The sequence below is a fragment of the Kribbella jiaozuonensis genome (assembly GCF_005233875.1).
Taxonomy (GTDB): Bacteria; Actinomycetota; Actinomycetes; order Propionibacteriales; family Kribbellaceae; genus Kribbella; species Kribbella jiaozuonensis.
The window spans coordinates 1-111228 of record NZ_SZPZ01000007.1 but is presented as its reverse complement, the minus strand read 5'-3'; the positions used below and the strand labels follow the sequence as shown (position 1 = coordinate 111228).

Genomic DNA, 111228 nt, shown 5'->3' with positions numbered 1-111228 from the left:
TAGCAGCCATCACCACCGAGACGCTGCTCACCGCAGCCGACGTACTGGCCTACAACGCCGTCGATGAAGTCCTGGACGACTTCTCCCGCCACGACTCCCGCCTGGCGGCCGCCGAACGCCGCTCCGCCTGGAGCACCGGTCTCGGCAGCGCCCTCCTCGTCCTCTGCATCGGCGGCGCCAGCATCGCCGCTCTGCTTCTCGGCAGTACGGCGAACATCACCGGCGCAGTGTTCGCAGTACTGGTCCTCACCCCACTCGCCCTGGCCGACGTCCTCGGCGGCATCCCGGCCGCCGCCCAACTGGCCATCCGAGTCCGAGCCGCACTCGGCCGAGTCCAGGAACTCGTAGACACCCCAGATCCCGTCACCGAGCCGGCCGACCCACTCCCGCTCCCGACCGGACGCGACCTGCAGGTGAAGCTGCTGCGGGTCGGGTACGACGACACCGACGTACTGGACGGGCTCAGCCTGGACATGCCTGCCGGCAGCCGCGTCGTGATCACCGGGCCGAGTGGGGCGGGCAAGAGCACGCTGGCCGCAGTACTGCTGCGGTTCCTCGAGCCGCGCGGGGGCGAGGTGCTGCTGGACGGTGTGGACCTGGCCAGGCTCGAAGGCGACCAGGTGCGGTCGGTCGTCGGCCTGCTGACCCAGGAGAGCCATGTCTTCGACACGAGCATCCGCGAGAACCTGCTGCTCGCGAAGCCCGGCGTGAGCGACCTGCAGCTGTGGAAGGCGCTCTACCGCGCGCGGCTCGGCCTGTTCGTGGAGAAGCTGCCGGACGGGCTCGACACCATGGTCGGCGAGCACGGCGCCCGGTTGTCCGGTGGTGAGCGCCAGCGGCTCGCGTTCGCGCGGCTCCTGCTCGCGGACCGCGACGTACTCGTCCTGGATGAGCCGACCGAGCACCTGGACGAGGAGACCGGCCGGGCGTTGCTCGCCGACCTGTTCGCGGCGGCCGGCGACCGGACCGTCGTCCTGCTCACCCACCGGCCCGAACTGGTGCCTCCTCACGTACCGCGACAGCTGGTTTGCCTGACGTGACAAATGCGGGCGGCGGGCCGGGTGTCTGTCAAGATGGGGAACCGTGTTGACCCCTTTGCTTGTCTCCCTCCTGACAGACCAGGCCTTGATCACGATCGTCGTGGTGATCGCGGTCGTTCTCGTCGTCGGTACGACCGGTCTGGTCGTCGCCCGGCGGCGCCGTTCCGAGCTGCCTCCGGCCACCAAGCCGGCCGTCGAGGCGCCGGAGCCGACGGTCGGTGAGGACGCCGAGGAACCCCGGGACACCCCGACCCGGACGCTGGAGGACGCAGAGCTGCCGGAGGCGGAGGCCGCTCCCGCCACGACGCTCGAGAAGCCGGAGTCCGCACAGGGCCGGCTGGTCCGGCTGCGCGCCCGGCTGGCGCGTTCCCAGGGCTCTCTCGGCAAGGGGCTGCTAGCACTGCTGTCCCGAGACAAGCTCGACGAGGAGGCGTGGGAGGACATCGAGACCACGCTGATCACCGCTGACGTCGGCGTCGCGCCGACGCAGGAGCTGGTCGAGAAGCTGCGCACCCGGATGCGCGTGGAGGGCGTTGGCGCCGCACAGGCCCGCGACATCCTCCGCGAGGAGCTGGTCGCCCTGGTCGACCCGTGGATGGACCGGTCGCTCAAATCGAGCCGCAAGGACGGACAGCCCGCCGTCATGCTGATGGTCGGCGTGAACGGCACCGGCAAGACCACGACCGTCGGCCGCCTGGCGCGCGTGCTGATCGCCGAGGACAAGCACGTCGTACTCGGTGCTGCGGACACCTTCCGTGCGGCCGCCGCGGACCAGCTGCAGACCTGGGGCGAGCGCGTCGGCGCCCGCACCGTGCGCGGTCCGGAGGGTGGAGACCCGGCCAGCATCGCGTTCGACGCGGTCAAGGAAGGCATCGCGGAGGAGGCGGACGTCGTACTCGTCGACACCGCCGGTCGTCTGCACACCAAGACCGGTCTGATGGACGAGCTCGGCAAGGTCAAGCGCGTCATCGAGAAGACGGCCGAGGTCGACGAGGTACTGCTGGTCATCGACGCGACCACCGGTCAGAACGGCCTCACCCAGGCCCGCGTGTTCGCAGAGGTCATCGACGTGACCGGACTGGTCCTGACCAAGCTGGACGGTACGGCGAAGGGCGGCATCGTGATCGCTGTGCAGCGGGAGCTCGGTGTACCGGTGAAGCTGGTCGGTCTCGGCGAGGGACCCGACGACCTGGCACCGTTCGACGCCGAGCAGTTCGTCGACGCCCTGCTCGAATGAGGAGATGACATGACCAAGTTCATGCTGCTGGTGAACATGGACGGCGGGAACTGCGAGACGCCGATGCTGGAGTGGGACGAGGCCGACATGAAGGCCCACATGCAGTTCCTCACCGACCATCTGGAGCGGCTGCGGCAGAGTGGTGAGCTGGTCGAGGAGACTGCGCTGACCTGGCCGTCGCACGCCAAGGTGGTGCGTGCCGCCAGCGTGAGCGCGCCGGTGCTGACCGACGGGCCGTACGCCGAGTCCAAAGAGGTCCTGGCCGGGTACCAGATCGTCGACGTCGAGTCGGAGCAGCGGGCGATCGAGATCGCGGCGGAGCTGTCCTCCGCGCCGGGGCCCAACGGCGTACCGATCGAGCAGCCGATCGAGATCCGCCGGGTCATGGAGTCGGATGCCGATCTCCACGACTTCTGACCCGGATCACGGCCTCGAGGACCTGCTGCGCGAGCTGACGCCGCAGGTCCTCGGCGCGGTCGTGCGCTGGTCGGGTGACTTCGTCGCGGCGGAGGACGCCGTCCAGGAAGCGTTGCTGGCCGCTGCGACGACCTGGCCGCGGGACGGTCGCCCGGACAAGCCGAAGGCCTGGCTGATCCAGACGGCTTCGCGGCGACTGATCGACGAAGTACGGCAGGAGCAGGCGCGCCGGCGTCGCGAGGAGCGCGCCGCACTGCGCGAGGTGCCGGGTGGGGAGACCGAGGAGCACGACGACACCCTCCGGCTGCTGTTCATGTGCTGCCATCCCGCGCTGACGCCGGCCTCGGCTATCGCGCTGACCCTGCGGGCAGTCGGCGGTCTGACCACGGCCGAGATCGCCACGGCGTACTTGGTGCCCGAGGCAACGATGGCGCAGCGGATCAGCCGGGCGAAGCAGAAACTGAAAGGCGCGAGCTTCGAGCTGGACGCCGACCCGGATCGGCTGCGCAACGTGCTGCACGTCCTGTACCTGATGTTCAACGAGGGCTACACGAGTACGAGCGGCCCGGAGCTGCACCGCAGCGACCTGTCGAGCGAGGCGATCCGGCTGACCCGTGCAGTACGCGCTCAGCTCTCCGACGACGGCCAGGTGGCCGGACTGCTGGCCCTGATGCTGCTGACCGACGCTCGCCGGGCAGCCCGGACCGGTGCGAGTGGAGAGCTCATCCCGCTGGCAGAGCAGGACCGGTCGCTGTGGAACCATGACCACATCACCGAAGGCGTGGCACTAGCGGTCGAAGCGTTCAACACACCGCCACTGGGCGAGTACCAGATCCAGGCCGCCATCGCTGCACTCCACGACGAGGTGGACCGCGCCGAGGACACCGACTGGCCGCAGATTCTTGCGCTGTACGGACTCTTCGAGGACCTGTCCGGCAACCCGATGGTGAAGCTCAACCGCGCGATCGCGGCCGCCATGGTGGACGGCCCCGACGCCGGGCTGAAGCTCCTCGAACCACTCGACGAGGAGCTGGCCGGCCACTACCGCCTCGACGCCACCCGCGGGCACCTCCACGAGATGCGCGGCGACCACGAGACCGCCGCCGAACACTTCCGTGCGGCGGCCCGCGGTACGACGAGCCTGCCCGAGCGCGACTACCTGATGACCAAGGCCGCGTCGCTCACCTAGACGTACTGCGCGAACGCCCCGGCGATGTCGTCATCTGTTGCCAAGAGCAACCGAAGCAGCACGCGCGCCTTGTACGGGTCGAGGAATCCGCCGTCGATCAGCCCGCGCTGCAACAGATCGATCTCCGATCCGGGGGAGTTGTAGGTGTTGCGGACGATCGAGCCGGCGCCTGTACGTGAGGTCAGCACGACCGGCATCCGCGCGGCCAGGTCACCGAGCACCGGCGCGAGTGCGGCCGGCACATGCCCCACGCCGTACCCAGCGACGACCAGACCCTGATGCGTGTCGGCCAAACCCTGCAGCAGCAGGCCGTCGTCGTCCATGGTGACCGTGTAGAGCGCCACTCGCAGGTTGTCGAGCTCGGCCGGTTCGGCGCTGCCCTGTACGCCGTCCAGCCGGAGCGGGCGGGTGAGGACGCTGACGCGGTCCTCGACGACATGGCCGATCGGCCCGGTGTTCGGTGACACGAAGGTCGCCGTACTCGTGCTGTGGGTCTTGCGTACCCAGCGCGCGGCGTGGATCTCGTCCTTGAAGACGACCAGTGCACCCAGGTCGCGGGCCGCGGGGGAGCAGGCAACGCGCAGGGCGGCCAGGAGGTTGGCTGGGCCGTCGGGACCGGCCAGCGTCGGGTTGCGCATCGCTCCGGTGAAGACGAGCGGTTGCGGGTGCGGCCAGACCAGGTCCGCGAGGAACGCGCTCTCTTCGAGGGTGTCGGTGCCTTGCGTGACGACTGCGCCTACCGCGCCGGCGGTGACGGCCTTCGACGCGGCGTCGACGACCTCGAGGACCTTGGCGGCGGTCAGGTTGGCGCTGGGGATCTTCTCGATGTCCTGGATCTCCACCGGGTGACCGAGCCCGGAGAGGCCCGGCATCGCGGCGGTGAGGTCGTCACCGGTCAGGCGCTGGTTGCCGGCCATCGAGATCGTTCCACCCAACGTGAACAACGCGACGCTCACTACGAGTCTCCTGTCATGTGGTGCGGGCTCTGACGTGCATCCGCTCCCCTTGCGGGCCGTAAAGACATAGCACCTCGGTCGGTCCAGGACCGGGATTGGCGAACCAGTGCGGCACCCGGCAGTCGAACTCGGCCACCTCGCCCTCCTTCAGCACGAAGTCCTGGTCGCCGAGCTTCAGCCGGACCTGCCCGGACAGCACATACAGCCAGTCGTAGCCCTCGTGGGTCTTCTGTGTCACGTCGTTGCCCGGATAGCCCTCCGGCAGGATCTGCTTGAACGCCTGCAGCCCGCCCGGACGCCGGCTCAGCGGGATGTGCACCGTGCCGTGGCGCTTGATCGGCTTCGCGTAGATCCGCGGGTCGCCCGTCGGCGGCGCGTCGACCAGTTCGTCCAGCTGGACCTGGTGCGCGCGGGCGAGCGGCAGCAGCAGCTCCAGCGTCGGCCGCCGCTGACCGGACTCCAGCCGGGACAGCGTGCTGACCGAGATGCCGGTCGACTCGGACAGCTGGGCCAGCGTCGTCCCGCGCTCGACCCGCAGCGTCCGCAGCCGGGGCCCGACCGACTCGAGCACATCGTCATCGTTTGCCATACCGGCAACATTACTTGTCGAAAATGAAAATCACCACGCATCCTCGGATCACACCCTGAGCAGAGGAGTCCGAGACATGACGAAGTACGACGTGATCGTGATCGGTGGCGGCGCCGCCGGGCTGAGTGGAGCGTTGGCCCTGGTCCGGTCCCGCCGCTCGGTGCTGGTGGTCGACGACGGTACGCCGCGTAACGCGCCCGCGGAGGGCGTGCACAACTTCCTGACCCGCGACGGCACGCCGCCGGGCGAGATCTACGCGCTCGGCCGCGACGAGGTCGTCGGGTACGGCGGTGAGGTCGCCGAAGGCACCGTGACAACCGCCCGCCGCGACGAAGACGGCTTCACGGTCGAACTGGCCGACGGTACGACGTACCGGAGCAGGCGGCTGCTGGTGACGACCGGGCTCACCGATGTGCTGCCCGACGTACCCGGACTGGCCGAGCGGTGGGGCAAGGACGTGATCCACTGCCCGTACTGCCACGGCTGGGAGGTGCGGGACCAGGCGATCGGCGTACTGGCCACCAGCCCGATGGCGCTGCACCAGGTGCAGTTGTTCCGGCAGTTAAGTGATGACGTGACGCTGTTCCTGCACACGGCGCCGGAGCCGACCGACGAGCAGTGGGAGGAGCTGGCTGCGCGCGGCATCTCCGTAGTACAAGGAAAGGTCGAGCAGATCGAGGTATCCGACGACCGCATCACCGGAGTGCGGCTGGAGGGCGGCAAGGTCATTCCGCGGCAGGCACTGGCGATCCAGACCACTGTGCGTGCCCGGGCGGGCTTCCTGGCCGACCTGGGGCTGGTGCCGACGCTGATCGAGAACAACGGCATCGAGATCGGTACTGCGGTCCAGGTGGACGCCATGGGTGCGACGGAGGTGCCTGGTGTGTTCGCGGCAGGCAACGTCACCAATCCGATGGCACAGGTGATGCCGTCCGCCGCGGCCGGCCTGATGGCGGGCGCCGGGATCAACTTCGATCTGATCACGGAAGAGACCCGTCTGGCGCGATCACGAGCCGGCTCTGGCCGCGCGGAGTAGTTGAGGAGTTGAATAGGGGCGGGAGGGTGGATGCGCGACACGGTCGACCCGGATTTCGCCTCGTTCGTGGATGCACGGCAAGGCAGATGGCTCCGTACGGCGTACCTGGTGTACGGCGACCTTGAACGAGCCGAGAAGGCGCTGTTGCGCGCGTTCACGCAGCTGTCGATGCAGTGGGCCAGAGTGGACGACCCGGATCTGTTCGTCCAGCGGGTGCTGTACCTGCCGGCGCTGAAGCCGTGGAACCGCGCGCCGGCGTTCCCGGACGAGGACGACCAGGTGAAGGCCGCACTGGGGGAGCTGACACCCACGCAGCGCACAGTGTTCGTGCTGCTGCACGTCGAGGAGCTCACCGAGTTCGAGGTGGCCGATCTGCTCGGGATGTCCCACACCGCCGTCCACGCGCACGGCCTGACCGCTTTCGGCAGGTTCCGTGCGGCGCTGGGCGCGGGGGACTGGCGTGATGCCCAATGAGGCGCGAAGACGTCCCGCCGCTGCTGTTCCAGGCAGCCGACCAGTTGCCGGAGCCCGACCTGGCCGACGCGGCCTGGGCAGCCGGCCTGAAGGTACGGCGTCGTCGGCGGCGCGCCGTGCTGATCAGCTTCCTGGTCGTACTGGTCGCTCTGCTCGTCGTGTCGATCACGATCGAGGTGGGCTCGGGCGGCAACGCGGACATCGTCCCACCGGACAGACTGACCAACACTGCCGCGCCCGACGCGGTCGAACCGTCCGGTCAGATCTCCGGCATCGACTTCTGGCTGGCGCCGCCGCCTGGCAGTGAGAAGTTCCTCGACCGGCTCGAGACTCCGCTCGGTGATCGCCTCGAGTTCCCCGGCAAGGTCCATTCGCTGGCGAAGCACAAGCTCGACCGCGTCGCCGCCGTCCTGCTCGCGAAGAACGGCGATACGTACGTGCCGCTGCTGCTCGGCCGCGACTCGTCCTGGTCGCAGGCAGCGGTCGGACTGGTCGCGGTCGACGGCCGACAGCCGTTGAGCCCCGGTGCGGTGTCACCGGACGGCAAGGTCGTTGCCTTCCCGCAGCCCGGTCAACTCGTCACCGTCGACGCTTCGACGGCCGAGATCTCGCAGTACCCCTTGCCGGCCGGTGACTACCGCAGCGTGTCCTGGCTCGACGATGCGCAGCGCGTCCTCGTCAGCGGCCCGGGTGTCGCGTACCGGGTGCTCATCGGGGAGGGCGGCGACGGCGAGCGGCAGGTCGCGCGCATCGCGGGCTCGAACGACCCGGATGCGGTCACTGCGCCGTTCCGGCTCGAGACCGGCCACGTGGAGCGCTACATGATCAGCGGTCAGTGGGTGGAGGACAGCACGTTCACACTGCCGGTCCAGTCGTGGGTGGGTCAGACGTTCTCGTCGGACGGCGGTGTGGCAAGGCTGTTCATCGCCAACAAGCTGCCGCAGGTCCCGACGCTGGTCTCACAGCCACAGGGCGTTGCGGTCATCTCCACGTTCCGGTCGCTGCCCAGCCGGTTGCTGATGCTGGGTGAGCCGTTCATGGGTTCGGGCCGGACACCGAGAGCGGCCGACCTCGCCGAGGTACGCCAGCCCGGCTGTTGCGCAGTACTGGGCTGGTACGACGAGCAGAACCTGCTGGTAAAGGTCCGAGGCTGGGTCTTGGCCTGGGACCTCTACTCAGGACGGGTCCGGCGCGTCACCGAACTCGCGGTCGGCGAGCTGGCGCTCGGGCCCGGTCTGCGGCCATGAGCCGCTCCAACCGTCCAGGATGGCCCGCAGGGTGACGTCGGCCAGGCGCTCGGCGTCCTCCGGCGGTGGCATCGCTCGCCCGGTCAGCGCCCGGACGACGAACACACCGGCCATCCACTCCACCATCAGGACAGAGTCCGCGGTGCCGCGGATCTGTTCTCCCCGGGCTCTGGCCCGGTCCAGTGCGGCCTCGGTCAGCTCGATCCGCCGGTCCAGGACGTCCCGGTAGATCTGCGCGGACCGCGGGTCGCGGTTCGCCTCGGCGACCGCGAGGCGGATCAGTGCGAGTCCCCTTTCACTGTTGGCGAAGGCCAGTGCGGTCCGGTAGACCTCCAGCAGGTCGCCGGCGATCGAGCCGGTATCCGCATCCGGTATCTCCATGTCGAACAAGTCGGCCATTGCGTCGTTGGCGAGCAGTTCCTTGCTGGCCCATCTGCGATAGATCGTCGCCTTGCCGACCCCCGCGGCCTCGGCAACGTCGTCAACCGTCATTCCGTCGAATCCCCGCTCCAGCAGCAGCTGAACGGCGTACCGGCGGATCCTCGGCTCCGCCTCCGGGTCCCGTGGTCTGCCGCGGCGCGGCCTCACCCCGTAGATCGGCTCCATTTCTACGTCCCCAGCTAAGACGGGTGCAGTGGCGCGGCTGCGGTCCCGTGTGGTCCAGGCCAGAGTGCCACAAGTTGGCCTCCGGTGAGTCATGTCACCTCGATGTCACCTGGGAGCCCGCTTTGTCACATGCCTGAAACAAACGGACCGATCGGCTGAAACGGCGCGCCGACACCGTTTGCGGTGTGGCTGGGCGCGGGCTCCCCGGCGTTGTGGAGTTCTCCCGACTGAGGACGTCGGCCACCCCCTGTATCGATGGAAGGGATGACGTTGATGGAGATCAACGCCGGCGATACCGCCTGGGTCTTGGCCAGTGCCGCCCTGGTGATGCTGATGACACCGGGCCTGGCTTTCTTCTACGGCGGCATGGTGCGCATGAAGAGCGTGCTGAACATGATGATGATGAGTTTCGTCACCATCGCCGTCGTCACCATCCTCTGGGTGGTGGTCGGCTACTCGCTGACGTTCGCCGGTGACACCGGGCACGTGATCGGCGACTTCTCGGAGGTGGGCCTCAAGGGCCTGCTCGCACCGGAGGCGGTGAGCGGGACGACGCCCACGCTCGCTTTCGTCGCCTTCCAGCTGATGTTCGCGATCATCACCCCGGCGCTGATCTCCGGCGCCATCGCGGACCGGGCCACGTTCCGTGGCTGGATCGCGTTCGTCGTCGGCTGGACGCTGCTGGTGTACTTCCCGGTCGCGCACTCGGTCTGGTTCCTGGACGACGGCAACGGCGGCTGGATCGGCGACAAGCTGAAGGCGGTCGACTTCGCCGGCGGTACGGCGGTCCACCTGAACGCCGGCGCCGCCGCGCTCGCCCTGGCGATCGTGCTCGGCAAGCGCGTCGGCTGGAAGAAGGACCCGATGCGGCCGCACAGCCTGCCGCTGGTCCTGCTCGGCGCCGGTCTGCTGTGGTTCGGCTGGTTCGGGTTCAACGCGGGCTCCGCGCTGAGCGCCGGCACCACCGCCGCGGTCACGTTCGTGAACACCCAGGCCGCCACCGCCGCGGCCGTGATCGGCTGGCTGATCGTCGAGCGGATCGTGCACGGTAAGGCCACCACGCTCGGACTCGCGTCCGGTGCGGTCGCCGGTCTGGTCGCGATCACCCCGTCCTGTGGCGCGGTCTCGCCGATCGGTGCTCTCATCCTCGGCCTGGCGGCCGGTGCGATCTGCTGCTTCGCGGTGTCGCTGAAGTACAAGCTGGGCTTCGACGACTCGCTCGACGTGGTCGGCGTGCACTTCGTCGGCGGTCTGTTCGGCTCGCTGGCGATCGGCCTGCTCGGTACGGCGGCGGCCCCGTCGGCCGTGGACGGCCTGTTCTACGGCGGCGGCGCCACCCAGCTCGGCCGGCAGGCGGTCGCCAACGTGGTCGTCGGCCTGTACTCCTTCACCGTCGCCTTCATCCTGGGCAAGGTGATCGACAAGACGATCGGCTTCCGGCTCAAGGAGGACGACGAGGTCACCGGTGTCGACCAGGTCGAGCACGCGGAGACGGCGTACGACTACCTCGGTTCGTCCGGTCTGCGCGGCGCGCTGTCGGCCCGCCCGGCGCCGGCGGTCGCGGAGACCGAGAATGGCACCACTGAGGCCTCGGAGAAGGAAGGTGTCAAGGCATGAAGCTGGTCACCGCGGTGGTCAAGCCGCACAAGCTGGACGACGTCCGGGCCGCGCTGGAGACGTTCGGCGTCACCGGTATGACGGTCACCGAGGCGAGCGGCTACGGCCGGCAGAAGGGCCACACCGAGGTCTACCGTGGCGCCGAGTACGAGGTGGACCTGGTCCCGAAGGTCCGGCTCGAGGTCGTCGTCGAGGACGGTGACAGCGCCGACGTGGTCGACGTGATCGTCAAGGCGGCGCAGACCGGCAAGATCGGTGATGGCAAGGTGTGGGTCACCCCGGTCGACACGATCGTCCGGGTTCGCACGGGCGAACTGGACGGAGACGCACTGTAGATGGTTGATCGAGCAGAACAGCGGCGCGTCCGTGCCGAGGAGGCCGACGCGCTGCTGTACCTGCTCCTCTCCAAGGCCTGTGACGCCCTCGGTGTACCTACCGAGGGCGTCGCGCTGGTCGCGGTCGGCGGCTACGGCCGGGAGGAGCTGTCGCCGTACAGCGATCTCGACGTGATGCTCGTGCACGTCGAGGGGTACCCACGGGTGGACGAGCTGGCCGCACAGATCTGGTATCCGCTCTGGGACTCGCGGACCAAGCTGGACCACAGCGTCCGCACACTGGCCGAAGCGCGTGAGGCGGCAGCGGCGGACGACCGGGTCGCGCTCGGTCTGCTGGACGCGCGCCACGTCGCCGGCGACTCACATCTCACGCTGCAGCTGCGGTCCGTGCTGATGGCGGACTGGCGTCGTACTGCGCGTTCCAGGCTGCCCGGACTGGCGCAGGCGTGCCGTGACCGGGCGTCCACGGTCGGAGAGCTCGCGCATCTCGCAGAGCCCGACCTCAAGGAGGCGTACGGCGGTTTGCGGGATGCCGTCGTACTGCGTGCGTTGGTGGCGTCCTGGCTGGTCGACGTACCGCACCCGGTGCTGGAGCGGGCGCGGCGCGATCTGCTCGAGGTCCGCGACGTACTGCATGAGGTGGCTGGTCGGGCGACGGACCGGTTGGTGGCTGATCTGGCGGGTGAGGTGGCTGCCGGGCTCGGTCTGTCGGGTCGGGACGAGCTGCTGCGGCACGTGTACGCGACGGGCCGGACGCTGGCGCATGTGTGTGATGTGTCCTGGCGACGGGTCGAGAGCTTGATGACCAAGCCACCGCGTTCCCGGCGCCGGCAGCGGTCCGGTGGGCCGCTGTTGCTCGCGCTGGACGAAGGAGTCGGGCAGCACGAGGGCGAGGTCGTGCTGATGCCGGATGCGCGACCGGAGCGGGACCCGGTGCTCGGTCTGCGCGCTGCTGCGGTCGCTGCGGATCGTCAGCTTGTTCTGTCGCCGGCTGTGTGTGCTCGGCTGGCTGCGTCGGCTGCTGACTTGCCGGTGCCGTGGCCGGGGGAGGCGCGGCGGTTGCTATGCGCTCTGCTCGGTGCTGGCAGCGGACTGCTTGAAGTGTGGGAGGCCTTGGACCAGGCCGGGTACATCTCGCGCATCCTGCCCGAGTGGGACTCGGTGCGGTTCCGGCCGCCGCAGTCGGCGATCCACCGGTTCACCGTCGACCGGCATCTGCTGGAGACGTGTGTCGAGGCGTCGGCGATGGTCCGCGACGTACGGCGACCTGACCTGTTGCTGGTTTCTGCACTGCTTCACGACCTCGGCAAGGCGCTCGACGGCGACCACAGCGTCACCGGTGCGGCTATCGCGGCTCGTCTGGCTCGCCGCATCGGCTTCAACGATGCGGACTCGGACACCATCGCCCTGCTGGTCCGGCAGCACCTGATGCTCGCTCAGGTCGCGACCCGGCGTGATCTGGACGACCCGATGACCGTGGACATGGTCGCCGGCATCGTCCGCAGTACCGAGACCCTGGACCTGCTGGAAGCGTTGACGTACGCCGATGCGCGGGCTGCCGGACCGGCTGCGTCGTCGCCGTGGCGGATGCGGCTGGTGGGTGAGCTGTGCCGCCGCGTGCGCGGGGAGCTGTCCGGTGGCGGCGAGAGCATGTGGACCGAGGCACCTCCTGTTCCGGTGCCGGTGCTGCACCAGGTGGTTGGAGTGGGGCGGCTTGGCCTGACGGTGTCCGACCACCATGGCGATCTGCGCATCAACGTCGCCGTACCCGACCAGGTGGGCACGCTGTCGACGGTTGCCGCCGTACTCGCGGTGGAGCGGCTGGCAGTGCGGTCCGCGGTCATCACGTCGGTTGAAGGGCTTGGCATCTCGCAGTGGACCGTGGCGGGCTCCGCGCCCGATCCGGTGCGGTTGCGGGACAGGCTCGCTGTCGCGCTTCGGGACTCGAGCGACGTCGTCCGCCGGTTGGCTGCGCGGGACTCGTCTACAGCACGTGTCGCCAGCAGGGTGGACCTGCTGCCCGAGGCGTCCGAGACTGCGACGGTCCTGCAGGTGCGCGCACATGACCGTCCAGGGCTGCTGTACGACGTCACCGCGGCCATCGCGGCCACTGGTGCGGACATCCGTTCCGCCCACGTCAGCACGCTCGGTGCCGAGTGTGTGGACGTCTTCTACCTCACCGACGAACACGGCGCTCCACTCGAAGCAGAGGACGCGCGAACGACAGCAAAGTCTGTCCTCGATCGCCTGACGTTCTAGTCTCAGCGCTGTGCATGTCGTAGAGGCTTTACAGCGCCAAGCCGCCGCCTGCGAGGACCTCGGGTCCCCGATGTACGCCGAGCTGCTCCGTCTGCTCGTCGACGACTACGAGGTCGGCGGTGTGTCGGTCGAAGTGCTTGAGGGGTACGAGGACCGCTCGTTCGGTGAGGCGATCGGCCTGCGGTTGCTGGGCGCCGTACACGGTCTGGTGCTGTCGGGGACGGTGCCTGAGCTCGCGGCGTTCTACCCGAGCGCCGGCGGTGCGTGGGACCCGGTGCTCGGCTGGGAGGCGTTCGAGCAGGTGTTGCAGTCGCGGGTGGGGGAGGTGCGGTCGCTGCTGACCCAGCCGCCACAGACGAACGAGGTCAACCGGTCGGTGGCCCTGTACGGCGGTCTCCTGCAACTGGCTCAGACAGTGCCGCTACCGGTGCGGTTGTTCGAGATCGGTGCGTCGGCCGGACTGAACCTGCGCGCGGACCACTTCCGCTACGTCGGTGACGGGGCGTCGTACGGGCCGGCGGACAGTCCGGTGGTGTTCGATCCGGCCTGGGTCGGGGAGTTGCCGTCCGCCGAGGTGCGGATCGCGGAACGGGTCGGGTGCGACATCGCGCCGGTGAACCCCCTGACCGAGGAGGGGGCGCGCACGCTGGCGTCGTACGTGTGGCCGGACCAGGCTGACCGCTTGACCCGTTTGCGCGGAGCGGTCGAAGTGGCGCGGCAGGTGCCGGCCGACGTACGCCCCGAGGACGCCGTCTCGTTCCTGCGCGCACTGGAGCTCTCCGAGGGGCATGTGACGGTCGTGTGGCACTCGATCATGTGGCAGTACCTCCGGCGGCCGGATCGGGCCGCGATCGAAGCCCGGCTGGAAGAGCTCGGCGCGCAGGCCACCGAGTCCGCACCGCTGGCTCATCTGAGCCTCGAGCCGCACGCAACGATCAGTCACGAACGCGGCGCCGAGGGCTGGGAGTACCGCGTCGACCTCCGGACGTGGCCCGATGGCAGCCTGCGCACGCTCGGTACGCTCGGGCCGCACGGCCAGGCGCTCGTCTGGGACGTCAGCTGAGCGCCGCGACCAGGGTGTCGGTGAGCTCGGCCGCGTAGGTGCCGTCCGGGTCGAGGTCGGGGTCGAAGATGCCGATGTTGATCCCCACGCACTTCGGTGAGGCGAGCAGTGGTTGGAGGAGTGCTTGGAGCTGGCCGTGGTCGATCCCGCCCGGGTCCGGGCTGTCGACCGCGGGCATGATCTCGGCGTCGAGGATGTCGACGTCCAGGTGCACCCAGAAGCCGTCCAGCTCGTCCCGCCCGAGATGCTCGAGCGTGCCGTCGGCCGCGGCGGTCGCGTCCTCGGCGATCTTCGACGCCGGCCACACCGGGATCCCGGCCTTCACCGCGTCGGCCGCGTACTCGTCGTCCTCGCGGATCCCGAGCAGCACCGCGTCGGTGTCTCGCGTGTACGGCGTGAGCCCTCCGAGGTCGGTCAGATCCGCCTGCCCGCGTCCGGTGACCAGCGCCAGCGCCTCACCACCCGCGGCCCCGACGTACGGCGCGTTGTCGACGGTCCGGAAGTCCGAGTGCCCGTCCAGGTACACCACGCCGTACCGGCCCAGCCGCTTCAAGCCCAACGCGGGCCCGAGCAGGTTGCTGCACTCACCGCCTAGCAGCACAACGAACTTCCCCTGCTCGACGAACCCAGCCACCCGATCCGCCAGCTTCACCGTGTACTGCGCCATCGCCTGCGCGTTGAACACCCCGTCGCCCGGCTTCCAGTCCCCACGGTCGTACCGCGGCGGCGTCACACACCCACCGTCCTCCGCCCCGATCCGCCCCACGAACCCGTTGTCCCGCAGCGCGCCGGCCAACTTGTAACACCCCGGCACCGTCCCCTCCGCCGGCGGCCGCAACCCCAGGTTGGAAGGCCCATCCACCACAACCCGCACACCAAGCTCCTAACCGGTGAAAGCCAATCAATCGGTTAGATCCTCGACGCCCCAACTCCCACCTGTCAATCAGCAATCACCACCTACCCGCGCCCACCAGACCCCCGCGGTCCACCCGGCACCGAACCATCGCGCCGCACCGCCGCACCCCGCGCCGCACCCCGCGCCGCCCCCGCGGCCTGAGCAGCCGCCGCCCGCGACCCATCCCCGAGCGCCGACCCCTGCCCCGCAGCCCCCGCAGCCGGCGCCACCCCACTCAGAAACCGAGCCGCCGCCAGATCCCCGTTCCTCTGTTCGGGCGGCCGTCCCGGCTGCTCAGCCCTGTTGCCTGGCTGACGACCGGCCTGCTCCACACCCTGCTGCCGAACCCCGTCCGCCGTACCCTCCCGATCCGCCCACGGATGCGTCCGCCGAAGCTCCTCAACCTTCGAGTTCAGCGCCCGCCCGATCTCCTCAGCCACCTGCCGCCCAGCCTCCGGCGACCGCTGAGCCAACGAATCCCACCGCGGATGCAACATCGTCCCAATCAACTCCCGCCGAACGGCCTCCCGATCACGCCCCTCCGCCGGCGCCACCTCCTGCAACCGATTCCGCACGACAGCTTCCGCCAACTGATCAAAATGCATCACCGCCGGCCCCTGACTGAGCCGCCCGATCAACTCCCGCCGATCCACACGCGGCCCCGACGCCTGCTCGATCAACCCGTTCGCCGCGGCATACGCACCGCTGAATTGCTGACCGTCCAAGGACAAGCCCTCGTAGCCCGCCAACTCGGTGAACGCCTCGAAGTCGTCGGCAGCGCGGACGGCCGCCACACCGTCGTGCAGCCCTCGTGACTGCGTCGTCCGGATCGCATTGACCGCTCCTGGTGCCTCCAGCTCCATACCCGCCTGCGTGGCCCGGTGCAGAACCGCGTCCAACGCACGCGCCTGGCGCCGAGGGTTGGCTGCTGGATCCCTCGTCAGCCCCTCACGCAGCAGCAGTTTGTGGATCCCGATCGCACCCGTGTCTTGGTCGAAGCCGCCGCGCCCGCTTGTCGCGTACAGCTCGCGGTTCCACCGATCGGCGACGGTCGGCCGGAGCTGCCGCGCCAGGTCGTACAGCCGGGTGAACTCGCGGTAGGTCGCCGAATCCTCGGGAACGCGCTCGGCGGTCTCAGGCATCGGAGGTGGGGAACGGGGTGTCGGTCAGCGGGAACTGTGGATTCCGGATCCAGCCCTCCATGGACTGGAGGTCCTCGGTCATCGCTCGGATGTCGTCTGCCTCGTCCTCCGACGCGCGATCGGCGATTTCCCAGATCCGTCGTCGCGCGTCCGCCAGCATCGCGATCTTCTCCTCGGTGCTTCCCCTCGGCGGGTATGCGGCCGCGTGGATGCGGTCCGCCTCGTAGAACAGCTCGCTCCACTGACGAGGCGGAGCGGGCGGCTCAGCCAGACGGGCTATCAGGCGGGCGGTCCAGGTCTGGTCGTGTTCCGAGGCGTCGGTTGGTACCAGGGCTCGCAGCTTCTCCTGCTCCGCGGGGATGTCTGCGGCTTGTCCGCCGCGCACCCGGTCGCGGGCTCTGCCGAAGGCGTCGTTGAAGGCTGGGATGTCGAGGGGCATGGCGATCACGGTAGCGAGAAAGGGGCGCGCGCTGCCGGAGTTATCCACAGGTTGCCGGGCCGGTAGACTCGGGGAGTTCATCGCTTCGACGAAACGGACTGTTTCTCGTGTTCGACACGCTTTCCGATCGGCTCTCCACCGCGTTCAAGAATCTGCGGGGCAAGGGCAAGCTGACCGACGCCGATATCGACGCGACCACCCGGGAGATCCGGATCGCGTTGCTGGAGGCCGATGTCGCGCTGCCGGTGGTGCGGGAGTTCATCGCGGCGGTGCGGGAACGCGCCAGCGGGGCCGACGTGCGCGGCGGGCTGAACCCGGCGCAGCAGGTGATCAAGATCGTCAACGAGGAACTGGTCAAGATCCTCGGCGGCGAGACCCGCGAGCTGCGGATGGCGAAGCGGCCGCCGACGGTGATCATGCTCGCCGGTCTGCAAGGTGCCGGTAAGACCACCCTGGCCGGCAAGCTCGCCAAGTGGCTGCGGGAGACCCAGCACCAGACCCCGATGCTGGTCGCCGCCGACCTCCAGCGGCCGAACGCGGTGACCCAGCTGCAGGTGGTCGGAGAGCGCGCCGGCGTCCCGGTGTTCGCGCCCGAGCCCGGCAACGGCGTCGGCGACCCGGTGGACGTGGCCCGCAAGGCGATGGACGAGGCGCGGTCCAAGCAGTACAGCGTCGTCATCGTCGACACCGCCGGCCGGCTGGGTGTCGACGAGGAGCTGATGAAGCAGGCTGCGGACATCCGCGACGCGGTCAGCCCGGACGAGATCCTGTTCGTCGTCGACGCGATGATCGGCCAGGACGCGGTCACCACCGCGCAGGCCTTCCTCGACGGTGTCGGCTTCGACGGCGTCGTGCTGTCCAAGCTCGACGGTGATGCCCGGGGTGGTGCCGCGCTGTCGATCGCGCAGGTCACCGGCCGCCAGGTGATGTTCGCCAGCAACGGCGAGAAGCTCGAGGACTTCGACGTCTTCCACCCCGACCGGATGGCGTCGCGCATCCTCGGTATGGGCGACGTGATGAGCCTGATCGAGCAGGCCGAGCGCTCCTTCGACGCGGAGGAGGCGGCCAAGACCGCCGCCAAGCTGCAGAAGAAGGGCGGCAAGGACTTCACCCTGGACGACTTCCTCGCCCAGATGCAGTCGGTGCGCAAGATGGGCCCGCTGACGAAGATCTTCGGCATGCTGCCCGGTGCGAACCAGTTCAAGGACCAGCTGGAGAACTTCGACGAGCGCGAGATCGACCGGATCGAGGCGGTCATCCACTCGATGACGCCGGCCGAGCGTAACGATCCGAACATCATCAACGGCTCCCGCCGGGCCCGGATCGCCAAGGGTTCCGGCACCGAGGTCGCCACCGTCAGCGGTCTGGTCGAGCGGTTCTTCGAGGCCCGCAAGATGATGTCCGCGATGGCGTCCGGCAAGGGGATCCCGGGGATGCCCGGTATGCCGGGGATGCCCGGTGCGGGCGCCGGCGGGGCGCGGAAGGCCAAGCAGCAGGCGAAGAAGGGCAAGAAGCGCGGCTCCGGCAACCCCGCCAAGCGGGCGAACCAGGGCAACCCCCAGCCGCAGGCGCCGCAGCCGGGTCAGCTCCCGGCCGCGTTCGGCGGCGGTCAGGACGCCGGCGACTTCGAGCTGCCCGACGACCTGAAGAAGATGCTCGGCGGCAACTGACCCGCTTCCCGAAAGGGCAGTGTCCGCAGTGTGAACTTTCGGCGACCACAGGCTGCACACGCCCGCCGGAAAACCCTTAACCGTGCGCAGCGGCGCACTGTGACCGGTTGATCACGACCCCGTGGCGGCTAAGATCGTGCCTACGCCCGAGAGACACACCACCTGCGGAATGCGTCGAGGACGGTTCGGATGAGGCAGCAGTTCAAGAACCTGGACACGTGGCGGGGCAAGTTGTCCGCCGCATGCACCTGCTTGGCGCCTCCGACTGCCATGGTCGCCGTGTTCGTCGTCGGCGGCGTCACCTCGAACACGTTCATCGTCGACGCGCACGCGCTGGCCGCTCCGCGCCAGGACGCGGTGTTCGACGACCTGGCCAACAAGGTGCCCGCCCATCCCGGTGTCGACGGCAGCCTGCCGACGCAGGAGAAGTCCACGATCGGGGTCCCGGTCACCGGGACGACCGACGGCACGGTGCAGCCGATCCCCGGTGCGGTCGGCGACACTTCAGGCATTCCGGGCACGGTGCTCGCGGCGTACCAGAAGGCGGCCAGGGATCTCGCGCTCTCGATGCCCGGCTGCCACCTGACCTGGCCGCTGCTCGCCGGTATCGGCAAGGTCGAGTCCGGCCACGCCAGCGGCGGCAAGGTCGACGCGAACGGCAACACCCGCGGCAAGATCCTCGGCCCGGTCCTCGACGGCAGCCCCGGGATGGCGGCGATCGCCGACACCGACCAGGGCGTGTACGACGGGAACACGACCTGGGACCGCGCCGTCGGCCCGATGCAGTTCATCCCCGGCACGTGGCGGGCGTTCGGCGCGGACGGCAACGGCGACGGGATCAAGGATCCGCACAACGTCTTCGACGCGGCCCGGGCGACGGGTGACTACCTCTGCTCCGGCGGCGCGAACCTGGCCGACCCGGCGGGCCTGGTCCAGGCGGTGCTGCGCTACAACCACTCGATGGACTACGTGTCGACCGTGCTGCGGTGGATGCAGTCCTACAGCCACGACACCGTGACCGTGCCGGACAAGCCGGGCACGATCGACACCCCGGGTGACGGCGGCAACAACGGCGACGGCGAGGAGCGTACGGCGACCACGCCGCCGCCCACCACGCCGCCGCCGACGACGGTCCCGACCACCGTGCCGACCACAGCGCCTACGACCACGCAGCCGACGGTCGTCCCGACCACGTCCCGGCCGACCAGCAGCCGTCCGAGCTCGACGAAGCCGACCGTCGCCCGGCCGACCAACGGCCCGGGTACGACGTCGACCTCACCGACCAAGCCGCCGTACACTCCGCCGCCCAGCACGCCTCCGACGACACCGCCGACGACTCCGCCGACCACGCCGGGCGACCCGACCTGTACGCCGACCCCGACGCCTTCGGACACGCCGACCCCGTCGCCGAGCGAGACCGTCACGCCGACGCCCACGCCGACGCCGAGCCCGTGCAACTCGACGGGTACGGAGTCCGACCCGACGAAGACGGCGGCGGCCACTCCCAGCGATGCCCCGAAGGCGGGCAGCTGAGGCGAGCTGTACGCTCACTCCCGACGCGCCGTCAGGTAGCCGCGTTCGTTACCTCGGTGCCGGTTTTCCGAGGGGTTTCTGTGGCCCGTAACTTTGCGTCGTCTTGATGTAACTTTGTGGCGCATGGTTCGTTGAAGGGGCTATGCGCCTAACCCGTAGTGGTAACCGTCGGGTCAAATTAATCATCGCTTCACTGTGCACGGCCCCGCTCCTGGTCGGGGCCATCGTGACAGTTGCTTCGGGCGGGGCCGGTGCCACCGGCCAGCTCGCTGGTACCAACCCGGTCGCCCCATCGCCTGGAGCCGGGCTGAACAGTGGTGAGTTCGACGAGCTGACGATGATCGTGCCGCAGCGTCCGGGAGTGGACGGCCGGCTCGGATCCGACCAACCCGCCCGCGCCGACGTCCCCGTGCAGGGGGCCACCGACGGCCGATCGGTCGTCCGTCCCGGCCGGCCGGGAGCAGTGAACGGCATTCCGCGCGGGGTGTTCCCCGCCTACCGCCGCGCCACCGCCAACCTCGCGGTCGTCCGGCCGAACTGCGGGCTCACCTGGCCGCTGCTCGCCGGCGTCGGCAAGGTCGAGTCCGACCACGCCAGCGGCGGCCGCGTCGACGTGGCCGGCACCACCCGCGGCCGGATCCTCGGCCCGGTGCTGAACGGCCGGCACGGCAACGGCCGGATCATGGACTCCGACAAGGGCAAGTTCGACGCCGACGCGACGTACGACCGTGCGGTCGGCCCGATGCAGATCATCCCGCAGGTGTGGGACGAGTTCGGGGCCGATGGCAACGGCGACGGCTTCCGCAACCCCAACAACGTGTACGACGCGGTCACTACTGTCGCCGTCGTGCTCTGCTCCGAGGGTGACGACCTGAAGCAGCCGCGGGACCTGGTCGAGGCCCTGCTGCGCTACCAGCACTCGAAGGACTTCGTCGCCACCGTGCTGAAGTGGATGCGGGTCTACAGCAAGAACGCGGTCCTGATCCCGAACGCGACCGGCAACATCGCCGCCGCGAAGTGGACCGGCAACGCCGACCGCAAGGTCGACCCGCGGCAGGTCCCCGACGTCCCGGACGACACGAAGACGACCACCGCGACACCGACCGCGACCGTGCCGCCGCCGGTCCTGCCGTCGACGCCGCCGTCGACGGTGTGGGACAAGCCGACCGTGCCCAAGCCGATCGACACCCCGACGGAGACGCCGACGCATCGGCCGACGTCGACGCCGACCAAGACCCCCACCAAGACGCCGACGAAGACTCCGACCAAGACGCCCACGGAGACGCCGACGCAGACTCCGACCCAGACGCCGACGGACACCCCGACGCAGACTCCGACCGGGACGCCGTGCGCCGGCAACGAACCCACCACCCCGACCTGTACGCCAGGCGGCGGCTCGCACGGCTGAGAGGTCCCCGATACGGTCGGATCCATGACCGTACTCAAGCTCGTCGGCACGGTGTTGCCGGCCGGTGAGCAGCAGGAGCTCCATCTCAGCGGTGGGCTGGTCGTCGACCGGCCCACCGCTGGTGATGTGACGACCGTGCATACCGGCGGCTGGATCGTGCCTGGCCTGGTCGACGCGCACTGCCACATCGGCCTCGACCAGCACGGCGCCGTCGACGCGGAAGTCCAGGAGCGGCAGGCGATCGTCGACCGCGATGCCGGCGCGCTGCTGGTCCGGGACGCCGGTTCGGCCGCCGACACCCGCTGGATCGACGACCGCGACGACCTGCCGAAGATCATCCGCGCCGGCCGCCACATCGCCCGCTCCAAGCGCTACATCCGCAACTACGGCTGGGAGATCGAGCCGGAAGAACTCGTCGCGTACGTCGAGCAGGAGGCCCGTCGTGGTGACGGCTGGGTCAAGCTGGTCGGCGACTGGATCGACCGCGAGGCCGGCGACCTGACCCCGTGCTGGCCGGCCGACGCGCTGACGACGGCGATCGCCCGTGCGCACGAGCTCGGCGCCCGCGTCACCGCACACGTCTTCGGCGAGCACGCCCTGCCCGATCTGCTTGCCGCCGGCATCGACTGCATCGAGCACGGCACCGGCCTCGAGCCGGACATGCTCGCCCAGATGGCCGACCACGGCGTCGCGGTCGTCCCCACGCTGATCCAGCTCGAGAACTTTCCCGAGTACGCCGAACAGGCCGCCGCGAAGTTCCCGGTCTACTCGGCGCACATGCGCGACCTGTACGACCGTCGCCTGCACCGGCTGCGGGACGCGTTCGATGCCGGCGTACCGGTCTATGCGGGGACCGACGCGGGCGGTGTCCTCGGGCACGGCCTCGTCGCCCAGGAGATCCAGGCGCTGACCGGGATCGGCCTGTCGGGGGAGCAGGCGCTGGCCGCGGGATCGTGGGCCGCCCGCGCCTGGCTCGGTGCGCCGAGCGAGCTGCAGCCCGGCGACCCGGCCGATCTGGTCGTGTACGACGATGACCCGCGCGCGAACCCCGCCGTACTCACGCATCCGCGATTGATCGCGCTCCGTGGTCAGGTGATGTTCCGGCGGTGACGGGAAAAAATTCACCCAAACACTGGATCGGACGGAAGATCTTCCCTTAGCGTGACTTCCGGGACCGCCGACGCCCCTCGGCGGACCGAACAGGAAGGACCGCCGCCCATGCGGAAGACCGCCACGATTCTGCTTGCTGTCGGAGCACTCGCGCTGACAGCCCTCCCGAGCCACGCAGCCCAACCACCCCAGCCCACCGGCCAACCGGACCTGGCGGCCGCGTTCCAGGCCGCTGCCGCGAAGTACGACGTACCTCGTGAGGTGCTCGTCAGCGTCGGGTTCGCCGAGACGCACCTCGACGGCCACGACGGCGCGCCCAGCCAGGCGAACGGCTACGGCGTCATGCACCTGGCCAGCAACAACACCAACACAACGATGTCCGAGGCAAGCAAACTGACCGGGCTGCCGGTCGCGAAGCTGACCAAGGACGACCCGTCGAACATCCTCGGCGCCGCCGCGGTCCTCGACTCGTACGCCGACCAGGCCGGTCTGAAGGACCGCTCCGACCTCGGCAAGTGGTACTCCGTGATCGCGAAGTACTCGCACTCCGCCGACGGCCCGACCGCGCGCCTGTACACCGACGAGGTCTATCGGGTGATCGCCCGCGGTGTCAGCACGGCGGGCGTCTCGACCGAGCCGAAGCAGGTCACGCCGGACCTCGGCGCCTACGCGAAGGTCTCGCCGCTCGGCACGAAGTCCGCCTCAGCGGTCCAGGCCGCCGACTACCCGGGCGCGATCTGGAACCCGGCCTGCACCTGCAACTACGCGGTCGGCCGCACCCAGGCGATCACTACGATCGTGATCCACGTGACGCAGGGGTCGTACGCCGGCACGATCAGCTGGTTCAAGGACCCGGCGGCCCAGGTCAGCGCGCACTACGTGGTCCGGTCCAGCGACGGCCAGATCACCCAGATGGTCGCCGAGAAGGACACCGCCTGGCACGCCCGCAGCGCGAACCCGTTCGCGATCGGCATCGAGCACGAGGGGTTCATCGACCAGCCGTCGTGGTTCACCGACGCGATGTACCGGTCGTCGGCCGCACTGACCGCCAACATCGCCGACCGCCGTGGCATCCCGAAGGACCGCAACCACATCAAGGGCCACAGCGAGATGCCCGGCAACGACCACACCGACCCGGGACCGAACTGGAACTGGGACTACTACATGCAGCTGGTGAACGGCGGCGACCCGAACCCGCCGCAGTACAACTTCACCACTTATGGCAACGGCGTCAACGTCCGCTCCGGGCCGCATCTGGCCGACTCGGTCGTGACCACGCTGCCCGGCCCGACGCAGGTCTTCGTCGAGTGCCAGACCCAGGGCGACACCGTGACCGCGAACGGCTACACCAACAACTGGTGGTCCAAGCTCCGCGACCAGGGCGGCTACATGACCAACATCTACATCGACGATCCGAACGCCAAGCTCCCGGGTGTTCCGGACTGCTAGACGGCAGAAGGTAGAGCCTGCTGTACCGACACGTGCCCGGCCGTCCCGGAGGATATGAGTCATGGTCAACAAGATCCTGGCTCGGGGCGGACGGGCATGTACCTACCTGGCAGTTCGCTACCTACGGGCGCTCCTGCTGTTGCTGGCAGTGCCGAACGGTGTGCTCCTCGGCTGGTTGATCACGCCGTTCACCGGCGCACTGGTGAAGCTGGCCAACAGTGAGCGCCGCAGGGCCGCCAAGTACCTCGGCGTACCCGCGGGCGCGCCGCTGCCGCCCGCAACACCGCGGCAGCCGGGCGACGTCGTCACGTTGTTCCGGGACAAGTCGTTCAAGCGCAGCCTGCGCTGTCTGCTGATGCCGGTGGTGATGATCCCGGAGCTGATCGTCGCAGTGGCCGCGATCATGGGTGTGCCGTCGGCGGTGCTCGGCACGTTGCTGTGGTGGCTTTCCCCGGGCAACTTCAGCCTGATGGGCCTCGACGTCAACAGCTGGTTCGAGGCCCTCACTCTAGGGCCGCTGCAGGTGCTGGTCAGTCTGGGCCTCCTGGTCTGGGTTGCACCGGCCCTGGCCCGCGGCCACGCTAAAGCGGCACTCAAGCTGCTGGCACCCAGCCAGGACCAGCTGGAGACTGCCAGGCTGTCGCAGCGGGTTGAAGAGCTCACGAAGAGCCGGGCAGGCGCTGTCGACTCACATGGCGCCGAGCTGCGGCGGATCGAGCGGGACCTGCACGACGGGACACAGGCGCAGCTGGTGTCACTGGCGATGCGGATCGGTATCGCGAAGCAGACCATGGCCGAGGACCCGGAGAAGGCCGCCAAACTGCTCGACGACGCGCGTGACGGCGCAGAGCAGGCCATGACGGAGCTACGCGGCGTACTGCGGACCATGTACCCGCCGATCCTTGCTGATCGCGGTCTGGTCGGAGCGGTCTCCGCACTCGCCGCCCGGTGCCCACTGCCGGTCCAGCTCCGCATCGGCGAGCTGGGCGAGGTCCCAGCCGCAGTAGAGGCCGCTGCGTACTTCGTGGTCGCGGAGTCCCTCACCAACATCACCAAGCACAGTGCGGCCGGACACGTCGACGTACAGCTCGAACGGCGTGGCTCGGAGCTCTACCTGTCCGTCATGGACGACGGGATCGGCGGAGCGCGGATCAGCGACCAGTCCGACCTGCTGGGCCGGGGGAGTGGGCTGCATGGCATGCTCCACCGCGTGCAGGCGATCGACGGTCACATGGAGCTGCAGAGCCCGATCGGTGGGCCGACCACCGTCGAGGTGATCCTTCCGTGCGGGTGATCATCCTCGAGGACAACCCGATCCTCGCCGAGGGCCTGAGCCTGCTGCTGAACAACTCCGGCTTCGAGGTCGCCGCGATCGCCACCGACGCGGACGAGTTCGCCAAGGCGATCGCCGAGCACCAGGTGGACATCGCTGTGGTCGACGTACGACTGCCACCCACCTTCACCGACGAGGGCCTGCGTGCCGCGATCGAGGCCAGGCGGGTCCGGCCAGGGCTGCCGGTGCTGGTGTTCTCGCAGTACGTCGAGGAGGTGTACGCCGCCGAGCTGCTCGCCGCCGGCAGCGAAGGCGTCGGCTACCTGCTGAAGGACCGGGTCTCCCGCGTCGACGAGTTCCTCGAAGCAGTACGCCGGGTTGCGGCCGGCGGGACCGTGCTCGACCCGGAGGTGGTCAGCCAGCTCATGGTCAAGCGGAGCAGCCCGCTCGACCGGCTCACGCCGCGCGAACGCGAAGTACTCGCACTGATGGCCGAAGGCCTCGGCAACGCGGCGATCGGGGCGAAGCTGGTCATCTCCGAAGGCGCTGTCCACAAACACGTCGGCAACGTCTTCCTCAAGCTCGACCTACCGCCGACCGACTCCGGTCACCGCCGCGTCCTCGCCGTGCTCGCCTACCTCGGGCTCTGAACCCTCGCGTCGGTATGTTCACGCTCGTGAAAATGCGGAAAGCGGTTGTTGTCGCACTGGCCGTAGCAGGCGTCGTCGCCGGTGTCGCGGCGTGCGGTGGGTCGAAGAAGGACGGTGCAGTCGCGTCGCCGGTAGTTGCCTCGTCGGCAACACCAACGCCGACGCCGTTGAACGACACACGAGCGGCCGCTGCGCTCGCGACCGGCGGCCTCGGGGTCAAGGACGTACCGGGGATGCAGCCCTTGGGCGCGCCGATCACCAGCCTGAACTCGCCGACCGTTGCCGCCCTGTGCGGGCCGACCGCCGCCGGCCTGACCAGCGAGAAGCTGCGGATGGCCAGGCGACAGCTGGTGTGGAGTGCGGGTCCGTCGGAGTTCGTGTCCGAGGAGCGGATCGTCTATCAGCAGGGCGGCGTACAGGCTGCGCTGAAGGACCTCCGGACCTTGAGCACGATCTGCCCGAACCGGATCGGCGTACAGCCGGCGCCGACGAGCGCGAAACTGCCGGCCGGCTCGATGGCGATCTCGGCCCACGGCACCGGCCAGGGCGGCGACTCGTACGCCGTGCCCGTCGGGAACCAGCTGCTCGTCGTGCTGTGGTCGAACTGGACCAGGTCACCCGAGCCGGCCGTCATCAAGACCGCTCTCGCCAAGGCGCGCACCGTCGTCGTCCAGCGTGAGCAGCCCACCCTCCAGGCCCTCGGCAGCTGACAACGTCGGTCATTCGCCCTTGACGGGCCGTCCGCAGTACGCCACTCTCGATCGCGAGAGCGCTCTCATCCACCGAACCGCCCCTAGGTGAGGAGAGTTCAGATGAAGGTCCTATTGGCCGCCGTGATCACGGCGGGTCTACTGACCGTGCCTGCACAAGCGATGGCCCAACCGCTCGCAGTGCCCGGGCAGGCAGCCGCGATGCAACGTGACTTCGGGCTGAGCGACCAGCAAATGCAGCAACGGCTGCAGGCCGAGACGTCAGCCGCGAAGCTGTTGCCCGCAGCCCAGAAGGCCGCCGGAGCTGCCTACGGCGGTGCCTGGTACGACGCAACCACACAGAAGCTCGTTGTCGGCGTAGTACGTCCGGACCGCGCGGCCGCGGTGCGAGCAACGGGTGCCGCGGTGACCGCCGTACCCGTGACCGCCAAGACGCTCGACCACCGGAAGGCCGCCGTCGACAAGCTGGCCGGGAAGGCCGTGCCGAACGCGGTCAGCGGCTGGTCTGCCGACCCGAAGACCGGCAGCGTGGTCATCAACGTCCAAGCAGGTAAGCGATCCCCGGCCGTCGACGCGTTCGTGGCCAAGGTCGCGAAGGCCGGAGCCGTAACGGTCAAGGAGGTGGCAGCGCAAGCACCACGCACGTACGCCGCCGGCACGGTCGGCGGCGACCCGTACTACGTCAGCAACATCCGCTGCTCGATCGGCTTCTCCGTGTACGGCGGGTATGTCACCGCGGGCCACTGTGGTCGCAGCGGCATCGTCCGCGGTTGGGACGGGTCGGACCAGGGCTCGTTCCAGGGCTGGTCGTTCCCGGACAACGACTATGCGTGGGTGGCGACCGGCTATGGCTGGTGGACCGTCCCAGTGGTCCTCGGCTGGGGACAGGTCAGTGACCAGCTCGTCCGCGGGTCGTGGGAAGCGCCGATCGGTTCGTCGGTCTGCCGGAGTGGTTCGACGTCGCACTGGCACTGCGGCACGATCCTGGCCAAGAACGAGACCGTGAACTACGGCAACGGCGCACTGTTCTACGGCGCGACCAAGACCAACGTCTGTGCCGAGGGTGGCGATTCTGGTGGGTCGTTCATCACCGGTGACCAGGCGCAAGGCGTGACGTCGGGCGGCTGGGGTGACTGCACCAGCGGCGGCGAGACGTGGTTCCAGCCGGTCAACGAGATCCTGCAGGCGTACGGCCTGACACTGCAGACCGCGTAGAAACGACTGTGGATCCCCTTGCATGCAAGGGGATCCACAGGTCTGCGATCAGGCCGGGTTGTCCGGCACCGACTCGAGCGCCGGCTTCTCGTCCTGGTCTTTCTTGGTGGAGAGCGACTCGATCAGCTGCTTGGCCAGCGCGAAGCCGGAGCCGCCCATCGTGATCGTCTTGACCAGGGTGTCTTCGATGCCCTGCGCGCCGTTCAGCACGACCATGTTGCCGACCTTGTCGAACGAGGACGACGCGGCCCGGACGATCTCCGGGTAGGCCTCGGCGAGCTGCTGCGCGACGACTGCGTCGGTGTTCGTGGCCAGCGCCTCGGCGCGCGCCTTGATACCGGCTGCCTCGGCCATCGCCTTCGCCTCGACGGCGGACGCCTCGGCCTTACCGTTCAGCTCGGTCGCCTTCGCCTGGGCCTCACCACGCAGCTGGACCTCCCGGGCGTTCGCCTCGGCGGCCGCGATCTGCGCGTCCCGGGCAGCCTGCGCCAGCGTGCGCTGCTTGTACGCCTCGGCGTCGGCCGGCTTCAGCACCGACGACTCCAGCTGCTTCTCGGCCAGCGAGGCGTTCAGCTTCGCGGTCTCCGTCTCGGCGACGACGACCTCCTGCTTGGCCAGCGCGGCCGCGAGCGGTCCGGCCTGGAACGACTTCGACGTGGCCTGGTCGACCTCGGCCTGATACCCGGCCTTCGCGATCTCGCTCTCGCGGATCGCGGCTGCCTTCGCGGCGGCGGCAACCTGCTCGCGCTCGGTCGCCTCCCGGTCCCGCTCGGCCTGCGCGATCCGGGCCGCGGCCTCGACCGCGGCGGCCTGTGGGCGGCCCAGGTTCCGGATGTAGCCGGACTCGTCGTCGATCTCCTGGATCTGCAGCGAGTCGACCACCAGGCCGAGCTTCTCCATGTCGCCGGCCAGCGAGCCGCGGATGTTCGTGGTCAGCGTCTCCCGGTCGTGCAGCATCTCCTCGACCGTGGTCGAACCGACGATCGCGCGCAGGTGACCGGCGAACAGCTCGTGGATCGTGCTCATCACCTGCTCGTCGCTCTGCTCCAGGAACCGGCGGGCCGCGTTCGCGATCGAGCCGTAGTCGTCACCGACCTTGTACGCCGTGACGCCCTTGATGTGCAGCGGGATGCCCTGGCTGGACACGCACGTCACGGTCAACGGCGTCGCGCGGATGTCCAGCGGCAACCGCCGTACCGTCTGGAAGCCCGGCAGTACTGCGGTGCCGCGGCCGACCACGATCTTGAAGCCGAGGGTCTCGTTGACCTGCTCGGTGCTGGAGTGCGCGCCGAGGCCGGAGATGATCAGCGCCTCGTTCGGCTCCGCCACCCGCCAGACCATCCGGAACACGATGAGCAGGACCACCACCGCGACAGCGGCGACGGCCACGTACGTCCAGAGCATTTCCCCTCCAAGGGAACGTAATTAGATGGCGCGAGCGACGTAGACGGTGCGAGGTGGGTCGTAGTCGACGACGACGACCTGCGTTCCCACCTCGAGCACCTCGTCGGTCGCGGGGTAAGCGTAGAAGGCCTCGGTGGCACCGCGGACCGGCAGCATCACCTCGCCGACGATCCCGGGTGCGATCCGCCCGATCACCCGCCCCCGTTTGCCTACCATGTTGCCCCTCCGACGTAGCAGCGCACGATCCAGTTCCCGAAGCCTACGTTGTCACGCCTTGTCGTCGAAGCAGGACGACGGCATTGTGTAAACGTCGGCCTGGGGGTTGGGAGGGGCGATGGGGGACAGGATTGTGAGCGGGGTCTTGGTGGGGGTCACCGAGGACGGGGCGGACGACGCGCGGCTCGAGGAGCTGGCGCTGCTGCTGCGGCAGGAGTTGCTGGTGCTCGACGTACGCGCGGTCGAACCGCTGCGCGACGGTGAGGCGCCGGACGGTACCCGTGGTGCTCTGGCCGCGGTGGCAGGTGTGCTGAGCGTTTCGCTGGCGCCCGGTCTGCAGGTGCTCGGTTCGGTCGTTGCCGTCGTGCGCGAGTGGCTCGGTCGAGTCGGTGACGGGCGGACGGTCAAGCTCACCATCGACGGCGACGTGATCGAGCTGACCCGTGCGAGCGACGACATGCAGCAGCAGTTGGTCGATGCCTTCGTACGACGGCACGCCGGGGCGGACGGGTGACATGGACGGCTCGCGTATCGCGCTCGTGGTGGCGAACGATCAGTACGACGATCCCGGTCTGAAGCGACTGGTCGCACCGGCGCAGGACGCGACGGCGCTGGCCGGCGTACTCGCGGATCCGGCGGTCGGTGGGTTCGAGGTCCAGGTACTGCAGAACGCGCCGGCGCAGGACATCCGGTTCGCGGTCGAGGACTTCTTCGCCGATCGCAATCCGGAAGACCTGCTGTTGCTGCATTTCTCCTGCCACGGACTGAAGAACTCGGCCGGCGAACTGTTCCTCGCGGTCGCGGACACCAAGCCCGCCCGGCTCGCGTCGACCGCGGTGGCCGCGGACTTCGTCAACCGGCAGATGGCCGACAGCCGGGCGCAGCGGATCGCGTTGTTCCTGGACTGTTGCTACGGCGGTGCGTTCCCGCGCGGCATGGTCGTACGGGCGGCCGGTGAGGCACAGGTGCAGGACGCTTTCGCCAAGCAGGCTGAGGTCGGTGGCGGTCGCGGGCGGGTGGTGATCACCGCGTCGAGCGCGATGGAATACGCCTTCGAGGGCGGCCAGCTGGCATCGGACGCGTCGAAGCCGGCGCCGTCGGTCTTCACAGGCGCCGTGGTCGACGGACTCACGACCGGCGAGGCGGACCGGGACGGCGACGGTTGGGTCGGACTGACCGAGCTGGTCGGGTTCGTCACCGATCGGATCCATCGGGTCACGCCGAATCAGAACCCGCAGATGTGGACCTTCGGCTCACAGGGCGAGCTGCTGATCGCCCGCAGCCGGGTACGCCGGATCACGCCGGCCTCGCTCGCCCCGGAGCTGACCCAGGCGATGGAGAGTCCGTTGCCGGCGGCAAGGTTCGGCGTGGTCGACTACCTGCGCGAACGCCTGTACGACGCGGACCTCGGGCAGGCGTACGCCGCCTGGCAGGCGCTGCACCAGATGACCGACGACGACAGCCGCAAGGTCTCCGAAGCCGCGTCCGAGGCACTGTCGACGGCGGAACTCCGGGTCACGCCGGAGTCCGTGGAACTCACTGGGGCCATGTCCGCCGACCTCCGCCTCTCCGGCCCGCCGGTCGCTCTGACGGCGGCCGCATCGCCCGGCGATCCGTGGCTGAAGCTCGAACAGGAAGGCGAGGTGATCCGGGTTCGCGCGGAGCAGTCCGCTCCGGGTGTCCACGACAGCTCGGTCATCCTGGCCGGCCCGGTCGGCGAACGCGTCGTACCCGTGCGCCTGACCATCCCCGACACCGAGTCCGAGCCCCCGACCCCACCACCAGAACCCGAACCCGACCCCACACCGACCCCCGTCCCAGAACCACCCCGAGCCAAACCAACCCAAGCCGCATCGCCCCAACCGGCATGGCCGCAGCCTGCACGGCCTCAAGCCGCACGGCCCGAACCTGCAGCGGCCCGAGCCGAGCGGCCGACTCCTCAACCTGTGGCCGCATCCCTGCCCGGCGAATCAGCTCTCCCGCCTTGGTGGCTGATTGCCGTACTGATCGCCGGCAGCGCAGTCCTCGTCTACCTGAACTGGCCCGGCGCGGCCTACTCCCGCAAGCTCTGGTACGACTCCAACCAAGGCTGGTACCTCTACCGAACCTGGTACGACCCCGCCATCTGGGGTGCCTTCATCGCTCTGTTCGCCGCCCTGGTCGCACGCTGGGCCGGCCCGATCGCCCTTGGTGTCGTGGTCGGCTGCGCGGTCTCCGCGATCGAAGGAGCCGCACTGATCGTCGGCGGCGGTATCTCGGCCGACGAGACCGCCGCCTGGGTACTCTCGGCCCTGATCGCGATCGTGATGTCCGTCGTACTGGCGATCGTCCTGAAGCCGGAGGTCCGCCGACTCTGGCCGGTCTGGCCCCCGGCCGCCGCCCTGGTTGTTGCCGGAGGCATCTTGCTGGTGGTGAGCGCGGTCGTCCCGCACAGCGACGGCATCTCGTTCTTCAAGATCACCCCGCTGGCGCTCCTCGACCCGATCGTGGCGCTCGCGCTCGCCTGGCCGGCCCTGGCCGCGGTCGAGGCCAGGACGAAGACCTGGCTGACCGCGGCCGTGGTGACCTACTCGGTGATCAGCGCCATCGGCGGGATACCCGCCCTGACCCAGGGGCACTCGCCGGCCGACTTCCTCACCGGTCTGTTCGGCAACCTACTGATCGTCATCGGTGTGCTCCTCAGCCGCGGACGGCCCCTTCCGTCGCACCCTTGATGAACTGGCGGGCGAAGATCCCGAAGATGATGACCAGTGGCACCATCGCCATCAACGCACCGGTCATCACCATGCTGTAGTCCACGCCGTGGGACCGGTTCAGTGTCGACAGGGCGACCTGGAGCGTCACGTGGTCCGGATTGGTCAGCACGATCAGTGGCCACATGTAGTCGTTCCACGAACCGACGAACGTGAAGATGCCGAGGAACGCGAGCGCCGGCCGGGCCGACGGCAGCGCGACATGCCAGTACGTGCCGAAGAACCCGCAGCCGTCCAGCGTCGCGGCCTCGATCAACTCGTCGTGGATCGAGTTCTGGAAGTACTGCCGCATCCAGAAGATGCCGAACGCGTTCGCCGCGCCGGGAATGATCAGTGCCTTCAACGACCCGACCCAGCCGAGCAACGCCATCGTCTGGAACTGCGGTACGGCGGCCAGCTGCGCCGGCAACAGCATCGTCGCGAGCAGTACGACGAACAACGCGTTCCGCCCCGGGAACCGGAACTTCGCGAACGTGAACGCCGCCAGCGAATCGAAGAACAGCACCAGCAACGTGGTCGAGATCGCCACCGTCGCGGTGTTCGCCATCGACTGGAAGAACGCGACGTTGTCCAGCACGTGCCGGACGTTGTCGCCGAAATGCCCGCCGAACGTGAACTTCGGCGGGAACCGGTAGATGTCCGCGGTCGTGTTCGACGCCATGATGATCGTCCACACGAACGGGAACATGAACACCAGCAACGCCAGCACGAGCGCGGCGTGCAGTGCGATCCCGCGCAGCCGGTAACGCATCATCTGTCCTCACCCCGGCCCCGGAAGATCCGCCAGTTGATTGCCGTGAACAACAACACGAGGACGAAGATGCTGAGCGCGATCGCGGCGGCGTACCCGTAGTCGTTGTCGAGGAACGCGGCCCGGTAGAAGAACAGCACCACGGTCATCCCGCTCTGCCCGGTGCCGCCGCTGTTGCCGACCATCACCTGCGGCTCGGTGAACGTCTGCAGGCCGCCGATCGTCGACATGATGACGGTGAACAGTACGACGGGACGCAGCTGCGGCAGCGTGATCGAGAAGAACGTCCGTACGGCGCCGGCCCCGTCCACCTTGGCCGCCTCGTACTGGTCCTTCGGGATCGCCTGCAGACCGGCCAGGTAGATCAGCGTGTTGTACCCGACCCACTGCCACACGATCATCGTCGAGATCGCGATCTTGATCCCCCACGGCTGACCGAGCCAGTCCTGCTGCGGGATGCCGAGCGAGCGCAGCGCGGCGTTCACCAGACCGAAGTTCGTACTGAAGATCGAGCTGAAGAAGATCGCCATCGCGACCAGCGAGGTGACGTTCGGGATGAAGTACGCGATCCGATAGACGTTGGTGAACCGGACCGCCGACTGCAGCATCACCGCGAGCAGCAGCGCGAGGACCAGCGTCGGGACCGTCGACATGAAGAACAGCACAACGGTGTTCTCCAGCGCGGTCCAGAACGTCGGGTCCTGGATCAGGAACGCGAAGTTGTCGAGCCCGGTGAACTTGCGCGCACTCAGCCCGTCCCAGCGCTGGAACGCCAGCACGATGGTCGACACCATCGGGTACAGCCCGAACACCGCGAACAACACGTAGAACGGCGACAGCGCGACGTAGAACCGCCAGTACGACCAGATACCCCGCCGGGGCCGCTGACCCTTTCCGGCCAGCGGCTCCGTCGCGGCAGCCGACACAGTCGCCGTACTGGTCACTGAACCCCCTGCCGCTTGGCGATCGCCTTCGCCTTGGAGACCGCGCTGGCCCAGGCGGCGTCCGAGGTCTTCGAACCGGTCTGCACGGTCTTGAGCTCGTCGTGGAACGGTGCGGCGACAGCGTCGTCGTACGGGCTCTGGTACGCGACCGGGATCGACTTCGCGGCCGGACCGAACACGTCGATCGGCACCTGGCCGCCGAAGAACTTGTCCGCCGCCTTCAGTTGCGGCTTGTCGTACGCCGCCGGCGCGGACGGGAAGATCTGCGCGTCGGTGAACGCCTTGGCCTCGTTGTCGGCGCTGAGCATGTACTTGATCACGTCGAACGCCTTCTGCGGGTCGGCCGCGTTCTTGGTGATGGCCAGGAACGAGCCGCCGAAGTTCGCCGGTCCGCTCGGCGTCGGCGCCAGCCGCCACTTGCCGGCGCTGGTCTTCACCGCGGACTTGATGTCCAGCGCGACCCAGGCGGCGCCGATGTGGGTCGGGATCGTGCCCTGGTCGAGCCCGGCATTCCAGTCCGGGCTGCCGCTCGGCGTCTTGCCGTCGATCTTCATCGTCATCGCCTTGACCGAGGTGTCCCACGCCTTACGGATGTGGTCCTGGTCGCCGATGAACTTGTTGTCCTTGGAGATGTACCGCTCGGTGCCCTGGCCGACGACCATGTCGTACAGGTCGGTCGCGTCCCAGACCAGCAGCGCCTTCGGGTTCTTCGCCTTCAGTTGGACCCCGGCGGCGAAGTAGTCGTCCCAGGTCTTCAGCTGGTCGGCCACCTTGGCCGGGTCGCTCGGCAGACCGGCCGCGGCAAAGATGTCCTCGCGGTAGAACAGCCCGGTCGGGCCCACGTCGATCGGCAGACCGATCACCTTGCCGTCCAGCGTGGTGGCCTGGTTGACCTTCCACTCCAGGTAGTCGCCGAGGACCGAGTCCGCGCCGACGCTCTTCAGGTCCACGAACCGCGACGCCTGGGGGAGCAGCGAGGCGATGTCCTCGCCCTTGATGCCGGTGATGTCCGGGATGCCGGTACCGCCGTTGAACGTGGTGACCAGCTTCTGCTTGAAGTCGCCGCCGATCTCGGAGTACTTGATCTTCGGGTCCGGGAAGTGCGCGATCGTGTCGTCGAGGACCGACTTGCCCAGACCGCCCGGCCAGCACCACATGGTCAACTCGGTGGTGGTGTTCTTCTTGGCCGTCGACCCGGTGTCCATCCCGGACGAGCAGCCGACGAGCGTGCCACCGGCTACGGCTGCGAAGCCCCCGAGCAAGGTCCGACGTGAGAGCTCCATGGTTCTACCTTCCTGAGTTTGCGCTGATCAGCGCGTGGAGGTGTTGGTCTTCGGGGTGCGCGGCCTGCCAGTCCGCGAGGTCGTCCCAGCGCGGCGCGGCGTCCGCACCGCCGAGCCGGGTGACTGACAGCGCCGCGGTGAGCGCGGCGAACCGCAGCCGTTGCTCCAGCGGGAGCTCCCAGAGCGTCGCGGCGATGAAGCCGGCGGCGAACACATCACCCGCCCCGGTGGTGTCCGCCGCCGAGACCGGATACGCAGGTACGGCTATGCGCTCGCCGGTGACGGCGTCAAGGGCCTCCGCGCCGTCAGCGCCCTTCGACACCACGACCAGCGGGACCTTCTCCGTCAGTACTTCGAGTGCGTCGCCAGGTGACGTCGTACGGGTGTAGGCCATCGCTTCGTCGGCATTCGGCAGGAACACGTCGCAGTGCTCGAGCTGGTCGAGCACTGCCGGGTCCCACTGCTCGGACGGGTCCCAGCCGACATCGGCGAACACCACGCTGCCGGCCGCCTTCGCCTTCGCCAGCCACTCGTTGCGCCAGGGACCGATGTGGGCGGCGACGGCTCGGGTGGTCGGCAGCGTGGTGATCAGCTCGTCGGCCGACAGCAGGGGGTCCGACCCACGCGTCACCAGAGCCCGATCGTTGTCATAGGCAAGGGCAACGGTCAGCGGGGTCTGCCAGCCGGCGAGTCTGCGGGACAGAGTCAGATCGATGCCCTCGTCGTCGACGAGCCGGCGCCAGACGCGGTCGCCGAGGTCGTCCGCGCCGAACACGGCGGCCATCCCGGTCCGCAGGCCGAGCCGGGCCAGCGCGACCGCGAAGTTCGCGATGCCGCCGGGGCTCTCGTGCGACTCGGTGGCCCAGACCTCGGTACCCGGGCGCGGGGCAGTGGGCAGGCCGAGCACCAGGTCCTGGAAGACCAGACCGGACACCAGTACGTCCAGTTCGTGCATGGTCAGCACACTCCTGCAGGGTCGATCAAACTCGTGCATGAATCTAAAGTCGGTTGCGCAAGATCCGCAATACCTGATCAATGATTTGACTGAGAATGACGGAGTTTGCGTGATACCGTCTGCGATGTGTTGCCGAAGCAGCGACAGGATCAGATCGTTCGCGCGCTCCGGGCCGATGGGGCCGGGGGCGTGAAGGTGCTTGCCACCAAACTCGGCGTCAGCGAGGCGACCATCCGGCGTGATCTGGAGCAGCTGCACGCCGAGGGCCGGCTGACCAGGGTGTACGGCGGTGCGCTCGCGGTCGACGGCGGCGACGAGCCCTTCGCGGACGTCAACGCCGTACATGCCGAGGAGAAGGACCGGATCGCCCGCCGCGCTGCCGAACTGGTCCACGACGGCGAGTCCGTCCTGCTGGACATCGGTACGACGGCACTCCGGGTCGCGCAGCACCTCCACGGGCGCTCGTTGACCGTGGTGACCAGCAACCTCGCAGTACTCGAAGAACTGCAGAACGACGAGCAGATCGAGCTGATCGTGCTCGGTGGATTCGTACGGCGCAGTTACCGGTCGCTGGTCGGATACTTGACCGAGGAGAGCCTGCGGCAGATCCACGTCGACTGGCTGTTCCTGGGGACGAGCGGGGTGCGGCCGGACGGCCGGGTGATGGACAGCACGATGATCGAGGTGCCGGTCAAGCGAGCGATGATCAAGGCGGCCGACCAGGTCGTGCTGCTGGCGGACAGGACGAAGTTCCCGGGTCATGGGGTCGCCCGGGTGTGTGAGCCGGGGGAGCTCTCCATGGTGGTGACCGAGCCAGGCGCCGACGAGGCAACCCGGACCCAACTGACTGAGGCGGGAGTACAGGTGGTGCTGGCATGAGGCTGACGATCCTGGGCGGGGGCGGCTTCCGGGTTCCGCTCGTGTACCACGCACTGCTCGGCGACCGCGGCGCCGGACGGATCACCGACGTGGTCCTCTACGACACCGACCGGACCCGCCTCGGAGCCATCGGCGCCGTTCTGCGTCAGCAGGCGGCCAGCACTGAGCATCCGCTGCCGCCTCCGGTCGTGACGGAGACGACGGACCTGGACGAAGCTCTGCGTGGCGCCGACTTCATCTTCTCGGCCATCCGGGTCGGCGGTCTCGAAGGCCGCACCATCGACGAGCGGGTCGCACTGGGCCTCGACGTACTCGGCCAGGAGACGGTCGGCGCCGGCGGAATCGCGTACGGCCTGCGGACCCTCCCTGTGGCTTTGAAGATCGCTCAGCGGATCGCAGCGGTCGCACCGGAAGCGTGGACGATCAACTTCACCAACCCGGCCGGCATGGTGACCGAGGCGATGATCCCGGTCCTCGGTGACCGGGTGATCGGCATCTGCGACTCACCGTCGGGGCTCGGGCGCCGCGCGGCGCTGGCGCTCGGCGTGGACCCGTCGACCGCGTTCTACGACTACGCGGGCCTCAACCACCTCGGCTGGCTTCGCGGTCTGCGGTCCGGCGGTGTGGATCGGCTGCCCGACCTACTGCAGTCCGACGACGCGCTCAGCTCCTTCGAGGAGGGGCGGTTGTTCAGTCCGGATTGGCTGCGGTCGATCGGCTCGATCCCGAACGAGTACCTGCACTATTACTACTTCGCGCGCGAGACGCTGGCCGCCGTACAGGCTGTGCGGCAGACGCGGGGCACGTTCCTGCTGGAGCAGCAGTCCGCGTTCTATGCCGAGACGGGGAAGCACCCGGAGCAGGCGCTCGAGCTGTGGCAGAAGACGCGGGCCGAGCGCGAGTCGACGTACGGCGTGGAGAGTCGTGAGGTTGCGGACGCGGGGGAGCGCGACGAGCGCGACATGGAGGCAGGCGGCTACGAGCAGGTCGCGCTGTCGCTGATGCGGGCGATCGCCCACAACGAGCGGGCCTCATTGATCCTGAACGTGCGGAACCGCGGCGTACTGCACCATCTGGACGACGACGCCGTCGTAGAGATCCCGTGCACTGTGGACGCCAACGGCGCGCTGCCGGTGGCTGTGTCCCAGCTCACCGACCACCAGGCCGGTCTGGTCTGCTCGGTGAAGGCCGTCGAGCGCTCCACGATCGAGGCGGCCACGACTGGCTCGAAGTCCGCCGCGCTGAAGGCTCTCGCCTATCACCCGCTCATCGACTCGGTGACGGTAGCGCGTAGCCTCCTGGATACGTACGTCGAGAGCCTGCCGGACCTCGCATATCTCCGCGCCTGACGCCGATTGGTATCCGGCGCGCCGGATCTGGCACAATGGCCTGCTGAGTCCGTCCAGGTTCGTGCAGCCCTCTAACTCCACTGCCCGGCCGGCCCATCCGAGCGGTCACCCCGTTGTCCCCACGACGACCCGTGCTGCTCACCCAGACGTAATTCCGAGGGAGACCACCCGAAAGTGGCAGTCAAGATCCGTTTGAAGCGCATCGGCAAGAAGCGCACCCCGCACTACCGCATCGTCGTCATGGACGCCCGCACCAAGCGGGACGGCCGGGCGATCGAGGAGATCGGCATCTACAACCCGAAGACCGAGCCCTCGTTCATCCGGGTCGAGTCGGAGCGGGCGCAGTACTGGCTGGGCGTCGGCGCGCAGCCGAGCGAGGCCGTCGAGGCGATCTTCAAGGCCTCCGGCGACTGGCAGAAGTTCAAGGGCGAGGCCGCTCCGGCGCCGCTCCGCGTCGCCGAGCCGAAGCGGGACAAGCAGGAGATCTTCAACGAGGCGCTGGCCGAGGCCCACGGCTCGCTGAAGACCGAGGCGGTCACCGCGAAGAAGTCCGCGGCGAAGAAGACCGCTGACAAGCCGGCCGAGAAGAAGGACGACGCCGCCGCCGAGGCCAAGGCCGAGGAGGCTCCTGCCGCCAAGGCCGAAGAGGCTCCCGCGGCCAAGGCTGACGAGGCGCCGGCCGAGACCACCGAGGCCTGACGATGATGGAGACCGAGGCGCTCGAGCACCTGGTCCGAGGCATCGTGGACAACCCCGACGACGTCAGTGTCCGGTCCCGGAACCTGCGTCGCGGCCGCACCCTCGAGGTGCACGTCCACCCCGACGACATCGGCAAGGTGATCGGCCGCAACGGCCGGACCGCCACCGCGATCCGTACCGTCGTCGGCGCCCTCAGCTCCGAGTCCTCGCTGCGCATCGACTTCGTCGACGAGTTCAACCGGCGCCCGCGCCGCTGAGCTCAGCAGTCCTTCGAAGGGCCGCACCCGGTCTGGGGTGCGGCCCTTCGTCCTATTCTTCCCTCAGTTGAACTCCCGAGAAGGGTTTGTGCAGGTGCTGGTTACTGTCGGGCGGATCGGCCGCGCGCATGGGATCAAGGGCGAGGTCGGCATCGACGTGCGGACCGACGAGCCGGACCGCCGGTTCGCCGACGGCGCGACGTTGGTGACGGAGGCCAAGGTGTCCCGCACGCTGACGGTGGCCTCGAGCCGCTGGCACAGCGGGCGGCTGCTGGTGAAGTTCGCCGAGGTGCCGGACCGGACCGCTGCCGAGCAGCTGCGCAACCTGGTCGTTCAGGCCGAGATCGACGGGGACGAGCGCCCCGAGGACCCCGACGAGTACTACGACCGCGAGCTGATCGGCCTCGCCGTCCGCACCACTGACGGCGCCGACGTCGGTGAGGTGATCGACGTGGTCCACCTCCCGTCGCAGGATCTCCTGGAGATCCGTCGTCCCGCGGGAAACGCCGTACTCGTCCCGCTGGTCGAGGAGCTGGTCCCGGAGCTCAACCTGGAGAAGCAGTACGTCGTCGTTGCCGACCGGCCCGGTCTGCTGGACCCGGAGGGCGCCGAGGTGGTCCCGACCGATGAGGCTTGACGTCGTCACGATCTTCCCGGAGTACCTGGCCGCCTTGGATGTCTCCCTGGTCGGTAAGGCGGCCAAGAGCGGCCTCCTGGACGTCCACCTGCACGACCTGCGGGAGTGGACCCACGACCGCCACCGGACCGTCGACGACACCCCGTACGGCGGGGGAGCGGGCATGGTGATGAAGCCGGAGCCATGGGGTCTCGCGCTCGACGCGATCGCTCCTGCTGACGGTCCGGCTCAGCCGCGGCTGATCGTGCCGACTCCGGCGGGGCGGCCGTTCACCCAGGCGCTTGCGTACGAGCTGGCCGCCGAGCCGTGGCTGGCCTTCGCCTGCGGCCGGTACGAAGGCATCGACGCGCGCGTTGCGTCGTACGCGGGTGAGCGGATGCGCGTGGATGAGGTGTCGATCGGCGACTACGTGCTGAACGGTGGTGAGGTCGCCGTACTCGTCATGGTCGAGGCAGTCGCCCGCCTGCTGCCTGGGGTCATCGGCAACCCGGAGTCCCTGGCGGAGGAGTCCCACTCGGGCGACGGCCTGCTGGAGTACCCGGTCTACACGAAGCCGACGAGCTGGCGCGGGCACGACGTACCTGAGGTGCTGCTGTCCGGGAACCATGGCCTGATCGCCGACTGGCGCCACGAGGAGTCAGTGCGGCGTACTGCGGAACGCCGACCGGACCTGCTGGCGGCGTGGGGCGACGTACTGGCCGGCAAGGACGACTCCGACGCCGTACGCATCCTCCCGGCCACTGTGGCCGACGCCGGCGAGATCCACGTGCTGCAACTGGCCTCCTTCCTCTCTGAGGCCAGGCTGTACGACGACTACACGCTCCCGCCGCTCACAGCGGACGTCGCCGACACAGCGGACCGCCTGGAGCGCTCTATGGCCCTCAAAGCGGTGGCCGGTGCCCGCATCGTCGGATCCGTCCAGCTGACTGTTGACGGCGCGCTGGGGCACATCGAGCGGCTCGTCGTCGCCCCCGACTGGCAGGGACGTGGGCTCGGCGCCCGCCTGCTCCGAGCTGCCGAGCAGTTGGCGCCGGCCGACGTCACGTCGTACGCCCTGAACACCGGTGCGCAGAGCGACCGCAACCTCGCCCTGTACCGGAAGGCGGGCTACCGGGAGAGCCACCGGGAGGCCCAGACGCCGAAGGTCGATCTGGTCTACCTGACCAAACGCCGTCGCCGAAAGTGACGGTGGTCACGCCGGGGTCACGCTCACCCTGCGCTGATGGAACGGGCGGATTTCGTCACGGTGTGGGGCGTGTGGCAAGATTGTCTGCTGCTGCCCTTCGGTGCTCCTGCCACAGGGGGTGACCACCGACCGGCAGCCTTCTGATGACTTCATCACCACCGACATTCGTGGGTGACCTGTGGCACGCGCGAGGAAGAGACACCTGATGAGCAACATCCTGAATGAGCTCGACAACGCGAGCAAGCGTGACGACATCCCCGCTTTCCGGCCCGGCGACACCGTCAACGTGCACGTCAAGGTCGTCGAGGGCAACCGGTCCCGCGTCCAGGTGTTCAAGGGTGTCGTGATCCGGCGCCAGGGTGGCGGCCTGCAGGAGACCTTCACGGTCCGCAAGGTCAGCTTCGGCGTCGGCGTCGAGCGGACCTTCCCGCTGCACACCCCGATCGTCGAGAAGATCGAGGTCGTGACCCGCGGCGACGTCCGCCGCGCCAAGCTGTACTACCTGCGCGAGCTGCGCGGCAAGGCGGCGAAGATCAAGGAGAAGCGCGAGATCCCGGCCTCCTGACGCCGCGTAACGACGACCGTCTCCTATGGCGCCGAGCACTGCGACTCGAGCTCGCCCTCGCCCGGTAGCCACGAGGGCACGTCGCAGCAAGGGACGTCACCGCAGGCTGAAGCAGCGGAATCCGCTGCTCAGCCTGCTCGTCGAGATGAGCACCGTGACGGTGCTCGCGCTCGTCATCACCGTGGTCCTGCGGCTGTTCGTCGCGGAGGCGTTCTACGTCCCGTCGGAGTCGATGTACGACACGCTGACCAAGGACGACCGGATCCTGGCCGAGAAGATCAGCTACCTGCACCGGGACGTCGACCGCGGCGACATCATCGTGTTCAAGGACCCGGGCAACTGGCTGAACGAGGCCCAGACCCAGCCCGGGACCTTCCGCCGGATCGGTGAGTTCGTCGGCATCCTGCCCCGCAGCGGCGAGGGTCACCTGGTCAAGCGGGTGATCGGCATCGGCGGCGACCGGGTGATCTGCTGCAACAAGCAGGGCCAGATCACCGTCAACGGGATCGCGCTGGACGAGCGCGAGTACCTGCTCAAGGACGCCAAGCCGTCCGAGGTGCCCTTCAACGTGCTGGTGCCGGCCGGCCATCTGTGGGTGATGGGGGACAACCGCGCCGAATCCGCCGACTCGCGTGCCCATATGGGCGGCCCCGGTGGCGGATTCGTGCCGGTCGAGAACGTGGTTGGCCGGGCCTGTTGCGTAATCTGGCCGTCTGACCGGATGACGATGCTGCGTCCTCCGGAAACCTTCAAGAAGCCGGGGCTGAAGAAGTGACCGATACACCGACCAAGACGGACCCCAAACCCGCCCATCGTTCGGGCTTCGGGGCTGCAGCCCGGGAGTTCGTGCTGATCGTGGTCGGGGCCCTGATCGTCTCGTCGATCCTGCGGGCGTTCGTCGGGCAGATGTTCATCATCCCGAGCGAGTCGATGGAGAACACGCTGCTGGTCGGTGACCGGGTCGTGGTGGAGAAGCTCACCGACGTCAAACGCGGCGATGTGGTCGTGTTCGAGGACCCGGGCGGCTGGCTCGGCCCGGAGGAGAGCGGCCAGAAACGTGGCTCGATCGGCCGGTTCTTCGAGATCGTCGGCCTGCTGCCGGATTCCAGCCACGGTCACCTGATCAAGCGCCTGATCGGGATGCCCGGCGACAAGGTCGCCTGCTGCGACTCCAAGGGCCGCCTGCTGGTGAACGGTCAGCCGCTCGACGAGACGAAGTACCTGTATCCGGGGGATGCCCCGTCCCAGATGGAGTTCCAGGTCACCGTCCCGGCCGGCCGGATCTTCGTGATGGGCGACCACCGGTCCGCCTCCGGAGACTCCCGTGTGCACCTGCAGGACCTCGACGCGAACGGCGGCAACCAGGGCGACGCGGCGTTCGTGCCGCTCGACAAGGTCACCGGACGGGCGATCGCGATCGTCTGGCCGGCGGGTCGCTGGAGCAAACTCGGCGTACCCGACACGTTCAAGGCGGTCCCGGCCCCCGGCCCGGCGCCGAACAAACCTTCGATATCGCTCACGCCACCACCTAAGTGAGAACCTGTCGCCTCTGACGCCTAGGGTGAGTTGTGTGATGCGGAGGGCTGAATGAGCGCGTTGCCGCGCGGTAGCACGGTACGGCGAGACGCCGGCTTGTACGGGTACGAGCGTGCCCTGCGCCGCGTCGGCCTGGATCCGATCGCCGGGGTCGACGAGGCCGGTCGCGGGCCGTGTGCGGGCCCGCTGGTGGCGGCCGCGGTGATCCTGCCGGAGGGCAAACGGGGTCAGATCCCCGAGCTCGCCGACTCCAAGTTGCTGACCGCCAAGGCGCGGGACCGCTGCTACGAGGAGATCCGCAAGCGGGCCCTGGCCTGGTCGGTGGTCTCGATCGAGGCCGCCGAGTGCGACCGGCTCGGCATGCACGTCGCGAACGTGGAAGCGCTCCGCCGGGCGCTGTTCCGCCTCGACGTGCGCCCGTCGTACGTGCTGACCGACGGGTTCGGCGTCGATGGTCTCGGCGTACCAGGGCTGGCGATCTGGAAGGGTGACCGCGTGGCGGCTTGTATCGCAGCCGCCTCCGTGATCGCCAAAGTGACCCGGGATCGGGTGATGCAGCACTGGGACACCGTGTACCCGCAGTACGGGTTCGCGATCCACAAGGGGTACTGCACGCCCGAACACCAGGCGGCACTGGACGAATACGGCCCGTGCCCGCAACATCGACGGCGGTTTGAGAATGTCCGCCGCAGTCTGCGGCCCGATATGGGACAGAATGTGACCAGTCCCACCGGAGTGGAGAGCAATCGATGAGTGCCGATGACCTCGAGAAGTACGAGACCGATATGGAGCTGCAGCTCTATCGGGAGTACAAGGACGTCGTCGGGATCTTCAAGTACGTGGTGGAGACCGAGCGGCGGTTCTACCTCTGCAACGCGGTCGACCTGAAGGTGCGGACCGAGGGCGGCGACGTGTACTTCGAGGTGACGATGGCCGACGCGTGGGTGTGGGACGTCTACCGGTCGGCCCGGTTCGTGAAGAACGCCAAGGTCGTCACCTTCCGCGACGTCAACATCGAAGAGCTCGCGAAGTCCGACCTGGAAGTCCCGAAGGACTCCGACTTCGGTCGCTGAGTTTTCCACATTCTGAAGCGGAGGCCCGTTTCGATGGCCTGATCCCGGCATCTTCTCTGCCGGAGGTGGTCATCGATGCGGACCAGGAACACCGTCGGACGGTACGGCGAGGATCTCGCCGCGAGGTATCTCAGCGAGCACGGTTTCGCTGTGCTCGAGCGCAACTGGCGCTGCGAGCTCGGCGAGATCGACATCGTCGCGCGCGAAGGCGACACGCTCGTCGTCTGTGAGGTGAAGACCCGGCGCGGGCTCAACTACGGGAGCCCGCTGGAGTCGATCACCTACCGGAAGCTGGCCACGCTCAGGAAGCTCTCCGGCCGCTGGTTGCAGGCCCATCAGCTCAAACCGGCGGCGATCCGGATCGACGTCGTCGGCGTCCTGTTCGACCACAACACGCCACCCACCGTGGACCACCTGCGAGGTGTGGCCTGATGGCGCTCGCACAGACCTGGTCCGTCGCACTGGTCGGCCTGGAAGGCCATCTCGTCGAAGTCGAGGCCGACATCGCCCAAGGCCTGCCGAAGACGACCCTGATCGGTCTCCCCGACACATCCCTGTCCGAAGCCCGCGACCGCGTCCGCGCGGCTGTGGTCAACAGCGGTGAGCGATTCCCTGACCGCAAGGTCACCATCGGGCTCTCACCTGCCACGCTGCCCAAGACCGGCTCGCATTACGACGTCGCTATCGCCCTGTCCCTCCTCACAGCGGCCGGAGTCGTCGATCGCGGTGCGCTCCGTCAGACGGCGATCATCGGCGAGCTGGGCCTCGACGGTCGCATCCGCGAGGTCCGCGGCGCCTTGGCAATGACCCTGGCGGCGGCCCGAGCCGGCTTCCACCGGATCGTCGTACCAGACCTCAACGTCGGCGAAGCACGCCTCGTCCCAGGTATCGAGGTGTACGGCGCACGTTCGCTCCGTCAGGTCCTCGCCCTACTCCGCGGCACCGAGGTCCCCGACGAGGCGCCGTCCCGCGCCGAGCCACGCCTGGTGTCGGAGTCGCTGACGCGAGTCCCAGCTGTCGATCTCGACGACGTCATCGGCCAACGCGAAGGCCGCCGCGCGATTGAAGCGGCGGCGGCCGGTGGCCATCACCTGTTCCTGCACGGGCCGCCCGGCTCCGGCAAGACCATGCTCGCCGAACGCCTGGCTGGGCTGATGCCCGACCTGAGCACGGACGACTCGCTCGAGGTATCGGCCGTGCACTCACTCGCCGGTCTGCTCACCAACGACGCCGAGCTCGTCGTCCGGCCACCGTTCATCGCGCCGCACCACACGGCCTCCCTGGCCAGCCTCGTCGGCGGCGGGTCGGGCGTGCCGAGGCCCGGTGCAATCAGCTGCGCCCATCGCGGCATCCTGTTCATCGACGAGGCGCCCGAGATGCATCCGCTCACGCTCGACACCCTGCGGCAGCCGCTCGAGTCCGGGATGGTCGAGGTCCATCGAGCCGCCGCGGTCGCGAAGTTCCCGGCCCGCTTCATGCTCGTGCTGGCCGCGAACCCGTGCCCCTGCGGCCTGTCCGGCACCAACCAGGGCATCTGTAGCTGCACGCCGCAGGTCCTGGCCCGCTACCGTCAACGGATCAGCGGCCCGATCAAGGACCGCCTCGACATCCAACGCCAGATCCTCCCGGCGGCGCGCACCATCACCGACGGCGAGCCCGCGGAGTCGACCGCCACCGTTGCCGACCGGGTGCAGCTCGCCCGCGACCGCCAGGCGCATCGATACCGCGATACCGCCTGGACCCTCAACAGCGAAGTCCCCGGACCTGTTCTGCGCCGTGAGCACCCGATCGACGACGCCAGCCAGAAACTCCTCGAAGACCACTACGCCGCCGGCCGCCTCACGGCCCGAGGTTTCGATCGAGTAGTCCGCTTGGCCTGGACCCTCACCGATCTGGCCGGTCTGACGACGCCCACCACCGACCAGACCCACGAAGCCTTCCAACTCCGTTCCGGCGAGTCGCTGACGCCGCTCGCCGATCTCCGCCCTCTCAAAGGACTCCCCGCATGATCACGAACACCACACTCACCTGTGCGGAAGCCGGCTCCGGTGGAGGCGACGGCGGCGGCCCGGTTGTTGCTGGCGGCAACGGCGACCAGGAGCGTCTGGCGCGTGCCGGTCTGTCCCGCGTGATCGAGCCGGGAGATCTTGCCGCGCTGAAGGTCTTCGACGGGCTGCCGGCGGCGGAGATCTGGGACCGCCTCCAGCAGAACGCGCCCGGCCTGGAGCGCTGGTCCACCCGGCTCGCCGACGCGAACCCTCACCGCGACCTCGAGCGAGCTGCGACCGCCGGAGCCAGGTTCGTGATTCCCGGCGATGACGAATGGCCGGACCAGGTCGAGATCCTCGAGGAGGCCGGACAGCTGACCCGCCGCGCGGGCGTCCCGTTCGGCCTATGGGTCCGCGGACAGGCCAACCTCCGCCAATCCCTGACTCGTGCGGTCTCGGTCGTCGGCGCCCGCGCCTGCTCGTCGTACGGCGAACACGTCGCCACCGAGCTCTCCGCCGGCCTGGCCGACGCCGGCGTGACTGTGGTGTCGGGTGGCGCGTTCGGCATCGACGCGGCTGCTCATCGCGGCGCGCTCGCAGTTCCCGGGACGACGATCGCCGTCCTCGCCTGCGGTGTCGACGTCAGCTACCCGAAACGCAACTCAGCCCTGTTCAGCCGTGTCGCCGAGGCGGGTCTGGTGGTTGCCGAGCTCCCTCCCGGGTGTTCGCCGACCAAGCTCCGCTTCCTCGCCCGCAACCGCCTGATCGCCGCGGCCACCCAGGGCACGGTCGTCATCGAAGCCGCAATCCGCAGCGGCGCCCTCAACACCGCCGGCTGGGCCGAACAATGCGGCCGCGCCGTACTCGCCGTCCCCGGCCCCGTCACCTCCCGCATGTCCGCCGGCAGCCACCTCCTGGTCCGCGAACGCAACGCCGTACTGGCCACCAACGTCGCCGACATCATCGAAGCAATCTCCCCGTACGGCACCGGCCTCACCCAACTCCCACGAGCCCCTCAATCCCTCGCAGACACCCTCGACCCCGACCTCCAACGCACCCTCGACGCCGTCCCCGTCCACCACCCAGCCCCCGCCACCCGCATAGCCGTCACCGCAGGCCTAGACCTCCCCACCACCCAACAATCCCTAGAAGCCCTGACAGCCCTAACCCTCATAACCCAAACCCCAACCGGCTACCACCTATCACCCCCGCCCACCTGACCACGCCCCGCGTGACCAGCCGCCCGACCACCCGTCGCCTGACCCCAGCCCCGCCTGACCACCCGCGTGACCTGCCCGCGTGATCTGCCTGCGGTGACCTGCCTGCGGTGACCTGCCTGCGGTGACCAGCTGCCTGACCAGCCGCCCGACCACCCCTCGCCTGACCCCAGCCTCGCCTGACCACCCCCGCCTTGCCCCGGCGTGCCTCCTGCGTGACCAGCCGCGTGCCCCCGACGTGCCCCCGTCTGACCGCCCCCATCTGACCACCTCACCTGCCAAACTCACCTCGCCGCCTGGCCCAACCCCACCCGTCCTCGTCCGGAGCGGTGGCGCCCGGCCCTTGCTGCGGCTTCGGTTGGTGCCGGCGGCAACTGTTAGGAGGGTGGGGCGTAGCGGGTTGCGATTGTGGTGGCTCGAGTGTGGAGAGTGGTCCGTAGGGACTGGGGTGCTAGGACTTCTGCGTTGGCGGCGAGTTGCCAGACGGCCCACTTGGCATGGCGTGTGTCTTGGAAGGTGACCTCGAGGCGCAGCCAGCCGTCTGGGTCGACCTCCTCCGCAGCGACGGCCAGCACGGTGAGCATGAGATCCTCCCGCCGTGCTGGCGCCGCCGACCACGATGCTCGGCGTGACACGACTCGCGATCCCCACGCTGATGGTCGAACTCGAGGGGACGGCAGTTGGGTGAATTCGTTGCTAGGCGCAAGCGACGGGCTGATGCGCGTGTCGTCGTGCCCTCGGCCGGAGGTGCGTGGTCTCCGGTGCTGAGGGTGGTGATGATCGGCGTCTACGGGTTCGACTGGGCGTCGTTTCTCCAGCGGCTGCGGGACGCCGACGTCCGGTTGCTGCTCGACGTACGGCAGCGGCGGGGCGTGCGGGGGCCTGAGTACAGGTGGGCGAACTCGCTTCGGCTACAGGAGGCCCTGGCAGACGCGGGGATCGCTTACCAACATCACCCTGAACTCGCGCCGACCACCGAACTGCGGACGCTTCAGTACGCCGAGGACGATCGGCAAGGGGTGGGGAAGCGTTCGCGCCGCGAACTCGCATCCGAGTACGTCCGGCGCTACACCACCGAGATCCTCGACCACGCCGACCTAACGTCAATCGTGTCAGCACTCCCGACCAACGGGACCGCGGCCCTCTTGTGCGTCGAGGCCGAGCCCGCAGCCTGCCACCGCTCCCTGATCACCGAACGGCTAACCGAACAGCACAACATCACGACCGAACACCTGCGCCCACCCGCCCGTTGACCGCACCGGCCGAGCGAACAGCGGTCTCCTGATCAAGCACCTGGCCCCTCCAGTTGATCGCGCATCGGCCAAGCGACCAGCCGGCGATGTCCCGCGCGCGGTGATCGCGTACGGCCAGCTGGTCCCGCGCGGCCTCGGGCGCGCTCCCTGGGTGGGTAGCTGAGGCCCGAGAGGCGGCGCCGCCTCGGGCCCGGAGCCAATGGCGCGGTGGGCGGGACATCCCTGACCAGCCTGGCGTCATGATCGAGCTCCCGCGTCCCCTGTGGTGCGTGGACTTCGGCGCGTGCTCAGGATGCGCATCTCAGCACTTGCTCGCCGGCGAGCAAGTGCTCCAGGTGGGGAACTGCGGAGCGGGTAGAGGGCCGTGGCGTGGGTGGCGCGGGTACAGCGAGTGGGGCACCGCGGAGTGGCTGGAACAGCGTGCTGCAGGTGGGGTGGGTTAGTTGCGCATGTGTTTGCCGCGGGTGGGTTTTGGGGGGTGTTGCTGGTCGGGTGGGGTGCGGATGGCTCGGAGTTCGCGGTCGGGGTCGGGGCGGATGGCTTGTAGGCCGCCGGTGCCGGGGTCGGTGTCGCCGAGGTCGAAGTCCCAGCTGTCTTCGTTGGCCAGGCGGCTGTGCCAGCGGCCGTACAGGGCGTAGATCGCGATGCCGATGACCATCCACACGCCGAACTTGGTCCACGTGCTCGTCTTGAGGTTGAGCATCAGCCATACCGTCGCGGCGAGCGACAGCAACGGGATCAGCGGGACCATCGGGACCCGGAAGCCGCGTTCGAGGTTGGGTTCGGAGCGTCGGAGGGTCAGTACGCCGACGGCACAGAAAGCGAAGCAGAACAGGGCGCCGATGACCAGGAGTTCTTCTAGTTCGAGGACCTTCGGGTAGAGCGTGAGTGCGAGCGCCGCGAGACCTGCGAAGGCGGCGGCGCGGGCGGGGGAGGAGTACACCCGGCTGACCCGGCCGAGGCTCTTCGGCAGCAGGCCGTCACGACCCATGTTGAACAGGACGCGGCTCTGCGCGATCAGAACAACCATGATCACGGTCATCAACGCGAGCAAAGCGCCTAGGTTGACGACCTTTGCGGCCCATCCGACTCCGACCGCGGCTAATGCCTCGGAGACCGGTGCGGCTCCGCCGAGCTTGCCGTACGGGCGCATGCCGACCAGGACGACCGCCATCGCGATGTAGAGGATCGTCACCGCACCGACGCCGAGCAGCATCCCTTGCGGGACAGTCTTCCGCGGGCTGCGGGCGTCTTCCGACGCGGTCGCGATCAGGTCGAAGCCGATGTACGCGAACACGATCGTGCTCGCTGCCGTGAAGATGCCCATCGTCCCGAACGAACCGAACGACGAGTCCAGGATCCAGCCCAGCAAGGTCGGACTCGCGGTCGCGGGCGCGGCCCGGGCCGGCGGCACGAACGGGTGGTAGTTCGACATGCTGACGTGCGCCGCACCGACGATCACCACGAGCAGGATCACCGCGACCTTCGCGATCACGACGACGGTCAGCACCCGCGACGACAGCTTGGTACCGGTGACGATCAGCGCTGTTAGGACCAGCAGGAGCAACGGGGCAACGAGGTTCACCTTGGCCTCGGGACCGAAGAACTGCGCTACCCCACTGGGCAGCGTGACTCCGAATCCGTCCAGCGTGGCCAGGAAGTACGCCGACCAGACGCGGGCGACGATCGCCGCCGCGGTGACGAGCTCGAGCACGAGCGCCCAACCGACCAGCCAGGCCCACATCTCGCCGAAAGTCACGTAACTGAAGGTGTACGCGCTACCGGAGACCGGGATCGTCGAGGACAGCTCGGCGTAACAGGCCGCGGCCAGCACACAGACGATCGCGGCGATGACGAACGACAGGATCACTGCCGGTCCGGCGACATTGGCCGCCTGGACGCCGCTGATGCTGAAGATGCCGGAGCCGATCATCACGCCCAGGCCGAGTACGACCAGGTCGCGACGACCGAACAAGCGCGGCAGACGGTGCCGCGCGTCCTCGACTCGAGTGAACGCCGACTCGACCGGCAGGCGCCGGCCTACGGTCTGTCCGTTCGCTGAGGGGGCCATGGTCAGGGGTGCCTCCGTTGCTACTAGGGCAATCGGGCCGAACAGTAGTCGACCGTCGGGTTATCGACCAGACCTCCTCTCGCCGGTCTCCGCGCGGTGGCTTGCGATGCCGGGTCGCCTCACGCATCGTCGTGGCATGACGCCGGACGATGTCAGCGGGAACCCTTCCTGGCCGGAAGGTTTCACTCAGTTATTGGCTGACTACGAACGGCATCTGACGGCGGAAAGAGACCTCAGCACTCACTCGGTCAGAGCCTACATCGGGGATGTCGCGGATTTACTCGAACATTTGATTCGGCTTGGTCACGATGATCTGGGCGGGCTGGACATCCGGGGACTGCGGTCCTGGCTGGCCAAACAGCAAAGTCTGGGGAAATCCCGCAGCACCATGGCTCGGCGGGCCACGGCCGCAAGGGTGTTCACGGCGTGGGCGCAGCGGACCGGGCGGATCGGTACGGATCCGGGAGCATTGCTCGCCAGCCCCAAGCCGCACAAGACCTTGCCGGGCGTGCTCGGCCAGGCGGACACGCGAGCCGTCCTCGACGCGGCAGCCGTTGCCGCTGACGACGGAAGTCCGGTCGGGCTGCGTGACCTCGCGATCATGGAACTGCTTTACGCAACCGGGATCCGGGTCGGCGAGCTGTGCGCGCTCGACGTCGATGACATCGACCGGTCGCGCCGCGTCGTCCGCGTGTTCGGCAAGGGTCGCAAGGAACGGTCGGTGCCGTACGGCGTACCGGCTGGGGAGGCGCTCGAGCGATGGCTGGCCGAGGCGCGGCCGAAGCTGGCGCGCGAAGGAAGTGGTCCTGCCGCGTTCCTCGGCGCGCGTGGCGGCAGGATTGATCAGCGAGCGGTACGGCGGATGGTGCACGAGCGGATCGCGGTCGTCGATGCACCGGATCTGGGTCCGCACGGATTGCGGCATACGGCGGCCACGCATCTTCTCGAAGGTGGGGCAGACCTTCGGAGCGTGCAGGAACTGCTCGGGCACGCGTCGTTGGCGACGACGCAGGTCTACACCCACGTCTCCAGCGATCGGCTGCGGAAGGCCTACCAGCAGGCGCATCCGCGCGCTTGACCACGACACCCGGCTCAGAACGGGTCTGTCTGCGGGGGATGCGGCGCGTGGGTGGCCGGATGCGGCAGACTGCGGGACATGCGGGTTTCGGCGAAGTCTGACTATGCGTTGCGAGCTCTGATCGAGATCACCCAACGGTGGGTGGCCGACGACCCTTCGGTCGTGTCGGCCGAGGAGCTCAGCCGGGCGCAGGGCATTCCGCACGGCTTCCTGCAGGGCATCCTCGCCGACCTGCGCCGGGCGGGCGTGCTGTCGAGTCAGCGTGGGCAGTCGGGTGGCTGGCGGCTGGCCGTCGACCCCAACGACATCTCCGTCGCCGACGTGATGCGCGCGGTGGACGGTCCGATCGTGAGCATCTCCGGTGTCCGGCCGGAGAGCGTTTCGTACAACGAGCATGCGGTGGTCCTCCAACGGGTCTGGATCGCGGCGCGCGCCAGCCTGCGCGACGTACTCGAGAACACGACGTTGATCGATCTCGCCAAGAACAAGCTCCCGGCGGGCGTGGAGCGCCGCTCGAAGGACGAGGACGCCTGGCAGGCCCGCGTTCCCGGCAGCTGATCGGCTGAACCGGGCGCACCTGTGGCAGCTACTCGCGTCTGATCAGCAGGCCGGCGGTGAGGGTCAGCGCCGCAGTCGCCGCGATGATCAGCTTGGCCGTCCGCTGGTTGGTCGCAGCGGACGCTTCCGCGGCGTGAGCGCGGGCCGCGGAGGCATCCGCCGGAGCCGGAGCCGGTGGTGGGGAGGGCGGTGGTGGCTGGATTGGCGGCTGGGCTATTGGCTGTGGTGGCGGCTGAGCTGGGGCGCCCACCGGCTGAGCTGGCTGGGCTGGGGCGCCCACCGGCTGGGCTGGGGCGCCCACCGGCTGGGCCGGCTGAGTTAGGGCGCCTATCGGCTGGGCTGGTTGTGGGAGTTGGTTTGTGAGGGGGAGTAGGCGGACCGGGCGGTTGGGCACGAGGGTTAGCGGATTCAGGTACTGCTTGCCCTGGAGTAGGCCCCAGTGCAGGCAGGTCCTTGGCAGGCAGTGCGAGCCGGCGGTGGACAGGCGGCCGATGATGGTTCCGGTCGTGACGGTGGCTCCGACCGATACCGCAGGGACGACCGGTTCGTACGTCGTACGCCGACGCCCGGTGGTGATCGTGATGATGCCGCGGCCGGCGAGCGGTCCGGCGTACGTGATCGTGCCGGGAGTTGCGGCGAGGACGGGTTGGCCGGGGTGGCCGGCGAGGTCGACGCCGCGGTGGCCGGGGAGCCACGGTTTTGCGGGCAGTTCGAAGCCGTGCACCACCTCCGGGCGGGGCTGGAGTGGCCAGTCGGAGGCGGTGGCGGGCAGGATGGCGAGGGAGAGCAGGGCGAGGTTCATGCCAGGGAAGATGCCGTTGTCGGCACCGGCCGCGGACCCGCTCGGGCGGGATTGTGGATAACCAGGGCCGGTTCGCGTTGCCCGCGGGTGGTCACGTACACTTCCGGTGGCGCCCCATCTAGGTGGGGCGACTACGCATGCCCGCACAAGTGCTGTCGTTCCAGCGGTCCCGGAGTGATCCGGGCGGAGCGGCGCGACGGGCATCAGGAGCTGCGGATCATCCGATCCGACGCGAGACAACCGAGTAGACCCGGACGAATCAGCCGGGTCGCCAAAGGAGACCACCTCATGGCCGTCGTGACCATGAAGCAGCTGCTCGAGAGCGGCGTGCACTTCGGGCACCAGACCCGTCGCTGGAACCCGAAGATGAAGCGCTACATCCTCACCGAGCGCAACGGCATCTACATCATCGACCTGCAGCAGTCGCTGTCCTACATCGACCGCGCGTACGAGTTCGTCCGCAGCACGGTTGCTTCCGGTGGGGCGATCCTGTTCGTCGGCACCAAGAAGCAGGCCCAGGAAGCGATCGCCGAGCAGGCGACCCGCGTCGGGATGCCGTACGTGAACCAGCGCTGGCTGGGCGGCATGCTGACCAACTTCCAGACCGTGAACAAGCGGCTCCAGCGCCTCAAGGAGCTCGAGCTCATCGACTTCGACGACGTCGCCGCCTCCGGTGTCACGAAGAAGGAGCTGCTGCAGAAGCGTCGCGAGCACGACAAGCTGCTCAAGACCCTCGGCGGTATCCGCGACATGGCCCGGGTTCCGGCCGCCGTGTGGATCGTGGACACCAAGAAGGAGCACCTCGCCGTCGACGAGGCGCGCAAGCTGAAGCTGCCGATCATCGGCATCCTGGACACCAACTGCGACCCGGACGAGGTCGACTACCCGATTCCGGGGAACGACGACGCGATCCGCTCGGTCGGCCTGCTCACCCGGGTCGTCGCCGACGCCGTCGCCGACGGCCTGATGGGTCGTTCCGGCCAGGGTGCTGCCGCGTCCGGCGAGGAGCTGGGCCAGGAGGAGCCGCTGGCCGCCTGGGAGCGCGAGCTGCTGGAGAGCCAGAACGGCACCGCCAAGACCGACGAGAAGGCCGCCCCGGCCGCCGAGGCAGCAGCCCCGGCCGCTGACGTCCTGACCGAGCCGGTCGCGACCGACGCCGTCATCGAGACCGCGCCGGAAGCCGCCGAGGCCGCCACCGAGGCCGCCACCGAGGCAGCCACTGAGGTCAAGGCCGAGGAGACCCCCGCAGAGGTCAAGGCCGAGGAGACCGAGGCGAAGGCCGAGGAGACCCCGAAGGCCGACGAGGCCTGACAGCCGTGGATGCCGCCCGGTCCCGCCGGGCGGCACCCCGCTGCGTCGCACGGTCCGCAACCGGGCCTGCCCCGCCCATCCAGCCGCATCGACAAGACGAGAGAACGAGGAATGGCGAACTACACCGCCGCTGACGTGAAGAAGCTCCGCGACGCCACCGGCGCGGGCATGATGGACGCGAAGAAGGCGCTCGAGACCACCGACGGCGACTTCGAGAAGGCGATCGAGGAGCTGCGCATCCACGGCGCGGCCAAGGCCGCCAAGCGTGGCGCCGAGCGGTCCGCCACCAACGGCCTGGTGGCCGCGGCGGAGAACGCGCTGGTCCAGCTCAACTGCGAGACCGACTTCGTCGCCAAGAACGAGCAGTTCCAGCAGCTCGCGGCCGACATCGTCGCGCACGCTTCGGCGAGCAAGGTCGGCGACGTCGAGGGCCTGCTGAACGAGAAGCTGACCGACGGCAAGTCGGTCGCCGAGAACATCGAGGCGCTGGCCGCCGTCATCGGCGAGAAGCTCGAGCTCGGCAAGGTGGCCGTGTTCGACGGCCAGGTGACCGCGTACATGCACAAGCGTGCGGCGGACCTGCCGGCCCAGGTCGGTGTGCTGGTCGAGTTCGAGGGTGACAACGTCGAGGCCGCCCGTGGCGCTGCCATGCAGGCCGCCGCGATGCGCCCGCTGTACACCACCCGCGACGAGGTCCCGGCCGAGACGGTCGAGAACGAGAAGCGGATCGCCGAGGCGACCGCCCGCGAGGAGGGCAAGCCCGAGCAGGCGCTGCCGAAGATCGTCGAGGGCCGGGTGAACGGCTTCTTCAAGGACGTCGTCCTGCTCGAGCAGCCGTCGGTGACCGAGAGCAAGAAGTCCGTCAAGGCCGTGCTCGACGAGGCCGGCGTGACCGTGAAGCGGTTCGCCCGCTTCGAGGTCGGCGCCTGATCCCGACGAGGATCTGAAGAGGACAGCAACGAACGAGGAGGCCGGAATCGTGACGGAAACCCTGGGTACCGAGACGAATCCGGCCTCTTCGCCGTTCGCCCCGGCCTACCACCGGGTCTTGCTCAAGCTGTCGGGTGAGGTGTTCGGCGGCGGCAAGCTCGGCGTCGACCCCGACGTGGTGAACTCGATCGCCAAGCAGATCGCCGACGTGGCCCGGGCCGGTGTCCAGGTCGCCGTGGTGGTCGGCGGCGGCAACTTCTTCCGCGGCGCCGAGCTGCAGCAGCGCGGCATGGAGCGGAACCGGGCCGACTACATGGGCATGCTCGGCACCGTGATGAACTGCCTGGCCCTGCAGGACTTCCTGGAGAAGCTCGGGATCGAGACCCGGGTGCAGACCGCCATCACGATGGGCCAGGTCGCCGAGCCGTACATCCCGCGCAAGGCCGAGCGGCATCTGGAGAAGGGCCGCGTCGTGATCTTCGGCGCCGGTTCCGGTATGCCGTACTTCTCCACCGACACGGTCGCCGCCCAGCGCGCGCTCGAGGTCGGCGCCGAGGCGCTGCTGATGGGCAAGCAGGGCGTGGACGGGGTCTACGACTCCGACCCGAAGAAGAACCCGGACGCGGTCAAGTTCGACCAGCTGTCGTACGACGACTTCCTGGCCCGCGGCCTCCGGGTCGCCGACGCCACCGCGATCAGCCTGGCCCGCGACAACGCGCTGCCGATCGTGATCTTCGGCCTGGAGGAGGGCAACATCGCCCGGGTGATCCACGGCGAGAAGATCGGCACGGTCGTCTCCCGGGGGCAATAACCCGGCGTACGGCGGCGTACCACTAGGATCGGTTGTCACAAGGCGCAGTAGGAGTGGCCGCATCGTCGCGGCCCAGAGGAAGCGAGGAATGTCGTGATCGACCAAGCTCTCCGCGAAGCCGAGCAGAAGATGGCGAAGGCCGTGGAGGTCGCGAAGGACGACTTCGCCGCGATCCGCACCGGCCGGGCGCACCCGCAGATGTTCGCGGGCATCCTGGCCGACTACTACGGCAGCCCGACGCCGCTGCAGCAGCTGGCCGGCTTCCAGGTCCCGGAGCCCCGGACCGTGCTCATCTCGCCGTACGACAAGGGCGCGATGGCAGCGATCGAGAAGGCGATCCGCGACTCGGACCTGGGTGTGAACCCGGGTAACGACGGCGCGGTGATCCGGGTGGTGATGCCGCAGCTGACCGAGGAGCGGCGCAAGGAGTACATCAAGGTCGCCAAGACCAAGGGCGAGGAAGCCAAGGTCTCGGTCCGCAACATCCGCCGGCACGCCATGGACCAGGTGCACAAGTCGGTCAAGGACGGCGATGCGGGCGAGGACGAGGGCAAGAGTGCTGAGAAGCGGCTCGACGGGTTGACGAAGAAGTACGTCGACTCGATCGACGACCTGCTCAAGCACAAGGAAGCCGAACTGCTCGAGGTGTGATGGGCGTCGACAGCACGCCCGCGCCGAGTCCTACTCCGAGCCGCGCCGGGCGAAATCTGCCCGCTGCGATCGCGGTCGGGGTGGGACTGATCGCGCTGATCCTCGGATCGCTGTACTGGCAGAAGGTCCTGTTCGTCGTACTCGTGCTGGCAACCGTCCTGGTCGCCGTCGACGAGATGATGAAGGCGCTCAAGACCGGCGGTGCGGCGATCCCGCGGATCCCGCTGTTCCTCGGTACGACGGCCATGCTGGCGGCGGCGTACTTCGGTGGCCCGATGGCGCTGCTGGTCGCGCTCGGGCTCACTGTGCTCGGCACGATCTTCTGGCGGATGCCGGGCGGATCGGTCGGATTCGTCCGCGACGTCAGCGCCGGCGTGTTCCTGATCGGGTACGTGCCGCTGCTGGCCGGTTTCGCGATCCTGCTGGCGCAGCCGGACGAGGACGGGGCCGGTCGCGTCGTCACGTTCTTTGCCGTCACGGTTGCGAGTGACGTCGGCGGATACGTCGCCGGCGTGCTGTTCGGCAAGCACCCGATGGCGCCGACGATCAGCCCGAAGAAGTCCTGGGAGGGCTTCGCCGGCTCGGCGCTGTTCTGTATCGGCGCCGGTATCGCCGCGGTGGTTCTGCTGCTGGACGGCGACTGGTGGGTCGGTGCGATCGTCGGCGCGGTCGCCGTACTGACCGCGACGGTCGGCGACCTCGGCGAGTCGATGATCAAGCGCGACCTGGGCATCAAGGACATGTCGAACCTGCTGCCCGGCCACGGAGGGGTGATGGACCGGTTGGACTCGCTGCTCGCGACGGCCCCGGTCGTCTGGCTGCTGCTGCACCTGCTGGTGAAAGCATGACGATCGCGCCGGACGGACGGTCCCTGGTCGGCGACGTCGTGCGCCTGGATCGGATGCAGGAAAGCGATATCGACGAGCTGTACGCCGCGATCGTCAACGAGCAGGTGTACGCCGGAGGCTTCGCCGGCGGCCCCGGTGCGATGCCGAAGAGCGCGGACGAGATGCGGGCGAAGTGGATCCCGGCCGCGGCCAAGCGGTTCGCGTACGTCGTCCGGATGGTTGCCGACGGCACCGTTGTCGGTACGTCGAGCCTCGCCGACGTCGACCTGGTCAACGAGCGGATCCACCTCGGCTACACCGGCTATGCACCCGCCGTCTGGGGGACCGCGGTCAACCCGGCGGCCAAGCTGCTGCTGCTCGAGCATGCCTTCGAGGTCTGCGGATTCGGCCGCGTGAAGATCCAGACCGGCTCCAAGAACACCCGCTCGCAGGCGGCGATCGCCAAGCTCGGCGCGACCCGTGAGGGCGTACTGCGGCGGCACCAACTGATGGCTGACGGATCGTTCCGCGACACCGTGGTGTTCTCGATCCTGGCCGATGAATGGCCGGATGTGCGGAAGCGGCTCGAGGCCCGGATCAGCCGATGAGCTTCGCCAACGAGGCGAGGAGCTCGTCCCGGTCGTAGGTGTTGGTCGTGATCAGCACCTCGTCCGCGGCTGTGCTTTGCACGAGGTCCTCCAGCGCGGCATGCACCTCGTCGGAGGTTCCGTAGTACTGGCCACGCAGGGCGTTCTCGAAGAACTCCTGCTCGCGCGCGGTCATGGTCGCAGGTACGTCGGGCTGCAGTGGCGGGAAGACCCCGCGAGTACGTGAGTAGGCGCTGGCCCATGCCTCGGGCAACAACAGCCGACGGGCCGACTCTGCGGTGTCCCCGACCGCAGCTGTGACGGCCAGGATGACGTACGGCTCCGGTGCCCACGCCGACGGCTGGAAGGATGCCCGGTAGGACGAGACAAGGTCCACAGCGTCAGGACGGGCAGCCAGGACGACAGGTAGCCCTAGCGATGCGGCGATCGAAGCGCCTGAACCGACGGCCAGGATGAACGGCGGGATCTCCAGTCCTTCACCTGGTCGGGCGTGGACGTCCGAAGTACCTGCCAGATAGCCGAGCAGCTCCTGGACCTGTCCGCTGAAGTCGTCCGCAGCGTCCTTCTCGACGCCGAGCGCCCGCCGTACCCCGTTGGTGAAGCCGACCGACCGCCCGAGGCCCATGTCGATCCGGCCCGGGTACAGCGACTCCAGTACGCCGAACTGCTCCGCCACGACGAGCGGATTGTGGTTCGGCAGCATCACCCCACCAGTCCCGACCCGGATGTGGGATGTGCGAGCAGCAACCGCCGCAGCCAGGACAGTCGGCGCCGAGCCGACCACTCCAGGAACGCTGTGATGCTCCGACACCCAGAAACGCTTGTAGCCAAGGTCTTCCACCTGCTGAGCGAACTTCACCGTCGCCCGCAACGTCTCCGGCTCCGTTTCGCCGACGCGTGTCCGAGAACGGTCCAGGACTGACAGCGGGACGGAGAGCATGTTCAGTCCAACGGGTACGCCGGAGCCCTCATTCCCCGAGCAGCAGCCGCAGGTCGTCCCGGAAACGGTCCGGAGCCGCCAGGGGAGCGAGGAACTCGTGCTCGACCTCCAGCCGGACCCGTTCCGCCTCATCAAAGGTTGACTGACCCAGCGACGTCAGTACGACGACGTTCCGCCGCCGGTCCTCCGGGCTGCGCCGGCGCTCGACGAACCCGCGCTCCTCCAGCCCGTCGAGCAGATCGCCGATCGACGTGCGGTCCACCCGCAGCCGGGCCGCGACCTCGAGCTGGGAGAGCGGCTCGCCGGCGACGATCGCGGACAGCACCGCCAGGTCGCGGCCGTTCAGACCGTGCGGAGCCAGCGCCTTGGTCTGAGCCTCGGTGAGCTCCGCCAGGACGTGTTTCAGCAGATACCCGAGCCGATCAGACATGCCACCCAATCTACCGCCACGCTGATCGTCAGTAGTCCTGATCATCAGTTATCCTGACGATTATGCAACCGACCTTCGGTCTGAAGACCACCCCGATGCATGTCCCGTACGCCGATATCCGCCGCGTCTGGCTCGAAGCCGACGAAACCCCGCAGATCCGCGACGCCTGGCTGTGGGACCACTTCCTCCCACTCGCCGGCCCGAAGAACGGCGACGTCCTCGAGGGCTGGACCCTGCTCACCGCGCTCGCCGCGCAGACCACCCGGCTCCGCCTCGGCCTGCTCGTCACCAGCAACCGGATCCGCCCGCCGGCCGTCCTCGGCAAGATCGCCAGCACGCTCGACGTCATCTCCGACGGCCGGCTGATCATGGGCCTCGGCGCGGGAGGCACCCTCCAGCCGACCGGCCCGAACCCGGCGATCGAGGAGTACGCCGCGTACGGCCTCACGCTCGTCCCGCCGGGGGAGGGCGTCGATCGGCTCCGCGAGACCATCGAGATCCTGCGCCGGATGTGGACCGAGGACGAGTTCGACTTCCACGGCAAACACTTCACGCTCGAGCGCAACCGCAACGCGCCCAAGCCGCTCCAGCCCGACGGACCGCCGCTCCTGATCGGCGGCTGGGGCAACCGGATGCTCCGGCTCATCGCGGAGTACGCCGACATCTGGAACATCAGCGGGCCGCCGCACACCGACTTCGACACCCTCGCCGACCGGGTACGCCGGCTGGACGCGGAATGCGCCCGGATCGGACGGAATCCCGCCACGCTCAGCCGCTCCCTGCAGCAGATCGTCTCGTACGACGACCCCGCCGAAACACGCGCGATCGTCCAACGAGCCGTCGACCTGGGCTTCGACCACATCGTGCTGTCGCTGCCGCGCCCGTACCCGGATCACGCCGTGCGCTGGCTGGTCCGGGAAATCATCGACCCTTTCCACTGAGCTCGAATGGTTCGGTGATTTTTTCACCCGGACCACCAAGTTGTGTGTCAGTATCAAACACAGGACGATCCGCCCCGGTCGTCCAGTGAGGAGCTGACATGACCCCCACGACGAAGTTCAAGGCCGCGCTCTGCGGTCTCGCCCTCATCGCAGCCGCCGCCCTCCCGCTGTCCCCGGCGACCGCGCAGCCCACCGCCCCCGTCGATGCAGCCCATGCAGCCGCGGTCAAACCGGTGCCGAAGCTCGGGTTCTCGACGCAGACCGTCAGAACGCTGAACATCGACTTCCAGTACCAGCAGACCGGCTACTGGTGCGGCCCGGCCGCGACCCGGATCGCACTCTCGGCCCGGATCTCGCCGCCGAGCCAGCAGCAGTTGGCCAACGAGCTGCCGACCACGACCAACGGAACCGACTGGATCGGCCAGGTCACCCGGGTGCTCAACAACCACGTCGGCACCGGCTGGTACGAGACGAAGGAGATGCCCAACGACCCGCCCACCCAGGCGCAGCGTGACCTGCTCTGGCGGGACGTCGTCCTCGACATCAACAACAACTACCCGATCGTCGCCAACATCGTTGCCCCGGCCAACAACCACCCGCCGGGCTACCCGAACTACACGATCTACCACTACTTCACGGTGATCGGGTACGACGACAGCGACCAGACCGTCCTGATCGCGGACCCGGCCGGGTTCGCGCCGACCGCGACGTACTGGCTGACCTTCAACCAGCTCGCCACGCTCATCCCGCCGAAGGGCTACTCGGCCTGAGACCGGCTCTCGTCACGGCGATACCTTGGTCGCCGTGACGAGAGAGCCGCGGTTGGAGATCGAGTACTGCACGCAGTGCCGGTGGTTGATGCGGGCGGCCTGGACCGCCCAGGAGTTGCTGACCACCTTCCCGCAGGAGCTGGGCGAGGTCGCGCTGGTCCCGGGGACCGGCGGGGTGTTCGACATCAGCCTCGACGGGGAGCTGCTGTGGTCGAGGAAGGCCGAGGGCGGATTCGCCGAGATTCCGCTGCTCAAGCAGATGGTGCGGGACCGGATCGCGCCGGACCGCAAGCTCGGCCACTCCGACCGCAAGCCCGCGGGTGACGCGGGTCATGGGATGTGAATTTGTGAACGGTAGTCCGGGCTTGCGACAATAGGTCGGTTATGACTACCTCCCTTCCCCTTGTGTTCGATGAGCCGCGCCGCGCCAAGAAGCCGCCGCGGCACCTGGCCGACCTCACGGGGGAGGAGCGGCGTACTGCGGTTGCCGCGCTGGGTGAGCCCGCGTTCCGGGCCAAGCAGCTGTCCAACCACTACTTCTCCCGGCTGGTGTCCGACCCGGCCGAGATGACCGACCTGCCGGCCGCGACCCGCGACAAGCTGGTCGCCGACCTGATGCCGCCGCTGCTGACCCGCGTCCGCGACCTCGAATGCGACAACGGGGAGACCCGGAAGACGCTGTGGAAGCTGCTCGACGGCTCGCTGGTCGAGTCCGTCCTGATGCGGTATCCGGGCCGAGCCACGATGTGCGTGTCCTCGCAGGCGGGTTGCGGGATGGCGTGCCCGTTCTGCGCGACCGGCCAGGGTGGACTGACGCGCAACATGTCGACCGCGGAGATCGTCGAGCAGGTCGTCGACGGTGCTCGGGCGCTGGCTCGCGGCGAGATCGCCGGCGGCCCCGGGCGGGTCAGCAATATCGTGTTCATGGGCATGGGCGAGCCGATGGCCAACTACAAGGCCGTGATGGGCGCCGTACGCCGGTTCACCGACCCGTCGCCGGAGGGCCTGGGGATCTCGGCTCGCGGCGTGACGGTGTCGACGGTCGGCCTGGTGCCGCGGATCAACCAGCTCGCGACCGAGGGCATCCCGGTCACGCTCGCGCTGTCGCTGCACGCGCCGGACGACGAGCTGCGCGACGAGCTGGTGCCGATCAACAACCGCTGGAAGGTCGACGAGGTGCTCGACGCGGCCTGGGGGTACGCGCGGCAGACCAAGCGGCGTGTCTCGATCGAGTACGCGATGATCCGCGACATCAACGACCACGCCTGGCGGGCCGACCTGCTCGCGGAGAAGCTCAACGCGCGCGGCGACTGGGGCTGGGTGCACGTCAACCTGATCCCGCTGAACCCGACACCGGGCTCGAAGTGGACCGCCTCCGACCCGGCCGACGAGCGCGAGTTCGTCCGTCGTCTCGAGGCCGCCGGCATCCCCACCACCGTCCGCGACACCCGCGGCCAGGAAATCGACGGCGCCTGCGGCCAGCTCGCCGCGGCCAGCAAGTAGCCGAGGGGATGATCGGTCGGTGAAGATCCTTTCGATTCAGTCGGCGGTTGCTTACGGGCACGTGGGTAACTCGGCAGCTGTGTTCCCGTTGCAGCGCATCGGCGTCGAGGTGCTGCCGGTGTACACGGTGAACTTCTCGAACCACACCGGATACGGCGCGTGGCGTGGGCCGATGATCAGCCCGGACGACGTACGCGAGGTTCTGCTCGGGATCGAGGACCGCGGCGTTCTCCCGCAGATCGACGTGGTGCTCTCGGGCTACCAGGGCGGCGAAGGGATCGCTGACGTGATCCTCGAGGCGGTGGAGCGGGTCAAGGCGGCCAATCCCAACGCCGTGTACTCCTGCGACCCGGTGATGGGGAACGCGAAGTCCGGGTGCTTCGTCGCGCCTGCGATCCCGGTGCTGCTGCGCGACCGGGTGGTTCCGGCGGCCGACATCATCACGCCCAACCAGTTCGAGCTGGGCTTCCTGACCAACACCGAGCCGGACACGCTGGAGTCCACGGTGGCCTCGGTGGAGCTGGTACGCGCGACCGGACCGCGTACGGTGCTCGTCACCAGCGTCGAGCGTCCCGACCGCGAGGACGGCACGATCGAGATGCTGGCCGTCGACGACAGCGGCGCGTGGCTCGTGCAGACGCCGTACATCCCGATGAAGGCGAACGGGTCGGGCGACGTGACGGCAGCGCTCTTCACGGCGCACTACCGCCGTACGGGCGATCTGGCCGAGGCGCTGGCGCGCACGACCTCGAGCGTGTTCGACCTGCTCACACGCACACACGAGTCGGGCGAGCGCGAGCTGCAGCTGGTCGAGTCGCAGGACGCGTACGCCAGCCCGCAGCTGCAGTTCAAGCCGCAGCGCGTCAGCTGACCAGACCGGCGGCCTCGTCGATGGTGTCGACCAGATGGAGCCGCATGTGGCGGCCGGTGGCTAGGGACTGGAGCAGGGGCCAGACCGGGAGCTGCGTGGTCCAGTAGTCGGTGCCGACGAGGATGAGCGGGATCTGGGTGGCTGTGTCGCCGTAATAGTTCGGGGTGGCCGCCTGGAAGACCTCCTGGACCGTGCCGGCCGCACCGGTCAGGTAGATGATGCCGCCGCGCGCCCGGCCGAGCAGGACGTCCTCGCGCTGGGCGTTCGAGAAGTACTTCGCGATCGCGCCGGCGAACACGTTCGGCGGCTCGTGGCCGTAGAACCAGGTCGGGATCGACACGCCGCCATCACCGGGGTACTGCGAGCGCACGGCGAGGCCCGTGGACGCCCACGCGCCGATCGACGGCCGGAACGACGGTACGGCGGCCAGCTGGTCCAGAGCCGCGTCGACAGCGGCATCGTCGTACGCCGCCAGCGATGCGCCGAGGTTGGCGGCTTCCATCGCTCCCGGACCGCCCCCGGTGACGACCATCCGGCCCTCGCGTGAGAGCGTCCGGCCGAGCAGTACGGCGGAGCGGTAGTCGGCGCTGCCCCGCAGTACGCCGTGGCCGCCCATCACGCCGACCCAGGGCTTGTCCGCGGGGAGCTCCGTCAGGGCATCCGCGATGGCGTGGTCGTGAAGGGCCGCGGCCAGGGTGCGGCTGGTGTCGCCCTTCTCGTCCTGCTGGCGGGACCAGGCGTAGATGCGCGCGTCCGGCGTGGCGTCGTACCCGTGCTCGAGACCGGCGTACAGCTCGTCGGCGTCGTACAGCCGCCCGCGGTACGCGTCGAACGGCAGCTCCGGGATCGCCGGGAACACCAGCCCGCCGCCGTCGCGGACCCACGCGTCCGCCTTCTCCTCCAGCACGCACCCGAGGAACAGCGACCCCATCGGCTTCAGCCCGACGATCTCCGCCGTACGGCGGGTCAGATCCACCGACTGCACCCGCCAGCCCGCCATCGCGGTAGCCCCCGCGGCCAGCAGCCGGTCGAAGTGTTCCAGGGACTCGATATCCACATGCGGGATGCTCGGCATTGTCACGGAGAGCACCCTAACCGCGATAGACGTGCACTATCAGGTGAGGTAAAGGTTGGACATGACACATGCGGAGCTCTGGGAGCGTCACAAGGCCGTCATGCCGGCTTGGCTCGCGTTGTACTACGAGGAGCCGATCGAGATCGTCTCCGGATCCGGGCGGCGGGTGACGGACGGTGAGGGCAACACGTACCTCGACTTCTTCGCCGGCATCCTGACCAACGCGATCGGGTACGACATCGCGGAGATCTCGGACGCGGTGCGTGAGCAGCTCGGCACCGGGGTCGCGCACACCTCGACGGTGTATCTGATCCGGAAGCAGATCGAGCTGGCCGAGCAGATCGCCGAGCTCTCCGGGATCCCGGACGCGAAGGTGTTCTTCGCGAACTCCGGCACCGAGGCGAACGAGACGGCCCTCCTGCTCGCCACCCAGAACCGCCGCTCCAACCAGGTCCTGGCGATGCGGAACTCATACCACGGCCGCGCGTTCGGCACGGTCGCGATCACCGGTAACCGCGGCTGGTCCCCGAGCAGCCTGTCGCCGGTGAACGTGCAGTACGTCCAGGGCGCCTACCGGTACCGCAGCCCGTTCCGCGACCTGTCGGACGCCGACTACATCAAGGTCTGCGTCGACGACCTGCGCAACGTTATCGAGACCACGACCTCCGGTGACGTCGCCTGCCTGATCGCCGAGCCGATCCAGGGCGTCGGCGGGTTCTCGTCGCCCCCCGACGGGCTGTACGCCGCCTTCAAGGAGGTCCTCGACGAGTACGGGATCCTGTTCATCTCCGACGAGGTGCAGACAGGCTGGGGCCGGACCGGTGACCACTTCTGGGGCATCCAGTCGCACGACGTCGTACCGGATGCGATGACGTTCGCGAAGGGGCTCGGCAACGGGTTCGCCATCGGTGGGGTCGTCGCAAAGGCTGAGTTGATGGACAGCGTGAAGGCGAACTCGCTGTCCACGTTCGGCGGCAACCCGATCTCGACCAGCGCGGCGAAGGCAACGATCGACTACCTGCTCGACAAGGACCTCCAGGCGAACGCGGCCAAGCGCGGCGCACAGCTGGTCGACGGCCTGCGCGGGATCTCCGACGAGTTCCCGGAGCTCGGCGACGTCCGCGGCAAGGGCCTGATGCTCGCCGCCGAGCTCGTCAAGCCGGACGACAACAGCCCCGACGCCGCCAGCACCGCCAAACTCCAGCAGGAGACCAAGAACCGCGGCCTCCTGGTCGGCAAGGGCGGCCTCTACGGCAACGTCCTCCGGATGGCGCCCCCGATGACGCTGACCGAGGAAGAAGCCGCAGAAGCCCTCGAGATCATCCGCGACTCCTTCAACACCTTGCGCTGAGCAACGAGCGGTCCCTCCACAACGGAGGGACCGCTCGTCAGCTGGTCGGTTTCGATGAAGTTGCTTCAGTTGTTGGGGTCCGGTGTGTCTGCGACCGCGGTGAGGCCGGCGGTCTGGTCGACCGGGTCGGCGGTCAGGGGGCCGCCGGCGGAGCGGCCGCGGCGGCGCATGAGCGACTCGACGCGCTGTGCGACGACGGTCAGCAGGTAGTTGATCACGATGAAGATGACCGCGATCACGATGAACGAGGGCACCAGGTTCGACTTGTAGTTGCCGATCTGCTCCGCCTTACGGAGGAGTTCCTCGTAGGTGATGATGTAGCCCAGCGCGGTGTCCTTCAGGATCACGACCAGCTGGCCGACGATCGCCGGCAGCATCGCGGTGATTGCCTGCGGCAACAGGACGAGGCGCATCGACTTGCCGCTGGTGAGACCGATCGCCATTGCGGCCTCGCTCTGCCCCTTCGGCAGCGAGTGGACCCCGGAGCGGACCAGCTCGGCCACGACGGAGCCGTTGTAGAGCGTGAGCCCGGTGACGACCGCCGCCAGCGCATAACGCTCCGGCGGGAAGAGCTCGTACTTGGCGTACAGGGCGTACGTGAACAGCATCATCAGCAGCACCGGCACGGCGCGGAAGAACTCCACGATCACTCCGCACGGCCACCGCACCCATGCCTGGGTCGAGAGCCGCCCGACACCGAGGAGGACGCCGACGGCCATCGCGAACACCACCGAGATCGCGGCGGCCAGCAGTGTTCCGCCCAGGCCCGGCAGGATGTACTGGGTCCAGATCTCGGCGGTCAGGAACGGCTTCCACTTGGCCGCCGCCAGCTGGCCCTTCTCGTTGAGCTTGTCCAGCACGAACCACAGCGCGAGCAGGATCGCCACGACGGCGACGACGCCGACGCCGAAGTACAGCCGCTTGGCCCGCGGTCCCGGCGCGTCGAACAGTACGGTGCCGCTCATCGCTTCACCGCCAGCCGCTTCGACATCGACGTGAACAGCACGCCGACCGGCAGCGTCAGGATCACGAACCCGAGCGCGAAGATCCCGAACACCACGAAGATGACGTCGGGCCGGTTCTCCATCATCACCTTCATCACGGCGGACGCCTCGGTCACGCCGATCACGGAGGCGACGGTCGAGTTCTTGGTCAGCGCGATCAGCACGTTGCCCAGCGGCGCGATCGCGCCGCGGAACGCCTGCGGCAGGACGACGTACCGCAGGGTCTTCAGGAACGGGAGGCCGATCGCGCGCGCCGCCTCGGCCTGACCGAGCGGGACGGTGTTCACACCGCTGCGGATCGCCTCGGCGACGAACGACGCGTGGTACACCGACAGGCCGAGTACGGCGAGCCGGAAGTTGTTGTCGTTGATGAAGGTGTGCGAGTCCTTGTTCGCCAGCGCGAGACCGAGCTGCACGAACAGCCCGAGGTTGCAGAACACGATCACCAGGGTCAGCGGCGTGTTCCGGATGATGTTCACGTACGCGGTGCCGAGGATCTGCAGTACCCGGATCGGGGACACCCGCATGACCGCGACCACGGTGCCGATCACCAGTGCCAGCAGCGCCGACAGCAGTGTCAGGTAGATGGTCGTCCGGAACGCTTGCAGACCGTCGTACTCGGAGAAGAACTCCGATATCACGTCCATATTTCTCCTGCTGGGAACGAGGTGGAGACCGAGCCGCTGCAGACCGCCGGGGAGGAACCGCGAACGGCTCCTCCCCGGCAGCGCGTCGGATCAGGCGCAGGCGTCGAAGGTCTTCGGCGGGTTCGTCGCCGGGTCGAGCTTCAGCCCGGACGCCCCGAGGTTCTTGTCGAAGGCCTTCTGCCACTCGCCGGAGTCGACCATCTTCTTCAGCGCGTCGTTGACCTTGGTGCAGGTCTCGGTGTCGCCCTTCTTCAGGCCGACGCCGTAGCGCTCGGTCGAGAAGGTCTTGCCGACCACCTTGAACTTGCCCTTGTTGGCTTCCTGCGACGCGTAGCCGGCCAGGATCGTGTTGTCCGTGGTGAGCGCGTCGATCGAGCCGGTGCCCAGTGCCTCGACGCACTTGGAGTACGTGTCGTAGTTCTGCAGCTGGACGGTGTCGGCGAACTTGTCCTTGACCTTCTGCGCCGACGTGGAGCCGGTCACCGAACACAGCTTCTTGCCGTTCAGCGAGTCCGGTCCGGTGATGTCGGTGTTGTCGGCCTTGACCAGCAGGTCCTGCCCGGCGGTCAGGTACGGACCGGCGAAGGCCACCTTCTCCTTGCGGGCGTCGGTGATCGAGTAGCTCGCGAAGATCATCTTGACCTGGCCGTTGGCCAGCAGGGTCTCGCGCTGGGCGGACGGGGCTTCCTTGAAGGTGATGTCGCCGTAGCCGAGTTCCTTGGCGACGTACTTGGCCACGTCGACGTCCATACCGGTGTAGTTCGCGCCCTCCTTGAGCCCGATACCCGGCTGGTCGTACTTGATGCCGATGGTCACCTTCTCGCCACTGCCGCCGGAAGCTGAGCCTGAGCCTGAGTCGTCGCCGCAGGCGGTCAGTCCGGTCGCGGCCAGGCCCACGATGCCGAGGGCAGCGATCAGTCGCTGTCGCATTGTCTTTTCCTCCGTTGGTTCGGTACTACGCTGGGGACGCCCCGCAGACGGTTCAGTGCGTCAGGATCTTCGAGAGGAAGTCCTGTGCCCGCTTCGTCTGCGGATCGGTGAAGAACTTCTCCGGCTCGGCCTCTTCGACGATCTGCCCGTCGGCCATGAAGACGACGCGGTTCGCCGCGCGCCGGGCGAAGCCCATCTCGTGGGTGACGACGATCATCGTCATGCTCTGACCGGCGAGGTCGACCATGACGTCGAGGACCTCTTTGATCATCTCCGGGTCCAGCGCCGACGTGGGCTCGTCGAACAGCATCACCTTGGGATCCATCGCGAGCGCGCGGGCGATCGCGACGCGCTGCTGCTGACCGCCGGACAACTGGGCCGGGTACTTCTCCGCCTGGGCGGCGACGCCGACCCGGTCCAGCAGGGCGCGGGCATCCTCCTCCGCCTCGCCCCTGGACTTGCCGCGGACCTTGGTCGGGCCGAGGGTGACGTTCTGCAGGATCGTCTTGTGCGCGAACAGGTTGAACGACTGGAACACCATGCCGACGTCGGCGCGCAGCCGGGCCAGGGCCTTGCCCTCGCTGGGCAGCGGTTGCCCGTCCAGCAGGATCTCGCCCGCATCGATCGGTTCCAGCCGGTTGATCGCGCGGCAGAGCGTTGATTTTCCGGACCCGGACGGGCCGATCACGACGACGACCTCGCCCTTGGCGATGGACAGGTTGATGTCCTTCAGAACGTGCAGTTCGCCGAAGTGTTTGTTGACACCGGACAGAGACACCAGCCCGGTTTTCGTCAGAGTGCCGGAATCGCTCATGGCCAGAACCTACTGGAGCCAGGGGTGCGGTCGCAGGCCCGGGTGGTACCCCCTTGGTAACGATCTGCAATAAACCGCCGCTGACCGTAGCCGCGCGATCACGGAAAGCGGGCGATTGTTCGTTTGTGAGCGACCCGCCCGCTCAGGTGACGATTCCGTACTCGCGGATCTTCCGGTAGATCGTCGCGCGTGACATTCCCAACGCGGCCGCGGCGGCCTTCTTGTCCCCGTCGTACGTCGACAGCGCGTCGACGATCGCGTCCCGCTCGAGCGCCTCGATCGGGGTCAGCTGCCGACGCGTCGTCGCCCGGCACTCGGGTGGCAGGTCAGCGAGCTCGACCACCCCGGACCGTCGTCGCCTCGCGACTGCGGTGAGGACCGCGCGCAGGTGTGTGATGTTCCCTGCCCACGGCAACCGCATGAGCTGGTTCATTGTGGCGGTGGAGAAGGTGAGGCCGCTGATGCCGGCTTTCGCCAGCAGCGACCGGACCAGCGCCGGAACGTCCTCGACGTGATGCCGCAGCGGCGGCACCTCGATGGTGCGCGGGAAGAACGCCAGCAGCTCGTCGGCGATCTCGGACCGGTCGGCCGGCAACGTGAGCGCGACCCACGCGTCCCCGGCGATCGCGCCGTCGCGGACGTTCTGCAGCAACTCGGTGAGCCCGTCGAGGACCTCGCCGGTCAGCAGGTGCGCCCGCCGGATGATCAGGTCGGCGCCGGAATCCAGCTCGGCGCGCGCCTCGGTCAGCAGGTCCTCACCCATCGCCTCGGGATCGAGTACGACGAGCCGACGCTCGGGCGCGACATGTCGCCGTACCGCACGGAGCATGGACAGCTTGCCCGTGCCCGCTTCGCCGTCGGCGATCAGCCACTCGGATCGGCCGCACGCCTCCAGCAGCTCCTGGGTGACGTGCTGCCAGACCGCGCTTGTCCCGGTCGTGCCTGGAATCAAAGGTGCACGGGCAACCTGGGGACTGCGGACCGGCGCGCGTTGTTCCTTGATCTGGATGACGCCGCCAGCCAGGGTGTCGCCGACGAACGTAGGCCGATACGCCAACCGTGCAGTCGTCCCGCTGGGTAGATCGGTAATGAATACAAGCGGTTTGGTCCCGCCGCGCGCGTCCCGGGTGCGGTCGATCAGCGCCGCCTGGTCGATGGCGTCGAACCGTGCCTGCGCGTAGGCGTTCATCATGAATACCTCGTCGCCGAGCGCGAGTACCGGACCGCCACTGTGCCGGCAGGCCGCGTAATAGTCGCTCAGCAGTGCGTGGTCCAGCGCGTTCGCTTCCTCGACGACGCGCTCGTGGATCCGCCGGGCGGCGAGTTTCGCGAACGACAGCAGGATCGTGTTCGAGTTCTTTGCCTGCGTCGTGATGTCGAGTACGCCGAGCAGCCCGCCCGTGACGGGATGGGTGATCGTCGCGCCGGCGCACGAGAACATCCGCAGCTTCCCGTTGTAATGCTCGGCCCCGTCGATCTGGATCGGTCCGCCCACTTCGAGCGCCGTACCGATCCCGTTGGTGCCGACCGCGGACTCGGCGTACTGGAATCCGGGGGCGAGGTCGACGGAGTCCAGTCGGCGGAGCAGCGACGGATCGCCGCCGCGACGGTCGAGGACGACGCCCTTGGCATCGGTCAGGATGATGCAGACCGGCTCGTTGTGGAGCTCGGACGACAGGGCATCGATGACCGGGCGGGCCGCCCGCATCAGGGTGGTCTCGCGGTCGATCCGGTCGAAGTACTTCGGGGCGGGGCGGTCGACGTCGACCCGCGACGCCTGTGAGCGCTCCCACGACACCCGGATCGGATCCCGGACCGGCTGTGCAGCGCCCATAGCGGTCTCCTTCACGTCCGTCACCAGCGGAACTGCGACCTACGGTAGCTCGCCCGGCTGTGACCGCCATCTCACATTGAGACACAGACACGTCCACCAGGCGGCTTTCATCTCCTATCAACCCCGATGATGGAGGCCCACATTGAGCAGGCAGAGTCTCACCAAGGCCCACGCCAAGATCACCGAGCTGTCCTGGGAACCGACGTTCGCGACCCCGGCGACCCGGTTCGGCACCGACTACACCTTCGAGAAGGCGCCGAAGAAGGATCCGCTGAAACAGATCATGCGGTCCTACTTCCCGATGGAGGAGGAGAAGGACAACCGCGTGTACGGCGCCATGGACGGCGCGATCCGCGGCAACATGTTCCGCCAGGTCCAGCAGCGCTGGCTGGAGTGGCAGAAGCTGTTCCTCAGCATCATCCCGTTCCCGGAGATCTCCGCGGCCCGGGCGATGCCGATGGCGATCGACGCCGTACCGAACCCGGAGATCCACAACGGGCTCGCGGTGCAGATGATCGACGAGGTCAGGCACTCGACGATCCAGATGAACCTCAAGCGCCTGTACATGAACAACTACATCGACCCGGCCGGGTTCGACATGACCGAGAAGGCGTTCGCGAACAACTACGCGGGCACCATCGGCCGGCAGTTCGGCGAGGGGTTCATCACCGGTGACGCGATCACCGCCGCGAACATCTACCTCACCGTCGTCGCGGAGACCGCGTTCACCAACACGCTGTTCGTGGCGATGCCGGACGAGGCCGCGGCCAACGGCGACTACCTGTTGCCCACGGTCTTCCACTCGGTCCAGTCCGACGAGTCGCGGCACATCAGCAACGGGTACTCGATCCTGCTGATGGCACTGGCCGACGAGCGCAACCGGCCGCTGCTGGAGCGCGACCTGCGGTACGCGTGGTGGAACAACCACTGTGTCGTGGATGCCGCGATCGGCACGTTCATCGAGTACGGCACGAAGGACCGGCGCAAGGACCGGGAGAGCTATGCGGAGATGTGGCGGCGGTGGATCTACGACGACTACTACCGCAGCTACCTGTTGCCGCTGGAGAAGTACGGCCTCACGATTCCGCACGACCTCGTCGAGGAAGCGTGGAACCGGATCACCAACAAGGGCTACGTGCACGAGGTCGCGCGGTTCTTCGCCACCGGCTGGCCGGTGAACTACTGGCGGATCGACGCGATGACCGACAAGGACTTCGAGTGGTTCGAGGAGAAGTACCCAGGCTGGTACTCGAAGTACGGCAAGTGGTGGGAGAACTACAACCGGCTCGCGTACCCCGGCAAGAACAAGCCGATCGCGTTCGAGGACGTCGGCTACCAGTACCCGCACCGCTGCTGGACCTGCATGGTGCCGTGCCTGATCCGCGAGGACATGGTCACCGAGAAGGTCGACGACCAGTGGCGCACGTACTGCTCGGAGACCTGCTACTGGACCGACGCGGTCGCGTTCCGCGGCGAGTACGACGGCCGGCCGACCCCGAACATGGGTCGCCTGACCGGGTTCCGCGAGTGGGAGACGCTGCACCACAACAAGGACCTGGCCGACATCGTCCAGGACCTCGGGTACGTCCGTGACGACGGCAAGACCCTGATCGGGCAGCCGCACCTGGACCTGGACGACCCGAAGAAGATGTGGACCCTCGACGACGTCCGCGGCAACACGTTCATGAGCCCGAACGTGCTGCTCAACGAGATGTCCGACGCCGAACGCGAGGCCCACGTCGCGGCGTACCGCGCCAACGGCACCGCCAGCTCGGTCGCCTGAGGAGGTCCCGGTGGCCGACAAGCACCGTATCCAGTTCGAACCGGTGGGCATCGAGATGGAGGTCGGCGAGGAGGAGAAGATCCTCGACGCCGCGTTCCGGCAGGGGATCCATCTGATGCACGGCTGCCGGGAAGGGCAGTGCTCGGCGTGCAAGTCGTACCTGCTCGAGGGCGACATCCAGATGGAGCGCTACTCGACGTTCGCCTGCAACGACGCGGAAGTTGCCGAGGGCTACGTGCTGCTCTGCAAGGCGCACGCGTTCAGCGACTGCACGATCGAGCTGCTCAACTACGACGAGGAGGAACTGCTCGGCGGTATCCCGATCCAGACTGTCGACGCCGAGGTGCTGGCGATCGAGCCGGTCACCCGGGACATCGTGTCGCTCCGGCTGAAGACCGCGACGCCGTTCGAGTTCAGGCCGGGGCAGTACGTCGACATCACGATCCCCGGCACCGACGACCACAGGTCGTTCTCGATGGCGACGACGCAGTCGACACCGGACGAGATCGAGTTCCTGATCAAGAAGTACCCGGGCGGCCGGTTCTCCGCCCTCCTCGACGGCGAGCTCGCGGTCGGCGACCAGTTGTCGCTGACCGGGCCGTACGGCTCGTCAACGCTGAAGGACGGCCACGTGCTGCCGGTCGTCTGCGTCGCGGGCGGCGCCGGGATGGCGCCGATCCTGTCGATCCTGCGGCACCTGAAGGAGACCGGCAGCACGCGTCCGGTCCGCTTCTACTACGGCGCGCGTACGGCGGCCGACCTCTTCTACCTGGATGCGATCGCGGAGCTCGGTGCGGACCTCACCGGTTTCGAGTTCATCGCTTGCCTGTCCGAATCGGCTCAGGACTCGGACGGGCTCCAGGTGGAAGAAGGCAACGTCACCGAGATCGTCGAACGGCGCGAGGCGGAGCTGCACCGCAGCGAGGTCTACCTGTGCGGCCCGCCGCCGATGGTCGACGCCGCCTTGACGTTGCTGGAGGCAAGCAACGTGCCGAAGGACCAGGTCTTCTACGACAAGTTCACCAGCCCAGCTACCGATGGAGCCTGAGATGACCCAGACCACAGAGGCGAAACAGCGCAGTTTCCCGAGCATAGAGTTCACCGACTCCGAGGCCGGCGCGCTGGAGTTCCCGAGCTCGCAGAGCCGGTCGTACAACTACTACAAGCCGGCCAAGCTGCGGGCGACGATGTACGAGGACGTGACGGTCGACGTACAGCCGGATCCCGACCGGCACCTGAGCCAGGGCTGGATCTACGGCTTCGGCAACGGTCCCGGCGGCTACCCGAAGGAGTGGACCGCGGCGAAGTCGTCGAACTGGCACGCCTTCCTCGACCCGAACGAGGAGTGGAACCAGACGATCTACCGGAACAACTCCGCGGTCGTCCGCCAGGTCGACCTCGGCCTGCAGAACGCCAAGCGGGCCAGGGCGTACGACGCCTGGAACCCGGCCTGGCTGAAGTTCGTCGAGCGCAACCTCGGCGCCTGGATGCACGCCGAGAACGGGCTCGCGCTGCACGTCTTCACCAGCATCCAGCGATCCGGCCCGACCAACATGATCAACACCGCGGTCGCCGTGAACGCCGCGCACAAGATGCGGTTCGCCCAGGACCTCGCGCTGTTCAACCTGGACCTGTCGGAAGCCGACGTACCGTTCGACGGCTCGGCGCACAAGGAGGTCTGGCAGAGCGCGCCGGAGTGGCAGCCGACGCGTGAGGTGGTCGAGCGGCTGACCGCGGTGGGGGACTGGTGCGAGCTGCTGTTCGCCACCAACATCGTGTTCGAGCAGCTGGTCGGGTCGCTGTTCCGGACCGAGCTGGTGATGCAGATCGCGGCCCGCAACGGCGACTACATCACGCCGACGATCGTCGGCACCGGCGAGCACGACTACGACCGCGACCTGTCGTACAGCCGCAACCTGTTCCGGCTGCTGACCCGGGACGCGGAGTACGGCGAGAGCAACAAGGTGCTGTTCGGCGAGTGGCTCGCGACCTGGGTGCCGCGCTGCCTCGACGCCGCGCAGGCGCTGCAGCCGATCTGGTCGCAGCCGGCCGAGAAGTCGGTCACGTTCGCGGACAGCCTGGACGCGGCCAAGCAGAAGTTCCGTTCCCTGCTCGAGGACCTCGGGCTCGACATTCCGAAGGAGCTGGACCGATGAGCATGCAGTTCGGATCTGACGCCGAGTTCTCCAACAAGACCGGCGTGACCCTGATGAACACCCCGATCGGTCGCGTCGTCGCGCAGGTGATGGGCGCGAAGGACGGGGTCGAGCTGACGGAGTACCCGTCGATGATCCGTGTCGACGGGACCGGGCTGCTCGACTTCGACTACGCGGAGCTGTCCGACGCCCTCGGGATGGAGTTCGACGGGTCGGTGTTCGAGGAGATCTCCTCGACGCACTACGGCCGGATGGTGCACCTGGACGACAAGACCATCCTGTTCGCCAGCCCCGAGGACGCCGCCGAGTACATCGGCTTCGACCTCACCACGAAGTGAGGTCGCATGTACGAGAAGAACGGTGAGCAGTACTACATCTGCGACGCGCACATCGCGCTGTGGGACGCGCGTCCGGAGAACCAGCGCAACATCCACGGCAAGCAGTTCATCGACTGCTTCTACGACTACCACAAGAACCTCAGCCCCGAAGAGGTCGTGTGGGACTACGACACCTACACGTACTACGGCGAGCAGCGGCTGCTGAAGGACCTGTTCGAGGACGGGTACGTCGACCACGCGATCTTCCAGCCCGCGATCCTCGGCGACTTCTACAAGCGCGGGTTCGGTCAGACCGAGGACGCCCTCGCGCTGACCCGGGCGCATCCGGACAAGCTGACCTACAACCACGCGTGGGATCCGCGCCACGAGGAGGCCGGGCTCGAGCAACTCCGTAAGGACGCCGACCGGATGGGGCTGAAGGGCGTCAAGCTCTACACCGCCGAGTGGAACGGTGACTCCCGCGGCTGGAAGCTCGACAGCAAGTGGTCGCGGCGCTATCTCGAGGAGTGCCTGAAGCTCGGCATCAAGAACATCCATGTCCACAAGGGCCCCACCATCCGGCCCCTGGACCGGGACGCCTTCGACGTCGCCGACATCGACCAGGTGGCGACCGACTACACCGAGCTGAACTTCATCGTCGAACATGTCGGCCTGCCGCGCCTCGAGGACTTCTGCTGGATCGCCACCCAGGAGCCCAACGTGTACGGCGGTCTCGCGGTCGCGATGCCGTTCATCCACAGCCGGCCGAAGTACTTCGCGCAGATCATCGGGGAGTTGCTGTACTGGATCGGCGAGGACCGGATCCTGTTCTCCTCCGACTACGCGCTCTGGACGCCGAAGTGGCTGGTGGAGAAGTTCGTCGACTTCGAGATCCCGTCCGACCTGCCGGAGTACGCGCCGCTGACCACGGCGCAGAAGAAGAAGATCCTCGGGCTGAACGCGGCGGCGTTGTACGACCTCGACGTACCGGAGGAGCTTCGGCTGCCGGCCGGGACCGGGTCTCGGGAAGAGGCTGTGGCGTCATGAGCGCGGTCGCCGCATCGCTGGAGTTGGAGGCCGAGGTCGTGGCGGCGCTGGCGACCGTCATCGACCCTGAGCTGGACCAGCCGATCATCGACCTCGGATTCGTCCGGTCGATCCGGATCGACGACGCCGGCGTGACCGTGCACCTGCGGCTGCCGACCTCGTTCTGCGCGCCCAACTTCGCCTACCTGATGGCATCCGACGCAGTTGACGCCCTGCGTCGGGTGCCGGGCGTGGGTGCGGTGAGCGTGCTGCTCGACGATCACCACGACTCGGACAAGATCAACGCCGGCCTGGCCGCGAACGCGGGGTACGTCGGCACCTTCGGCAGCGAGGCCGATCAGGACCTCGACGAACTCCGTCGTACCTTCCAGCGCAAGGCGCACACGGCGGCGATGGAGCGGTGCGTGATGGCGCTGCTCCGGTCCACCGGCAAGACCATCGAGGAGATGCCGGGGCTCACGCTCTGGCACCTCCCCGGAGGTCCGCAGAAGGACGCACTACTTCGTCGGCGGACCGACATCGGGCTCGGGATCCGGCCGGAGGACCTGGTCCTGGTCGACGACGACGGCGTACCCGTGCCGCCGGACGCCGCACCGATGCGACTGCGGTTCGCGAAGTCGGTCCGGATCTCGGTCGAGGGCAACGCGCATTTCTGCCGCGGTCTGCTCAAGACCCGGTACGACGACGAGCCGCTGACAACCCGGATCACCAACACGAGGAGGACCCGATGAAGGCCGTACAGGTCGTCGGCTATCACACCAAGCTTCAACTGGCTGACGTTCCCGAGCCGAAGATCACCGGGCCGCTCGACGTTGTCGTCCGGATCGGCGGCGCCGGCGTCTGCCGGACCGACCTGCACATCCTGGAAGGCCAGTGGGCCGAGAAGAGCGGCGTACTGCTGCCGTACACGATCGGCCACGAGAACGCCGGCTGGGTGCACGCGATCGGCGACGCGGTCACGAACGTTGCCGTCGGCGACAAGGTGATCCTGCACCCGTTGATCACCTGCGGACTCTGCCGGGCCTGCCGGTCCGGCGACGACGTGCACTGCGAGGCGTCGGCGTTCCCGGGGATCGACACCGACGGCGGGTACGCCGAGTACCTGCGTACGACGGCACGCAGCGTTGTCAAGATCGACGACTCCCTGGAGCCGTCGGACGTCGCCGCCCTGGCCGACGCCGGGCTGACGGCGTACCACGCGGCGGCGAAGGCGGCGCGCACGCTCCGGCCGGGAGCTGTCTGCGTGATCATCGGCGCCGGCGGGCTCGGCCATATCGGCATCCAGGTGATGAAGGCGATCTCGGCCGCCACCCTGGTCGTCGTCGACCGCAACCAGGCCGCGGTCGACCTGGCCGTCGAGATCGGCGCCGATCACGGGATCGTTGCCGACGGCACCCACGTCGAACAGGTCCGGGCGCTGACCGGCCGGCACGGCGCGGAGGCGGTGATCGACTTCGTCGGTGAGGGCGGCGCCACCGCCGACGGGACCGAGATGCTCCGCCGGGCCGGCAACTACTACGTGGTCGGGTACGGCGAGAACCTCGACGTACCGACCATTGACGTGATCTCCACCGAGATCAACTTCATCGGCAACCTGGTCGGGTCCTACAACGACCTGCAGGACCTGATGGAGCTCGCCGCGCAGGGCAAGGTCGCGCTGCACACCACGAAATACCCGCTGGAGGAGTTCCAGCAGGCCCTCGACGACCTCGACCGCGGTCTCGTCCGCGGCCGGGCGATCCTCATTCCCTAGCGATCCAGCAGGAGGCAGACCATGGCGAAGGAACTGCGGTTCAACACCGACGCCCGGCGGTTGCTCGAGTCCGGCGTGAACGCGCTGGCCGACGCGATCAAGGTGACGCTCGGGCCCAAGGGCCGCAACGCGGTGCTGGAGAAGCTGACCGGCCCGCCGACGATCACCAACGACGGCGTCACGATCGCCCGCGAGATCCAGCTGCGCGAACCCTTCGCGAACATGGGCGCCCAGCTGGTCAAGGAAGTCGCGATGAAGACCAACGGCGTGGTCGGCGACGGCACCACCACAGCCACCGTGCTCGCCCAGGCGATGGTCCGCGAAGGCCTGCGCGAGGTCGACGCGGGCGCCAACCCGATGCGCGTACGGCGCGGCATCGAGCGGACCGTACCGGTAGTCGTCGAGGCGCTGCGCAGCCGGGCCGTCGAGGTTCGTGGCCGCGAGCAACTGCAGCACATCGCGACGCTCGCGGCCAGTGACGACGAGATCATCGGCGAGGTGATTGCGAACGCGGTCGACTGGGTCGGCCGCAACGGCGTCGTCACCACCGAGGAGTCGGACACGCTCGGGATGTCGGTGGAGGTTGTCGACGGCATCGAGTTCGACCACGGGTACGTCTCGGCGTACATGGTCACCGACCGGGAGCGGATGGAGACCGTCTACGACCACCCGCTGATCCTGCTGACCAACAAGAAGATCACGCAGGTGCAGGAGATCATGCCGACCCTCGAGGTGGCGCAACGTGCGGACCGTCCGCTCGTCGTGCTCGCCGAGGAGGTCGACGGGCCGGCGCTGCAACTGCTTGTCGGCGGCAACATGCACAACACGATGCGGTCGGTCGTCGTCCGGGCGCCCGGGTTCGGGCATCGGCGGATCGCCGAGCTGGAGGACCTCGCCACCGCGCTCGGCGGTTCGGTGATCGCGAAGGACACCGGTCTCGACCTGACCGATGTCACGCGGGAACACCTCGGCTCGTGCGACCGGATCACGATCACCGAGGACACCACCACGATCGTCGGTGGGCACGGGGACGCGTCGCTGGTGGAGGCGCGGATCTCGCAGCTGGAGAAGCAGTTCGAGCGGGCCAAGATCGACGCCGACCAGGACAGCCTGCAGCTGCGGATGGCGCGGCTGGCCGGCAAGGTCGCGGTGATCCGGGTCGGCGGCGCGACGAGTGTCGAGCTGAAGGAACGGATGCTGCGCGTCGAGGACTCCCTGGCCGCGACGCGGGCCGCACTCGAGGAAGGCGTGGTCGCCGGCGGCGGGACCGTGCTGGCCCAAGCTGCCTTCTCAGACCTCGGCCTGACCGGCGACGAGGCGATCGGGCGTGAGGTGGTACGTCGCGCGCTGGCCGAGCCGCTGCGCTGGATCGCGATCAACGCCGGGTACGACGGTGACGAGGTGGTCGCGCGGGTCGCGTCCTTGCCGGCCGGGCACGGGTTCAACGCACTCACCGGGCAGTACGGCGACCTCGTCGAGGACGCCGTGATCGATCCGCTCAAGGTCACCCGGGCGGCGTTGGAGAGCGCGGCCTCGATCGCGGCGCTGATCCTCACCACCGAGACCGCCGTGGTCGAGGAGATCATCGGCAACCCCGGCGCGATCATGGCGCCCGGCTTCGGCGATCTGGCCGAGGGCATGGTCCGTCCGTCGAACATCTATTGAGGAGCCGGCCATGAATCGACGGCACCAGCTGCTGGAGACGTTCCTGCACCGGGTTCTCGGCGTACCCCTGGACGAGGTGCACGAGGAAGCGCTCCGGCTCGAACACGGGCTGAGTGATCGGCTCGAGGAGCTGATCGACGCGGCGCTCGGGTATCCGACGCGGGATCCCTTCGGGGAGCCCATCCAGGCCAAGGCCCGCGTGTGATCGAGCCGACGCCGCCACAGCTCGCCACCGCGGCCAGGACTTTCGGCCTGTTGCTGGCGCCGGTCCGACTGCACCTGGTCGCGTTGGCGAGTTGCGGTGAGTACGACGTCGGCACGCTGGCCGCCCGGGTGGGTGTCAGCGTGCCGACGGCGAGCCAGCATCTGGCCAAGCTCCGGCTGGCCGGACTGATCAGCGCACGACGTGAGGGTCGCCGGCTGTTCTATACCGTCGACGACCCCCACGTCATCGCCCTCGTCGAGCAGATCTTCGAGCATGTCGCGCCAGACGGCACGCTCGCACCGGACCCGCCCCGACGAGCGCTCTCCGGTTGGATCGGCCGCCTGCGGGTGCCTTCCCCACGCGCGGCACCGTGACGGCGGCCAGTTGAGAGCGGCTCCCGGGCCGGATCAGGCCGGCCCGGCCCGGGAGTCTTGGGGCTAGTGAGTCGGCTTGCTCCCGCAGCAGCCGCCGGCGGCGATGGTTGCCGCGGTCGGCGGCTGCTTGACCGCGGTCTCGACGTCGGCGAGCATCCGCCGGCGTTGTGCGGGGGAGATGACCCGGCCGCGGGTGACCACGGTGTGGATCTTCCGGCTGTTGCGGATGTCGGTCAGCGGGTCGGCATCCAGTACGACGAGGTCCGCGATCTTCCGCGGTTCGACCGAGCCGAGGTCCGCCGACATCCCGAGGAACTTGGCCGGCTCGACGGTCGCGGCGTACAGCGCCTGACGCGGCGTGGCCCCGGCGCCGACGAGGTGCTCCAGCTCGTCATGCAGCGCGAAGCCTGGCACGGAGTACGGCGTACCTGTGTCGGTGCCGGCCATGATCGGTACGTCGTGCGCGAACAGCTCCCGCACGAACCGCTGCCGCCACGCCCACATCTGCTTCTGGTGGGAGATCTCCTCGGCGGACCGGTTGCCGCCGTACAGGTTCTGGATCACGTAGTCGTAGGTGCCGATCGACTCCTCACTCATGTACTTCGCGAGGTTCGGGTCGAGCTGGGTGTAGTCGATCTGGTCGAGCACGTTGTGCATGGTCAGCGTCGGCGTGACCCGGGTCCGGTTGCGGCGCAGCGTGCCGAACACATCGGCGGCGCGGGCCGGGCTGTACGTGTTGGCGGCGATCCACTCGATCGGGTGCAGCTGCCGGAACCAGGAGTTGTAGTCGCCGGTGGAGACCTTGATCGCGAGCAGCATCCGCCGTACCTCGGCCTCCCTTGTCGATACCGCCAGGCCGAGGGAGTGGATGTGCTCGATGCTGCGCTGGCCCGCGTTGCTGACCTCCTTGGAGGTGACCTCGTCCGGGCCGTGCCCGTGGACGGTCAGCCCGACCTTGCGGGCCTCGTCGATGACCGCGAGCCACGCCTCGCGGCTGAGACGCGAGTAGACCTTGACGAAGTCGGCGCCCTCGGCCTTGACCTGACGTACGGCGGCCCGCGCGGCCGCAGCGTCGCCGGCCACGATCACCTTGATCAGGTTCGGGTCCCACAGCGTCGGGTCGCCGTCGATGATGTTGCTCGCAACGACCATCCGCGGGCCGAGCAGCGCGCCGGCGGCGATCCGGTCGCGCCAGTCGTACAGCGTCGGGTTCGTGCCGGCCATCTCGCGGACCGTGGTCAGGCCGTTGGCGAGGTACAGCGGCGGCGAGACGTGCTCGTCGCCGAGGCTGTGGACGTGCATGTCGGCGAGACCGGGGATGACGTACTTGCCGGTGAGATCGAGCTCGACGGCGCCGCGGGGGACCGGGATCCGGCCGACGCCGATGATCCGTTCGCCGCTGATCAGGACGGTCTGGCGGTGGTCGCGGCGACCGGTGGCGACGTCGATGACGGTGACATTGGTGAGCGCGGTGATCTTCGTGGGCTTGACCAGGGCGTGCGCGCTGGTGGTGGTGAAGGTTCCACCGGCGAGGACAGCGGCTCCGGCGGCGGTGCGGGCGAGGAACTGACGGCGAGAACTGTTCATGCCCTTCACTATTGTCTGCGCGCTCCCGGTGGTCAGGGGTCGCAGGCAGCCGGTCCCAGGTAGGTTTTTGTCTACCCCGGCACGTACTCTTGGTGGCTGTCATGCGTACTTATGAGGTCCGCACCTACGGGTGTCAGATGAATGTCCACGACTCCGAGCGCCTGCGCGGGCTGCTGGAGGATGCGGGCTACGTCCGCGCGCCCGAGGGTGACGAGGCCGACGTGGTCGTCTTCAACACCTGCGCGGTCCGCGAGAACGCCGACAACAAGCTGTACGGGAATCTCGGCCACCTCGCGCCGGTGAAGGCCCGCAAGCCCGGCATGCAGATCGCCGTCGGCGGGTGCCTGGCGCAGAAGGACAAGGCGTCGATCGTTCGCAAGGCGCCGTGGGTCGACGTCGTGTTCGGCACCCACAACATCGGTTCGCTGCCGGTACTGCTGGAGCGGGCGCGGGTCGCCGAGGAGTCGCAGGTCGAGATCCTCGAGTCGCTCGACGTCTTCCCGTCGACGCTGCCGACCCGGCGCGAATCGGCGTACTCCGCCTGGGTGTCGGTCAGCGTCGGCTGCAACAACACCTGCACGTTCTGCATCGTCCCGTCGCTGCGCGGCCGCGAGAAGGACCGCCGCCCCGGTGACGTGCTCGCCGAGGTCGAGGCGCTGGTCGCCGAGGGCGTGCTCGAGGTGACGCTGCTCGGTCAGAACGTGAACTCGTACGGCGTGGAGTTCGGCGACCGGTTTGCCTTCGGCAAGCTGTTGCGGGCGTGTGGCTCGGTGGAGGGCCTCGAGCGGGTCCGGTTCACCTCGCCGCACCCGCGGGACTTCACCGCGGACGTGATCGAGGCGATGGCCGAGACGCCGAACGTGATGCCCTCGCTGCACATGCCGCTGCAGTCGGGCTCGGACTCTGTGCTCAAGGCGATGCGTCGTTCCTATCGCCGGGACAGGTACTTGAAGATCATCGAGGACGTGCGCGCGGCGATGCCGGATGCGGCGATCACGACCGACATCATCGTCGGGTTCCCGGGGGAGACCGAAGAGGACTTCCAGGGCACGCTCGACGTGGTCCGGCAGGCGCGGTTCGCCGGTGCGTTCACCTTCCAGTACTCGAAGCGTCCCGGGACGCCGGCCGAGTTGATGGAGGACCAGGTCCCGCGCGACGTCGTACAGGATCGGTACGAGCGGCTGGTTGCGCTGCAGGACGAGATGGCGTGGGACGAGAACAAGAAGATCGTCGGCCGGACGGTCGAGGTGCTGGTCGCCGAGGGGGAGGGGCGCAAGGACGCCGCCACCCACCGGCTCAGCGGCCGCGCTCGGGACAACCGGCTCGTCCACTTCGCGCTGCCCGCCGAGGTTGAGGCACCGCGGCCGGGTGATGTGGTGACGGTCGAGGTCACGTACGCGGCGCCGCATCACCTCAACGCGGATGTGTTCGGAGCGGTACGTCGTACTCGCGCCGGCGACGCGTGGCAGCGCTCTGTGGAGGCGCCTGCCGATGCACCTGGGGTGATGCTCGGCATGCCGACGATCGGCGCCAAGCCCTTGGAGCCTGCGACGAACGGCTGCCAGGTCGGATGACGGAAACACCCGCCCCGAACTCCCTGTCCTCGCTCCTTCCGCCTGACGCCCGGCCGTTCGCTTTCGGGCGCGACGCGGACGTCTACAACATCGACGAGGACTGGGTGCTGCGGCGCTATCGCGACGGGCACCCGGTGCGTGACGAGGCCGACTTCATGCGGCACGTCGCGAAGTACGGCTATCCGGTTCCCGCCGTCCGCGAGATCGAAGGCCCGGACATGATCGTCCAGCGCCTCGACGGCCCGACGCTCGGCGACGCGGCGATCGCCGGCGACCTCAACGCGACCGAGATCGGCCAGATCCACGCCGACCTGCACCGCCGCCTGCAAGCGATCCCGGTCGCCAGCGGTACGCCGGGCCTCGTTGTCGTCCACGGCGACCTGCACCCGCTCAACGTGATGGCCACCACCGACGGCCCCGTCGTCATCGACTGGCGCAATGCACGCGAGGGCATGGCCGAGTTCGACGTGGCCCTGACCGCGATCATCTTCGCCCAGGTCGCCCTCGACCCGGAGTACGCCGAACTCGCCGAACTGCTGCGCGATGCGCTCGGTGTCTACCTCGCCAACTCCATCGACCCGACGCCCGGCCTGCCGGACGCCCTCGAGTACCGCGGCAACAACCCGACCCTGACACCCGCGGAACTAGCCCTCCTGCCTGCACAAGAAGAACTGATCCGCGGGTATCTGTAGAGGTCAGGCGTTGAGGAACTGGGACGGCTTCAGCGCTCGGGTGACGATGCGGAGTTCGCCGATGTTGCCGGCGAAGCCCTGGTCGACCTCGTTCGCGTAGTGGCCGGCGCCGACCAGCCACGGCTTGCTAGCGGTTGCGAGGCCGTTGGACGGGGTCGCCGGATTGCGCAGCAGCTCGGACGAGTCGACGTACACGATGCTGTGCCGGCCGTCGTTCACGATCGCCAGGTGGAACCAGCGGCCGGCGACCTGCTCGTGGCCCCAGTTCGTGAACGTGTCGTTCTTGTCGAACGGGTAGACCGCCCACTGCACCTGCCGCCCGCCGGAGAACCCGAGCTTCGCCGCCGGCTCGTCCGGGTCGCTACCGGTCTTGCCCGCGTCGCGTCCGGTGCCGAGGCGGGTGAACAGCCCCTCCCACGAGTGGTCCTGCCCGTCGTCGGCCAGCTTCACGAACGCCTCGATCGTGTAGCCGCCCTTGAACGTCATCGCGTTAAGCGGCGCGTTGTCGACGGTCTGCAGATACCCGCCGCGGGCCGGGTTCTTGCCGCCCGGGAACAGCCAGCTCGCGTGGCCGGGCTGGTCCGGGTGGAACTCGTTGCTCGCCGTCGGTACGTCGCCGCCCAGCTGCTTGCGGGTGAGGTGGTTGCCCTTGCCCGACTGGTCGACCACCTGATCCGTGACCGGTCCGTCGAAACGCCAGTACGCCGCCGTACCGGGGATCAACAGCTGCGACGCCGGTCGCGCCGGCCGGACCGGCACCGGGGCGAATCCGGCGAACCGCTCGTCGAAGTCGATCGGGATGCTGAACCGGTTGACGTCATCGGTCAGCTCGATCTCGAGCTCCTCGAGTTCGTTGCGCTTGGCCGGGTCCTGGCCCATGATCCACGGCGAGATCGTCTCGACGTCGATCGTGTTCCGGGCCAGGTCGAAGTGGTACAGCCGCACCATGCCGGATCCGCCGTAGAACCGGTCCTGGTAGTTGGTGATGTGCAGGTGCACATCGTTGCCGGCGGCATTCTTCCGCGTGACCCGGCCGGGCGGCCAGTAGTGCCCGTTCATCGTAATGAAGATCTGGTCGTTGTTGTCGATCAGTTGGTCCCAGACCCGGTTGCCCTGGTCGCTGAAGTACGCGGTCGGATCGCCCGCGTCGGCGTACACGATCTCGTGCGTGGTCAGGATGACCGGCAGCTTCGGGTGCTTGGCGATCACGTCGCGGGCCCAGGCGAAGCTCGCGTCCGACGGGCGCCAATCCATTGCCAGCAGCAACCATTGCCGGCCGGCTGCGCGGAACACGTGGTACGAGTTGTACCCGTTCGCCGTCGATCCGCCGTACGTCGGCATCCAGCGGAACCGCCGCGGGTTGAACGTGTCGAGGTACGGCGACGGGCCGCGGGTGTCGTCCTTCGCCCCGTCGATGTCGTGGTTGCCGGCGAGCACGGAGTACGGGAAGCGGGCGCGGTCGAGGATCTTGAAGACCGGGTCGGCCTGGGCGAACTCCATCGCCAGCGCGTTCTCGGTGACGTCGCCGAGGTGCGCCATGAACACGATGTTCTCGTCGGCGCGGTTGTCGATCAGCCAGTTGAACGTCGCCGTCAGCGGCGCGGGGTCACCCCGGTCCTGGTCGAACTGGTACTGCGTGTCCGGCACGACCGCGAGCGTGAACCGCGGGTGCTCGGTGTCGATCCGCCCACTGCTCTTGGCCTCGACCTGGCCGGTCGCCGCGGCGCTTCCGGTGCTGAGCGCACCCGAGGCAATCACCGCGCCCGCGCCGAGTGCCCCCGCCTGCAACAGCTTCCGCCGGCTGGTCCCGTCGTACCGCTCGTTCATCGCCCCACGCTCCCAAGCTCGCTGACACCGCAGCGAACACTAGAGCCCCGGGCGTCCAGGAACGGTGAACTCAGGCGAAACCCTGGGCGATCACCGCAGGAAGCCCACGCCCGTCCGCCACCGCCGCCAGCACCCGCGCCTCATGCGGCACCAACGGCTCCGGCAACTTGTCCAGCGAGTACCACTCCAGCCCCGCAGCCTTCTCCGGCTCCATCAACCGCGGCTCACCCGACCAGGTCGACGCCATGAAGAAGAAATCCACCCGCTCGTCGATCGGATCCCCGTTCCCACCCGTCCGATGCATCGCCGTCAACGGCACCAGCTCGGCCGCGTCAACGTCGATCCCCACCTCTTCCTTCAACTCCCGTACGGCAGCCGCAATCGCCGACTCCCCCTGCTCAACATGCCCCGCCGGCACCGCCCAATACCCATCCATATATCCGGTATTGGCCCGCAGCAACAACAACACCTCATCCCCCCGCCGAACCACCACATACGCCGCCGGCACTACGCGAAACCGATTCATACACGCAGCCTAGACACCTACCGTCTTCGTCATCACGCAGTGGTTCTTGCCTTTGGGGCGGAGGTAGGTGAAGCCGGCTTGTTCGAAGAGGGAGCGGGTGCCGTTGTAGAGGAAGGAGGCGGTGATCTTCTTGCCGCCGGTGTCCTGGGGGTAGGTCTCGACGACCCCGCCGCCGGCCGCGGCGATCAGCTCGAGGGCGCCGCGGAGAGCCACCGCCGAGACCCCTTGCTGCCGGTAGTTGCGGTCGGTGAAGAAACAGGTGAGGCGGTAGTCCGGCGGGCGGTCCATGCCCTTCTCGTACTCCTTGCGGTGGTTGATGTTCGGCAGCTCGCCCGGCGGGCCGTACTCGAGCCACCCCACCGCGAGCTCACCGTCGAACACGAGCGCCGCGTGAGCCCGACCCTCCATGACCAGGCGATGCTTGAGGTCGCGGTTGCTCTCCGCCTCGAACGTCTTCTCCTCGTGCATCGTGTGGAAGAACGTGCACCAGCACCCACCCCACACCCCGTTGTGCCGCTCCGCGAGCGCCGCAAACGCATCCCACGTCTCCGGCCCGAGCGCCCGGACCGTCAACTGCTCAACATCCACCTTGGCCTTGACCATGAGCTGAGCGTACGACGCAATCCGGACGATCTGCGTCCGGAGTCAGATTCCGGTGCACGTGGACATCGCCGTCCGGAAATCTGCCGCCGGATCGGTCGAGCCGGTCCGGCTGCGCCACGCAACATGGCCGTCGGGTCGTACGAGGACCGCGCCGTCGGGCTCGACGCCGTACAGCTCAGGCCACTCGGGCTCGGGCACAACGTGGCTATCGACCGGTACGCCGACGGACCGGCCCGCCGCGTCACGCCACGGGTCTCCCGGTGGGGCGGTCAGCAGAACGAAGTGCCGATCGAACAGATCGATGGTGGAGGTCCCATCGTTCAGCCACAGATGCGGCGCCCGGCAACCCGGCGCAGCGTTCTGCCGGTAGTCGGAGCCAGGTGGATCAGCATCCGGACTGCCGTCGTCGGCGATGATCGCCGAGCGGTACTGGTACCCCATGTCGAGCTGACCGAGACTGCGCCCGCTGAACGGAGATCCGTTCCCGCTGAACAGCCGCGACCACGCGGCGCCGGTCTCATCGGCGTTCTGCCGGCCCACCGGCTCCCGCTCGTCGGCGTAACTGTCCAGCAGCTTCGTACCGTCGTTGCTGTAGGCAATCTTCCAGGCGAGGTTGTGTACGTCGTGCATCGCCGCGCTCACACCGGTCGCGCCCGCCGGCGGGAAGCGGTGGGCAGCATCGCCAGTGAGGAACACCGGTCTCTGTGCGTACTGCGAGGCCGACTGCGCTGCGGCGGTCCACGGACTAGCGGCCAGGATCTCCACGTCCAGATCGGGAAGCCCGAGGACCTGACGTACTGCTGCGGCAGGATCGTCCTCGGTCGTCGTACCAGGTCGGCTGATCACCCAGCGGTCGTCGGTGTGGGTCCAGATCAGCGCCGCCCCGGTGTCGGTCAGGAAGTAGATTCCGCGCGGCCGGGCACCGGTCCAGCTGCTCAGGTCGGCCCGGAACGCGATCATCGTCTGCCGGCCCAGGTCGTCGGGGCCGTGCATCTCGATGCCGAGCCGGCGCCGTACGCCGCTGCGTGCGCCGTCGGCCGCGATCATCCATCGCGCGCGGACGTCCGTCGTACCGCCGCCGTGCTGGTCGACGACGGTGGCCAGCACACCGCCGTCGTCGATCCGGAACGATTCCAGCAGTACGCCGGTTCGCAGCTGCGCCGGTGAGTAGGCGCGCGCGTGGTCCCGCAGTACCGCCTCGAAGACGTCCTGCGAGACGGACAGGCCGTCGCACGGGCTGACCACGGTCTTCGCGGTGGATGTCACGTCTTCACGAAATGGTTCAGTGGTCAGGTCGGCCTGAAACTGTGCCCCAGGGGTGATCGGCAGCTCGACGGCGCGCAGGTCGGGCTCGACGCCGCAGACACGCAGGATCTCCATCGCCCGGGAGTGCACGCCGCGAGCCCGGGGCAGCGGGGACGGACCGACGCGCTTGTCGATGAGCAGAGACTCCACGCCGTGCCGGGACAGCAGCAAGGACGCGGTCAGGCCGGCCGGGCCGCCGCCGACGATCAGCACAGGCGGTTCAGGAGTCATCGCGATACTCTCTTCGTCATAGTGAGACTATGATGAAGAGAGTGATACGCTGCCGACGTGGCTGTCAAGAGGGAAGGACCGACCCACCGGCAGCGGCAGGCTCTCGCCACGAAGTCCGCGATCGCCGCGGCGGCCCGTCGCCTGTTCGCGACCCAGGGGTACGTCGGTACCACGATCACCGCGATCGCCGAGGCGGCCGATATCCCGGCGCCGACGATCTACTCCGCGTTCGGCGGGAAGTCCGCGATCCTGCGCGCGATCGCCTGGGAGGCGACCGGGACGCTCGACGTCGACCGGACCCACGCCGAAGCCCTCGCCCAGTCCGACCCCCGCGACGGCCTGCGGATGGCCGCGAACCTCCAGCGCCGGCAGTACGAGGTGATGTACGACGTCATCGACATCTATCAGGAAGCGGCCCGGACCGACCCCGACATCGCCGCAGACATGCAAACCATCCTGGCCAACCGGGAACGAGCCTTCCGCCGCCACCTCGAAGCCATCACCCCGCACCTCACTGTGGAGGTCGACGAAGGCGTAGCCATCTACCAAACCCTCGTCCTGCCCGAGGTCTACCGCACCCTGGTCCTCGAACACGCCTGGCCTCTGAACCAGTACGAAACCTGGCTGGCCAACTCCCTCATCACCCAGCTCACCGGATAGCCGGAACACGGGGGGTTGTCGACATGGCGAAGGGCCGCAACCTGGTTGGTTGCGGCCCTTCGGGGGAGATCAGGCGGACTGGTTCGGCTTGTCCGGGATGTCGTCGTTCTGGCCGTCCAGGTTGTCCAACCCTTCCTTGGCCTTCTCGACGCCGGTGTCGATCTTGTCGCCGTACTTGCCGCCCGTCTTCTCGTCGACGAAGTCACCGGCCTTGTCCAGACCTTCACCGACCTTGTCGCCGTGCTCGTTGACCAGGTCAGTGGCCTTGTCCTTCAGGTCCTCGGCCTTGCCCTTGAACTTGTCGAAGATGCCCATCTCGGGGGCTCCCATTCCTGCGTAGTTGAGTGCTTACAGACAGCTAGCGGTGATCTTCGCACCTGCAACGCCGGAACTGTGGGATCTCCGCGAGCGCCATGCTGAAACGACGCCGGACAAATTGAGTAGTTGTCAGACGCCGTCGCCCGACGGTTCCGACTCTACGTCGCCGCCGCTGTCTTCACCCTCGTCACCGGTGGATTCGACATCGCCACCGCTGAACTCGACGTCACCGCCGCTCTTCTTCGCCTCGACATCGCCGCCGCTGCGCTTCGCGGCCGCCAGGTCGTCGACCTCTTCCCCCAGGCCGAGCGCGTCCTTGGCCGCGTCCGACTCTTCTTCGAACCCGTTCGTCACGTGGTTTCCTCCCGTAGAAATGTTTCCAGCTCCAGGCGTTCTTACCGAACACGGAGGGTCATCCACAAGGCCGGTCCGCACCTCTTGGCGAACTCTTAGAGTGACAGCTGCGAGACTGGGGCGATGTCCGATCCACTCGTCGTCGCGGTCGTCGGCCCCACCGCGGCCGGGAAGTCCGACCTGGCCGTCGCGCTGTCCAAGCACCTCGACGGCGAGGTGGTGAACGCGGACGCCATGCAGGTGTACCGCGGCATGGACATCGGTACGGCGAAGATCAGCGCGACGGAGCGCGACGGCGTACCGCACCATCTGCTCGACATCCTCGACGTCACCGAGACCGCGACCGTGGCGGAGTTCCAGCAGCTCGCCCGCGCGGCCATCGACGACTGCATCGACCGGCAGCGCACCCCGGTCCTCGCCGGCGGATCGGCCCTGTACATCCGCGCGATCCTCGACGATTTCGTCTTCCCCGGCACCGATCCCGTCGTCCGCGCCCGCCTCGAGGCCGAGCTGGAAGCCCACGGCTCCGGCGCACTCCATGCCAGGCTGCAAGCGACAGATCCGAAGGCCGCCGAGCAGATCCTGCCGAGCAACGGGAGGCGGATCGTCCGCGCGCTCGAGGTCGCCGAGATCACCGGCGGCCCGTACGTCGCCACGCTGCCCGAGCACCGCTACATCTACCCGGGCGCGATCCAGCTCGGTCTCGACGTACCGCGGCCCGAACTCGACGCGCGGATCGACCTCCGGGTGGACCGGATGTTCGACGCGGGGTTCGTGGCCGAGGTGCGAGGACTGCTGGACAAGGGTTTGATTGAGGGGAAGACGGCCAACCGCGCACTCGGGTACTCGCAGGTGATCGCGTTGCTGAACGGTGAGATCGACGAAAAGCAGGCCCGGGAACGGACCGCCCAGGCCACGCGCCGGTTCGCGCGCCGGCAGGACTCGTGGTTCCGTAAGGACCAACGCATCAGTTGGCTGCAGTACGACGACCCCGATCTGGTGGAGAAGGCTTTTCGAGTGATAGCCCAGGGCAACCGCAGGGGGACCGGCGGCGTAGTCGGGGTGGAAACGAATGCGAGGGGGTGACCGTGAGGCCGAGTTCCGTGAGTACCTGCTCGCGGACCGCACGAGGCTGATGAGGACGGCGTTGCTGCTCACCGCGGGTGATGTGCACACCGCCGAAGATCTGGTCCAGACCGCCTGCACGCGGGTCTACGTGCACTGGCACCGGATCAAGCACGAAGGCGCGGGCCCGTATGCACACCGCATCCTGGTCAACGCCTTCCTGGACGAGCGCCGTCGCGCCGGCCGCCACCCCGAGGTGGTGACGGCGGAGACGCTCGAGCCGCGGCTGACCGACGTACCTGATCAGACCGACACCCTCGCCATCCGGGACGCGTTGCTGGACCTCGCGCCGCGGCAGCGGGCGGTGCTGGTACTGCGGTACTTCCAGGACCTGGATGTCGCGACCTGCGCACGGATCCTGGAGTGCACCGAAGGAACCGTGAAGAGCCAGACCGCTAAGGCGCTGAAGCGGCTGAAGGACCTGATGTCGGAAGAGACGGATCGCAAGACGGGGAGTGGTTGAGAACACCGATGGACGACGTGAAGAGGCTGTTGGAGGGCTTCGCGGACCGCGCGGCCGAGGCGCTGCCGGATGCTGACATCGAGGCCGATGTCACCCGCGGCCGCCGCGCGCTGCGCCGGATCAAACGCCGGCGTCGCGTCACCGGTGTGCTGTGTGTTGCCGCGGTCTCGGCGCTCGCGCTCGCGATCGGCAATCAGGTGAAGTGGTGGGGCAACAGCACCGAGGTGGCCGGCGGTGGCGAGGCGGAAACATCCGCGTCCTCGACGCCCGCAACCGCACCGGCGGCCGAGCCGTCGAAGGGCGAGACGATGTCGATGTTCGGAGCCTCCGTCGTCCAGTTGGTCGCCAACAACCAGCCATGGCACACGATCGACTGCGCCCTGACGCCGAAGGGGTGGACTGCGGAGACCCCGATCGCCGCCAACCGCGTCGTACTCTCCCAGCCGGCGATGCGTACTGCGGACACTGCCACCAAGGTCGTCCTGCAAGCAGCCCCGCAAGCACGCAGCCTGTCCGCGGTCCGCGTCACCGACGGCAGCGGCAAGACCTTCCACATCGGCACCCTCGACGGCCGCCTGACCGGTCAGGTCAAGCTGGCCGACCAGTGGCTGCTGGTCGAGCTCCCGACGGGCACGGTCGAGTGGCCCGACGACGTACTCCGACGTTTCATGGACTCCTGCACGGTGAACTAGTACTGGCGTGAAGCCCTTCTGTGGGATAGCAAGGGCATCTATCCATGTCGCCGACGCCCCGCGGGAGTACTGGTGAAGAAGCTGGTCGCATCGCTGTCTGCAGGTGCCCTTGTCCTAGGTGGTCTGAGTACGAGCGCCGCTGCGAATCCACCGAAGCCACCGGCGAAGAACCCGACCGCGATCGGGTTCGGGGGAGCGGTGTCCTCGGTCGACGCGGACGCGACGGCTGCCGGGCTCGGCGTACTGCGGCGCGGCGGCAACGCGGTCGACGCCGCGGTCGCAACCGCGGCCGCGCTGGGTGTGACCGAGCCGTACTCCGCCGGCATCGGCGGTGGCGGGTACTTCGTGTACTACAACGCCAAGACCCACAAGGTCTCCACGATCGACGGCCGCGAGACAGCCCCCGCGGCGATGCCGTCGGACGCGTTCATCGACCCGGCGACCGGCAAGCCGTACAACTTCACCCCCGAGCTCGTCACGTCCGGTGTGTCCGTCGGTATCCCCGGCACGCTGGCGACCTGGGACTCCGCGCTGCGCCAATGGGGTTCGCTGTCGCTCGGCAAGGCGCTCACGCCCGCGGCCGACCTGGCCGATCGCGGCTTCGTGGTGGACAGCACGTTCAACCTGCAGACGCAGGAGAACAAGGCCCGCTTCTCGGCGATCGTGCCGACCGCCAAGCTGTTCCTGCCCGGCGGTGACGCGCCGAAGGTCGGCACGGTGTTCAAGAACCCGGAGCTTGCCGACACCTACCGCATGCTCGGCAAGAAAGGGCTCTCGACCTTCTACGGCGGCGCTCTCGGCGCGGAGATGACCGCGGTCGTCAAGAACCCGCCGAAGACCGCGACGACCACACTGCCGGTGATGCCCGGGTACATGACCACCGGCGACCTGAAGCAGTACAAGCCGTTGGACCGGGTCCCGACGCAGGTCCGGTACGACGGCTTGGACGTCTACGGAATGGCTCCGTCATCCTCCGGTGGCACCACGGTCGGCGAGGCGCTCAACATCCTCCAGCCGAAGCACCTCAAGACCCTCAGCACGACGGACTACCTGCACAACTACCTCGAGGCGTCCGCGCTGGCCTTCGCCGACAGAGCGGCGTACGTCGGTGATCCCGCGTTCGTGAACGTGCCGACCAAGGAGCTGACCTCCCGCGGATTCGGCGCCGAGCGTTCCTGCCAGATCGACCCGGACAAGGCGGCGGTGAAGCCGGTTCCGGCCGGATCGCCGGACGGCAAGTACGAGAAGTGCGCCAAGGGCGCCGCGACGACGGAACGGCCCGACACCGAGGGCAAGTCGACGACGCACCTGGTCACCGCGGACAAGTGGGGCAACGTCGTCTCGTACACGCTGACGATCGAGCAGACCGGCGGCAGCGGCATCACCGTCCCCGGCCGCGGGTTCATCCTCAACAACGAGCTCACCGACTTCTCCGCGGTCTACGACCCCGCCGACCCGAACCGCATCCAGCCGGGCAAGCGGCCGCGCTCGTCGATCTCCCCGACGATCGTCCTCCGCGGCAGCAAGCCGTACCTCGCCCTCGGCTCACCGGGCGGCTCGACCATCATCACCACCGTCCTGCAAACCCTGACGAACCGCCTCGACCGCGGCATGACCCTCCCCGAGGCGATCGCCGCCCCACGCGCCTCCCAGCGCAACACCGCGTCGGTGACGGCCGAACAATCCTTCATCGACAAGTACGGCACCGCCCTCGCCCCCTACGGCCACACCTTCACCCCAGCCGGCGCGCCCGGATCTTCCGCGGCCGAGATCGGTGCCCTCGAAGGCCTGGAATTCCTCCCCGGCGGCGCAATCCTCGCCGCCGCCGAACCGACCCGCCGCGGCGGCGGATCGGCCGGGGTCGTCAAACAGCTCTGGCCGTAACTTCGGTCGCTTGCGCAGTACTCCGTCGATGCCGTCGGCGGAGTACTGCGACAGCAACGGTCAGCAGGATCATCGCCGGCACGTACTGCCAACCACCGGACAGGACCGGCAGCGCGCCCGAGGCGTTGAACGACGCATGCAGCAGACCGGCCGCGAGCAGGCTGCCACCCGTGTCGATCAGGACCATCCCGATCAGGTAGCGGAAGAACGGCGCGCTCACCAGCAGGATGCCCCAGGTCGCCAGCGCGTCGGACCACGACGTACCCGCCCATCCGTTGGTCTCGAACGCCAGCGGTAGATGGATGATGAAGAACGGTACGGCGGTCAGCAGCGAGCCGATCAACAGCCCATGCCGAGCCATCAGCCTCGTCTGAACGAAGCCGGCCCAGACCGTTTCCTCCCACAGGTTGGCCGTGATCGCGCCGAAGACGAGGAACAGCAGGTATGTCATCACGACCTGAACCCAGCCGCCGTCGACCGATTGCAGGCTGCCGGTGACGACTGCAACGACCACGGTGAGCAGGGGCAGGGCGGCAACCACGATCAGCAGTACGCCGATGCCGATCCGCCAGCGGACCAGTCCCGCGAAGAGCCGTCGTCCCTCCGATCGGCCGCCGGCCAGGAGCGTGGCCCCGCCCAACAGCAGGACGAGCTCCAGAACCTTGGCCGGCATGACGTTCCAGCCGTTCAGCAGGAAGATCGTCTGCGCGACCAATGTGAGACCGACGGCGGGGATCAGCAGAGTGGCGATCGACCGTCTCATGAGATGACCAGCGGAAGCACCGCGCCGACGATGACAAAGCTCGGCAGGGTGTGCGTGATGATTCCGATCCACGTGCTCTGGAAACGACGCGCGGGGTAGGCCTGGGTGATGATTCCGTCGACCACGCTGGACGGCGCGCTCCATGGCTGGTGCAAGTGGTAGACCCCGAACAGGAATCCGTTCACGAAGATGTCACCGCGGCCGAACGCGGTCCGCATCCGTGGCAGGAGGAGTCCGCGGAAGAACAGCTCCTCGGTGAGTGGGGCCAGGAAGACGACCACCACGAACAGCGCGAAGATCGCCCAGTTGCCGTTGAACAAGTGCTCGAGCCGACCGCGGGCGAGTTCGAGCGTGTGCGGGAGATCCCGGGGGACCGGGCCGACAGGCGTGAGCCCTGGCAGAGCGTTGAGGCCGGCTGAAACGACGACGAACGGAATCGTCCACCACCAGAGCTTGCCGCCGATGCGTCCGGTCTTGGGATCCTTCAGGTTCCGCAGCCACAGCGCGTCGCGCACCCGCGCCCACTGCAGCCCCTTCTGCTCCCGCCGGACCAGAATCAGGACCAGGCCGAGCTGCCAGAGCAGTCCGATCAGGAAGCAGATCAACAGCGCTTCGATGAGCGGATCGCGCCCGCCGAGGCGATGGCTGAGCCACGGTGCCCCGATCCAGGCGAGCAGGCCCATCGGTACGGCGGTTGCCGCCCACGCCCCGAGGACCTGGGCCTTCGAGTACTGGCCGACGGACGCGTACCGGTCGGCGGCCGGGCTGGGAGCTTGATCGATCTTCGCGGTGCGGTTCATGGCGGATCCTCCTTGGGACTGGGACATGACGCCACGCTGTCAGCGCGACGACGCCCGAACCATCGAGCTTCCAGGCGTCTTCGGGGTTCGGTTGCCCGTACCAAGCGGTGTGGCCGGCCGTATAGCCGGGCGCTGATCCGCGGAGGAGACTCGCTGCATGGGGAAGACCGTGCTGATCGTCGACGACCACCCGAGCTTCCGGGCCAGCGCTCGCCGCATGCTGGAGGCCGACGGGTACGTCGTCGTGGGCGAGGCCGAGGACGGCGGCGCCGCCTTGCTGGCCGCCCGTCGGCTGCGGCCCGAGCTGGTGTTGCTCGACGTACGACTGCCCGATATCGACGGGTTCGAGGTCGCCAGGTCCATGCTCGATGCCAATGGTCATGCCCCGCAGATCGTGCTCACTTCGAGCCATGACTCCGCCGATCTGGGCGACGCGATCGGCGCCAGCGGTGCGCGCGGCTTCATCCCCAAAGGAGAGTTGACCGGGAGCGCCCTGGCCGCACTGCTGCGATGAGAAGCCCCAGCCGCAGGCTGATCGCCGCGGCGGTCGCGACCGTTGCGATCGGCATCGGTCTGACTGTGCTGGTGCTCAACTCTCCGCACACTCATGCGACCGGCAGCTTCGCCTCACCCGGCGTCTATGCGTTCTACCTGCTGCTGATCGGCTGGGGCTTCGCCGGCACCGGCCTGTACGCGTGGGCGCGGCGTCCGGGCAACGACATCGGACTGTTGATGGTCGCGACCGGTCTGGCCTGGATGATCCGAGGGCTGGGGGTCTCGGGTGACGGCGTCGTCTTCAGCGTCGGTGAACTCGCAGCACCGCTCTCGTTCGCTCTGCTGGCACATCTGCTGCTCGCCTTCCCGTCGGGCCGGCTCGAGACGACGGCACAGCGACGCCTGGCGGCGTTGGCGTATGTCAACGTGACCGTGCTCCAGCTGGCGGCGTACCTCTTCACCGACACGACAGCGCCGTACTCGGGGTGTGTCGGTTGTCCGCCGAACCCGATCCTGATCGCAAGTTCGAGTACGGCGGCCAGTCTCATCATCGGACTGCAGCTGCTGTGTGCGGTGGTTGTGCTCGTAGGGCTTGTGGTTATGCAAGTACGACGCTGGCGAAGGGCGACACCTGGTCAGCGACGGGCGCTCAGCCCGATCCTGGTGACCGGCGCGTTGACGCTGTTCTTCCTCGCAGCAGCCTTGGTCGGCAGCGGAAGTGGTACAGCGGCAGCGACGGATGCCGCCGACTTCGTCGCACTGTCGCTGTTCGCTTTCGTCCCGTTCGCATTCCTCCTCGGGCTGCTGCGGTCTCGCTTCGGTACGGCGGAAGCCGTCACTCTCGTCGTCAGCAGCCTGGCCGGGCAGGTCGGACGATCGGGATTGCGGGACACGCTGGCCGAGACGCTCGGCGACCCCGGCCTCGAACTCGCCTACTGGGTCCCCGAGATCTCGTCGTACGTCGATTCCGAGGGCCGGCCGGTCGCGCTGCCGGAGACCGGCGAGGGACGGTTCGCGACGAGGATCAGCCACGGCGGCGAGCCATTGGCGGCGGTCGTCCACGATGCCTCGCTGGAGGACGAGCGCAGCCTCGTGCAGACGGTCGGCGCCGCAGTGGCGTTGACCTTGCGGAACGAGCGTCTCGCTGCCGAACTGCGGGTCCGGGTTGCCGAGTTGCGGTCGTCACGCGCCCGCATCGTCGAAGCGGGGGACGAGCAGCGGCGGCGGATCGAGCGGGATCTCCACGACGGTGCCCAGCAGCGATTGATGGCCCTCGGCATCAACCTCCGCCTGGCCCGAGACTTGGTGGCACGCGATCCCGAGGCGGCGAGCGAGCTGCTCGACACCTCGCTGCACGAGCTGGGGGAGGCGACCGCCGAACTGAGGGAGCTGGCCCGCGGCATCCATCCAGCAGTGCTGACGAATCGCGGCCTCGACGCGGCGCTGCGCGGCCTCGCCAGCCGGTCACCGGTCCCGGTCGAGGTGATCGAGACTCCCGCCGACCGGCTGCCGGCGTCGATCGAGTCGGCAGTCTACTTCGTCGTCGCCGAGGCGCTTACCAACGCGGCCCGGTACGCCGCCGCGCGCTGCGTCACGGTGAGTGTGCTGAACCGGAACGGCGTCGTCGAGGTCGACGTGATCGACGACGGAATCGGCGGCGCCGACCCGAAGAACGGCTCGGGCCTGCGTGGCCTGAACGATCGCGTCTCGGCCCTCGACGGCCGGCTCGAGTTGGCGAGTGCCGGCGGCGAAGGCACCGCGGTGAGAGTGAGGTTGCCGTGCGCGTGATCGTCGCCGACGATTCGATCCTGCTCCGCGAGGGGGTGGTGCGGATCCTCGAGGGGAACGGGTTCGAGGTTGTGGGGCAGGCTCGCGACGGCGCCGAGTTGATGCGCGAGGCGAGACTGAGCCGGCCGGATGTCGCGATCATCGATCTCCGGATGCCGCCGTCGTACACCGACGAAGGCCTCCGGGCGGCTCTGGCGATTCGGGCCGAGCTGCCGGGGACCGGGGTGCTGGTGCTCTCGCAGTACCTGGAGGATCAGTACGCGCTGGAACTGCTCGGGGACGACGCTGCGGGCGTCGGGTATCTGCTGAAGGATCGTGTGTCGGATCTGGAGCGGTTCACCGACGCGGTCCGGCGAGTGGGTGAAGGCGGCTCGGCGCTGGACCCGGAGGTCGTCTCGCAGATGCTCGGCCGTCGCCGCGTGAAGGATCCGCTCGCTGCGGTGACCGCCCGCGAACGGGAGGTGCTCGCGCTGATGGCGGAAGGGCGCAGCAACCACGCCATCGCCGGCACGCTGGTGATCTCGGAGCGCGCGGTCGAGAAGCACGTGACGAGCATCTTCGTGAAGCTCGACCTCGCACCCGCGCCCGAGGATCACCGCCGCGTGCTGGCGGTCCTCGCGTTCCTGAGCACTTAAAGCGAGATGATGATCGCGGCGACCAGCGCGACTCGCTCGCTCAGGCTCGTCGCGACGATCTGCTCGTGGACGGCGTGGGCGCCCTTGCCTATTGGGCCGAGGCCGTCGAGGGTCGGGATGCCGAGCCAGCCGGTCAGGTTGGTGTCGGCTGCGCCGGATGCGGCGGCGCCGCCGACCTTCTGACCGATGGAGCGGCCGGCCTCGATCACCTTTGCCAGTAGGTCGTCGGTCGCCGGCGACGGTTGCCAGGCCGGGCGGTTCGACATGACGCGCACTGTGAGCTGAGCGGCTCGGACCGGCTGGAGTTCGGCGACGGCGGCGAGGACGGCTTTCTCGGTTGATGGGTCGACGAAGCGGAAGCCGATGTCGGCCGACGCCGAGCCTGGTACGACGTTCGTCCGGCCGCCGCCTGTGATCGTGCCGACGTTGCACAGCACCTCGTCGTACTGCGCGACGATGCCGCGGACCGCGATCAGCTGGTCGACGAGCTCGTCGATCGCGGAGATCCCGCTGTCCGGGTCGAGTGCGGCGTGTGCCTCGCGGCCGGTGATTTCGATGCGGACGCGGGTACTGCCCCAACGGGAGGTCTTGAGGTCGCCGTTCGGGTGTGGCGGTTCGAGCCCGAAGGCGGCGTATACCCCGGCAGACTCGGCCGTCACCAAGTCGCGAGCAGATGGCGAACCGACCTCCTCGTCGGCGACGACCACGACTCGCACCGGTCGGTGGTCCTGGTCGGCGACCTGTTCCAGGGCGGTTTCGAGGATGACGAGCCCGCCCTTCATGTCGAAGACGCCGGGGCCGTGGATGATGCCGTCCGCCTCGCGCCACGGCATCACGTCCGCGAGCTGTCCAAGAGGCCAGACGGTGTCGTGGTGGGCGAGGAACAGCAGCGGCGCCTCGTCGGCCCTCGGCCCGTGGCCGGGGAAGTCCGCGACCAGATGATCGCCGGTCGGTGTGGGCACGCGGCGTACGCTCGCACCGAGGGCGTCGTACCGCTCGGCGAGGCGGTCGGCGAACGCGTTCAGCGCGGCCGCGTCACCGGTCGGGGTCTCCGCGCCGACGTACTCCTGGAGTCGCTCGATGATCATGGATAGTCAACGTATCATCATCTGATCACCGATTGACGACCTTGAGATCCATGGGATCTACTCAGGATATGAATCGTATCTCTGAGGTGAGCTTCCGTGCGGTCTCGCTCACCACGGCGTCCAGGTTCGCCGAGGCCTCGGAGCTGTACCGCGCGGTCTTCGGCTACCTCGACCCGGCGTACGGGCTGAATCCGCGACTGCTCGGCGCGCTGGCCAGCAACGGCGGGTCGGTGGTCGGCATCCTCGACGAGAGCGACAAGCTGGTCGCGTTCGCCTATGGCTTCTGCGGCACCGATCGGCGCGGTTTCTACCACTACTCGCAGTCCGCCGTGGTCGCGGCCGACCAGCAGGGGCACGGCCTCGGCCGGATGCTCAAGCACGCCCAGCGAGAAGTTGCCCTGAGCCACGGTATGTCGCGGATGCGCTGGACGTACGATCCGAGGCAGGTCCGCAACGCGCACTTCAACCTCGACGTCCTCGGCGCCCGCGGTCGCTGGTTCGCCCCGGACATGTACGGTCCGGGCACCGACCGCGTGATCGTCGAGTGGGACCTGACCCGCGAGCAGCCCGCCGTTCCCGCGAGCATGACCGAGTTGGTGATGCCGACCGACCCGGCCGAGCTGCGTAGCTCGTTCGAAGGTCTGCTGGCGCAAGGGCTCGTCGCTGTTTCGTGCCGCCGCCTTCCGGACGGGACCGGCGCCTACTACTTCGGGCCGGCCGATGCCTGACGATCCACGCAACCGCGAGCTCACCAGCCCCCACGAGCGGTACGACGCCCGCCTGCAACGCCGGTCGTCAACGCTCCTGCAGCGCCGCGTGGTCGAGCAGGAGCGCGCCTCGATCGACGAGGCCCTTGACCAGATCCTGACCGACGAGTCGATCGCGCAGGCAGCGGCCCGGATCGTCGCTGCCCGCCGGCGGTTCATCGTCGGATCGGCGAAGTCGTTCTCGTACGCGTCCTTGCTCGCGTTCGACCTCGGGGCCGGCCTGTCGCAGGTGACGTTGATCGACGGCACCGTCGTCCGCGGGGTCGACGTACTGTCCGACGTCCGGTCCAACGATCTGATGGTCGCGTTCTCCTTCCGCCGCTACCGGCGCGACACGGTCGAGATCGCCAGCCGCTTCGTCGAGGCCGGCGGGGAACTGGTCGCGGTGACGGACTTCGAGGACGCGCCGCTGGCCAAGATCGCCGACCAGAGCATCTATGTCGCGACCGGGAGCGCGTCGTACGTCGACTCGCCGACCGTCGTCGCATCCGTGCTGCACGTGCTCGCGACGCTGACCACCGCGAGTGCGAAGGGCGCGCGGCGACGACTGCTCGAGCGCGACCGGCTGAACACGGAGCTGGGGTTGTATGTCAACTGAACTGAAGATCGTCGCGGCCCGGCTGCATCGGGTCCGGATGCCGCTGGTGCACGAGTTCCAGACCAGCTCGCACCGTAAGGCGTTCCTCGACCACATCCTGGTCGAGCTGGAGGACGCGTCGGGCGCGATCGGCTGGGGCGAGATCGCATCATCCTCCGATCCGTACTACGCACCGGAGACGGTCGAGTCCTGCTGGCACATCGCCTCGCACTATCTCCTGCCCGCGGTCCTGAATCACTCCTGGACCCACCCCGCCGACTTGGCCCGCCGCTGGTCGAAGGTCCGCGGCAACAACTTCGCCAAGGCCGGCGTGGATACCGCCGCCTGGGTCCTGTACGCCGAGGCCAACTCCATGCCCTTGGCAACAGCTCTGGGCGGGAAGCGGACCGAGGTCGTCGCGGGTGTCTCGCTCGGCATCGAACCGACGATCGACGACCTACTGGCCCAGGTTCAGCTGCAGGTCGAAGCCGGCTACCCGAGGGTGAAGCTGAAGATCGCCCCCGGCTGGGATATCGAGCCGGTCCGTGCGGTGCGTACGGCGTACCCGGACCTCGATCTGCATGTCGATGCCAACGGCATCTACACCGCGGGCGACCTGAAACTCTTGCAGGAGCTCGACGAGTTCAGGCTGACAATGATCGAGCAGCCGTTCGCGCCACGCGACCTGCTTACGCACGCCGAGCTGCAGCGCACGATCGAGACACCGGTCTGCCTCGACGAGAGTATCGAGACCGTCGACGACCTGGAGACCGCGCTGGCGCTAGAAGCGCTGCGGGTCCTGAACATCAAGGTGTCCCGGATGGGCGGCCTCACTCCAGCGCGTGAAGCGCACGACCGGGCGCGGGACGAAGGCATCCCCGTCTGGTGCGGCGGTATGCACGAGTTCGGCATCGGCCGGCTCGCGAACGTCGCACTCTCCAGCCTCGGTGGGTTCACCCTCCCATCGGACGTGTCCGCCTCGGAGAAGTACTACGCCCGGGACGTCGTCGAACCCGCCGTCGTCGCCGTCGAAGGGGTCGTACAGGTGCCTGCGGCAACCGGTCTCGGCCATGCCGTGGACCGCGCGCTGATCGAGGCGAACACTGTCGCCCAGCTGTCCCTCGGACCAGAACAGGAGTGATTCGATGCGGGTGGCAATCACCGGCGGTCTGATCGCCGACGGGACCGGTGCCGAACCGACGCCCGGGACCGTACTGGTCGAGGACGACCGCATCACCGCGGTGCTGCCACCTGATGCCGTGCCGTCCGGAGCCGAAGGTATCGATGCCACAGGCAACATTGTCGCACCGGGATTCATCGATCTTCACTCACATGCGGATTTCAGTCTGCGCACAAGTCCGGCCGCCGAGTCCCAGCTCGCGCAGGGCGTGACGACGCTGGTGGCCGGCAACTGCGGCTGGTCGCCGTACCCGATCACCGACCTGGCGACGTTGCAGGCGGGTACGGCGTTCCTCGGGGCGAAGCACGACTGGTCCTGGAACGATCTGGCCGGCTTCGCTGCAACGTTGGAACCAGCGGTGAACCTGGCGCTTCAGGTCGGTCATTGCACGCTGCGGATCGCGGTGATGGGCAACGCACGCCGGGCGCCTTCAACCGACGAACTCCGGCAGATGCAGGACCTGCTCCGAGCAGCTGCCGACCAGGGGGCGGTCGGCTTCTCGACCGGGCTGATCTACGCGCCGGGCGCCTACGCCTCGCCGGAGGAGGTCGCTGCGCTCGTCGCCACCGCGGCCGAGTGCGACCTGCTCTACTCGACCCACATCCGCAACGAAGGCGCCGGCCTGCTCGCCGCGCTGGACGAGGCGATGTCAGCCGCCCGCGCCGGTGGTGCGCGCCTCGACATCTCCCATCTGAAGGCAGTCGGCAAGGCGAACCACGGCCTGGTCTCCGAGGCGCTGGAACTCCTCGACCAGACTGATCTCGATGTCGGCTGGGACGCGTTCCCGTACACCGCCACCAGCACGACCCTGACGACCCGCCTGCCCACCTGGGCTTTGGCGGACGGCGCGCTCCTCGAACGCCTCGCAGACCCGACCGAACGCAAGCGGATCGCCGAGGCCTTGCGCTCCGACAAACTGCTGTCGCCGGACTCGGTCGTCATCGCGTCCCTGCCACCCGGCCGCTACGAGGACAGCCGCGGCCTCAGCCTCACCGAGATCGCCCGGCGCGACGGCGTCGACGCCGCCGAGATCGTCCTCCGCATCCTCGAGAACCACCAGGCCGCCGTCAGCGTGGTCAACCACGCGATCAGCGAGGACGACGTCATCACCGTCCTGCAACACCCGCGTACGGCGATCGCCAGCGACGGCTGGATCATGGACGCAACCGGCCCCGGCCACCCCCATCCTCGCAACTTCGGCACCTTCCCCCGGGTCCTCGGCCACTACGCCCGCGATCTCAGCATCTTCTCCATCGCCGAAGCCGTCCGCCGAATGACCTCGCTGCCCGCCTCCAGGCTCGGCCTCGACGACCGCGGCACGATCAAACCCGGTGCGATCGCCGACCTGGTCGTCCTCAACCCGACCACGATCGCCGACAAGTCGACGTACGACGACCCCTGGCAGCTGTCCGTCGGCGTCGAACACGTGCTGGTCGCGGGCCAACCCGCCCTGTCCAACAGCAAGCCGACCGGCCATCGCCCCGGCCGAGTCATTACTTCTTGAAGCGCTTCGGTTCCTGGGGCAACGGCAGCGGGGCGCCGCCCGGAGCGTCCGCCGAAGTCTCGAGCCAGCCGTCGTGCTCGGCCACTACCCGCTCGACGTCCTGACCACCCGTCAGCTCGACGACCCATGGGTGATCCTCGTCGTCGTCCTCACCGTGGAACCGCCCGCGCCGTACCTCGCCGTCCAGCAGTTCGGCGACGGCCTCCGCGTCCTCCTGCTCCCAGAAGTAGGCGAGCTGCACCGTACGATCTCCTTCATGAGCACGTTTCCCTGGTTGAAGGGTCATGGTACGGAGAACGACTTCGTGATCCTGCCCGATCCCGACGGTTCGGTGCACGGCGAGCTGGAAGCCGGCCTGGTCCGGTTCCTCTGCGACCGCCACGCCGGCCTCGGCGCGGACGGCGTACTGCGGGTGATCCAGGGCGACAAGCAGTCGTACGTCGAGGACGGCGGCGACTGGTTCATGGACTACCGGAATGCGGACGGTTCGATCGCGGAGATGTGCGGGAACGGCGTCCGTGTCTTCGTGAAGTACCTCGCGGACGCGGGCCTGATCGACGACAAGCCCGTCCGTGTCGGCACCCGCGCCGGGATCAAGGCCGTCGCGCAGAACGACGACGGCACGCTGACCGTCGACATGGGCGAGCCGACGCTGCCGGGTCCGGCCGGGATCGTGGTCGAGACCAACGGTCATCAGTGGCCCGCAGTACATGTCGATATGGGCAATCCGCACGCGGTCGCGTTCGTCGACAACTTGGACGAGCCCGGCAACCTCTGCGACCAGCCGACCTGGTCGCCCACCTCGGCCTTTCCCCACGGCGTGAACGTGGAATTCGTCGTACGCCGGGATGCGCACGACGTCCAGATGCGGGTCCATGAGCGTGGATCGGGGGAGACGCGGTCCTGCGGCACCGGCACGTGCGCCGTCACGGTCGCCGCGGCGCGTCAGGCCCGTGACGAGCTCCCGGTGACGTACCGCGTCGGCGTACCGGGCGGTGAAGTGAGCGTGACGTGGCGTGCCGACAACCATCTGGAGCTGACCGGACCGGCCGTTCTGCACGCTCGCGGGGACTTCGATCGGGCCTGGCTGCCCGCCTGAGGGGAATCTCGGTACTGCGTGGGGCGTTGACGTAGGTAAAACGGGTCGCCTCTACTGGAGGCCCGTGCCACCATGGAAGGTATATGACGACCCATTCACACGCATACGACGAGACCACCGACGTCGAACTTGACCTCATCGAGGGCGAGGACTCCGGCGATTCGTTGTCGGGTCACGATGAGTATGACCACGAACTGAGCACCGAGGGCCTCGACCTGGAGGAGCGCCAAGCGCTTCGCCGCGTGGTCGGGATGTCCACCGAGCTGACCGACATCAGCGAGGTCGAGTACCGCAAGCTGCTGCTCGAGCGGGTGCTGCTGGTCGGCGTCTGGACCGAGGGCAGCGCCGAGGACGCGGAGAACTCGCTGGCCGAGCTGAAGCTGCTCGCCGAGACCGCCGGTTCCGAGGTGCTCGACGGCGTGATCCAGCGGCGGAAGAAGCCGGATCCCGCGACATTCATCGGCTCCGGCAAGGTGTCCGACCTGCGCAACCTGGTCGCGTCGCTCGGCGCGGACACGGTGATCGCCGACGGTGAGCTGGCTCCCGCGCAGCTGCGCAACCTGGAGGACAAGCTCAAGGTCAAGGTGGTCGACCGGACCGCGCTGATCCTGGACATCTTCGCGCAGCACGCGAAGAGCAAGGAAGGCAAAGCCCAGGTCGAGCTGGCGCAGCTGCAGTACATGAAGCAGCGCCTGCGTGGTTGGGGTGGCAACCTGTCCCGCCAGGCCGGTGGACGCGTCGGCGCGGCCGGTGGCGGTATCGGTGGCCGTGGTCCCGGTGAAACCAAGATCGAGACCGACCGGCGCCGGATCAACACCAAGATCGCCAAGCTGCGCCGCGACCTGAAGAGCCTCAAGGGCAAGCGTTCGACCCTGCGCCAGGAGCGTCGTCGCAACCTGGTCCCGTCGGTCGCGATCGCTGGTTACACCAACGCCGGCAAGTCCTCGCTACTGAACAAGATCACCGGCGCGGGCGTGCTGGTCGAGGACGCGCTGTTCGCGACGCTGGACCCGACCACCCGTCGTACGACGGCCTCGGACGGGCGCGTGTACACGCTGACCGACACCGTCGGGTTCGTCCGGCACCTGCCGCACGACATCGTCGAGGCGTTCCGCTCGACGCTGGAGGAGGTCGCGGACGCGGACCTGTTGCTGCACGTGGTCGACGGTTCGCACCCCGACCCGCTGGCGCAGATCCAGGCCGTGCGCGAGGTACTGGCCGAGATCAAGGCGGGCGACGTACCGGAGATCATCGTGATCAACAAGGCCGACCTGGCCGATCCGATGGCGCTGGCACCGATCCTGCACCGCGAGCCGCACGCGATCGTGGTGTCGGCCCGCACCGGCGAAGGCATGGACAAGCTCCGCGAACTGATCGAAGGCGGGTTGCCGCAGCCGCACGTCGCCCTCGACGTCCTGCTGCCGTACGACCGCGGCGACCTGGTCTCCCGGATCCACTCCGAGGGCTCGGTCGAGCAGCTCGAGCACACCGCTGAAGGCACCCGCGTGACGGCCCGGGTCCACCCGGCCCTCGCCGGCGACCTGACGCCGTACGCAACAGCCTGATCTACGAAGAACGGCCCCCGGAGACTCCTCCGGGGGCCGTTCTGCGTTGTGTTACTTGCGCTTCGAGACCTGGACCTTCAGCGAGGTGCCGTTCTTCGAAACGACCTTGATGTTGACCCCGTTGTTCGGGACCTTGACGCTGCTCGTCGGCTGGTCCGCGGTCCAGTACGACTTGCTGTCGTTGAACGTCGGGACGGCGTTCTGACCACGGATGTAGCTCGACTGCCCGTTGATGTGCAGGCTGAACGAGTCGGCCTTCTCCAGGCTGAACGGCGCGTCGTACGCCGCGACCCGCGGGCGCCAGATCTGGCCGTCGAGACGGTTGATCGGCGTCGGGTGCGAGTCGATCGGCAGGATCAGACCCTCACCCGGGTGTTCGTTGGTGTTGTTGTCCTCCTGCGAGGTGTCCCAGTACCAGATCAGCAGACCGTCCTGGTACGGGAAGTGCTCGACCTTGTCGGCCAGCGTGCTCGCCCAACCGAAGTTGTACGGGCCCGTCTGCAGGTTCTTGTCGTAGTCGACGTAGTTGATGTTCGACGCCAGGTAGTAGTTGTCGTGCTGGCTCGTGTACGACGAACCGACCGCGCTGAACCCGTTGAGCGTCCAGCCGTCGGGCGACGTCTCCGCGCCGGAGTTCACCACCGTGGTCGAGCCCGACGTCACCTTGATGTCGTCGGCGAAGAAGCCGATCCCGCCGGCCGCCGGGTCGGTGGCGTACCGGAACTGCAGCGTGATCGTCTTACCGGCGTACGACGACAGGTCGAACGTCGCCGGGACCCAGCCGGCGCTCTTGCCGTCGATCCCGTTGCCCTCGGCGGCCTTGGTGATGTTGCCCTGGATCGTCTTGAAGCCGGCGCCGTCGTTCACGTCGACGTACGCGTAGTCACACGCCGTCGTACCGCAGTCCTCGATGTCCCAGTTGGCCTGGAACGTGAGGCTCGCGGGCTGACCGGCCGGGAGCGTGACCTGCCGGCTCATCGTGTGCGTGAAGTTGTTGCCCTGACCGCTCCACCAGTCCTTCGTACCGGCGCTCGGCTGGACGAGTTGATGCTCGACCTGCTTCTTCGGCAGCGTCACCACCAGGCCCTGGGCCTTCTTCGAGTTGTACTCGTGCGGGCCGAGGTCGACGGTGCGGTTCTGGCCGGCGGTCACGATCTCGTAGTCCAGCCAGCCGAGCTGCAGCTTGTCCCACGCGTTGAAGTCGGCCGCCTGCTCGCCGATACCGCCGTCGCTGGGCTTGCTGACGCGGCTCTGGGACATGATCGTCCACCAGTTCACGCCGTTCTCGACGGCTGCACCCGACGTGTCGTACTCGTCCGGCAGACCGAGGTCGTGACCGTACTCGTGCGCGAAGACGCTGATACCGCCGTTCTCCGGCTGGATCGTGTAGTCACCGACGTACATGCCGGTGTCACCGATCTGCGCGCCGCCGTTCGGGTTCGTGGCCGGGCCGCCCGGGAAGCCGGCGAACCAGCGGTGCGACCAGATCGCGTCCTCGCCCTGCCACGGGTCGCCGTCGGCCTGGTCGCCGCCGGCGTGCACGATCTGGAAGTGGTCGATGTAGCCGTCCGGCTCGTTGAAGTTGCCGTCACCGTCGTAGTCGTAGCGGTCCCACTGGTCGAACGACTTCAGGTCCGCGGTGATCTGCGCCTTGGTCCGGCCCTTGGCCTCCTGGTCGGTGACCCACTGGTTGACCGCGTCCTGGATCAGGTTCCAGGTGTTGTTGCAGACGTTGCCGGTGCACGGGTAGCCGTTCGAGCGGCCGTACCGCGCCTCGTTGTACTTGACCTTGACCCAGTCGGTGACCTCGCCGGACACGGAGTACCGGCCGGACGACTGCTTCTCGTAGTACTTCTTCACCGAGTTGCCGTTGCCGAAGTACAGGTCCTGGAAGTGCTTCTGGCTGTAGTCGGCCTGCCAGACGGTCGAGTTGTCGACCGAGCGGTCCGGCTGCGGGATCTGGTTGTGCAGCGGTCCGTCGAAGCGGGCCGGGCCCGGGAACGCCGGTGACGTGTCCTGGTCCGGGTACTTCGGGTCGCGCTCGTTGCCGAACTCCGCGAGTACGACGAAGATCCGGTCGGTCTTCTCCCGGCCGAGCTCGACGTACTGGTCGACCTTGCCCTTGGCGTTCTTGGTGCCCTTGGCACCCGCGGCCTTGGTGCCGACCTTGACGACAGTGCTGCCGTTGCGCTGCTCCGGCGTGGCCTGTCCGTTGATGACCTGGGTCAGGGCCTCCTGCCGCAGCTCGCGACGCTTGTCCTCGAGCGGGCTGGACAACTCGTCCGGCGCCGGCGCGGCCTCGCTGGCGATCGGCGCCGACCCTTGCTTGGGCGGTGTGGCGGCGTTGGTGGCCGAGGCAGCGGCCAAGCCGAGCCCGGTCGTCGCCGCCAAAGCCAGGCTGAAGAGCCCGGCGGGTAGCTTGCGCACGATTCCCCTCCGTGTCTTGGTTACACAGTGTGATCGAAGCTCCCCCGAGCGTGTTTTGCGCGAGAGTACGGGGAAAATCCGCTCAGCTGAAGCAGATCCTGAGGAAAACCTGTGAAGGTGCGGGGAAACCTGCACACCCTGAGTAGAACGGCTCAGGCAGCTGGGCCGCCGTCCTTGGCAGACTGTGCCGCGTGGAGCGCGAGACGGTAGACCTGCTGCAGCCGCTGTGGCGTGCGCTGGTGGTGTTCCGCATCATCACCTGGGGCTTCGCCTGCTTCGGTGTGTGGACTCGGTGGGACGGAATCGTCCGGCCCACCGGCGCACTGCTCCAGCTGGCCGTGATGGGAATCTGGACGCTGATCTCGTCGCTCGGCTACAGCCGGCGGTGGGGCCGCCGCAACACCCGGCTCGCGTTCGCGGACCTGATCATCACGGTCGGCTGCATGTACGCGACCTTGTGGGCGCAGCCGCTGATCGACATCCGAGGTGGAGCTTCGGTGCTGACCTCGGTCTGGGTGGCCGGCCCGGTTCTCGCGCTGGCGATCTCCCGCGGTCGCGACGGCGGGCTGCTCGGCGCGGCGACGATCAGCCTGGCGTTGTTGTCGCTGCGCGGTGTCGACAACGCGTCAAAGATCCTCAGCAACGTGCAGTTGTTGTTGGTCGCCGGTCTGGTCGTCGGGTATGCCGCGTCGACCATGCGGCGGGCGGGGGACCGGCTGCGGTCGGCGATCGCGGCGGAGAGCGCGACGGCTGAGCGGCTGCGGCTCAGTCGCTCGATCCACGACGGCGTACTGCAGGTGCTGGCTCAGGTCCAACGCCGCGGTACTGCGATCGGTGGCGACGCGCTCGAACTCGCTCACTTGGCTGCCGAACAGGAAGTTGCCCTGCGCACGTTGATGTCGACGCGGCCGGCCGTTCTTGCGGACGGGGATCGCGTTGATCTGTGTGGGTTGTTGTTGCCGTTGGCGACGACGAAGGTGGACGTCGTCGTACCGGCTGCGCAAGTACTGTTGCCCGCGGCCACGGCTGATGAACTGGTTGCCGCGGTCAAGGAAGCGCTGAGCAACGTGTCGAAGCATGCTGGTCCGGACGCGCGGTGCTGGGTCGCTGTGGAGGATCTGGGCGAGGAGGTCGTGGTGTCGATCCGCGACGATGGCCTGGGTACGACGCCTGCCCGGCTGGAGCAGGCGCGCGTCGACGGCCACCTGGGCGTCAGCCAGTCGATCCGCGGGCGGATCGCTGACCTGGGCGGGACAGTCGCCGTACGAACCGCGCCGGGCGAAGGAACCGAGTGGGAGTTGAAGGTAGCCGTATGACCAGAGTGATGATCGTCGACGACCATCCGATGTGGCGCGAGGGAGTCGCGCGCGATCTTGGGAGTCGCGGGTACGACGTGTGCGCTACTGCGTCGGATGTTGCCGGCGCGGTGAAGATCGCGCTGGCGACCCGTCCGGATGTGGTGGTGATGGATCTGCAGCTGGGCTCCGGGTCTGGTGTGGACGCGACGCGGGAGATCACTACGGCGTTGCCTGACACACGGGTGTTGGTGCTGTCGGCCAGCGCGGAGCAGGACGACGTACTCGCGGCGGTGAAGAACGGCGCGTCGGGGTATCTGGTGAAGTCTGCGTCGTTGGACGAGTTCGATGACGCGGTACGCCGTACTGCTGAGGGCGATGCGATCTTCAGCGCGGGGCTGGCCGGGTTGTTGCTGGGGGAGTACCGGCGTCTCGGTGCCGGCGGTCCTGATGTTCCACAGTTGACGGACCGCGAAACCGAAGTACTGCGCCTGGTGGCCCGCGGCCTGACCGCCAAACAGATCGCCACCCGCCTGGTCCTCTCCCACCGCACCGTCGAGAACCACGTCCAAAACACCCTCCGCAAACTCCAACTCCACAACCGAGCCGAACTAGTCCGCTACGCCATCGAACACGGCCTGGACGAGTAGCCCCCGCCCGCCCACACAGCCGCTTCCTTCGTCGCTCCGCTCCTCAGCGCGCCCGCTCGGCGCGCCCCCACCCACCCCTGAGGTGTATCGAGGTTGTTGGACAGGTGCTCTGGAGCGAGGAGGATCTGTTTATGACCGAGAAGCGTCGGCGGTTTAGTGCGCAGTTTCGGGCAGAGGCTGTGCAGTTGGTGGT

Annotated in this window: 114 protein-coding genes and 1 pseudogene (1 of these 115 only partly in view); 80 read left to right on the top strand and 35 right to left on the bottom strand. The window is 68.2% G+C overall.

Features of this window, described 5'->3' with window-relative positions; translation table 11 throughout:
* The 4 genes in view from cydC to FDA38_RS39025 are tightly spaced (at most 43 nt apart) and all read left to right on the top strand, a layout consistent with a single transcriptional unit that may run on beyond the window.
* Positions 1–1040 carry the 3' portion of a thiol reductant ABC exporter subunit CydC gene (cydC, locus tag FDA38_RS39040; RefSeq protein ID WP_233715188.1) on the top strand. It extends 535 nt beyond the left edge of the window, so the window shows 1040 of its 1575 coding nt (coding positions 536–1575); the start codon falls outside the window, past its left edge; the stop codon is at positions 1038–1040.
* Between the two features lie 43 nt (positions 1041–1083).
* A complete protein-coding gene (gene ftsY, locus FDA38_RS39035) occupies positions 1084–2277 on the top strand; it encodes a signal recognition particle-docking protein FtsY (RefSeq protein ID WP_170990016.1) in 1194 nt (397 codons plus the stop codon).
* A 9-nt stretch (positions 2278–2286) separates the two neighbouring features.
* Positions 2287–2694, top strand: coding sequence for a YciI family protein (locus FDA38_RS39030; protein ID WP_137259234.1), 408 nt, complete (start codon positions 2287–2289; stop codon positions 2692–2694).
* A complete protein-coding gene (locus FDA38_RS39025) occupies positions 2672–3883 on the top strand; it encodes an RNA polymerase sigma factor (RefSeq protein WP_137259233.1) in 1212 nt (403 codons plus the stop codon). Before FDA38_RS39030 ends, FDA38_RS39025 begins: the two co-directional genes overlap by 23 nt.
* Here FDA38_RS39025 and FDA38_RS39020 read toward each other — a convergent pair.
* On the bottom strand, positions 3880–4839 hold the full coding sequence (locus FDA38_RS39020; protein ID WP_137259232.1) for an asparaginase: 960 nt from the start codon (positions 4837–4839) through the stop codon (positions 3880–3882). The genes FDA38_RS39025 and FDA38_RS39020 overlap by 4 nt on opposite strands.
* A gap of 13 nt (positions 4840–4852) precedes the next feature.
* Complete coding sequence (locus tag FDA38_RS39015; RefSeq protein WP_137259231.1) at positions 4853–5428, bottom strand: helix-turn-helix domain-containing protein; 576 nt, start codon at positions 5426–5428, stop codon at positions 4853–4855.
* A gap of 76 nt (positions 5429–5504) precedes the next feature.
* Between FDA38_RS39015 and FDA38_RS39010 the strand changes: the two genes are divergently transcribed.
* From FDA38_RS39010 to FDA38_RS39000, 3 genes are read left to right on the top strand one after another with little or no spacing between them, the layout of a single operon-like run.
* Entirely contained in the window at positions 5505–6464 is a 960-nt protein-coding gene (locus FDA38_RS39010) for an NAD(P)/FAD-dependent oxidoreductase (protein WP_137259230.1), read from the top strand.
* A 30-nt stretch (positions 6465–6494) separates the two neighbouring features.
* Entirely contained in the window at positions 6495–6938 is a 444-nt protein-coding gene (locus FDA38_RS39005; RefSeq protein WP_137259229.1) for a sigma factor-like helix-turn-helix DNA-binding protein, read from the top strand.
* On the top strand, positions 6935–8185 hold the full coding sequence (locus tag FDA38_RS39000; RefSeq protein WP_137259228.1) for a hypothetical protein: 1251 nt from the start codon (positions 6935–6937) through the stop codon (positions 8183–8185). Before FDA38_RS39005 ends, FDA38_RS39000 begins: the two co-directional genes overlap by 4 nt.
* Here FDA38_RS39000 and FDA38_RS38995 read toward each other — a convergent pair.
* Positions 8114–8791, bottom strand: coding sequence for a TetR/AcrR family transcriptional regulator (locus FDA38_RS38995; protein ID WP_137259227.1), 678 nt, complete (start codon positions 8789–8791; stop codon positions 8114–8116). The genes FDA38_RS39000 and FDA38_RS38995 overlap by 72 nt on opposite strands.
* A 264-nt stretch (positions 8792–9055) precedes the next feature.
* Here FDA38_RS38995 and FDA38_RS38990 point away from each other — a divergent pair, with 264 nt between their 5' ends.
* The 4 genes from FDA38_RS38990 to FDA38_RS38975 are packed head-to-tail and all read left to right on the top strand — an operon-like array spanning position 9056 to position 14065.
* Positions 9056–10408, top strand: a complete 1353-nt coding sequence (locus FDA38_RS38990) for an ammonium transporter (protein WP_170990015.1) — start codon at positions 9056–9058, stop codon at positions 10406–10408.
* A complete protein-coding gene (locus tag FDA38_RS38985) occupies positions 10405–10743 on the top strand; it encodes a P-II family nitrogen regulator (RefSeq protein WP_130449218.1) in 339 nt (112 codons plus the stop codon). The genes FDA38_RS38990 and FDA38_RS38985 overlap by 4 nt, the downstream gene beginning before the upstream one ends.
* Positions 10744–13002, top strand: a complete 2259-nt coding sequence (locus FDA38_RS38980) for a [protein-PII] uridylyltransferase (RefSeq protein ID WP_137259226.1) — start codon at positions 10744–10746, stop codon at positions 13000–13002. It begins immediately after the preceding gene.
* Positions 13003–13012: 10 nt separating this feature from the next.
* On the top strand, positions 13013–14065 hold the full coding sequence (locus FDA38_RS38975; protein ID WP_137259225.1) for a DUF2332 domain-containing protein: 1053 nt from the start codon (positions 13013–13015) through the stop codon (positions 14063–14065).
* Here FDA38_RS38975 and FDA38_RS38970 read toward each other — a convergent pair.
* The 3 genes from FDA38_RS38970 to FDA38_RS38960 all read right to left on the bottom strand — a co-directional run bounded on the left by FDA38_RS38970 (position 14058) and on the right by FDA38_RS38960 (position 16541).
* Positions 14058–14939, bottom strand: coding sequence for an arginase family protein (locus FDA38_RS38970; RefSeq protein ID WP_233715187.1), 882 nt, complete (start codon positions 14937–14939; stop codon positions 14058–14060). The two genes, FDA38_RS38975 and FDA38_RS38970, sit on opposite strands and share 8 nt — an antisense overlap.
* A gap of 83 nt (positions 14940–15022) precedes the next feature.
* On the bottom strand, positions 15023–16102 hold the full coding sequence (locus FDA38_RS38965) for a hypothetical protein (protein WP_137259224.1): 1080 nt from the start codon (positions 16100–16102) through the stop codon (positions 15023–15025).
* Positions 16095–16541: a hypothetical protein gene (locus FDA38_RS38960; RefSeq protein WP_137259223.1), complete on the bottom strand. Its 447-nt coding sequence runs from the start codon at positions 16539–16541 to the stop codon at positions 16095–16097. The genes FDA38_RS38965 and FDA38_RS38960 overlap by 8 nt, the downstream gene beginning before the upstream one ends.
* A gap of 107 nt (positions 16542–16648) precedes the next feature.
* Here FDA38_RS38960 and ffh point away from each other — a divergent pair, with 107 nt between their 5' ends.
* From ffh to FDA38_RS38915, 9 genes are all read left to right on the top strand, one after another.
* Positions 16649–18211: a signal recognition particle protein gene (gene ffh, locus FDA38_RS38955; RefSeq protein WP_137259222.1), complete on the top strand. Its 1563-nt coding sequence runs from the start codon at positions 16649–16651 to the stop codon at positions 18209–18211.
* 189 nt (positions 18212–18400) lie between these two features.
* Positions 18401–19744 (top strand): lytic transglycosylase domain-containing protein, encoded by a 1344-nt coding sequence (locus FDA38_RS38950; protein WP_137259221.1) that lies wholly within the window; start codon positions 18401–18403, stop codon positions 19742–19744.
* A gap of 226 nt (positions 19745–19970) precedes the next feature.
* Positions 19971–21152, top strand: a complete 1182-nt coding sequence (locus FDA38_RS38945) for a lytic transglycosylase domain-containing protein (protein ID WP_233715237.1) — start codon at positions 19971–19973, stop codon at positions 21150–21152.
* Between the two features lie 24 nt (positions 21153–21176).
* A complete protein-coding gene (locus FDA38_RS38940; RefSeq protein ID WP_137259219.1) occupies positions 21177–22262 on the top strand; it encodes an amidohydrolase family protein in 1086 nt (361 codons plus the stop codon).
* 108 nt (positions 22263–22370) lie between these two features.
* The gene (locus FDA38_RS38935) at positions 22371–23711 is read left to right on the top strand and encodes a peptidoglycan recognition protein family protein (RefSeq protein WP_137259218.1); all 1341 of its coding nucleotides are present in this window, start codon (positions 22371–22373) and stop codon (positions 23709–23711) included.
* Positions 23712–23772: 61 nt separating this feature from the next.
* The gene (locus FDA38_RS38930; RefSeq protein WP_137259217.1) at positions 23773–25005 is read left to right on the top strand and encodes a sensor histidine kinase; all 1233 of its coding nucleotides are present in this window, start codon (positions 23773–23775) and stop codon (positions 25003–25005) included.
* Entirely contained in the window at positions 24996–25634 is a 639-nt protein-coding gene (locus FDA38_RS38925) for a response regulator transcription factor (RefSeq protein WP_137259216.1), read from the top strand. Before FDA38_RS38930 ends, FDA38_RS38925 begins: the two co-directional genes overlap by 10 nt.
* Before the next feature lie 26 nt (positions 25635–25660).
* Positions 25661–26344 (top strand): hypothetical protein, encoded by a 684-nt coding sequence (locus FDA38_RS38920; RefSeq protein WP_137259215.1) that lies wholly within the window; start codon positions 25661–25663, stop codon positions 26342–26344.
* A gap of 102 nt (positions 26345–26446) precedes the next feature.
* A complete protein-coding gene (locus FDA38_RS38915) occupies positions 26447–27559 on the top strand; it encodes a S1 family peptidase (RefSeq protein WP_137259214.1) in 1113 nt (370 codons plus the stop codon).
* A 48-nt stretch (positions 27560–27607) separates the two neighbouring features.
* Here the strand turns inward: FDA38_RS38915 and FDA38_RS38910 are convergent, their stop codons facing one another.
* Positions 27608–28963: a flotillin family protein gene (locus FDA38_RS38910; RefSeq protein ID WP_137259213.1), complete on the bottom strand. Its 1356-nt coding sequence runs from the start codon at positions 28961–28963 to the stop codon at positions 27608–27610.
* A gap of 21 nt (positions 28964–28984) precedes the next feature.
* Positions 28985–29179, bottom strand: a complete 195-nt coding sequence (locus FDA38_RS38905) for a hypothetical protein (protein ID WP_130449247.1) — start codon at positions 29177–29179, stop codon at positions 28985–28987.
* Positions 29180–29297: 118 nt separating this feature from the next.
* Here FDA38_RS38905 and FDA38_RS38900 point away from each other — a divergent pair, with 118 nt between their 5' ends.
* The gene (locus FDA38_RS38900; RefSeq protein WP_137259212.1) at positions 29298–29693 is read left to right on the top strand and encodes a hypothetical protein; all 396 of its coding nucleotides are present in this window, start codon (positions 29298–29300) and stop codon (positions 29691–29693) included.
* The gene (locus FDA38_RS38895) at positions 29656–31893 is read left to right on the top strand and encodes a caspase family protein (protein ID WP_137259211.1); all 2238 of its coding nucleotides are present in this window, start codon (positions 29656–29658) and stop codon (positions 31891–31893) included. The genes FDA38_RS38900 and FDA38_RS38895 overlap by 38 nt, the downstream gene beginning before the upstream one ends.
* Here the strand turns inward: FDA38_RS38895 and FDA38_RS38890 are convergent.
* From FDA38_RS38890 to FDA38_RS38875, 4 genes are read right to left on the bottom strand one after another with little or no spacing between them, the layout of a single operon-like run.
* Positions 31859–32683, bottom strand: a complete 825-nt coding sequence (locus FDA38_RS38890; RefSeq protein WP_202878063.1) for a carbohydrate ABC transporter permease — start codon at positions 32681–32683, stop codon at positions 31859–31861. The two genes, FDA38_RS38895 and FDA38_RS38890, sit on opposite strands and share 35 nt — an antisense overlap.
* Complete coding sequence (locus FDA38_RS38885; protein ID WP_202878038.1) at positions 32683–33627, bottom strand: carbohydrate ABC transporter permease; 945 nt, start codon at positions 33625–33627, stop codon at positions 32683–32685. Before FDA38_RS38885 ends, FDA38_RS38890 begins: the two co-directional genes overlap by 1 nt.
* Positions 33624–34910, bottom strand: coding sequence for an ABC transporter substrate-binding protein (locus FDA38_RS38880; protein WP_137259209.1), 1287 nt, complete (start codon positions 34908–34910; stop codon positions 33624–33626). The genes FDA38_RS38885 and FDA38_RS38880 overlap by 4 nt, the downstream gene beginning before the upstream one ends.
* Positions 34911–34914: 4 nt before the next feature.
* Positions 34915–35865, bottom strand: a complete 951-nt coding sequence (locus tag FDA38_RS38875) for a carbohydrate kinase family protein (protein ID WP_137259208.1) — start codon at positions 35863–35865, stop codon at positions 34915–34917.
* Between the two features lie 126 nt (positions 35866–35991).
* Here FDA38_RS38875 and FDA38_RS38870 point away from each other — a divergent pair, with 126 nt between their 5' ends.
* The 14 genes from FDA38_RS38870 to dprA all read left to right on the top strand — a co-directional run bounded on the left by FDA38_RS38870 (position 35992) and on the right by dprA (position 47254).
* Positions 35992–36744, top strand: coding sequence for a DeoR/GlpR family DNA-binding transcription regulator (locus FDA38_RS38870; protein WP_137259207.1), 753 nt, complete (start codon positions 35992–35994; stop codon positions 36742–36744).
* The gene (locus tag FDA38_RS38865; protein WP_137259206.1) at positions 36741–38093 is read left to right on the top strand and encodes a 6-phospho-beta-glucosidase; all 1353 of its coding nucleotides are present in this window, start codon (positions 36741–36743) and stop codon (positions 38091–38093) included. Before FDA38_RS38870 ends, FDA38_RS38865 begins: the two co-directional genes overlap by 4 nt.
* 174 nt (positions 38094–38267) lie before the next feature.
* The gene (rpsP, locus tag FDA38_RS38860; protein ID WP_137259205.1) at positions 38268–38792 is read left to right on the top strand and encodes a 30S ribosomal protein S16; all 525 of its coding nucleotides are present in this window, start codon (positions 38268–38270) and stop codon (positions 38790–38792) included.
* 5 nt (positions 38793–38797) lie between these two features.
* On the top strand, positions 38798–39049 hold the full coding sequence (locus tag FDA38_RS38855) for an RNA-binding protein (RefSeq protein WP_134111728.1): 252 nt from the start codon (positions 38798–38800) through the stop codon (positions 39047–39049).
* Positions 39050–39143: 94 nt separating this feature from the next.
* Positions 39144–39686, top strand: coding sequence for a ribosome maturation factor RimM (gene rimM / locus FDA38_RS38850; RefSeq protein WP_137259204.1), 543 nt, complete (start codon positions 39144–39146; stop codon positions 39684–39686).
* Positions 39676–40872, top strand: a complete 1197-nt coding sequence (gene trmD, locus FDA38_RS38845; RefSeq protein WP_137259203.1) for a tRNA (guanosine(37)-N1)-methyltransferase TrmD — start codon at positions 39676–39678, stop codon at positions 40870–40872. Before rimM ends, trmD begins: the two co-directional genes overlap by 11 nt.
* 205 nt (positions 40873–41077) lie before the next feature.
* Positions 41078–41437 carry a 50S ribosomal protein L19 gene (rplS, locus tag FDA38_RS38840; RefSeq protein ID WP_130449271.1) on the top strand — a complete coding sequence of 120 codons (360 nt, stop codon included), beginning with the start codon at positions 41078–41080 and terminating at the stop codon, positions 41435–41437.
* A 145-nt stretch (positions 41438–41582) separates the two neighbouring features.
* Complete coding sequence (gene lepB, locus FDA38_RS38835) at positions 41583–42212, top strand: signal peptidase I (RefSeq protein ID WP_233715186.1); 630 nt, start codon at positions 41583–41585, stop codon at positions 42210–42212.
* On the top strand, positions 42209–42973 hold the full coding sequence (gene lepB / locus FDA38_RS38830; protein WP_137259201.1) for a signal peptidase I: 765 nt from the start codon (positions 42209–42211) through the stop codon (positions 42971–42973). The genes lepB (FDA38_RS38835) and lepB (FDA38_RS38830) overlap by 4 nt, the downstream gene beginning before the upstream one ends.
* A 51-nt stretch (positions 42974–43024) precedes the next feature.
* Entirely contained in the window at positions 43025–43726 is a 702-nt protein-coding gene (locus FDA38_RS38825; RefSeq protein ID WP_134111609.1) for a ribonuclease HII, read from the top strand.
* Positions 43723–44046 (top strand): DUF2469 domain-containing protein, encoded by a 324-nt coding sequence (locus FDA38_RS38820; RefSeq protein WP_012922325.1) that lies wholly within the window; start codon positions 43723–43725, stop codon positions 44044–44046. Before FDA38_RS38825 ends, FDA38_RS38820 begins: the two co-directional genes overlap by 4 nt.
* Positions 44047–44121: 75 nt before the next feature.
* Positions 44122–44478 (top strand): YraN family protein, encoded by a 357-nt coding sequence (locus tag FDA38_RS38815; protein WP_137259200.1) that lies wholly within the window; start codon positions 44122–44124, stop codon positions 44476–44478.
* Positions 44478–46055, top strand: coding sequence for a YifB family Mg chelatase-like AAA ATPase (locus tag FDA38_RS38810; protein ID WP_137259199.1), 1578 nt, complete (start codon positions 44478–44480; stop codon positions 46053–46055). Before FDA38_RS38815 ends, FDA38_RS38810 begins: the two co-directional genes overlap by 1 nt.
* Entirely contained in the window at positions 46052–47254 is a 1203-nt protein-coding gene (gene dprA / locus FDA38_RS38805; RefSeq protein ID WP_137259198.1) for a DNA-processing protein DprA, read from the top strand. Before FDA38_RS38810 ends, dprA begins: the two co-directional genes overlap by 4 nt.
* A 374-nt stretch (positions 47255–47628) precedes the next feature.
* Here the strand turns inward: dprA and FDA38_RS38800 are convergent, their stop codons facing one another.
* Positions 47629–47835 carry a WYL domain-containing protein gene (locus tag FDA38_RS38800; RefSeq protein WP_137259620.1) on the bottom strand — a complete coding sequence of 69 codons (207 nt, stop codon included), beginning with the start codon at positions 47833–47835 and terminating at the stop codon, positions 47629–47631.
* Positions 47836–47846: 11 nt separating this feature from the next.
* Between FDA38_RS38800 and FDA38_RS38795 the strand changes: the two are divergent.
* Positions 47847–47939 (top strand): annotated as a pseudogene (locus FDA38_RS38795) (RidA family protein); the annotation flags it as partial.
* 73 nt (positions 47940–48012) lie between these two features.
* Entirely contained in the window at positions 48013–48504 is a 492-nt protein-coding gene (locus tag FDA38_RS38790; RefSeq protein ID WP_137259197.1) for a DUF488 domain-containing protein, read from the top strand.
* Positions 48505–48943: 439 nt separating this feature from the next.
* Here the strand turns inward: FDA38_RS38790 and FDA38_RS38785 are convergent, their stop codons facing one another.
* Positions 48944–50575: an APC family permease gene (locus FDA38_RS38785; protein ID WP_137259196.1), complete on the bottom strand. Its 1632-nt coding sequence runs from the start codon at positions 50573–50575 to the stop codon at positions 48944–48946.
* A 136-nt stretch (positions 50576–50711) separates the two neighbouring features.
* Here FDA38_RS38785 and FDA38_RS38780 point away from each other — a divergent pair, with 136 nt between their 5' ends.
* The gene (locus tag FDA38_RS38780; protein ID WP_137259195.1) at positions 50712–51653 is read left to right on the top strand and encodes a tyrosine recombinase XerC; all 942 of its coding nucleotides are present in this window, start codon (positions 50712–50714) and stop codon (positions 51651–51653) included.
* 78 nt (positions 51654–51731) lie between these two features.
* Positions 51732–52211 carry an RrF2 family transcriptional regulator gene (locus tag FDA38_RS38775; RefSeq protein ID WP_130449293.1) on the top strand — a complete coding sequence of 160 codons (480 nt, stop codon included), beginning with the start codon at positions 51732–51734 and terminating at the stop codon, positions 52209–52211.
* Positions 52212–52239: 28 nt separating this feature from the next.
* Here FDA38_RS38775 and FDA38_RS42815 read toward each other — a convergent pair whose 3' ends face one another.
* Positions 52240–53013 (bottom strand): M23 family metallopeptidase, encoded by a 774-nt coding sequence (locus FDA38_RS42815; protein WP_202878037.1) that lies wholly within the window; start codon positions 53011–53013, stop codon positions 52240–52242.
* 288 nt (positions 53014–53301) lie between these two features.
* On the opposite strand from FDA38_RS42815, the gene rpsB reads away from it, so the two are divergent.
* The 6 genes from rpsB (at position 53302) to FDA38_RS38740 (ending at position 58151) form a co-directional block, all read left to right on the top strand.
* On the top strand, positions 53302–54324 hold the full coding sequence (rpsB, locus tag FDA38_RS38765; protein ID WP_137259194.1) for a 30S ribosomal protein S2: 1023 nt from the start codon (positions 53302–53304) through the stop codon (positions 54322–54324).
* A 111-nt stretch (positions 54325–54435) separates the two neighbouring features.
* Complete coding sequence (gene tsf, locus FDA38_RS38760; RefSeq protein ID WP_137259193.1) at positions 54436–55254, top strand: translation elongation factor Ts; 819 nt, start codon at positions 54436–54438, stop codon at positions 55252–55254.
* Between the two features lie 49 nt (positions 55255–55303).
* Complete coding sequence (gene pyrH / locus FDA38_RS38755; protein ID WP_233715185.1) at positions 55304–56065, top strand: UMP kinase; 762 nt, start codon at positions 55304–55306, stop codon at positions 56063–56065.
* 96 nt (positions 56066–56161) lie between these two features.
* Positions 56162–56716: a ribosome recycling factor gene (gene frr / locus FDA38_RS38750; RefSeq protein ID WP_267901785.1), complete on the top strand. Its 555-nt coding sequence runs from the start codon at positions 56162–56164 to the stop codon at positions 56714–56716.
* Entirely contained in the window at positions 56716–57564 is an 849-nt protein-coding gene (locus tag FDA38_RS38745) for a phosphatidate cytidylyltransferase (protein ID WP_137259191.1), read from the top strand. The genes frr and FDA38_RS38745 overlap by 1 nt, the downstream gene beginning before the upstream one ends.
* Positions 57561–58151, top strand: coding sequence for a GNAT family N-acetyltransferase (locus tag FDA38_RS38740; RefSeq protein WP_137259190.1), 591 nt, complete (start codon positions 57561–57563; stop codon positions 58149–58151). The genes FDA38_RS38745 and FDA38_RS38740 overlap by 4 nt, the downstream gene beginning before the upstream one ends.
* Here FDA38_RS38740 and FDA38_RS38735 read toward each other — a convergent pair.
* Positions 58141–59091: an LLM class flavin-dependent oxidoreductase gene (locus FDA38_RS38735; protein WP_137259189.1), complete on the bottom strand. Its 951-nt coding sequence runs from the start codon at positions 59089–59091 to the stop codon at positions 58141–58143. The two genes, FDA38_RS38740 and FDA38_RS38735, sit on opposite strands and share 11 nt — an antisense overlap.
* Positions 59092–59119: 28 nt before the next feature.
* Positions 59120–59521, bottom strand: a complete 402-nt coding sequence (locus FDA38_RS38730) for a MarR family winged helix-turn-helix transcriptional regulator (protein WP_137259188.1) — start codon at positions 59519–59521, stop codon at positions 59120–59122.
* Between the two features lie 62 nt (positions 59522–59583).
* Between FDA38_RS38730 and FDA38_RS38725 the strand changes: the two genes are divergently transcribed.
* The 5 genes from FDA38_RS38725 to pdxY all read left to right on the top strand — a co-directional run bounded on the left by FDA38_RS38725 (position 59584) and on the right by pdxY (position 63606).
* The gene (locus tag FDA38_RS38725; RefSeq protein WP_202878036.1) at positions 59584–60462 is read left to right on the top strand and encodes an LLM class flavin-dependent oxidoreductase; all 879 of its coding nucleotides are present in this window, start codon (positions 59584–59586) and stop codon (positions 60460–60462) included.
* Positions 60463–60560: 98 nt separating this feature from the next.
* Positions 60561–61232 carry a C39 family peptidase gene (locus FDA38_RS38720; RefSeq protein WP_137259186.1) on the top strand — a complete coding sequence of 224 codons (672 nt, stop codon included), beginning with the start codon at positions 60561–60563 and terminating at the stop codon, positions 61230–61232.
* A 34-nt stretch (positions 61233–61266) separates the two neighbouring features.
* Positions 61267–61575 carry a SelT/SelW/SelH family protein gene (locus FDA38_RS38715; protein ID WP_202878035.1) on the top strand — a complete coding sequence of 103 codons (309 nt, stop codon included), beginning with the start codon at positions 61267–61269 and terminating at the stop codon, positions 61573–61575.
* Between the two features lie 41 nt (positions 61576–61616).
* Entirely contained in the window at positions 61617–62735 is a 1119-nt protein-coding gene (gene rlmN / locus FDA38_RS38710; RefSeq protein ID WP_134111626.1) for a 23S rRNA (adenine(2503)-C(2))-methyltransferase RlmN, read from the top strand.
* Positions 62736–62754: 19 nt separating this feature from the next.
* Positions 62755–63606 (top strand): pyridoxal kinase PdxY, encoded by an 852-nt coding sequence (gene pdxY / locus FDA38_RS38705; RefSeq protein WP_137259184.1) that lies wholly within the window; start codon positions 62755–62757, stop codon positions 63604–63606.
* On the opposite strand, the gene FDA38_RS38700 is transcribed toward pdxY, so the two are convergent.
* Positions 63599–64681, bottom strand: a complete 1083-nt coding sequence (locus tag FDA38_RS38700; protein WP_137259618.1) for an LOG family protein — start codon at positions 64679–64681, stop codon at positions 63599–63601. The genes pdxY and FDA38_RS38700 overlap by 8 nt on opposite strands.
* Before the next feature lie 61 nt (positions 64682–64742).
* Here FDA38_RS38700 and FDA38_RS38695 point away from each other — a divergent pair, with 61 nt between their 5' ends.
* Positions 64743–66032, top strand: coding sequence for an aspartate aminotransferase family protein (locus FDA38_RS38695; RefSeq protein WP_137259183.1), 1290 nt, complete (start codon positions 64743–64745; stop codon positions 66030–66032).
* Between the two features lie 65 nt (positions 66033–66097).
* On the opposite strand, the gene FDA38_RS38690 is transcribed toward FDA38_RS38695, so the two are convergent.
* From FDA38_RS38690 to FDA38_RS38670, 5 genes are all read right to left on the bottom strand, one after another.
* The gene (locus FDA38_RS38690; protein WP_137259182.1) at positions 66098–66997 is read right to left on the bottom strand and encodes an amino acid ABC transporter permease; all 900 of its coding nucleotides are present in this window, start codon (positions 66995–66997) and stop codon (positions 66098–66100) included.
* On the bottom strand, positions 66994–67683 hold the full coding sequence (locus FDA38_RS38685) for an amino acid ABC transporter permease (RefSeq protein WP_137259181.1): 690 nt from the start codon (positions 67681–67683) through the stop codon (positions 66994–66996). Before FDA38_RS38685 ends, FDA38_RS38690 begins: the two co-directional genes overlap by 4 nt.
* A gap of 90 nt (positions 67684–67773) precedes the next feature.
* On the bottom strand, positions 67774–68613 hold the full coding sequence (locus FDA38_RS38680; RefSeq protein ID WP_137259180.1) for a glutamate ABC transporter substrate-binding protein: 840 nt from the start codon (positions 68611–68613) through the stop codon (positions 67774–67776).
* A gap of 52 nt (positions 68614–68665) precedes the next feature.
* Positions 68666–69394: an amino acid ABC transporter ATP-binding protein gene (locus FDA38_RS38675; RefSeq protein ID WP_233715230.1), complete on the bottom strand. Its 729-nt coding sequence runs from the start codon at positions 69392–69394 to the stop codon at positions 68666–68668.
* Between the two features lie 175 nt (positions 69395–69569).
* On the bottom strand, positions 69570–71261 hold the full coding sequence (locus tag FDA38_RS38670; RefSeq protein WP_137259178.1) for a sigma-54-dependent Fis family transcriptional regulator: 1692 nt from the start codon (positions 71259–71261) through the stop codon (positions 69570–69572).
* A 142-nt stretch (positions 71262–71403) separates the two neighbouring features.
* Between FDA38_RS38670 and FDA38_RS38665 the strand changes: the two genes are divergently transcribed.
* Genes FDA38_RS38665 through FDA38_RS38620 form a run of 10 tightly spaced genes read left to right on the top strand, consistent with a single transcriptional unit; the run spans position 71404 to position 80561 of the window.
* Complete coding sequence (locus FDA38_RS38665) at positions 71404–73044, top strand: ferritin family protein (RefSeq protein ID WP_137259177.1); 1641 nt, start codon at positions 71404–71406, stop codon at positions 73042–73044.
* A gap of 10 nt (positions 73045–73054) precedes the next feature.
* Positions 73055–74092, top strand: a complete 1038-nt coding sequence (locus FDA38_RS38660) for an FAD-binding oxidoreductase (RefSeq protein WP_137259176.1) — start codon at positions 73055–73057, stop codon at positions 74090–74092.
* 1 nt (position 74093) lies between these two features.
* Positions 74094–75200, top strand: coding sequence for an aromatic/alkene monooxygenase hydroxylase subunit beta (locus tag FDA38_RS38655; protein ID WP_137259175.1), 1107 nt, complete (start codon positions 74094–74096; stop codon positions 75198–75200).
* Positions 75197–75538, top strand: a complete 342-nt coding sequence (gene mimD, locus FDA38_RS38650; protein WP_137259174.1) for a propane 2-monooxygenase effector subunit MimD — start codon at positions 75197–75199, stop codon at positions 75536–75538. The genes FDA38_RS38655 and mimD overlap by 4 nt, the downstream gene beginning before the upstream one ends.
* A gap of 6 nt (positions 75539–75544) precedes the next feature.
* A complete protein-coding gene (locus FDA38_RS38645; protein WP_137259173.1) occupies positions 75545–76564 on the top strand; it encodes an amidohydrolase family protein in 1020 nt (339 codons plus the stop codon).
* Positions 76561–77295 carry an iron-sulfur cluster assembly protein gene (locus FDA38_RS38640; protein ID WP_137259172.1) on the top strand — a complete coding sequence of 245 codons (735 nt, stop codon included), beginning with the start codon at positions 76561–76563 and terminating at the stop codon, positions 77293–77295. Before FDA38_RS38645 ends, FDA38_RS38640 begins: the two co-directional genes overlap by 4 nt.
* Positions 77292–78317, top strand: coding sequence for an NAD(P)-dependent alcohol dehydrogenase (locus FDA38_RS38635; protein WP_137259171.1), 1026 nt, complete (start codon positions 77292–77294; stop codon positions 78315–78317). The genes FDA38_RS38640 and FDA38_RS38635 overlap by 4 nt, the downstream gene beginning before the upstream one ends.
* Positions 78318–78338: 21 nt before the next feature.
* Entirely contained in the window at positions 78339–79982 is a 1644-nt protein-coding gene (gene groL, locus FDA38_RS38630) for a chaperonin GroEL (protein ID WP_137259170.1), read from the top strand.
* A gap of 10 nt (positions 79983–79992) precedes the next feature.
* Complete coding sequence (locus FDA38_RS38625; RefSeq protein WP_137259169.1) at positions 79993–80187, top strand: metal-dependent transcriptional regulator; 195 nt, start codon at positions 79993–79995, stop codon at positions 80185–80187.
* Positions 80184–80561, top strand: coding sequence for an ArsR/SmtB family transcription factor (locus FDA38_RS38620; protein ID WP_137259168.1), 378 nt, complete (start codon positions 80184–80186; stop codon positions 80559–80561). The genes FDA38_RS38625 and FDA38_RS38620 overlap by 4 nt, the downstream gene beginning before the upstream one ends.
* A gap of 63 nt (positions 80562–80624) precedes the next feature.
* On the opposite strand, the gene FDA38_RS38615 is transcribed toward FDA38_RS38620, so the two are convergent.
* Positions 80625–82148, bottom strand: a complete 1524-nt coding sequence (locus FDA38_RS38615; RefSeq protein WP_137259167.1) for an amidohydrolase family protein — start codon at positions 82146–82148, stop codon at positions 80625–80627.
* Positions 82149–82249: 101 nt separating this feature from the next.
* Here FDA38_RS38615 and miaB point away from each other — a divergent pair, with 101 nt between their 5' ends.
* Positions 82250–83722 (top strand): tRNA (N6-isopentenyl adenosine(37)-C2)-methylthiotransferase MiaB, encoded by a 1473-nt coding sequence (miaB, locus tag FDA38_RS38610; protein ID WP_137259166.1) that lies wholly within the window; start codon positions 82250–82252, stop codon positions 83720–83722.
* Positions 83719–84414 (top strand): phosphotransferase, encoded by a 696-nt coding sequence (locus FDA38_RS38605; protein ID WP_137259165.1) that lies wholly within the window; start codon positions 83719–83721, stop codon positions 84412–84414. Before miaB ends, FDA38_RS38605 begins: the two co-directional genes overlap by 4 nt.
* A 3-nt stretch (positions 84415–84417) precedes the next feature.
* On the opposite strand, the gene FDA38_RS38600 is transcribed toward FDA38_RS38605, so the two are convergent.
* From FDA38_RS38600 to FDA38_RS38585, 4 genes are all read right to left on the bottom strand, one after another.
* Positions 84418–86241, bottom strand: a complete 1824-nt coding sequence (locus FDA38_RS38600) for a LamG-like jellyroll fold domain-containing protein (protein WP_137259164.1) — start codon at positions 86239–86241, stop codon at positions 84418–84420.
* 70 nt (positions 86242–86311) lie between these two features.
* Positions 86312–86767 (bottom strand): NUDIX hydrolase, encoded by a 456-nt coding sequence (locus FDA38_RS38595; protein WP_137259163.1) that lies wholly within the window; start codon positions 86765–86767, stop codon positions 86312–86314.
* Positions 86768–86776: 9 nt separating this feature from the next.
* Positions 86777–87370, bottom strand: coding sequence for a M15 family metallopeptidase domain-containing protein (locus FDA38_RS38590; protein WP_137259162.1), 594 nt, complete (start codon positions 87368–87370; stop codon positions 86777–86779).
* Positions 87371–87412: 42 nt separating this feature from the next.
* Positions 87413–88906, bottom strand: a complete 1494-nt coding sequence (locus tag FDA38_RS38585; RefSeq protein WP_137259161.1) for an FAD-dependent monooxygenase — start codon at positions 88904–88906, stop codon at positions 87413–87415.
* 57 nt (positions 88907–88963) lie between these two features.
* Between FDA38_RS38585 and FDA38_RS38580 the strand changes: the two genes are divergently transcribed.
* Positions 88964–89566: a TetR/AcrR family transcriptional regulator gene (locus FDA38_RS38580; RefSeq protein WP_137259160.1), complete on the top strand. Its 603-nt coding sequence runs from the start codon at positions 88964–88966 to the stop codon at positions 89564–89566.
* A gap of 69 nt (positions 89567–89635) precedes the next feature.
* Here FDA38_RS38580 and FDA38_RS38575 read toward each other — a convergent pair whose 3' ends face one another.
* Positions 89636–89881 carry an antitoxin gene (locus FDA38_RS38575; protein ID WP_137259159.1) on the bottom strand — a complete coding sequence of 82 codons (246 nt, stop codon included), beginning with the start codon at positions 89879–89881 and terminating at the stop codon, positions 89636–89638.
* 132 nt (positions 89882–90013) lie between these two features.
* The gene (locus FDA38_RS38570; protein ID WP_137259158.1) at positions 90014–90238 is read right to left on the bottom strand and encodes a hypothetical protein; all 225 of its coding nucleotides are present in this window, start codon (positions 90236–90238) and stop codon (positions 90014–90016) included.
* 123 nt (positions 90239–90361) lie between these two features.
* Here FDA38_RS38570 and miaA point away from each other — a divergent pair, with 123 nt between their 5' ends.
* The 4 genes from miaA to ggt all read left to right on the top strand — a co-directional run bounded on the left by miaA (position 90362) and on the right by ggt (position 94402).
* Entirely contained in the window at positions 90362–91324 is a 963-nt protein-coding gene (gene miaA, locus FDA38_RS38565) for a tRNA (adenosine(37)-N6)-dimethylallyltransferase MiaA (protein WP_137259157.1), read from the top strand.
* Positions 91311–91826 carry a SigE family RNA polymerase sigma factor gene (locus tag FDA38_RS38560; RefSeq protein ID WP_137259156.1) on the top strand — a complete coding sequence of 172 codons (516 nt, stop codon included), beginning with the start codon at positions 91311–91313 and terminating at the stop codon, positions 91824–91826. Before miaA ends, FDA38_RS38560 begins: the two co-directional genes overlap by 14 nt.
* An 8-nt stretch (positions 91827–91834) precedes the next feature.
* Positions 91835–92518, top strand: a complete 684-nt coding sequence (locus tag FDA38_RS38555) for a hypothetical protein (protein WP_137259155.1) — start codon at positions 91835–91837, stop codon at positions 92516–92518.
* Positions 92519–92590: 72 nt separating this feature from the next.
* Positions 92591–94402 (top strand): gamma-glutamyltransferase, encoded by a 1812-nt coding sequence (ggt, locus tag FDA38_RS38550; RefSeq protein ID WP_233715184.1) that lies wholly within the window; start codon positions 92591–92593, stop codon positions 94400–94402.
* Here the strand turns inward: ggt and FDA38_RS38545 are convergent.
* Together FDA38_RS38545 and FDA38_RS38540 are read right to left on the bottom strand one after the other, a co-directional pair.
* Positions 94383–95165, bottom strand: a complete 783-nt coding sequence (locus FDA38_RS38545) for a CPBP family glutamic-type intramembrane protease (RefSeq protein WP_137259153.1) — start codon at positions 95163–95165, stop codon at positions 94383–94385. The genes ggt and FDA38_RS38545 overlap by 20 nt on opposite strands.
* Complete coding sequence (locus tag FDA38_RS38540) at positions 95162–95965, bottom strand: CPBP family intramembrane glutamic endopeptidase (RefSeq protein WP_137259152.1); 804 nt, start codon at positions 95963–95965, stop codon at positions 95162–95164. Before FDA38_RS38540 ends, FDA38_RS38545 begins: the two co-directional genes overlap by 4 nt.
* A gap of 157 nt (positions 95966–96122) precedes the next feature.
* Here FDA38_RS38540 and FDA38_RS38535 point away from each other — a divergent pair, with 157 nt between their 5' ends.
* The 3 genes from FDA38_RS38535 to FDA38_RS38525 are packed head-to-tail and all read left to right on the top strand — an operon-like array spanning position 96123 to position 98883.
* Positions 96123–96479, top strand: coding sequence for a response regulator (locus tag FDA38_RS38535; RefSeq protein ID WP_137259151.1), 357 nt, complete (start codon positions 96123–96125; stop codon positions 96477–96479).
* Positions 96476–98248, top strand: coding sequence for a sensor histidine kinase (locus FDA38_RS38530; RefSeq protein ID WP_137259150.1), 1773 nt, complete (start codon positions 96476–96478; stop codon positions 98246–98248). Before FDA38_RS38535 ends, FDA38_RS38530 begins: the two co-directional genes overlap by 4 nt.
* Positions 98239–98883: a response regulator transcription factor gene (locus FDA38_RS38525; RefSeq protein ID WP_137259149.1), complete on the top strand. Its 645-nt coding sequence runs from the start codon at positions 98239–98241 to the stop codon at positions 98881–98883. Before FDA38_RS38530 ends, FDA38_RS38525 begins: the two co-directional genes overlap by 10 nt.
* Here the strand turns inward: FDA38_RS38525 and FDA38_RS38520 are convergent.
* A complete protein-coding gene (locus tag FDA38_RS38520) occupies positions 98880–99971 on the bottom strand; it encodes a M20/M25/M40 family metallo-hydrolase (RefSeq protein ID WP_137259148.1) in 1092 nt (363 codons plus the stop codon). The two genes, FDA38_RS38525 and FDA38_RS38520, sit on opposite strands and share 4 nt — an antisense overlap.
* Positions 99972–100039: 68 nt before the next feature.
* Here FDA38_RS38520 and FDA38_RS38515 point away from each other — a divergent pair, with 68 nt between their 5' ends.
* From FDA38_RS38515 to FDA38_RS38500, 4 genes are read left to right on the top strand one after another with little or no spacing between them, the layout of a single operon-like run.
* Entirely contained in the window at positions 100040–100699 is a 660-nt protein-coding gene (locus tag FDA38_RS38515) for a GNAT family N-acetyltransferase (RefSeq protein WP_137259147.1), read from the top strand.
* Positions 100692–101336 (top strand): MurR/RpiR family transcriptional regulator, encoded by a 645-nt coding sequence (locus FDA38_RS38510; RefSeq protein WP_137259146.1) that lies wholly within the window; start codon positions 100692–100694, stop codon positions 101334–101336. Before FDA38_RS38515 ends, FDA38_RS38510 begins: the two co-directional genes overlap by 8 nt.
* The gene (gene menC / locus FDA38_RS38505) at positions 101326–102456 is read left to right on the top strand and encodes an o-succinylbenzoate synthase (protein WP_170990014.1); all 1131 of its coding nucleotides are present in this window, start codon (positions 101326–101328) and stop codon (positions 102454–102456) included. The genes FDA38_RS38510 and menC overlap by 11 nt, the downstream gene beginning before the upstream one ends.
* A 4-nt stretch (positions 102457–102460) precedes the next feature.
* Entirely contained in the window at positions 102461–103999 is a 1539-nt protein-coding gene (locus tag FDA38_RS38500; RefSeq protein ID WP_137259145.1) for an N-acyl-D-amino-acid deacylase family protein, read from the top strand.
* Here the strand turns inward: FDA38_RS38500 and FDA38_RS38495 are convergent.
* The gene (locus tag FDA38_RS38495) at positions 103989–104240 is read right to left on the bottom strand and encodes a hypothetical protein (RefSeq protein WP_137259144.1); all 252 of its coding nucleotides are present in this window, start codon (positions 104238–104240) and stop codon (positions 103989–103991) included. The two genes, FDA38_RS38500 and FDA38_RS38495, sit on opposite strands and share 11 nt — an antisense overlap.
* A gap of 15 nt (positions 104241–104255) precedes the next feature.
* Between FDA38_RS38495 and dapF the strand changes: the two genes are divergently transcribed.
* A complete protein-coding gene (gene dapF / locus FDA38_RS38490) occupies positions 104256–105098 on the top strand; it encodes a diaminopimelate epimerase (protein WP_137259143.1) in 843 nt (280 codons plus the stop codon).
* Positions 105099–105181: 83 nt separating this feature from the next.
* The gene (hflX, locus tag FDA38_RS38485; RefSeq protein ID WP_137259142.1) at positions 105182–106663 is read left to right on the top strand and encodes a GTPase HflX; all 1482 of its coding nucleotides are present in this window, start codon (positions 105182–105184) and stop codon (positions 106661–106663) included.
* Between the two features lie 51 nt (positions 106664–106714).
* Here hflX and FDA38_RS38480 read toward each other — a convergent pair whose 3' ends face one another.
* On the bottom strand, positions 106715–109090 hold the full coding sequence (locus FDA38_RS38480; RefSeq protein ID WP_137259141.1) for an immune inhibitor A domain-containing protein: 2376 nt from the start codon (positions 109088–109090) through the stop codon (positions 106715–106717).
* 191 nt (positions 109091–109281) lie between these two features.
* Here FDA38_RS38480 and macS point away from each other — a divergent pair, with 191 nt between their 5' ends.
* Together macS and FDA38_RS38470 are read left to right on the top strand one after the other, a co-directional pair.
* Complete coding sequence (gene macS, locus FDA38_RS38475) at positions 109282–110406, top strand: MacS family sensor histidine kinase (RefSeq protein WP_137259140.1); 1125 nt, start codon at positions 109282–109284, stop codon at positions 110404–110406.
* A complete protein-coding gene (locus FDA38_RS38470) occupies positions 110403–111035 on the top strand; it encodes a response regulator (RefSeq protein WP_137259139.1) in 633 nt (210 codons plus the stop codon). The genes macS and FDA38_RS38470 overlap by 4 nt, the downstream gene beginning before the upstream one ends.
* The last annotated feature ends 193 nt before the right edge of the window (positions 111036–111228 follow it).

Excerpts from the sequence above, each read along its gene's own strand:
- FDA38_RS39030 (WP_137259234.1), top strand. The coding sequence starts at position 2,287 with ATGACCAAGTTCATGCTGCTGGTGAACATGGACGGCGGGAACTGCGAG.
- FDA38_RS39025 (WP_137259233.1), top strand. The coding sequence starts at position 2,672 with ATGCCGATCTCCACGACTTCTGACCCGGATCACGGCCTCGAGGACCTG.
- FDA38_RS39015 (WP_137259231.1), bottom strand. The coding sequence starts at position 5,428 with ATGGCAAACGATGACGATGTGCTCGAGTCGGTCGGGCCCCGGCTGCGG.
- FDA38_RS39010 (WP_137259230.1), top strand. The coding sequence starts at position 5,505 with ATGACGAAGTACGACGTGATCGTGATCGGTGGCGGCGCCGCCGGGCTG.
- FDA38_RS39005 (WP_137259229.1), top strand. The coding sequence starts at position 6,495 with ATGCGCGACACGGTCGACCCGGATTTCGCCTCGTTCGTGGATGCACGG.
- FDA38_RS39000 (WP_137259228.1), top strand. The coding sequence starts at position 6,935 with ATGAGGCGCGAAGACGTCCCGCCGCTGCTGTTCCAGGCAGCCGACCAG.
- FDA38_RS38995 (WP_137259227.1), bottom strand. The coding sequence starts at position 8,791 with ATGGAGCCGATCTACGGGGTGAGGCCGCGCCGCGGCAGACCACGGGAC.
- FDA38_RS38990 (WP_170990015.1), top strand. The coding sequence starts at position 9,056 with ATGACGTTGATGGAGATCAACGCCGGCGATACCGCCTGGGTCTTGGCC.
- FDA38_RS38985 (WP_130449218.1), top strand. The coding sequence starts at position 10,405 with ATGAAGCTGGTCACCGCGGTGGTCAAGCCGCACAAGCTGGACGACGTC.
- FDA38_RS38980 (WP_137259226.1), top strand. The coding sequence starts at position 10,744 with ATGGTTGATCGAGCAGAACAGCGGCGCGTCCGTGCCGAGGAGGCCGAC.
- FDA38_RS38965 (WP_137259224.1), bottom strand. The coding sequence starts at position 16,102 with ATGCCTGAGACCGCCGAGCGCGTTCCCGAGGATTCGGCGACCTACCGC.
- FDA38_RS38960 (WP_137259223.1), bottom strand. The coding sequence starts at position 16,541 with ATGCCCCTCGACATCCCAGCCTTCAACGACGCCTTCGGCAGAGCCCGC.
- FDA38_RS38950 (WP_137259221.1), top strand. The coding sequence starts at position 18,401 with ATGAGGCAGCAGTTCAAGAACCTGGACACGTGGCGGGGCAAGTTGTCC.
- FDA38_RS38940 (WP_137259219.1), top strand. The coding sequence starts at position 21,177 with ATGACCGTACTCAAGCTCGTCGGCACGGTGTTGCCGGCCGGTGAGCAG.
- FDA38_RS38935 (WP_137259218.1), top strand. The coding sequence starts at position 22,371 with ATGCGGAAGACCGCCACGATTCTGCTTGCTGTCGGAGCACTCGCGCTG.
- FDA38_RS38930 (WP_137259217.1), top strand. The coding sequence starts at position 23,773 with ATGGTCAACAAGATCCTGGCTCGGGGCGGACGGGCATGTACCTACCTG.
- FDA38_RS38915 (WP_137259214.1), top strand. The coding sequence starts at position 26,447 with ATGAAGGTCCTATTGGCCGCCGTGATCACGGCGGGTCTACTGACCGTG.
- FDA38_RS38910 (WP_137259213.1), bottom strand. The coding sequence starts at position 28,963 with ATGCTCTGGACGTACGTGGCCGTCGCCGCTGTCGCGGTGGTGGTCCTG.
- FDA38_RS38905 (WP_130449247.1), bottom strand. The coding sequence starts at position 29,179 with ATGGTAGGCAAACGGGGGCGGGTGATCGGGCGGATCGCACCCGGGATC.
- FDA38_RS38900 (WP_137259212.1), top strand. The coding sequence starts at position 29,298 with ATGGGGGACAGGATTGTGAGCGGGGTCTTGGTGGGGGTCACCGAGGAC.
- FDA38_RS38895 (WP_137259211.1), top strand. The coding sequence starts at position 29,656 with ATGCCTTCGTACGACGGCACGCCGGGGCGGACGGGTGACATGGACGGC.
- FDA38_RS38890 (WP_202878063.1), bottom strand. The coding sequence starts at position 32,683 with ATGCGTTACCGGCTGCGCGGGATCGCACTGCACGCCGCGCTCGTGCTG.
- FDA38_RS38880 (WP_137259209.1), bottom strand. The coding sequence starts at position 34,910 with ATGGAGCTCTCACGTCGGACCTTGCTCGGGGGCTTCGCAGCCGTAGCC.
- FDA38_RS38875 (WP_137259208.1), bottom strand. The coding sequence starts at position 35,865 with ATGCACGAACTGGACGTACTGGTGTCCGGTCTGGTCTTCCAGGACCTG.
- FDA38_RS38865 (WP_137259206.1), top strand. The coding sequence starts at position 36,741 with ATGAGGCTGACGATCCTGGGCGGGGGCGGCTTCCGGGTTCCGCTCGTG.
- FDA38_RS38855 (WP_134111728.1), top strand. The coding sequence starts at position 38,798 with ATGGAGACCGAGGCGCTCGAGCACCTGGTCCGAGGCATCGTGGACAAC.
- trmD (WP_137259203.1), top strand. The coding sequence starts at position 39,676 with ATGAGGCTTGACGTCGTCACGATCTTCCCGGAGTACCTGGCCGCCTTG.
- rplS (WP_130449271.1), top strand. The coding sequence starts at position 41,078 with ATGAGCAACATCCTGAATGAGCTCGACAACGCGAGCAAGCGTGACGAC.
- lepB (WP_233715186.1), top strand. The coding sequence starts at position 41,583 with ATGAGCACCGTGACGGTGCTCGCGCTCGTCATCACCGTGGTCCTGCGG.
- FDA38_RS38825 (WP_134111609.1), top strand. The coding sequence starts at position 43,025 with ATGAGCGCGTTGCCGCGCGGTAGCACGGTACGGCGAGACGCCGGCTTG.
- FDA38_RS38820 (WP_012922325.1), top strand. The coding sequence starts at position 43,723 with ATGAGTGCCGATGACCTCGAGAAGTACGAGACCGATATGGAGCTGCAG.
- FDA38_RS38815 (WP_137259200.1), top strand. The coding sequence starts at position 44,122 with ATGCGGACCAGGAACACCGTCGGACGGTACGGCGAGGATCTCGCCGCG.
- FDA38_RS38810 (WP_137259199.1), top strand. The coding sequence starts at position 44,478 with ATGGCGCTCGCACAGACCTGGTCCGTCGCACTGGTCGGCCTGGAAGGC.
- dprA (WP_137259198.1), top strand. The coding sequence starts at position 46,052 with ATGATCACGAACACCACACTCACCTGTGCGGAAGCCGGCTCCGGTGGA.
- FDA38_RS38800 (WP_137259620.1), bottom strand. The coding sequence starts at position 47,835 with ATGCTCACCGTGCTGGCCGTCGCTGCGGAGGAGGTCGACCCAGACGGC.
- FDA38_RS38785 (WP_137259196.1), bottom strand. The coding sequence starts at position 50,575 with ATGGCCCCCTCAGCGAACGGACAGACCGTAGGCCGGCGCCTGCCGGTC.
- FDA38_RS38780 (WP_137259195.1), top strand. The coding sequence starts at position 50,712 with ATGACGCCGGACGATGTCAGCGGGAACCCTTCCTGGCCGGAAGGTTTC.
- FDA38_RS38775 (WP_130449293.1), top strand. The coding sequence starts at position 51,732 with ATGCGGGTTTCGGCGAAGTCTGACTATGCGTTGCGAGCTCTGATCGAG.
- FDA38_RS42815 (WP_202878037.1), bottom strand. The coding sequence starts at position 53,013 with ATGAACCTCGCCCTGCTCTCCCTCGCCATCCTGCCCGCCACCGCCTCC.
- rpsB (WP_137259194.1), top strand. The coding sequence starts at position 53,302 with ATGGCCGTCGTGACCATGAAGCAGCTGCTCGAGAGCGGCGTGCACTTC.
- tsf (WP_137259193.1), top strand. The coding sequence starts at position 54,436 with ATGGCGAACTACACCGCCGCTGACGTGAAGAAGCTCCGCGACGCCACC.
- FDA38_RS38745 (WP_137259191.1), top strand. The coding sequence starts at position 56,716 with ATGGGCGTCGACAGCACGCCCGCGCCGAGTCCTACTCCGAGCCGCGCC.
- FDA38_RS38740 (WP_137259190.1), top strand. The coding sequence starts at position 57,561 with ATGACGATCGCGCCGGACGGACGGTCCCTGGTCGGCGACGTCGTGCGC.
- FDA38_RS38735 (WP_137259189.1), bottom strand. The coding sequence starts at position 59,091 with ATGCTCTCCGTCCCGCTGTCAGTCCTGGACCGTTCTCGGACACGCGTC.
- FDA38_RS38730 (WP_137259188.1), bottom strand. The coding sequence starts at position 59,521 with ATGTCTGATCGGCTCGGGTATCTGCTGAAACACGTCCTGGCGGAGCTC.
- FDA38_RS38725 (WP_202878036.1), top strand. The coding sequence starts at position 59,584 with ATGCAACCGACCTTCGGTCTGAAGACCACCCCGATGCATGTCCCGTAC.
- FDA38_RS38720 (WP_137259186.1), top strand. The coding sequence starts at position 60,561 with ATGACCCCCACGACGAAGTTCAAGGCCGCGCTCTGCGGTCTCGCCCTC.
- rlmN (WP_134111626.1), top strand. The coding sequence starts at position 61,617 with ATGACTACCTCCCTTCCCCTTGTGTTCGATGAGCCGCGCCGCGCCAAG.
- FDA38_RS38700 (WP_137259618.1), bottom strand. The coding sequence starts at position 64,681 with ATGCCGAGCATCCCGCATGTGGATATCGAGTCCCTGGAACACTTCGAC.
- FDA38_RS38695 (WP_137259183.1), top strand. The coding sequence starts at position 64,743 with ATGACACATGCGGAGCTCTGGGAGCGTCACAAGGCCGTCATGCCGGCT.
- FDA38_RS38690 (WP_137259182.1), bottom strand. The coding sequence starts at position 66,997 with ATGAGCGGCACCGTACTGTTCGACGCGCCGGGACCGCGGGCCAAGCGG.
- FDA38_RS38685 (WP_137259181.1), bottom strand. The coding sequence starts at position 67,683 with ATGGACGTGATATCGGAGTTCTTCTCCGAGTACGACGGTCTGCAAGCG.
- FDA38_RS38680 (WP_137259180.1), bottom strand. The coding sequence starts at position 68,613 with ATGCGACAGCGACTGATCGCTGCCCTCGGCATCGTGGGCCTGGCCGCG.
- FDA38_RS38670 (WP_137259178.1), bottom strand. The coding sequence starts at position 71,261 with ATGGGCGCTGCACAGCCGGTCCGGGATCCGATCCGGGTGTCGTGGGAG.
- FDA38_RS38655 (WP_137259175.1), top strand. The coding sequence starts at position 74,094 with ATGACCCAGACCACAGAGGCGAAACAGCGCAGTTTCCCGAGCATAGAG.
- mimD (WP_137259174.1), top strand. The coding sequence starts at position 75,197 with ATGAGCATGCAGTTCGGATCTGACGCCGAGTTCTCCAACAAGACCGGC.
- FDA38_RS38645 (WP_137259173.1), top strand. The coding sequence starts at position 75,545 with ATGTACGAGAAGAACGGTGAGCAGTACTACATCTGCGACGCGCACATC.
- FDA38_RS38640 (WP_137259172.1), top strand. The coding sequence starts at position 76,561 with ATGAGCGCGGTCGCCGCATCGCTGGAGTTGGAGGCCGAGGTCGTGGCG.
- FDA38_RS38635 (WP_137259171.1), top strand. The coding sequence starts at position 77,292 with ATGAAGGCCGTACAGGTCGTCGGCTATCACACCAAGCTTCAACTGGCT.
- groL (WP_137259170.1), top strand. The coding sequence starts at position 78,339 with ATGGCGAAGGAACTGCGGTTCAACACCGACGCCCGGCGGTTGCTCGAG.
- FDA38_RS38625 (WP_137259169.1), top strand. The coding sequence starts at position 79,993 with ATGAATCGACGGCACCAGCTGCTGGAGACGTTCCTGCACCGGGTTCTC.
- FDA38_RS38615 (WP_137259167.1), bottom strand. The coding sequence starts at position 82,148 with ATGAACAGTTCTCGCCGTCAGTTCCTCGCCCGCACCGCCGCCGGAGCC.
- miaB (WP_137259166.1), top strand. The coding sequence starts at position 82,250 with ATGCGTACTTATGAGGTCCGCACCTACGGGTGTCAGATGAATGTCCAC.
- FDA38_RS38605 (WP_137259165.1), top strand. The coding sequence starts at position 83,719 with ATGACGGAAACACCCGCCCCGAACTCCCTGTCCTCGCTCCTTCCGCCT.
- FDA38_RS38600 (WP_137259164.1), bottom strand. The coding sequence starts at position 86,241 with ATGAACGAGCGGTACGACGGGACCAGCCGGCGGAAGCTGTTGCAGGCG.
- FDA38_RS38595 (WP_137259163.1), bottom strand. The coding sequence starts at position 86,767 with ATGAATCGGTTTCGCGTAGTGCCGGCGGCGTATGTGGTGGTTCGGCGG.
- FDA38_RS38590 (WP_137259162.1), bottom strand. The coding sequence starts at position 87,370 with ATGGTCAAGGCCAAGGTGGATGTTGAGCAGTTGACGGTCCGGGCGCTC.
- FDA38_RS38585 (WP_137259161.1), bottom strand. The coding sequence starts at position 88,906 with ATGACTCCTGAACCGCCTGTGCTGATCGTCGGCGGCGGCCCGGCCGGC.
- FDA38_RS38575 (WP_137259159.1), bottom strand. The coding sequence starts at position 89,881 with ATGGGCATCTTCGACAAGTTCAAGGGCAAGGCCGAGGACCTGAAGGAC.
- miaA (WP_137259157.1), top strand. The coding sequence starts at position 90,362 with ATGTCCGATCCACTCGTCGTCGCGGTCGTCGGCCCCACCGCGGCCGGG.
- FDA38_RS38560 (WP_137259156.1), top strand. The coding sequence starts at position 91,311 with ATGCGAGGGGGTGACCGTGAGGCCGAGTTCCGTGAGTACCTGCTCGCG.
- FDA38_RS38555 (WP_137259155.1), top strand. The coding sequence starts at position 91,835 with ATGGACGACGTGAAGAGGCTGTTGGAGGGCTTCGCGGACCGCGCGGCC.
- FDA38_RS38545 (WP_137259153.1), bottom strand. The coding sequence starts at position 95,165 with ATGAGACGGTCGATCGCCACTCTGCTGATCCCCGCCGTCGGTCTCACA.
- FDA38_RS38540 (WP_137259152.1), bottom strand. The coding sequence starts at position 95,965 with ATGAACCGCACCGCGAAGATCGATCAAGCTCCCAGCCCGGCCGCCGAC.
- FDA38_RS38535 (WP_137259151.1), top strand. The coding sequence starts at position 96,123 with ATGGGGAAGACCGTGCTGATCGTCGACGACCACCCGAGCTTCCGGGCC.
- FDA38_RS38530 (WP_137259150.1), top strand. The coding sequence starts at position 96,476 with ATGAGAAGCCCCAGCCGCAGGCTGATCGCCGCGGCGGTCGCGACCGTT.
- FDA38_RS38520 (WP_137259148.1), bottom strand. The coding sequence starts at position 99,971 with ATGATCATCGAGCGACTCCAGGAGTACGTCGGCGCGGAGACCCCGACC.
- FDA38_RS38515 (WP_137259147.1), top strand. The coding sequence starts at position 100,040 with ATGAATCGTATCTCTGAGGTGAGCTTCCGTGCGGTCTCGCTCACCACG.
- FDA38_RS38510 (WP_137259146.1), top strand. The coding sequence starts at position 100,692 with ATGCCTGACGATCCACGCAACCGCGAGCTCACCAGCCCCCACGAGCGG.
- menC (WP_170990014.1), top strand. The coding sequence starts at position 101,326 with ATGTCAACTGAACTGAAGATCGTCGCGGCCCGGCTGCATCGGGTCCGG.
- FDA38_RS38500 (WP_137259145.1), top strand. The coding sequence starts at position 102,461 with ATGCGGGTGGCAATCACCGGCGGTCTGATCGCCGACGGGACCGGTGCC.
- dapF (WP_137259143.1), top strand. The coding sequence starts at position 104,256 with ATGAGCACGTTTCCCTGGTTGAAGGGTCATGGTACGGAGAACGACTTC.
- hflX (WP_137259142.1), top strand. The coding sequence starts at position 105,182 with ATGACGACCCATTCACACGCATACGACGAGACCACCGACGTCGAACTT.
- FDA38_RS38470 (WP_137259139.1), top strand. The coding sequence starts at position 110,403 with ATGACCAGAGTGATGATCGTCGACGACCATCCGATGTGGCGCGAGGGA.